The following is a 114,073-nucleotide window of genomic DNA, read 5'->3' as shown; positions in this document are numbered from 1 at the left end:
CGATTGGGCAGCAGGTGCTCGCGGCCGGTAGCGGGCCGCCAATTCGCTCTGTCGTTCAACGTGTCGGTGAGTTGAACGCTCTCAGAGGGTGTTGTGCGAGTCCTGGGCGGCTCTCGTAGTGCTTGAAGGCGGGTTGTCCGGTTTCGGAGCTTGCGGTTCGCGGTGGTTGCGGTGTGCTGGTGGTCGTGGGTGAGCGCGCTCCGTACCCGAGCGACCTGTCGGATAAAGCCTGGAAGCTGATCCGGCCGATCATCACCGCATGGAAGGCCCGACATGCCTCGGTCAGCGGGCACGAGGGACAGTACGAGATGCGGGAGATCGTCGACGCTATCCTCTACCAGGCTCGCACCGGCTGCCAGTGGCGCTATCTCCCTCACGACCTCCCGCCATACACGGCCGTGTACTACTACTTCGCCAAGTGGCGCGACGATGGGACCACTGAGACTGTCCACGACCTTCTGCGCTGGCAGGTCCGCGAGAGCCGCAAGCGGCGCAAGGACCCCTCCGCCGTCGCTTTGGACACACAGACCGTGCGTGCCTCCACGAACGCGCCCAAGGAGACGACCGGGCTGGATGCGGGGAAGAAGAGCCCCGGTCGCAAACGGGGCATCGCCACTGACGTCCTGGGCCTGCTCATCGCCGTCGTCGTTGTCGCGGCCAGTGTCCACGACAACGCGATCGGCGTCACGCTGCTGGACAAGGTCGCCGCTTCCGCGCCCACGGTGACCAAGGCATGGGTGGACGCAGGGTTCAAGAACACCGTCGTTGACCACGGCGCCCACCTGGGCATCGACGTGGAGATCGTCCAACGCAAGCCCGGCGCCAGAGGGTTCGCGCCGGAACCCAAACGGTGGGTGGTCGAGCAGACCCTGGGCACCCTCATGCTCCACCGGCGCCTCGCGCGCGGCTACGAGACCAGGCCGGCCAGCTCGTGGCGATGATCCACTGGTCCATGGTCGACGTCATGCTCCGTCGTCTCACCCGTGCTTCCACCCCGAGCTGGCGCGACCCGCCGGCCTTGTGCTCAGTACCCCCGAGAAGCGGGAGCGTCGATGAGGGAACTCCTGGACAAGATCGAGACCCGGCAGCAGCTTGTTCGCGAGACGGTCAAACGGCTGCGTGACCAGATCGCCCGTCTCGCCGAGCAACTCGCCGCCGCCGAAAACACCTTGAGACGACTGGAGATCACCCGCCAGACCATCTGGGAACTGGCCGCCGAGAACGGCGCTCCGCCGCCCGAGCCCCTGCCTTCCGGATACCGAGAGATCCTGGCCGCCATCGAGGAAGCCGAGGAAGGACTCCGCGCCAAGGACGTCTGCCAGGCGCTCGGCCTGGGCACCGAGCCGCGGCACACCGAAAGCACCCGCGCCAAACTGAAACGCCTGGTGGGCCGCGGCATCCTCGCCGAGCCCGAACCCCGCCTGTTCACCCACGCCAAGCCGACGCCAGCCGCCCCAGAGGCCAACTCAAACTGGCATCCGGCGAAGCCCGCACAATACCCCCTCAGGCCGACCGGACGCGCCGGCCCGGAGCCCGGTCGAGGAGGTTTTCGCCCCAGTTCGCGACGGTCCCTGGCTGCTCGGCCTGGATGAAGTGACCCGAGTCGACCTCTTCGAACCGACCTTCCGGCAGCGTCTGGACCCAACGTCGCTGGTGTTCGGCGAGAGCGGCGTGCTGCTGTTCCCGGCCCTTCACCGGGCGGGATGCCGAGAGCAGGACGGTCGGACATGTCGGCAGGACAGGCGGCTCGGCGCGGAGCTGGGGAATGGCTGCGGCCACGGCCTTGAACTCCTTCCTCGTCTGCGCGATGCCGGCCGGGACGATGTCCTCGGCGAGCATGGTCGCGTAGGTGTCCGCAGGGAAGACGCGGCGGATGTTCCCGCTCACCATGCGGGCCAGCGTGCGCGACCGGACCAGCGCCTGCGTCGCGCCCATTGCACGGCCGACCTTCCTGGCGGTCCGGTCGAACGTGTCGTAGACGGGCGCGCGCTCCGGCGTCGGATCGAGCAGCAACAGCCCCCGCAGCCGCGGCCCCAGACTCTCCACCGCGCGGCGCGCGACCAGCCCGCCCATGCTGTGCGCGACGAGCACGAAGGGGCCGGGGACGACTGCCTCGACCATGGCGACCAGGTCCGCGGCCATGTCGTCAATACCCAGCTGCACCGCCGTCCGGCCACTGCGGCCGAAGCCAGCACGGTCATAGGCCACCAGCCGCGCCCGATCCGCCAGCAGCGGCAGCACCGGGTCCCAGCAGGTACGCCCCAGGCCCCCGCCGGCTTCGAAGACCACCCAGTCCGGCCCCCTGCCGGACTCCTCCACATAGACCGAGCGACCGTTCACCCGCACCGCACGCCCCACTGCCTGGCGCATGTTCCCCTCCCGCACCCTTACGTTTCCAATTTCGATAACGGTATCGCATATGAAAGAGTAGCGTCATGGATGCCACCGACCTGCTTCTCCATCCGGTGCGCTTGCGCGTGGTGCACGCGCTCTCCGGCGGCCGGGTGCTGACGACCGCCCAGCTGTGTAAGCGCATGCCCGAGGTGGGGAAGGTGACCGTGTACCGGCATGTCGCCCTGCTGGCCGAGGGAGGCTTCCTGGAGGTCGCCGAGGAGCAGCGGGTGCGCGGCGCCGTCGAGCGGCACTACCGGCTACGTCAGGACCGCCCCGTCGTCGACGCCGAAGCGGCTGCCGCGATGTCGCTGGACGACCACCGCAGAGGCTTCGCCGCCGCCATGGCCGTGCTGATCGCAGAGTTCAACGCCTACCTCGACCGCGACGGCGCCGCCCCGATCGCCGACGCAGTCTCCTACCGCCAGGGCACCCTCTGGCTCAGCCCGGACGAACTCGCCGAGATGAACCACAAGTTGCTCGCGATCCTGGGCCCCCTGCTCGCCAACCAGCCAGAGCCGGGCCGCGCACCGTACCTCCTCAGCCGTATCTTCTTCCCATCTGAGCAGGCACCCTCTGACGAGGAGCGGCCAGGCTGACAAAGGCTCACACAACAGCCTCTCACAGCACACTGGCGAGGTCAGGTGCGGGAGTTCGCCGAAGCGCTGCAGTCGTGGAGGGCGACCCCGCAGAACCAGCTCATCTCCAAGGTCTGCGACGATGACCCAGTCGTGTGATCGGTCAAGGAGCAGCGGGTGCAGCGACTCCAATACGAACAGACTTCCTTTCCGCCGGCCCCGCCCCCATCTCTGACAGACCCCTCAGTGATCGCCAGGCACGAATGGGCCGCCTTAGGCAGGGTCAACGAGATGGTGAATCACTGGGACAGGCCCGGGTGGACAACATCCACTCGCGCGTATACTGGATGATCACCTTCCCCGGCGCTGCGGCGCTTATCCAGCGGGCTCAGCAGTGCCAACAGGCTCTGCAATCCCTCGTCTTCGACGACATCCCCGAAGACGGCCTCCACCTGACGCTTGGACGTATCGGGCCGTCGACCGAGATATCGCTGGCCCAGCTGGATTCTTTGATCGCTTCCGTCCAGGTCGCTGCCTCCTCCTTTTCCCTGCAGGCAGTGCCTATGACCGCCTCCCGTGGCGCGATCCGCTTCAGCGTCGCGCCATGGACGCCCTTGATCGACCTGCGCATCATGCTCGCGAAGGCGGGGGCTAGCGTCGGCCTGCCACTCCGGAAACCGACAACGGGATTCCGCCCACACATCGCCATCAGTTACTGCAACCGCCTATTGCCTGCGGCCAGCGTCCGGGACGTAGTGAGACCCTTGCGCGCTCTCGAAGCCGTGGAGACAGAGGTAAGACAGGTACACATCGTCGAGCTGCGTCGTGAGCCGTCGGCATACCGATGGGAGGTAGTGCACACGCTCGACCTCCCCACAGCACCGCTGCGACCAAGCGACGGAACGGGCGCAGGTCAAGCACAGGACGGCCTTCACGCGTTCGAACACGGTGATCATCGGAGACTCTCTTGAGGACGTCCGCACGGGCCTTGAGGGCGGCGCCTCGGCCCTCGGGCAAGACCTCCGCGCAGGACCTCAAGGAAGCGGGGGCCGAGGTTGTCCTCGACAGCCTGGAAAACGTAGCGCAGCTGGTGGCTGCGATCGCTGCCGTCACACACTGAACAGGCGCCCCTCGTCTGGAGAGCAACAGTCCTGTCAGCCCCATACGCCGCGGGTCTACACTGCCGATCATGACGCAGAGCCCTGTCGAACTGGTGATCTTCGATTGTGACGGCGTACTGGTGGACAGTGAGCGGATATGCGTCAAAGTGGACGCGATGATCATGGCTGAACTGGGATGCACGTTCACCGAGGAAGAGATCATCGAGAAGTTCGTCGGCTCGTCCACCGAGGTCTACACGGCCGCCGTAGAGGAACAGCTTGGACGGCGTCTGGAGAAGGACTGGCTGCAGCAATACGAGCATCTGTACCAGGCGGCCTTCGACGCGGAATTGACCGCTGTCGATGGCGTCGCAGAAGCCCTGAGCAGCCTCACCACACCTGTCTGCGTCGCATCGAACACTCACCACGCCGGCATCCGGAGAAACCTGGAGATCGCCGCGCTGAGCGACCACTTCGAGGAGCGCATCTTCAGCGCAGACGACGTCCCCCGGGGCAAGCCTGCCCCCGACCTCTTCCTGCACGCTGCTCGCTCCATGGGCGTGGAGCCCGAGCGGTGCGCGGTGATCGAGGACAGCGCGTATGGAGTTCAGGCAGCACGTGCCGCCGGTATGCGAGCCTTCGGCTATCGCGGCGGCCTCACACCAGCCACGCGACTGGAAGGACCAGGCACCACCCTGTTCGACGATATGCGCGACCTGCCCAAGCTGCTGGCCATCGCTCGGCACTGAACTTCAGCAGTGCAGTCGCAAGCAATCGGACCGGCCGCTGCGCCATTCACGACCGGTCCGCGGGTTATTGCCGACGGGCCTGCTTACCTCACGGTAGCCGTAGCCCAGGTTCGGGAGACGGAGCTACTCCTCCCGCTCACGGCTGAGCGTCCATCTCCCAGGTTGCTTCAGGCCCCGGTGACCTCGATCGCCGCCAGGTTCTTCTTGCCCCGGCGAAGCACCAGCCAGCGTCCGTGCAGGAGCTCGTCAGCCGTGGCTACCGTGTCCTCGGAGGTCACCTTCACGTTGTTCACGTAGGCGCCGCCCTCCTTCACGGTGCGGCGGGCGGCCGACTTGCTCGCCGCGAGGCCAACCTCCGCGAACAGATCGGTCACCAGGCCGAGTTCGCTCACCTTGGCGTTCGGGAGCTCGGAGAGCGCAGCGGCCAGCGTCGCCTCGTCAAGGTCGGCGAGCTTACCCTGCCCGAACAGCGCCTTCGACGCGGCGATCACGGCGGCGCACTGGTCGGCGCCGTGCACCAGCGTGGTCAGCTCCTCAGCGAGTGCACGCTGTGCGGTACGGGCTTGCGGCCGCTCCTCGGTCACCTTCTCCAACTCCTCAAGCTCCTCACGGGACTTGAAGGAGAGGATGCGCATGTACCGGGAGATGTCCTGGTCGTCCGTGTTCAGCCAGAACTGGTAGAACGCGTACGGAGTGGTCATCTCCGGGTCAAGCCACAGCGTGCCGGTCTCCGTCTTGCCGAACTTGGTCCCGTCCGCCTTCGTCAACAGTGGCGTCGCGAGCGCGTGCACCTCGGCGTGCGGCTCCATGCGGTGGATCAGATCCAGGCCGGCCGTGAGGTTGCCCCACTGGTCGCTGCCGCCCGTCTGGAGGGTGCAGCCGTACCGCCGGTACAGCTCCAGGAAGTCCATACCCTGGAGCAACTGGTAGCTGAACTCCGTGAAGCTAATGCCTTGGTCGGACGTCAGGCGCTGGGCGACCGAGTCCTTGGTGAGCATCTTGTTCACCCGGAAGTGCTTGCCGATGTCCCGCAGGAACCCGATCACGGTCAGACCCGAGGTCCAGTCCAGGTTGTTGACCATGGTCGCCGCATTGTCGCCCTCAAAGGAGAGGAACGGCTCGATCTGCGCGCGCAGCCGGGTCACCCACTGGGCGATGATCTCTGGGTCGTTCAGGGTGCGCTCGGCGGTCGGCCGAGGGTCACCGATGTGGCCGGTCGCGCCGCCCACGAGTGCCAGCGGCCGGTGCCCGGCCTGCTGGAGCCGGCGGAGGGTGAGCACCTGGACGAGGTGGCCCACATGCAGGCTGGCCGCGGTGGGGTCAAAGCCGCAATAGAACGTGACGGGACCGTTCGCGAGAGCCTTGCGCAATGCGTCCTGGTCAGTGGCATGGGCGATCAGCCCGCGCCACTGAAACTCGTCGACGATGGCCGTCACGGTCCTGTGTCTCCTAGAGTCGCGTGTGTCAGTTTGGCGGCCAGTGTAGTGCTCCAGGCGGCCTTCTGCGTTTGCACTGGTCAGCGGCCATTTCGAGCAGCGCTCAGGTCGTCGCGCGCCCCGGAGCGTCCCGAATCACGCCACCCGCACCATACGTCGAGTAGTCGGCCGATCACAGCTTCGCTTTGGCTGCGATAGTCACGCACCAGTGCTTTGCCGTTAGCCACGAGTCGGGCCCTGAGCGCAGGATCATGATCGATTGCGTCGATGGTCTGACCGAAATTTCGTGCGGCCCGCTTGATGTCATTTGGCGAAACCAGGGGATACAGCACATTGCCTTCGAGCTCATAGCCATCGATCGGTGGCGGGGAGACGAACATCGCGGCATTCCCCAGCTCGGGCAGGCTGCCTATTCGGTGGGCCACGACAGGTACTCCTGACTCCATTGCTTCAAGCGCAACTCGTGGGAGACCTTCCGGGCCGAGGGATGGTACGAGCAGGATCCTGGTGCGGTTATAGATCGTGGTGGGGTCCGGACTGAAGGAGGCCACTTGGACGTTCGGTGAGGGCGACACGTACGGCGGGACGTCCGGCCAGGTCTCCACGACAAGGTAGGCGTCGCCGGGGCGCTGACGAACGAGTGCGTCCCAGACACGCCGTCCCTTGATGGGGTGGTGGTTGATCAATGTCAGGGACCGACCCACCGCGCCTACGGGCGCCGGGCTGACTCGTCGCTCGGGCAGGAGGTTAGGGAGCACCTGCGCCGGCACACCGGTCTGGCTGTGGAAGGCGTCGGCCATCGTCTGGCTGACCGCGTGAACACTGGCCTGCCGCATCAGATCGTAGTAATGCCGAACCTCGTCGGCAGGGTGGTCAAGGCTTGTGGGGTAGAGCTGGTCGGTCACGAGCACTGCTACATGCCGCCCACTCGCAAGGCATTCGTCCAGCACGGCTGGATGCGCTTCGTTGAGCCGGACTGCGCAGGAGTTGAGCAGGATCACGTCCGGGTCCAGGTCCTTCAGAAGATCTCGAAGACCCTGACGGTACGCGCTCGCTTGGCCCGGGGCGCCGATGAGGGTTTCGTGGACAGTGCATCCCTGGACGGTCCGGGTTCTGCGCTCGATTCCAGGATTTGTGTGTTGGGCGATGCAGGCGAGGCTGGCCGGGTGGCCTCGGCTGATGACGCGTTGCAGCAGCTCGCGAACTTGAAGGAACAGGCCATTGGTGAAGCCCTCGCGGGTGAAGTCGTCCAAGCTCACGAAGACGGTTCCGGGCATGGCGTTACTCCTTGTGGGCCGCGGCGGCGGCGAAGAAATCGAGCAAGGTCCAGAGCCGGGAGGCGATCTTGCTGTTAGCCGAGGGCGGGCCGGTGACGCTGAGGGGGCTGGGGGAGAGCATTTTGAGGCTGGCGATCGCTGAGTACAGGTCGAATACGCGCTGTCGAATGGGGCCGACACACAACGGCGCGGCAACTTGTTCGATGCAGTCCGCCTCCGGTCCACGGGCCAGAAGGCCGGCGCGAGCGACGCCGAGGGGGTAAAGGGCGTCACCGAACCCGAGCTCGTCCAGGTCGACGATCGCCGTGACTCTTCCGCCATCCACCAGCACGTTCTGGTGAGTGGCATCGATCAGGTAGGGCAACGGGTCGATGCGATCGAACTCGGCGCGGAACTCGCCGATGGTTTTGCGGATTTCTCCGATGGCCGGCCTCTGCCGCTGCGCGGGCGTTAGCTGATCGATTGCGCCTGTGAAGTACTCCCAGAGCACGTCCGACCAGCGGGGGTGGCAGCGAAGGTCGCTGTAACTGGCGATGCCGCCGTATCCGGGACCGGGTGGAAGGTCGCTCATGCGGTGTCGGATGTCGAGCAGGTCGCCGGCAACTGCACGCTTCTCCGCGGCCGTAAGGTCGGCGTAGACGTTACAGAGGTCATCCCCTGGTGCTTGCTCAACGAGCATGATCGGCCAGGGCAGTTCGGTCCCCGTGAGGTCCATGGACAGCACGCGGGGAACGGGCACTCCCACCCGAGCGAGCTGGCGCCGCCAATACGCGAATCCCGCGAAGCACTCGGCGCGGTCATGTCGAGTAATCCGCGCTATCACGGACCCACCGGACTTCAACCCCACCGTGAACACGAAGTGACTGCGGCCCATCGAGATTCGGCAGGCCGTCACTGCCTCTTGGCGCAGGCACCGACTGGCAGCCTGTAGGACTTCCTGCTCTGTGGGCGGCTTCATGGCAGGAGCAATTCTGTTGCTGCGAGCGGGATAACACTCAGGCTGGCGTAGCCCCGAAAGAACGACCAGGTCGTCTCGAAGTCGTCGGTGCTGACGATCAGGCCGGGCGCGCCGAGGCAACCCGCGAGGTGGCCCAGGCCGCTGTCGCACCCCACGAAGAAACGGCATGACAGCAGGCGGGCGACCATCTCGGGAAGGTCTGCCCGTACGTAGGTCAGGTCTTGGCCGAGGTAGTCCTGGGTGTCAGGACCGCCGAGGACCTGGACTTCGCCGTGTGCTGCAACCTGGTTCAGAAGCCGTCGGGACGACTGCCGCGGCAGCGGGGTGCTGGAACGCGCATCGAGCTGGCAATACACCACATTTTCTTGGCCACTGGGGGTTGGCGCTTCGCGGAGGGGAAGTGGCGAAACTTGGTGGCGAGCTCGTCCCCCAAAGGCGCCGGTGACGGCGTGGTTGAACCGGTCAAGCCATGGGAGGCTCCATGAAGATCGGGCGAAGATCGCGTCGCCACTGATCGCCTCGCTGGGCGAAGGGACATACCTCACTCGCCCGCATGCGAACGTCTCGACAACTTCAGCGAGGATGGGCGAACCGGTGACGGCAACTGACCCTATGGCGTTGTCGCGGCAGTAGTTCTCCAGGCCAGTTACGATGCCCAGCGCATCGCCAAGACGGTTGTGCCGGGCGAACCACATCACGGCTCCGTCGGGGAGCGTCGTTGGCGGCGTGTCCGCCTCTGACGGAACTCTTGCCGCATCGGCGAGCTGTTCGCTCAGGCAGCTCAGGCCGCGTTGGCCGCAGCGCCACGTCCGGGGAACTGCCGGGATGTCCACTGCAGGCTTCTGGTGGGCATCGACAAAGCGCACTTCATCGAATCCGAATTCCTCGATGAGTTCACCGATCGCTGGTGGCCCGCTTACCTCGACTTGGGGTATTCCATGCGTCCGGGCGTAGGAGGCGAGGCCAGCCGTCAGCTCGACGCAGTCACGGGTGGGGATGTCGGCCGCGGCGAAGTGTGTCGGCAGCTCTTCTCTTCCGTTGATCGATGTTCGGTTCACCGGGCCTCCTCGCGTGCGTCTGTATCCGGATGAATGGCGTCGAACTGTCGCTTGCCCTTGAGGAGGCGCACAATCAGCTCCCTGGCGTGAGAACCGGAGAAGTACGGGTTGAGGGAGTACACCCGCAGAGCCACGACCGGCTCGCCAGTCGGGGTGTAGAACGCCGCGGAGGTCTTGCTCAGCGCGATCTGCTCGGCCTCTGGTACGCGTTGCCGCGAAAGCCACGCAAACAGGTCAGACGTGTACTGGTTTATTCGGCGCACTGAGCTGGTGTCGCTGAAGTCCTCGTCGGTAACGGCCGGGTCATCCGGCGGATAACAGCGCAAGAACACATCCGGGCCGTACGAATGTTTGTTGATGGCCGTCATATCGCGAGCTGCCAAGGCATCAACGTGTCGACGAAGGGCTTCGGCTGCCTCAAGCGCGTGACCGAGAAGTTTCCGCATTCCCTGCTTACCCAGGGCCTGCAGGCCAACCCAGGTCGCGACCATGTTGGCCGCTGACCTAGACGTTTCCAGTGTGAAGGTCCCGGGGTTGTAGGCGTCCTTATCGTGGAACAGCGGAGTCATGACTCCGCCGTCGCGACGTAGCCGCGAGAAGTCTCGCCCGTCTCGCATGATGATCATGCTGGACGTGTACGGCGCGAACCCTGTCTTGTGGAAATCGGTTCCGAACGAGTCGGCGTGCCGCACCGTTCTCAAGCGCTCCACAAGCCGTGAGAGTTTGGCCACGACAGGTGGGCTGAATCCGAGGGGATTGCGATGCAGGTCGTAATCGAGGAAGCAGAGATAGGCCCAGCCGACGACAGTGTCTGCATGGACATGGGGCATGTAATCCAGACCATATTCGGAGACCAGCCGATCCCGCATCGCAGCGATCTCGGCGAAGTCATCAACAGCCATATTGGAGGTCGTGCCGCCAGCGCCCATGATGCAGGCAAGTCGGTGCCCGCGTGCCAGCACATCGCGGCAGGCCGCTTCCATCGACTCCAGGTCTGTGGTCTGGTCGGGCAGCGACGCAGCGGATATGTAGTTTTGGGTACCGATCCCAAGCCACGCGCAGGCGGACTTCTGCGAGTAGTGCGCCGGCCAGGAACCGACGACGGCCATCCCAGGCTCGATCCCCCGCTCGGCGTGGTCGGGCTGCGCCTTGGAGATGCCAACGTTGATCGCGTACAGGTTGGTCGCAGTCCCCCCGAACGTGAACAGGCCACCTGCCTGATCCGGGTCATACCCCGCCAGCCGCGCCATCGCCTGGGCACAGGACAGCTCGGCGGTAAGGGTCTCGGCGGCATCCTCTCCAGTGACGCCGTTCGGCATGAACAACGACACCGCGCACAGCGCCGCCAGGTTGACGAACGACGGTGGCGGAACGACGTTCTTGGCGAACATGTGGTGATGTACCTTGACCGATCCAGCCAGCCACCAACGCAGTTGGCTAAGAACCGTCTCCGAGGCGACTGGGTCCTCCAGCAGGTGTCCGCCACCTACCGGTGAACGCCCGTCTTTCTGGTCCCAGCGCGGATACACGGGCCCCGCACCCTGATGGCTCAGCGCCTCATCGAGTGCACCGCGGATGAGCTCGACGAGCACGTCCGCGTTGTCGCCATCGGGGCGCAGAAACAGGCCATTGCGCCAGTCTGCGAACCCATCCCCATACCCAGAGCAATCAGTTGTCATGGCGGACCCCAGTGCCTTGGAGGAGCAACACGACCGCGCTCATCGTCCGGGCTTCCCGTAGAGCTTCATGCGCTCAGGTCGGGGCGTGCGCCGTCGACCAGAGGCAAGGTCCTCACAAGCGACTGCGATAGACCACACGAGATCGTCACGCTGACGACGCAGAATCGCGACACGTTCCGCCGCGCTGGCGTCACCCTCGACGAGTTGCGCGGTATGCATGACCCGCAGCGTCTCCACCGACAGGCGATCCAGCGCCGAGCCGATGGACTCAGTAAGGGGAGGCACGTCTTGGTCCGCACCCCACGTCGCATCAAAGATTCGATCGATCTGCTCGATGAGTTCGTGGCGACGGCTGTTGAGTTCGTCGATCTCCCGTTTGATGGCCGGAATCTCCCCGTCTACAGCTCGCCGCACCCGATCTTCGGCGTCCCACTGCCGGCTGTTGTTCGCATACAGCCGGTTCAGCGGCTCCAGCAACTCCGGCGAGCGAGGAAACGGCATCCCGGCGAGAGCATCCTCGCACCATCCACGTTGCCCATTTTGTATGTCGAAGCAGCATTTACCCTGAATAATTACAGTTCGCGGGTATTGATCACGCTCGCCCGTGTCTAGATCCAGCTGAGCAGGCATATTCGTCATCAGCGGTATCCCCCTTCGGTATCTCGTTGGATCAGCCCCTGCCGACGGCCATGGGAGACAGCCGTGAGCGCGAGCGGAGGGTGGATGCAAGAGTGACCCATCGGCGCGAGTCGATCACATCACCGTTGTGATATGCCCATGACCTGCGCGCCAATCGATCGCTGAAGCGCTGAGCAACGACGCCATGAACGTGACGGCATAGAGAAGGACTTGGCGAATCGGGTCCGTCTCGTCATCTGACGCGCCCGTCGGCCGGTCAGCCCACGCTGCGCGAGACCTCGTCATCATGGCGCCCAACTGCGCGTTCCGGACAACTCACGGGTCCCGTAAGGTCTGCTTTCATGCAGCGGTTGGCGATCTTCGATCTTGATAACACCCTTGTTGACCGCCAAGGCCCCCTGACCGACTGGGTCTCGGCTTTCTCCTCACAGAACGCGCTGAGTGATCTTGACCGAGCGGATCTGCTCCAGTTGGTGCACGCGCGTGCCCACCCCTCGGCCTTCGAGACGATCCGTGCGCAGTACGGCCTTAACCCTTCGGCCGAGGCGCTGTGGCGTGACTACTGCGTATACATGGCTCGCTCGGTCACCTGCCCTGCTGATGTGCTTGAGGGCCTGTCCACGCTCCGACGCACCGGATGGAAGGTCGTCGTCGCCACGAACGGCACCACCGAGATCCAGACCGCGAAAGTGGCTATGTCGGGGATCGTCGATCATGTTGATGCGGTGTGCGCCTCTGAGGCAGTCGGAGTGCGTAAGCCGGAGGTAGTGATGTTCGAGAAGGCGGCCGCCGCATGCGGAGCCGACCTCGCACTCGGCGGCTGGGTGATCGGCGACGGCGTGGACACCGATATCCGCGGCGGCAGAGCGGCCGGACTGCGCACCATCTGGATCAGCGGCAGCAGGACCTGGCCCGGAGGCGACGCGGAGCCGGACCACGCCACCACTGATGTATGCCAAGCGATCGATCTGCTGCTCACCGTGAGCTGAGAGGACGTGCCCGTGGACTCTGAAGCGATCACGGTTGGGCTGCTGCATCCCGGCAGCATGGGCGCCGCCTTCGGCGCCCAGTTGCGACGGCACAACGTGCAGGTGCTGTGGTGCACGGACGGCCGCAGCAGCCGGTCTCGGACACGGGCCGAGAACGCCGGCCTCGAAGGCGTACATAGCCTTCCGCAGCTGGTGGCGCGCGCCGATGTGCTGCTGTCTCTGTGCCCGCCTGCCGCGGCAGTGGATGTCGCACAGCAGGTGGCAGCCTGCGGCTTCGACGGCCGGTTGTACATCGAGGCGAACGCAATCACGCCGCGCCGCGTCAGGGATGTCGCAGAGCTTCTTCCTGGCGCCGTGGTCATCGATGGCGCGGTGGTCGGCTCCCCGCCGGTGGGTGGTAAGCAGCCCACGTTGTACCTGTCCGGAGTCTCTGACGGCTGCTCTCAGGTCGCGTCCCTCTTTGCCGCGAGTGACGTGAAACCGCATGTGCTGGGTGCCGAGGTGGGGACGGCCTCTGCGCTGAAGCTGTCGTATTCGAGTTACCAGAAGGTCTCCCGCATCCTGGCGGCGCTCGCCTACGGAGTCGCTGATGCGAACGGCGTTGCCGACGAGCTCGTCAAGATCGCCGGGAAACGGGGTGGCAGCTACCTGACCGAGACCGGCTACATCCCCAAGACGGCTTCGCGTGCCTGGCGCTGGGGTCCTGAACTGGACGATGCAGCAGCTCTGCTGCGGGAGGCCGGGCTGCCGGACGATCTGATGCGAGCGGCCAGCGGAGTCCTTCACCAATGGGCAGGCGCCCGAGACCGTGAACTCACCGTCGCCGAGGCGCTCTCGCTCCTACATGTCGACCACGGTCGTGAGGGGCATGACGAACCGTAGCCGGGTACTCGCGGTTCGCCCGCGGTCAGATACCGCGGCGAATCAGCAGATCGATCTTGTGCGCCGCCTCTGCAGGCGAGACGGCGTCGGTATCAAGCCGTAGGTCCCAAGCGAAATCCGTGCTGGTCTCGATGTCCTGGGCCGTCGCGTCCCAGGCGGAGAGCCGAGCCTCGGTATCGCTGTCACCACGCCCCTTGGAGCGGTTCGCGGTGCTCTCCCGCGAACACCACAGGAGCACGCTGGTCCACGAGGCGGGGAAGTTCTCCACCACCGCCTCAATACCTGCGATCTGCCCGAGATGCAGGATGGGAATGCTCCCGTCCTGCATGGCCTGGGCAAGGCTGGGACGGTCTACGAGGTAGGTGTTGCCGTACCTGTCGTTGCGGTAGATCACGTCTCCGCGTGCCTCAAGCTCTACCAGCTCATCGGCGGTCCCCATCCGGTAGCCACGAGTACGGCCACTACCAATCTTGAGACGCATGAACGCGCGATAGGCGTCGTTGAAGTCGCACAGTGCCGTGGTGATGGTGTCCTTCCCGGATGCGGGCGGACCGTACAGCAGAATGCCGCCCCGGCTCATGCGAACACCGTCCCGAAGACCTGTCGAACCTGATCGGTGAGGGATATCGCCGTACCGAGACGGTTGTCGACCACCAAGTGCGGTACGACCGGACGCAGTTCCGGATCAATCGTCGCCGCGTACTCATCCCAGTTCTGCAACTTCCAGCTGTCGCGGGCTGCCGAGCGGAAGCTGATGTACTCGTGCATGGTCTCAAGGTCACACTGGATCCAGATCACCGCCACCGTCACTCCCCGCGCCTCACACCGGTTGATCAACCGGCGCATCCACCGCTCGTCGCTCACCTCAGCAACGAACGGCGCGGTGAGCACAGTGCTGATCGAACAGTCGACATTGGCGTAGGCGGTCTCCAGCAAGCACTGGTACTCCAGGGGCCGCACCTTCTCCCGATATGCCGAAGAGTGGCGGTCGTTTGGATCGCTTCCCAGCTCAACGAGCAGCCGCTCCACAAGCGGACGGGTGATGGGGTCTTTATCGAGGACCGGCCAGCCGGTGAGCCGCGAGATGAACCGTGAGAACTCCGACTTCCCACTGCCGGCGAGGCCGCCCACCATCAATAGCGTGGGCTGATTCGGGTCGCCGCCCGTGTGACGACGTCTCCACGCGTCAATGATCCGCTGCTGAACCTCCTGGCCATTGCTGTCGCCATCACCCGGAGCGATCTGCAGCACCGCGCGCTCAACGGCCAGCACGTGATCGCCGAGCGGCTCCACCTTCGAGGGTGTGAGTCGGAGCTGAGTCTGCTCACCCGGCAACGCCTTCCGGAACCCCAACTCAGGCTCGGTAGCCCGGTACAGAAGGCAGTAGGCCCGGCGGTAATGCGGGCCGGGATACACCTCACCCTGCTCGTGCTGCCACAACGTCTGGAAGTTCGCTGCCGGCACGGTGATTCCGGCGGCGCGCGCCACTTCACGTAGCCGCTCACCGGCACCCTCAAGCGTCAGGCCATGTGCTTCGCGCATGGAGCGAAGCTGGCCCGGATGCCACCCCGCGCGGGTCTTCGCCATGACTTCTACCGCCTGCCCGTTATTCACCATGATCGGGACACTAAGTCTGCCCCGCGCGAACGCATGTGTAAGCGGATGTTGAAAAGTCACGTCGCTCGATGATGAGCGGCTTGGCCAAGCACCAGTGATACTCCGCGACACCGAACGCAGATGTGATGGGCCCCACCCCGGCGGAGTACTTGCCGGAGCCAAGGTTGATCACTCGGCGAGGAGACGATCACAGTGTCGAGACCGCGAACTACCGAGGTAGCTGCTGCGTGGGGCGGTCGCCGGTGTACCGCCTGCCGGTGCCGCTTAAGCCGGTATAACAGCGACACCGTCTGTTCCGTCTGTAACCGCAGTGGGACTGCGGCACAGCCAGCGTGTCCCTTCGTCCCGACCCAGGTCTGGACTTACGAGGACGTCAAAGACTCCTTAGTTCAGCGGGACTTCGGCAGGCTCTGCCAGCTCGTACGAGAACGCGGCCATCTCCGTCAGGAGGACATAGCGCTCCTGACGGGGCTGAGCCAGGCTTTCCTGTCGATGCTGGAGTCTGGACAGCGGCGGCTCACGAACATCGATCGCATCATCGTGCTTCTGGACGGCTTGAACGCACCCGCTGATCTCACAGGCCCGATGCTCCGTCCTGTCCCCCTCGCGCCGGCTCCACCGTGCCAAGCGGTGTCCTGACCCGGCCGCGGACACTAGTAGGGCTTGGTCATGTGCGGTCCTTGATGGCGTGTCTTCTTGATCGATCGTGTCGTTGATCGTGTGTGCTGAGTGGGGAGTTGGCTGCGGTCCGGTGTGATCTGGAGGACTTCGCGGCGGAGATGTTCGAGCCGTTCGCGCGGGCGGATCAGCGACGGTGGGGCGGGGTCTATCTGCAGGGCCTGCTGCTGGACGGCAGGCGCAAGTCGGTGGAGCCGATGGCCGCCCGCCTGGGCGAGGACGGGAACCGGCAGGCCCTGGCCCACTTCGTCACCTCCAGCCCGTGGGATGCGGCGCATGTGCGGGCCCGTCTGGCCTGGCGTATGCAGCCGGTCGTCAAACCCACCGCGTTGATCATCGATGACACCGGGTTCCTCAAGGACGGGGACGCGTCCGCGTGCGTGACCAGGCAGTACACCGGCACCGCGGGCAAGGTCACCAACTGCCAGGCCGGGGTCTCGCTGCATCTGGCTTCCAACGGCGCCTCGGCGGCGGTGAACTGGCGTCTGTTCCTGCCCGGGAGCTGGGATCCCGCCTCGTCGAAGGCCGATCCGGCCAAGGTGGCCCGCCGCGACAAGTGCGCTATCCCCGCCCAGGTGGGTCATGTCGAGAAGGGCAGCTGGCCCTCGACATGATCGACGAGACGCGGTCCTGGGGCATCGAGGTGCCCCAGGTCATCGCCGACGGCGGCTACGGGGACACCGCCGCCTTCCGGCTCGGTCTGGAAGAACGCGGTCTCGACTACGTGGTGGGCATCTCGACCACGACCACCGCGCAACCCGAGGACGCGCAGCCGTGCACCCCGGCCTTCCCCGACCGGGGCCGACGGCCGGTTCTTGCCTACCCCGAGCCGGCACAGAGGGTGAAGAGCCTGGTCATCGCGGCCGGCAAATCTTCCGCGCGGCCGGTGCAGTGGAGGCAGGGATCGCGGCCCGGCAGTGGCCGCAGCGGGCACAAGCGCATGTACTCGCGCTTCGTGGCCCTGCGGGTCCGGCCCGCCGGACGTGAGATCCGCAAGGCCACAGCCGCCACCGAGCTTCCGGTCCGCTGGCTGCTGGCCGAATGGCCCGCCAACCAGGACGAGCCCGTGCAGTTTTGGCTCTCCAACCTGCCTGAGACCACCCCGTTGCCCGTCCTCGTGCGCACCGCGAAGCTCCGCTGGCGCATCGAGAACGACTACCGCGAGATGAAGCAGGCCCTGGGCCTGGCCCACTTCGAAGGCCGAACCTGGCCAGGCTGGCACCACCACGTCACCCTCGTCTCGGTCGCGCATGCCTTCTGCACCCTTCAGCGACTGAGCCGATCCCCAAAAGAGACGGCGTCGGCCTGAGCCTCTACCGAGTCGTTCGCGAGCTGCAGATACTCCTCGTGATCTGGACCGGCGCCTGTCCCACCTGTCACCGCGACATGCCAGAACCCGCACCAACATGACCAAGCCCTACTAGGTCGCGGCATGGCACCCACAAAACTCTGCAGGCATACCCACCCCATGGAAATGTTCGCCTCCGCGAGCCCCGCACTCCGCGTCCGGGCGTCTCCGCGAACGCGGAGGTGTTCCCTGTCAGCGACGTTGGTGATGGTGGTCGGGTCCGCTCCGCACAGGCGGAGATCACGCCGACAGACCTATCCACCCCGCTCCCAACGGTGCAGCGCCTGGTGCGGTACGCAACTACATCATCAGCGCGGGTACTCAAACTCCGATGACTGTACGCCTCTGGGATCTTTCAGGGACTTTCAGCTCTGTCAGGGGGACTTTCGAGGGACGTTCGGCCGCGTAAGGCAGCAAGCGCTTGAAAAGTCAGAAAGGCCTCCGACGCAGGTCAGAGGCCCTTTCCAAGGCAAAGCCCCAGGTAGGGGGGACGAGTCGGCCTGTACGCCGGGTACAGCTCGACCCCAGACATCTGCGGCACCCTCAGGTCTTTTCACAAGCCAGCCACGTCGTCGGTTGGCCCGGCCGGACATGGGAAGCCGAGCATTGCTCGCGCCGACCGCGAACTTCTCTTCAGGTGCCCGCCTATGACACCACGTGATCATTACGCTTCTTTCTGTGCAATACCCGTCCGCCACACCACTACCGCCCAACCCTGCGGCCGCATCGACGCTGCAGAGCGCTTCGACGGCACGCTTCGGCGCCCCATCGTCAATGACCCAACTCAAGACCCTCCCCCAAGTGGCCGCGTAGCCAAATCATCAATCTGAGGCCTCATTTGGCGCGGCCGGAATTCCGAGCTACAACAGCACACTCTGGCGGGTAGACCCGTCGATGACGCTCGGACGGATTGGCGCGGGATTTGGCGACGGTAGTAGACAAAGGCGTTGGGGCGCCCGGTAAGCGATGGCTCGTACGGTACCGGGAGCCCGGTGGGCGTAGCGCTCGGCAGCGTGAGAAGTCTTTCGACCGCAAGAAGGACGCGGTGGACTTCGCCACCAAGATGGAGAACGACAAGCGGGAGAACAGCTACGTCGATCCTTCTGCCGGCAAGGTGTCGGTGCGGCGCTATGCGGCCGACTGGCTCGCTCTGAAGCCCATGGCGGCCGGCACGGAGGAGTCCTACGAGCGCATCATGCGTCTACACGTCGTCCCGCAGCTGGGGAAGAAGACCATCTCCCAGGTCACCGCGGCCGACGTGGAGGAGCTGTACGCGCTCTGGCGCCGGCAGGGCGCGATGCCCAACACGATAGATTCCCGCCGCATTGCTCTGTCAGGGATGTTCTCTCACGCGGTTCGCCACAAGAGGATCCGTGAGAATCCGGTCAAGCAGGCCGAGAAGCCTGCCAACCCCCTCATGCAAGTGGATGAGAGGGCGCTTCCCAGCTTCGATGAGATCGCAGCCTTGGCAAAAGAGATCGGTCCACGCCTGGAGCCTGCTGTGTGGCTCATGGCGTGCTGCGGATTGCGTATCGGAGAGTCGCTGGGAGTCTTTCCAGAGGACATCGTCGGCAGCACGTTGCGCTGCCGGCGGCAAGTTGTGCGTATCAAGAATTCCTCAGGTAAGTACGTTGCCCTCTACGCCCCCTTGAAGCATCGAAAAGAGGGCGAATGGCGCGATATACCGGCACCCGCCACCCTGGAGCCGCTTGCCGAACGGCTGCCCATTCGGAATCAGGCCGGAGGCATGATCTACCCCGACCTTTTCCGTAAGTCCTGGGACCGGGCGCTGAAACGCCTCGGGCTTCCCGACTACAACCCGCACGACCTCCGACACAAATGGGCCACCGTGACCCTGAGCAACGGTGTACCCATCCACGAGGTGTCGCGCTGGATGGGGCACAGCTCCATCAAGATCACGGTGGACCGGTACGGCCACCTCACTCTCGACGGCAGCGAGCGCTGCCGTCAGGTCATCGAGGCCACCTTCGGGGTGCACATGCTCAGCGGATTCCCAGCTCCGCGAGTACCCGGTGCTGAGTTGGTGCTGGCTTAGCCGGGAAGTACAGGTAACAAACCCCACCCGACCCACTCTTGACCTGACCCTTAGCATCACGCCGCTTCGTCCGCAGCCAAATGTTCTCGAACTGCCGGCGCTTGTAAACATGCCGGACCGCCGCATTGTCAGGCGAGGCCGGATCGTTGGCGATGATGTCGCCGTCCCCGGTGAAGCCGATGACGGTCATCAGATGGCCGGCGGTGCCGTAGCCCGCGCCGTCCAGTTCGGTCTTGAGGAAGGACTGGGAGGTGATGACGGGGATGCCGGCGTGGATGAGGCGTTCGGCGTCCGTGAGGGAGGTGAGGCGGGTGACGACGCTCTGGAGGTTTCGGTAGGTGGCGGCGTAGGCGGCGTTGAAGGGCCAGTTGCCGCAGCCGTCGTACTGGTAGTCGAAGGTGTAGCGGGCGGCGTGGCAGACCTGGGGGTCGGCGTAGTCGGGGTTGACCCAGGACAGTTGTTGCTGGCTCGGTCGCCGGCCCCAGTATTCGATGATCATCTGGGACGAGGTCGGGCTGCACCAGGCCTCTCCCCCGTTGTCGTACTCCGGGTACTGGCCCTTGTGGATCTCTTGCGAATAGCGCGGGACCACCAGCTCGCGGCCGGTCCGGCCGGGCGCGGACGCCGGCACCTCGAATCGGTCGGGGAGGTCCGAACCCATCGCGCCCAGCCGCCACACCGTGGGGGTGAGCCGGGTGCCGGGCTTGCGGTACAGGGTGACGCGGAGTTCGTACGAGGCCAGCCGCAGGCCGCTCGCGGGGGTGTCGATGGCGAAGGTGTCGGTGGAGATGCTGCTCCTGCCGTCCTTCTGGCCGTCGACGGAGGTGCGCCGGATGTCGGCGTCACTGTCGCCGGAGGTCCAGCGGCCCATGACGTACCAGGGGGTGCGGCCGCCGTCGGTGTAGCCGCCGCGCAGCTCGACCGCGATCCATGTGCCGGGTGGGGTGTGTGCGTTCCAGGAGGCGACGGCCTCGGTGGCCGGGGCCGTGAGGGTGTGCACCGGGGAGGTCCAGGTGGCGTACTCCCAGGCGGCGGTCTTTCCGGTGTGCGGATCCTTGTAGTCGACGGTGCCGGCCGGGTGCACGAGGCGGATGCCGGGGCGGGCCCCGTGCGCGAGGCCGGTGCCCCGGGCGTGGCCCCTGGCCCAGTCGGCTGCGGTGGTCCAGGCGTGATAGTCCACGAGGCTCTTCGATCGGGGCGCGAAGGCGTCCGGGGCGGTGGGCGCGGCGGCCGGGGCCGTCGTCCCCGCGGCGGACGTGCGGGACGCGTCGGCGGCCTGCGCCGAGGGGGTGGCGGCGCCCGCCGCGGCGGCGAGCGCGGCGGCCAGGACGGTGCGCCGGGGCGCGGAGCTGGTCATGGTGGAGGTCCCCCAGTCGGATGCATACGAGTGGGTACGGAGGGTCGGGTCGGGCCCGGGCGGAGCGGCAGTGGCTCAACTATTGCCGTTGCGAGCCTGCTTCGGAAGGCGGTGCGGGGCGCGTCGCGGCAGGAATATTGGTGTGGACCACTGACGCAAGGTGGCGCGGGCCCGACGCGTACGCTGGCGCGATGGATCATGATCTGGCTTCGCTCGCCGCCCGGCTGCACGCCCTGCCGCCTTCCTGCGGGCCGGTGCGGCTGATCGCGGTGGACGGGCACGCGGGGTCGGGCAAGAGCACCTTCGCCGCGGACCTGGCCGAGGCGCTCGGCGGGGCGCCCGTGGTGCACACCGACGACCTCGCCACCCATGAGGAGCTGTTCGGGTGGAGCGACCGCTTCCACGCACAGGTCCTGGACCCGCTCTCCCGGGGTGAGACGGCGCGGTACGGCGTCTACGACTGGGTGCGCGGGGAGTTCGCCGGACAGCGGGACCTGGCACCCGCGCCACTGGTGCTGGTCGAAGGCGTGGGCGCGGGCCGGCGGGCGCTGCGGCCGTATCTGGCGTGTCTGCTGTGGATGGAACTGGCGAGCGAACACTCCTGGGAAAGGGGTCAACTCCGCGACGGGCCGGGGCTCTCCACGTTCTGGAGTGGCTGGATTTCGGCGGAGCGCGCGCACTTCGCAGCGGATCCGTCCCGTCCGTATGCGGATTTCCTGGTGCATCAGGGGGAGATGGGGTACGAGGTACTCGTGGGACCGTCCGCGGCGCCATGACCGCCCCCGCATTTAACGCTCCGTGACGGACAACGGCCGACGCGCCCGGCGATGCCGACAGGGTCCCGCCGAGTGCCTCAACTCGGCTTGACCTGGGGGGCGTACAGGACTTACGTTCTCAATGTGCGGTTCTACGGACCGCCCGCAGATGCGAAGCCCCCGGTTGTTCCCCCGTGATCGGGGGCTTCGTTCTGCCCAAACCCCCTCTTGCCGCCCGCTGGGCGCCGTTCCCCCCTCACCCTGGGTCACCGCATTCTTCTCGCCGTCGTGGCGTACCCAACGGTCAGTTTTCGCCCCGGCCGCCCTCTACGGCCTGCACCGATCCCGCAGGTACCATGCGAGTCCGGGCCGCCGCAGGCCAGGGACCGAGGTGTGCGCGGTGACGGTCAACTCCCGTTCCCCGCACTCCAGTTCGACACCGCGGCCCGCACTCGCCCGGCGGCACGGGGGAACGTTTTGTGGGGGGACGGGATGGATGTCGGCACTCAGGGTTCGCCCGCCCCGGCCGAGCTCGCATGGCTGCGGGCGGTCGACGCCTACACAGTGGGCGCGTATCCGCAGGCGGAGGAGGAGTTCCGGGCCGCGGTACGGCTCGATCCCTCGATGGCCGACGCCTGGCTCGGGCTGCACGCGCTGCGCGCCGACACCTCCATCGCCCTGCTGCGGATGCACCGGCACCGCGACCGCTTCGGCGAGATGCGCGCCCGGCACCGACGCACCCTCAACTCCTGGTACTGGCTGGGCTGGTGGGTGCAGCCGGTGCTGGAGACCGGCCGTGATCTGCTGCTCGCGCACGCCTCCCACTGGCTCGACGGCCGGCATGTCGCGGAGCTCGACCAGGCCCTGGCCGGCTGTCCGCCCGTCGACACCGACCCCCAGGTGCGCTTTCTGCACGCCTGCCGCGCCTACCTCGTCAAGGACTGGGACCAGCTCGTACGCCACACCGAGCCGCTGCTCGGCGACCCGGTGCTGGGCATCGAGGCGGGGCTGTTCGGCGGGATGGCGCGGGTGCGGCTGGAGATGTACGGGCAGGCCGAGCCGTTGTTGTCCGCCGCGCTGATGCGCTGCCGCAGCGAGCAGCCGCAGCGCAAGGAGCTGCGGTACTGGCTCGCCCGCGCCCACGAGGGCACCGGCCGCAGCGCCGCAGCGCTCCCCCTCTACCGTGCGGTGCACCGCGTCGACCCGGCGTTCATGGACACCGCGGCGCGGCTCGCCGCCATCGCCGAGGGCGACGGGCTGGACGAGGGCTCGGATCTCGCGACGGTCCCCGTGTCCGGCCTCGGCCAGGAGGCCGGCGGCGATCCTGATCCGATGGCGCCGCTCGACCCCGTCGACGGCCGTGAACTGCTGGTGACCGGTGAGGCGGACGTACCGGACGGCGAGGTGGGCGGCGCGCCGGCCGGGGGCGGGGCCGCGGCCCGGGCCAAGACGACGGCGCCGGTGCCGCGTGGCGCCGAACGGCTGCCCGCCGGGCCCGCCGACCCGGTGCTGCTGGAGAAGGCGCTGGCGGAGCTGGAGCGGATGGTCGGCATGGAGCCGGTCAAACGGCAGGTGCGGGCGCTGTCGGCGCAGCTGCGGATGGCGCGGCTGCGGGCGAGCCAGGGGCTGCCGGTGCAGCCGCCGAAACGGCACTTCGTCTTCTCCGGCCCGTCCGGCACCGGCAAGACGACCGTGGCCCGGATACTCGGGCGGGTCTTCTACGCGCTGGGGCTGCTCGGCGGCGATCACCTCGTGGAGGCCCAACGGTCCGATCTGGTCGGCGAGTTCCTGGGCCAGACCGCGGTGAAGGCCAATGAGCTGATCGACTCGGCGCTGGGCGGGGTGCTGTTCGTCGACGAGGCGTACAGCCTGTCCAACTCCGGCTACAGCAAGGGCGACGCCTACGGCGACGAGGCACTTCAGGTGCTGCTCAAGCGCGCCGAGGACAACCGCGACCGGCTCGTCGTCATCCTGGCGGGCTATCCCGAGGGCATGGACCGGCTGCTGGCCGCCAATCCGGGGCTGTCCTCCCGCTTCACCAGCCGGGTCGACTTCCCCAGCTACCGGCCGCTGGAGCTGACCGCCATCGGCGAGGTGCTGGCCGCGGAGAACGGCGACCGCTGGGACGAGGAGGCCCGCGACGAGCTGTGCAGCATCAGCGGCCATGTCGTCGACCAGGGCTGGATCGACGAGCTGGGCAACGGCCGCTTTCTGCGCACCCTGTACGAGAAGAGCTGCGCCTACCGCGATCTGCGGCTGTCCCAGTGGCGCGGCTCCCCGAACCGCGACGACCTGGCCACCCTGCGGCTGCCCGATCTGATGCAGGCGTACGGGGAGGTGCTCTCGGGCCGCGGTCCCGAGTCGCCGGGGCGGCGACCGGAATTCTGACCGGGGCGGACGGCCGGAATTCTGACGGTCGCCGGGCCGCAGCGCCGTCCAGGTCGGCCGGCGTCCCTCGGCTCCTGTCACGACGCGGTGTCCCGGCCGGTGTCGGACACCGGCCGGGACACCGCAGAGCTCAGCCCGCCAGCGCCCGGTTCCCGGCCGGCAGCGACGCCTCCTCGCGGGGTTCGGTGACCCGCTCCCCCGCGCCCCGCCGTCCGGCACGCGCGGCCGGGGCCCGGCGGTGGGCCGGGTCGCGGACCTCGCCGACCAGCATTTCCAGCACGTCCTCCAGCGCGACCAGGCCGAGCACCCGGCCGGTCGCATCGGCGACCGCCGCCAGATGGGAGGCGGCCCGGCGCATCGCGGTCAGCGCGTCGTCCAGGGGCAGCTCGGCGCGGAGCGTGGTCATCGGGTGCCAGATGCGCTGAGGCACCGCGCGGTCCCGTTCCTCCAGGTCGAGGACGTCCTTGACGTGCAGATAGCCCATGTACGCGCCGCCGGCCGCACACACCGGGAAGCGGGAGTAGCCGGTCCGTACGGTCAGCTCCTCCACCTGACGGGGGGTCACGGTCGGTTCGACGGTGACCAGGGCCGCCCGGTCGAGGAGGACGTCCGTGACGGGGCGGCTGCCGAGCTCCAGGACGTCGGAGAGCTGCTCCTGCTCCGCCGGGTCGAGCAGGCCCGCCTGGCCCGAGTCCTCCACGAGGTGGGTCAGCTGCTCGCTGGTGAAGACCGCCTCGACCTCGTCCTTCGGCTCCACCCGGAAGAGCCGCAGCACCCCTCGGGCGCAGGCGCCGAGGAACGCGGTGACCGGGCGGCACAGCCGGGCGAAGGCGACGAGCCCCGGGCTGAACCACAGGGCGGTCCGCTCGGGCGCCGCCATCGCGAGGTTCTTGGGGACCATCTCGCCGATGACCAGGTGGAGGAAGACCACCAGGGCGAGGGCGATGACATAGCCGAGCGGGTGGACCAGCGCCGCCGGGAGACGGACCGCCTCGAAGAGCGGCTCCAGGAGATGGGCGACGGTCGGCTCGGCGACCGCGCCGAGCGTCAGGGAGCAGACGGTGATGCCGAACTGGGCGGCGGCCATCATCTGCGGAAGGTTCTCCAGGCCGTGCAGTACCTGCCGGGCACGGGTGGAGCCCTCGGTCGCCAGCGGTTCGATCTGGCTGCGGCGTACGGAGACCAGCGCGAATTCGGCGCCGACGAAGAAGCCGTTAGCGAGCACGAGCAGTATCGCGAAGAACAGCTGGGCCAGCATCATCGGGCCACCTCCGCGCCGACGATGACGGGCTCGCGGGGCGCCTCGGGGGCGGCCGGCAGCGTGACGGTCGCGGTCCGTACGATCCTTATCCGCTCGGCGCGGTGGTGCGACACCAGCCGCACCCGCAGCCGCCAGCCGTCGAGTTCCGCGGTATCGCCCGGGGCCGGGATCCGGCCGAGTATGTGCGCCACCAGTCCTGCCACCGTTTCGTACGGTCCTTCCGGGGCGTCCAGGCCGATCCGCCGCAGGGTGTCCACCCGGCAGCCGCCGTCGGCGTCCCAGGCGGGGCGGCCCTCCTCCGGCGGGGCCTGGCCGAGTTCGGGCAGGTCAACCCGGTCGTGCTCGTCGCGGACCTCGCCGACGAGCTCCTCGATGATGTCCTCCAGGGTGACCACGCCGGCCGTGCCGCCGTACTCGTCGACGACCACCGCGATCGGCTGTTCGCTGCGCAGCCGCTCCAGCAGCGGCTGCACCGGGAGCGTCTCGGGCACCAGCAGCGGCGGCACCGCGATCCGGCCGGCCGGTATGCGCAGCCGGTCGTGCGCCGGGACGGCCAGGGCGTCCTTGAGGTGCACCATGCCGACGACCTCGTCGAGGCGGGTGCGGTAGACGGGGAAGCGGGAGAGTCCGGTGGCGCGGGTGAGGTTCACCACGTCCTCGGCGGTCGCGGACGCCTGGAGGGCACTCACCCGTACCCGGGGCGTCATGACGTTCTCCGCCGTCAGATCGCCCAGCGAGAGGGTGCGGACGAACAGATCCGCGGTGTCCTGCTCGATCGCGCCGGCGCGGGCGGAGTGCCGGGCGAGGGAGACCAGTTCGCCGGGGGTGCGGGCGGAGGCCAGCTCGTCGGTCGGCTCCACGCCCAGGGCGCGCACCAGGCGGTTGGCGACCGTGTTCAGCAGTGTGATCACCGGGCGGAAGAAGCGGGAGAAGGCCCGCTGCGGACCGGCGACGACCCGGGCGACGGGCAGCGGCTTGGAGACCGCCCAGTTCTTGGGCACCAGCTCGCCGATGACCATCTGGACGGCGGACGCCAGCAGCATGCCGAGGACGACGGCGGTGCCGGGAACCGCGGCCTTCGGCAGGCCGGTGGCGAGCAGCGGCCCGGCCAGCAGCCGGGCCAGCGCGGGCTCGGCGAGCATACCGACCACCAAAGAGGTGATCGTGATGCCCAGTTGGGTGCCGGACAGCTGAAAGGAGAGTTCCCGCAGGGCGGCGACCACGGTGGGGGCGCGGCGGTCGCCGTCGGCCGCGGCGCGTTCGGCGTCCGCCTTCTCGACGGTGACGAGTCCGAACTCGGCGGCGACGAAGAAACCGTTGGCGAGGATCAGGACGAGGGCCGCGGCGAGCAGCAGCAGCGGGCCGGTCATGCCGCCTCCTCCGTGGTGTGCGGGGGTTGGGGAGGGGCGGCGCAGGTACTACAGGACGATCCGTCCATTGCCGGAGGGAGTCACTCCTCGGGTCGCATTGGGCCCACGAAGGGGCAGGGCGCAGGGTGCGCCCCGGAGAACAGAGTAAACAGCGGGACCCCGATTAGGGCAGGCTCACCCGGCCGTGTGGCCGACAGCACCGTGCTTCTCGGTGAGGTCGCGCAGCGCACGGGCGTCGCGGACGGCCTGCTCCCTGGCGATGCCCGGCTGGATGCCCATGGCGGGCAGGCTGGTGCCGTCGGCGAGGTCGAGATGGACCCAGGGGTCGCCGGCCCGGAGGTTGACCCGCAGGATCTCGGCCCAGGCCAGGTCGCGCTTGGTGGTGAGGTTGACGACCGTGACGCCCTCCTGCCGCGCCACCACCTTGGGGCGGCTGAGCAGCAGGAGGACGGCCAGCACCAGCAGTCCGGTGAGCACGAAGCTGAGCCGTTCGCCGCCGGTCAGCTTCGGCAGCGCCAGCGCGATCGCCGTGAGGGCGGCCAGCTGGGCGATGCCGACGGTGTACAGGACGGCCCGGGTACGGGTCGGCCGGAAGGTCACCGGGAGGCTGGGCAGGGGCGCGGACACGTCGTGGGTCTTCCTCTGATCAGTGACGGCGGGTCACAGCCGGCAGGCGTGGATGCCGGTGGTCAGGATCGCGCGGGCACCGAGGTCGTAGAGCTCGTCCATGATGCGCTGGGCGTCCTTGGACGGGACCATGGAGCGGACCGCGACCCAGCCCTCGTGGTGCAGCGGGGAGACGGTCGGCGACTCCAGGCCGGGGGTGAGGCCGACGGCCTTCTCGACGTGCTCGACGCGGATGTCGTAATCCATCATCACGTACCGGCGGGCCACCAGGACGCCCTGCATGCGGCGCAGGAACTGGCGCACCTTCGGGTCGTCGTCCGGTGCGCCGGTGCCGCGGATGACCACGGCCTCGGACTCCAGGATCGGGTCGCCGATGATCTCCAGGCCAGCGTTGCGCAGGGTGGTGCCGGTCTCCACGACATCCGCGATGATCTCGGCGACGCCGAGCTGGATGGCGGTCTCCACGGCGCCGTCGAGGTGGACGACGGAGGCGTCCACGCCGTTGTCGGCGAGGTGCTGGCGGACCAGACCGGAGAACGAGGTGGCGATGGTCATGCCGCCGAACTCGGAGACGTCCTTGGCGGTACCCGGGCGGGTGGCGTAGCGGAACGTCGACCCGGCGAAGCCGAGCTGGAGGATCTCCTCGGCCGGCGAGCCGGAGTCCAGCAGCAGGTCACGGCCGGTGATGCCGATGTCGAGCTTGCCGGAGCCGACGTAGACGGCGATGTCCCGCGGCCGCAGGAAGAAGAACTCGACCTCGTTCTCGGCGTCGACCAGGACCAGCTCCCTGCGGTCCTTGCGCTGGCGGTAGCCGGCCTCATGGAGCATCGCCGACGCAGGCTCGGACAGTGAACCCTTGTTGGGGACAGCGATGCGCAGCATGAGAGCGATTTCCTTTGCAGCTAAGGGTGTTGGGTGAAGCGGGGAGCTGGATCAGAGGTGGGCGTAGACGTCGTCGAGGGAGATGCCCCTGGCGACCATCATGACCTGGAGGTGGTAGAGGAGCTGGGAGATCTCCTCGGCGGCGGCCTCGTCGGATTCGTACTCGGCGGCCATCCACACCTCGGCGGCCTCCTCGACGACCTTCTTGCCGATCGTATGGACACCGGCCTGCACCAGCTCGGCGGTACGGGAAGTGGCGGGGTCGCCCGTGGCGGCCTTCTGCTGGAGCTCGGCGAAGAGCTCCTCGAACGTCTTCTTGGACATGATGGTGACTACCCTACGCGGTGATGTCACAGCGGCGCGCAGCGCCTCGGCTGAAGGGTGGCGGTGGGAGACGGGCAGGCCTTCAGTGCCAGGGCTCGGATACCGAGCGGAGGGTGACGGCGGTGGCAACGGCGGCGGTGACCGCCTCGTGGCCCTTGTCCTCGTTCGAGCCCTCAAGGCCCGCGCGGTCCACCGCCTGCTCCTCGTTGTCGCAGGTCAGCACGCCGAAGCCGACGGGAACGCCGGTGTCGACGCTGACCTGGGTCAGGCCCTGGGTGACGCCCTGGCAGACGTAGTCGAAGTGCGGAGTGCCGCCGCGGATCACCACGCCGAGGGCGACCACCGCGTCATAGCCGCGGCCCGCCAGGACCTTGGCGGCGACCGGCAGCTCGAAGGTCCCGGGGACCCGCAGCAGCGTCGGCTCGCTGATACCCAGATCGTTCAGCGCCCGCAGCGCGCCGTCGACGAGCCCGTCCATCACCTGCTCGTGCCATTGCGCGGCGATGACGGCCACCCGCAGGTCGCCACAGTTCTTCACGGTCAGTTCGGGTGCGCCCTTGCCGCTCACGGTTCTCCTCGTACGGGTGATGGTGGTGGTGGATTGGACCGTCGGTCCGGGGTTACTGGTTGTCGCAGGTGGTCGCGCCACCAGGGGGCGCGGTGTCGGCTGCTCCGGTGGAGCCGGCGCTTGCACCGGGCAGCCACGGCAGGTCGTGGCCCATGCGGTCCCGCTTGGTGCGCAGATACCGCAGGTTGTGCTCACCGGCCTTGACCGGCATCGGCTCGCGGCCGTGGACGGTCAGGCCGTGCCGCACCAGGGCGGCGGTCTTGTCGGGGTTGTTGGTCATCAGGCGCAGCGAGCGCACCCCGAGGTCCTGGAGCATCTGCGCGCCCGCGGCGTAGTCGCGGGAGTCGGCGGGCAGCCCCAGTTCGAGGTTGGCGTCGAGGGTGTCGCGGCCGCGCTCCTGGAGTTCGTAGGCGCGCAGCTTGGACAGCAGCCCGATGCCTCGTCCCTCGTGGCCGCGCAGGTAGATCACCACGCCGCGGCCGGCCTCGCTGACCCGCTGGAGCGAGGCCTCCAGCTGGGGGCCGCAGTCGCAGCGCAGCGAGTGGAAGACGTCGCCGGTCAGGCACTCGGAGTGGACCCGGACCAGGACGTCCTCGCCCTCGCCGAGATCGCCCGCGACCAGCGCGATGTGCTCGACGCCGTCGACGGTGGAACGGTAGCCGTGGGCGGTGAACTCACCGTGGGCGGTGGGCAGCCGGGTGGTGGCCTCGCGGCGGACGGTGGGCTCGGACGACTGCCGGTAGGCGATCAGGTCCTCGATGGAGATGATCGACAGACCGTGCTTGCGGGCGAACGGCACCAGCTCGGGCAGCCGCAGCATCGTGCCGTCCTCGCCGGCGATCTCCACGATGGCGGCGGCCGGGCGCAGACCGGCCAGCCGGGCGAGGTCGACGCCGGCCTCGGTGTGGCCGTTGCGGACCAGCACCCCGCCGGGCCGGGCGCGCAGCGGGAAGATGTGGCCGGGGCGGACGAAGTCGCCGGCGACGGACTCGCCGGCGGCCAGCAGCCGCAGGGTGGTGGCGCGGTCGGCGGCGGAGATGCCGGTGGTCACGCCGTGCGCGGCGGTGGCGTCGACGGAGACGGTGAAGGCGGTCCGCATCGACTCGGTGTTGTGCTCGACCATCTGCGGGAGCTCCAGCCGGTCCAGCTCCGGGCCCTCCATGGGGGCGCAGATCAGTCCGCGGCACTCGCTCATCATGAACGCGACGATCTCGGGGGTGGCCTTCTCCGCGGCGACGACGAGGTCGCCCTCGTTCTCGCGGTTCTCGTCGTCCACGACGACCACGGGGCGGCCGGCGGCGATATCGGCGATGGCCTGCTCGACGGGGTCGAGCGCCAGTGCCTCGGCGTCCTCGGTGTCGTACCAGCTCTGTAGTGCGGTCATGCCGCTGCTCCTTCCAGGACGGCGCGGTCGGCGGCGGCGCGCGAGCGCAGCCACCAGTCGCGCATGCCCCACACGACGAGGGCGAGATAGACGACGTAGACGAGGCCGGAGAAGGCGAGGCCGCTGCTGAAGGCGAGCGGGACGCCGACGACGTCGACCAGCAGCCAGGCGAACCAGAACTCGACCAGTCCGCGGGCCTGGGCGACCATCGCGGCGAGCGTGCCGACGAAGATGTACGCGTCCGGCCAGGGGTTCCAGGACAGCTGCGGGATCAGGGTGAACAGGGTGCCGACGGCCGCGGTGCCCAGGGCGGTGCCGGCGACCAGCAGCGCGCGCTCGCGGCGGCCGGCGAAGCGTACGGCGATGGAGCCGTCCTGCGCCTGCTGCCGGCCGCGCTGCCACTGCCGCCAGCCCCACAACGCCACCCCGATGACCAGGAGTTGCTTGCCGACGCCGCCGCTGAGATGGGCGGAGGCGTAGGCGGCGACGAGGATGGCGCCGGAGAGGAACTGGGCGGGCCAGGTCCAGATCGAGCGCCGCCAGCCGAGCGCCAGGGCGGCCAGACCGATGGTGTTGCCGATCATGTCCGACCAGATGACGTGCTGGCCGAAGGCGGTGAACGCCACGCCGTTCAGCGAGTCGAGGACGCTCACCGGTCCATCTCCTTGATCTCGTCGAGGTCCCGGAGGTCCGCGCCGGCCGCGGAGCCGCGGCCCAGCAGGCGCTCGACGTACTTGGCCAGGACGTCGACCTCCAGGTTGACGGGGTCGCCGGCCTTCTTGAGCCCCAAGGTGGTCAGGGCGAGGGTGGTGGGGATGAGGCTGATGGTGAAGTAGTCGTCCGCGGCGTCTACGACGGTCAGGCTCACGCCGTCGACGGTGATGGAGCCCTTCTCGACGACATAGCGGGACAGCGCGGCCGGCAGCGCGACCTTGACGATCTCCCAGTGGTCGCCGGGGATGCGCTCGACGAGGGTGCCGGTGCCGTCGACATGGCCCTGGACGAGGTGACCGCCGAGCCGTCCGCCGAGCGCCATGGGCCGCTCCAGGTTGACCCGCGAGCCGGCGGCCAGCGCGCCGAGGCTGGAGCGGTTCAGGGTCTCGGCCATCACATCGGCGGTGAATTCACCGTCGGCGGTCTCCACGACGGTCAGACAGACGCCGTTGACGGCGATCGAGTCGCCGTGCTTGGCGTCCTCGGTGACGAGGGGGCCGCGCAGTCGGAAGCGGGAGGCGTCACCGAGGTTCTCGATGGCGACGACCTCACCCAGCTCTTCGACAATTCCGGTGAACACGTCAGTTCTCCTCGTTCAGGGCGTGGCGGGCGGGCGTGGCGGTGATGCGCAGATCGGGTCCGAGCCGTTCGGTGTCGGTCACGTCGAGCCGCAACGCCTGGGCGATGGTGGTGATTCCGGCGTCGCCGAGGACGGCCGGTCCGGCGCCGAGCAGCACCGGTGCGAGATAGCCGACGACCTTGTCGACGACCTGCGCGGCGAGGAAGGCCCCGGCGAGCGTGGGCCCGCCTTCGAGCAGTACGGAGCGCACCTCGCGGTCGTACAGGGCCTGGAGCAGTGCGGGGATGTGCAGTCCGCGGCCGTCGGCGGCGCGCGGCAGCCGGACGAGCGGGGCGAGACCGTCGAGGTGGCTCGCGTCGGCGTCCTCGGCGACTGCGATGAGGGTGGGGGCGGTGCCGTCCAGGACGCGGGCGCCGGCCTTGACGGCGGTGGCGCCGGAGTCGACGACGACCCGCAGCGGCTGGCTGAACTCGTCGTCGGCCAGCCCGCCGATCCGCGCGCCGAGCTGCGGGTCGTCGGCGCGGGCGGTGCCGGAGCCGACGATCACGGCGTCCGCGGCGGCCCGCAGCCGGTGCACATCGGCGCGCGACTCGGGCGAGGTGATCCAGCGGCTGGTGCCGTCCGCGGCGGCGACCCGGCCGTCGAGGGTGGCGGCGTACTTCCACAGCACGAAGGGGCGGCGGCGCAGGACCGAGGTCAGCCAGGCCTCGTTGCCGGCGGCGGCCTCGTCGGCGAGCAGTCCGCCCTCGACGTCGACGCCGGCCGCGGCCAGGGTGAGGGCGCCGCCGGTGGCGCTCGGGTCGGGGTCGGCGACGGCGTAGACGACGCGGGCGATCCCGGCGTCGATCAGCGCTTGGGCGCAGGGGCCGGTGCGGCCGGTGTGGTTGCAGGGTTCGAGGGTGACCAGTGCGGTGCCACCCCGGGCCCGCTCGCCCGCGGCGCGCAGTGCGTGGATCTCGGCGTGCGGCCCGCCGGCCCGCTGGTGCCAGCCCTCGCCGACGGTGCGACCCCGGGAGTCCAGGACGACACAGCCCACCACGGGGTTGGGGCTGGTGTGCCCGAGACCGCGCGCGGCGAGCTCAATGGCCCGGCGCATCGCCGCGGTCTCAACGGGGGCTGGGGTGGCCACCGGGTCCTCCTGCCTCTCAGGGCACGGACTCCGGGGCTGTCAGGACGACAGAAGCGGAAACGCGGCAACGGGGACACCGGGCCGGAATAGCAAGACCCGCCCGGAAACAACCGGACGCGCCGCCGACGGCGGTGTACCGAAGCTCGCCCGCCGCGCACTGCCTCCCATCCGGACTTTCACCGTCGGTGCAGGAATTTCACCTGCTCAACCGGCCGCTGGCTGCGGACGGGTCGCGGACTGTAACCGCCGGTTCGGAATTACACCGACCCCGGAGTGCGCTGCTGCTCTTATGTCAGTACGGCTTCAGTTTGCCACGGCCGATCGTCGCCCATGCGGGCGAAGCCCTGTGGGCTGCCTCACAACGCTCGGCGCGCCGCCTGTCACAGAACGCAGCCGTGTTCCGTCATAACGGGACAGCAGACGTCCCCCTCTCTCCTTCAAGGACTGATCCGCAATGGCGACAATTCTGGTGACCGGCGGCACCGGCACACTCGGGCGGGCCCTGGTCGACCGGCTGCTCGACGACGGTCATGACGTCCGGTCACTGAGCAGACGGCCGCACACCGGCACGGGGCGGCCGCGGCTGCGGTCGTACGCGGTCGATCTGCGCGACGGAACGGGGCTGGCCGAGGCGGTGGCGGGTGCGGACGCGATCGTGCACTGCGCGTCGTCACCCACCGGCGGGGACACGGAGGCGGCGGGGCGGCTCGTCCAGGCGGCGAAGGCGGCGGGGATCAGGCATCTGGTGTACATCTCGATCGTCGGGGTGGACCGGATCCCGTTCGGCTACTACCGCACCAAGCTTGCCGTGGAGCGGCTGATCGAGGACTCCGGCATCGGCTGGACGGTGCTGCGGACGACGCAGTTCCACAATCTGGTGCTCGGGGTGATCAAGGCGGGCGCCCGGTCGCCGGTGCTGCCGGTGCCGACGGGCGTGCGGGTGCAGCCGGTCGAGGTGCACGAAGTCGCGGACCGGCTGGCCGAGTTGACGGCCGGACAACCGGCGGGCCGGGTCTCCGACATGGGCGGTCCGGAGGTGCTGGAGGCCCGGGACCTGGTGCGGACCACGCTGCGGGCGGGCGGGCGGCGCCGGCTGCTGGTGCCGCTGTGGCTGCCGGGCGCGGGGGGTGCGGCGCTGCGGCGTGGCGAGAACCTCACACCGCAACACGCCGACGGGCGGCGGACCTACGCCGAGTTCCTCGCGGCACGCACCGGCGGCGCGGCGGATCAGTCCGCGGGGGCGAACAGTTCGTCCTGAGCGGCTTCCCGCGCGGCGAGGACGGCGCCGTGCAGCACCGCCCGCCCGCCGACGGTCCCCGCCCGCACCTCGGTGCGCAGCGGGGAGAGCCGGGCCAGCTGCCCGGCGACCCGGTCGGCGAGCTCGTCGCCGCCACTCCGGCCGGTCTCGCCGCCGAGGACGACACACCCGGGGTCGAGCACGGCGCACACGGCCGCCACGCCGAGCGCGATCCGGGCGGCCAGCGCATCGAGGAAGGCGGCACCGGCCCCGCCGGCGGCCAGGGCGGCCCGTACGAGGGCTTCGGCGGGCGGGGCATCGGTGCCGGCCGGAGGTTCGTCCGCCCGGTCCGGGCCGGCGCTCGCCGGGGCGAACAGGCCGTGCTCCGCGGCGAGTTCGCAGATCGCGGCGGAGCCGGCCAACGAGTGGAAGCCGCCGCTGCAGCCGCTCGCCGAGGGCAGGCTCCCGGTGCCGGGCACCGGCAGGAAGCCGATCTCGCCGGTGCCGCCCGAGGCGCCGCGCCGCAGCGTGCCGTCCAGGACCACCGCGGCGCCCGTGCCATGGCCGAGCCAGAGCAGCACGAAGGTGTCGCGTTCGCGGGCCGCACCGTCGCGCTGCTCCGCGATGGCGGCGAGATTGACCTCGTTCTCCAGCAGCACCGGCCCGGCCGTCCGTCGGCGCAGCTCCCCGACCAACGCGACATGCCAGGGCGGTATCCAGTCGGCGCCGCCGAACCGCCCGGTGGCGGGGTCGACCAGGCCCGGGGCGCCGACGGCGACGGTGTGCGGCCGGTGTGCGCCGGCCGCGGCGAGGGCCTGGTCCACGCCGCCGAGCGCGGTGGCAACGGCCGTACCGGGGGCGTCGTCCGGGCCGATGGGGACGGTGCGTTCGGCGCGTACCCGGCCGAGCAGGTCGGCGACCGCGACGGAGACGCTGTGGGTGCGCATATCGAGTCCGACGAGGTGGGCCCGGTCGGCGACGATCCCGTAGAGGCGGGCGTTGGGGCCGCGCCGCTGCGCACCGCTCTCGCCGACCACGGTGATCAGCCCGGCCTCCTGGAGGCGTTCGACGAGGTCCGCCACGGTCGGCCGGGACAACCCGGTCATCGTCTTCAGCTGACTCGCCGTCAAAGCACCCTCCTTCTGCAGGAGTTGCAGCGCGAGACGGTCGTTGATCCGCCGTGCTGTGGTCGGGGAGGCGGTGCGGCCGGTGACCGCCGTGCGGGAGGCAGGCATGGCGGGATTCTTTCATCCTGGCGAACCAACCCCCTTATTATCAGGCAGGGTTCCTGATAATTTACCGGCCATGACCGCCACCCCCCTCCCCGACCACGGCATCCCGGACGACCGGCTGCGCCGCGCACGCCGGGCCGTCGCCCTGGTGTTCCTCGTCCATGGCACCGTCACCGGCAACTTCGCCACCCGCATCCCCTGGATCCAGGACCACACCGGCCTCTCTCCGGGCCGGCTCGGCCTGGCCCTCGCCTTCCCCGCGATCGGCGCCGCCCTGGCGATGCCGCTGGCCGGCCGGATCAGCCACCGCTTAGGGGCCCGTACGGCGCTGCGCGGTCTGCTCGCGGTGTGGACCCTGTCGCTGGTGCTGCCCGCCCTCTCCCCCGGCCTGTATGCGCTGTGCCCGGCGCTGCTGGTGTACGGCGCGGCCTCCGGGGTGTCGGACGTCGCGATGAACGCACTGGGGGTGGAGACCGAGGACCGGCTCGGCCGGCCGATCATGTCGGGGCTGCACGGCATGTGGAGCGCCGGCGCCCTGCTCGGTTCGGCGGTCGGCACCGTCGCCGCGCACGCCGGGTGGGACGCCCGGCTCCATCTGGCCGGTGCCGCAGTCGTCTTGACCGTGCTCGGCGCGCTTGCCTGTCAGGGCGTCCTGGACCTGCGCAGCGCCCCCGAGGAGCATCCGCCGCCGCGCTTCGCGCTGCCGCCGCGGTCGGCGCTGGTCATCGGGGCGATAGGGTTCTGCGCCGTCTTCGCGGAGGGCGCCGGACTGGAGTGGTCGGCGGTCTTCCTCCGCGACCGGCTGGGCACCGATGCCGGGCTGGCGGCCGCCTCGACCACCGCCTTCGCCTGCACGATGGCCGCCGCCCGGCTGGCGGGCGACAAGGTGGTGGCCCGCTTCGGTCCGGTGCGTACGGTGCGGGCCGGCGGGGTGCTGGCGGCGGCGGGCGGGCTGCTGATCGTCGCGGCCCGGCATCCGGCCATGGCGATGGGCGGGTTCGGCCTGCTGGGTCTGGGGATCGCGGTGGTGGTCCCGCTGGCCTTCGCGGCCGCCGGGCGCAGCGGTCCGGCCCCCAGCCAGGCCATCGCGGGCGTCGCCACCATCACTTACACCTCCGGCCTGATCGCCCCGTCCGCGATCGGCGGCATCGCCCAGGCGTCCTCGCTGACCATGTCGTTCGTGCTGGTCACGACGCTGGCGTGCGGGCTGGTGGCCGGCGCGCGGGTGCTGCGGGTGCCGAGCCGGACGGCGTCCGGCAGCCCGCGCGCGGTGACCGGGGACCTGGAGCGGTCCTGAATCCCGGGCCGCCGCCCGGGCGCTCCGGCCGGTGACGCGGCGGCCGGCCGGTGGCGGACGGCTTCAGGCCGCGTCCCGCTCCGCCTCCGCCTCCCTCTCCGTCTCCGCGGCGGCCGGCCGGAGCAGGTCCGCGGCGACCGCGCGGGCGTGATCGGACCACGGGGTGGGACGCAGTGTCCGTGCGTCGACCCGGACGAGCACCCGGTGCCCCTGGGCATGGGTCTCGGCGCCGTCGGCCGAGCAGAGCCGGAAGCCGTAGGTGAGGCCGGTGCGGCCGAGGCGTTCCACCCACAGATGCGCCGCGTACCGGCCGGGCCGGGTGACCGGACGTTCGTAGGAGAGGCGCATCTCCTTGATGACGTTGCACATGTCCCCCGCGGCGACCCAGTCACCGTCGAAGCGGAAGCCCCGGCCGTGCCAGTACTCCGCCCAGGCGCGCTCCACCAGCAGCGGGTAGCGGGAGTTGTGGAGCATGCCGAGCGCGTCGAGGTCGTCGAAGTGGACGGTGACGGGGACCAGTTCGCCGTACGGGACGGTGGGGACCTGGCGGGGTTCGACGCTCACGGGTGGTGCTCCTGGGGTGGTGAGGTGCTTGCCGGCGCGTTGGAAGCGAGGGGCGCGGTGGAAGCGGAGGGTGTGGTGGGGCAGGTGGTACTCGTGTGAGCCACCGTCGCCATGGTAAGCGGATGCTTAGGACACTTCGTCCGGCGGGGTGTCGGGGAGTGGCGGGTGCGGCCGGCCCGCCGCCCCGGAGAGCCACCGCAGGGAGTGGTAGCCGGTGAGCACGGTCAGCGTCCCCAGTGCGATGCCGTTCAGCTCGAAGTTCTCGGTGAACTTCAGCGAGACGCCGCCAATGGCGATGATGATTCCGGCCGCTGCGGGAATGAGGTTCAGGGGGACCGAGAAATCCACCTTGTTCCGCACCCAGATCTGGGCTCCCAGCAGGCCGATCATGCCGTACAGGATGACGGTGATGCCGCCCAGCACCCCGCCGGGGATCGCCGCCACCACCGAGCCGAACTTCGGGCACAAACCGAAGAGCAGGGCGAAACCGGCCGCCGCCCAATAAGCCGCAGTGGAATAGACCCGGGTGGCCGCCATGACGCCGATGTTCTCGGCGTAGGTCGTGGTGGCAGGGCCACCCACCGCAGTGGACAGGACCGTTGCCGTGCCGTCGGCGACGAGGGCCATGCCCATCTTGTCTTCCAGGGGATCACCGGTCATCGCGGAGACCGCCTTGATGTGTCCGGCATTCTCCGCGATCAGCGCGATCAGGACGGGCAGCGCGACAAGGATCGCGGAGGCGGAGAAATTCGGTGCGTGAAAGGTGGGCAGGCCGATCCAGTCAGCCTTTTCGACGCCGGAAAAGTCGATGCGCCAGTGGTCGGTGAGCTTGCCCGCGCCATTGACCGAATGAATTTTTCCTGCCGTGCGGTCGAGAATCCAGGACAGCGCATAGCCGAAGACCAGGCCCAAGAAGATGGCGATCCGCGACCAGAAGCCGCGGAGCACGACGAGCGCGAGCCCGGTGAACAGCATCGTCGCCAGAGCCGTCCACTGGTCCTGGGGCCAGTACGTGGACGCCGTAACGGGGGCAAGGTTGAAGCCGATCAGCATCACGACCGCGCCGGTCACCGTCGGCGGCAGCACGGCGTGGATCACCCCGGCCCCGACGACATGGATGGCCAGGCCGCAGCCGGCCAAGCAGGCACCCACCACGAGCATCGCCCCCGTCAGCGTGCCGGCGTCACCCCCCTGGCCCGCGATCACCGCAGAGACGCCCACGAAGGAGAGCGAGGAGCCCAAGTAGCTGGGGATGCGTCCGCGCGTCATCAGCAAGAACAGAGCGGTGGCCACACCCGACGCCATCAGGGCAAGACTGGGATCCAGCCCCATGAGCACGGGGGCGACGAAACATGCCCCGATCATCGACACCACGTGCTGGGCGCCGAGCGCGATCGTCCGCCCCCACGTCAGGCGCTCCCCGGGCCTGACCACCTCGCCGGGCCTCAGATGTCGCCCGTCGCCATGAAGTTTCCACCCGAAGCCGGCCATGATCACTCTCCGCTCTGCGACGCCCTGCAGGTCACAGAGCCGAGGTGATTCATAGTCGAACGCCTGCGTCTGGACAAACCGAGGCCCGGTCCGGGGAAGACCTCCGTACGGGAGGCGGGGGCGGCCGCGCCGCGTCAGGCGCACCGTTCCACAAGAGGGCGCGCCGTTCGTTACCCCGTATCGGTCAACGGCCACCACCATCCCGCGCAATCCGTAACTGTGGTGTCACGCTGAGTGGATGACGACGACTCGGCGCCCTGCCCCGCACCCCGATGTCCACCGGCAGCCGAACCCGGCCGAAGGGCCCGCCGCAAGGCCGCCCACCGGCGCGGAAACCGCGGCCGCCGCGGAGCTGGCGGAGGTGCTGGCCCGGATGCGGGCGCTGGCCGCGGCGCTGCCCGCCGAGGACGGGGTGGGCGTCTTCAACGGGGTCTATCTGGCCGTCACCGAGGCGGTGGCGGGGCGCATCGGGGACGGTACGTTCCAGGACCCGGCGGCCGCGGGCGAGCTGGACCGCTGCTTTGCGCGGCGGTACTTCGCCGCGGTGGACGCCGCCACCGCCGGGCTGCGGCCGCCGGCCTGCTGGCGTCCGCTCTTCCAGCTGCGCCGGCACCCGGGCGTGCATCCGCTGCAGTTCGCGCTGGCCGGGATCAACGCCCACATCGGCCACGACCTGGCATTGGCGGTGCTGGACACCTGCCGGGTGCTGGAGTGCGAACCGGCCGCGCTGGAGACCGACTTCGAGCGGGTCGGCGGGGTGCTGACGAGCCTGGAGGAGCGGATCCGGGAGCGGCTGATGCCCGGCCCCGATGTGCTGGACGTCGCCGATCCGCTGACGCATCTGATCGGGTCGTGGAGCCTGGACAAGGCCAGGGACGGCGCCTGGGTGGCGGCCCGCGCCCTGTGGAGCGTCCGCCGGCTGCCGGATGTCACCGAGGAACTCATCGAACGCCTCGACGCCGGGGTGGGCCTGGTCGGACGGATGCTGCTGACCCCGCTGCCCGGCTGATCATCCCGGCACCTCGGGGCACGGGCCGTTCCTGCCCGTCGGCAGGAACGGCCCACGTCCCCTAGGGGCTGTCCGGTGTATCAGGCCCTAGTCCTCCGGCAGCTCCACCGGTGCGATCTCGTCGTACACATCGCCCGGACCGGGGTTCGTCGCGTCCGTCGTGCCGCCGAAGTGGTGCATGACGCCCCACACCGCGTTGAGTGCGGTCTGCACCGCGCCCTCGGCCCAGCCCGCCGTCCAGGAGATGTCGTCGCCCGCGAGGAACAGGCCCCGCTTGTCCTCGGGGAGCCGGTCCTGCATGAAGTGCGTGAACAGGCGCCGCTGGTAGCGGTAGTGGCCGGGCAGGTTCGCCTTGAAGGCGCCCATGAAGTACGGCTCGTTCTCCCAGGACACGGTGACCGGGTTGCCGATGATGTGCTTGCGGATGTCGACCTTCGGATAGATCTCCGACAGCGACTTCAGCATGACCTCCATCCGCTCGTTCGCCTCCAGCGGCAGCCACTTGAGGCTGTCGTCGCACCAGGTGTAGGAGAGGCAGATGACGGCGGGTTCGTCCGGGCCGTTGTCGAGCAGATACGTCCCGCGGGTCATCCGGTCCGTCAGCGTCATCGACATGACGTCCCGACCGGTCTCCTCGTCCTTGTCGAGCCAGAACGGCCGGTCGACGGGGACGAAGAGCTTGCTGGACTCCATGTAGTGGGTGCGCTCCATCGCCGTCCAGTGGTCGATCGGGAACAGCGAGTCGTCGCAAGCGATCTTGCTCAGCAGCATCCAGGACTGCGCGGTGAAGACGGCGGCCTCGTAGGTGCGGATGTCGCCGTCGGCGTCGGTGACCGTGATGCGGTTGCCGGCGGTGCGGTTCAGGCGGGTCACCGCGGGCCGGGGCGCGCCGTCGTGCAGCGACGAGAGCGAGGTGCCCTGAGCCCAGTGCACGATCTTCTGCGGCTCGCGCTCCCACAGGCGCAGCGGCAGCTGCTGGCTGCCGCCGACGATGCCGCGGTGGTGGTCGTCGGCCTCGGTGTAGACGACCCGCAGGATCTCCAGGATGGAGTTGGGGAAGTCGGTGTCCCAGCCGCCGGTGCCGAAGCCGACCTGGCCGAAGATCTCCCGGTGGCGGAAGGACTTGAAGGCCGTCGAGTCGCAGAGGTAGCCGTAGAAGGTCTGGTTGTCGAGCTTCTCGACGAGCCGGGACCAGATCTCGCGGATGCGCGGGACGTCGCGCTCGCGGATCGCCTGGTTCATGTCGGAGAAGTCGGCGCCCTCTTCCAGGCAGGCGTTCCAGGCGTCCATGACCTGGTGATAGACCTCGGGCAGGTCCTCGACGGTACGCGCGTAGTGCGACTCGCCCTTGAGGTCGACGACGGTCGACGGGGTGTCCGCGGCCAGCGGGTTGGGGAACGGCGTGGTCGTCAGGCCCACCAGGTCGATGTAGTGCTGGAGCGCCGTCGAGGACGGCGGGAAGCGCATCGCGCCCATCTCGGCGGTCAGGCCCGCGGCTTCGGACGGGGTGCCCTCGAAGCCGACGGTGCGCAGCCGGCCGCCTATCTGGTCGGCCTCGTAGACGACGGGCCGAAGGCCCATCTTCATCAGCTCATAGGCGGTGACGATGCCCGAGAGGCCGCCGCCGATGACCGCGACCTCCTTCCCGTGCTCGGTCGCGGGGACCTGGCCCAGGCCCGCCGGGTGGGCGAGGAAGTCGTCATAGGCGTACGGGAAGTCCGGGCCGAACATGGTGATCGGGGGCTGGGCATCCGCGTGGTGGGCGGCGGTGGGCACCGTGGACGTCATCGGGGACGGACTCCTTGCAGACAGGGCACAGCAGGCAGGGCTGTACAGGCCGGCGGGACCGGCCTGCGGCGGGGCAGGGGGAACCAGAGGAACGAGGGGCGGGCGGGCGGATCGGGTGCGTCAGGTCAGCGGGCCGTACAGCTCCGGCCGCCGGTCGTGCAGATACGGGTTCTCCACCCGGGATTCCTTCAGGAAGGCGGGGTCGACCTCGGCCCGCACCAGCTGCTCGGTGCGGCCGGCCCGGGTGCGTACGACACCGTCGGGGCCGGCCAGGCAGCTGAGGCCGACGAACTCGAACTCGCCCTCCGCGCCGACCCGGTTGACGTACGCGACGTACATCTGGTTCTCGAAGGCGCGGACCGGGATGACGGACTCGGCGACGAACTGGAAGGGGTGCATCTGCGCGGTGGGCACCAGCAGCAGATCGGTGCCGGCCAGCGCATGGGCCCGGACGTTCTCCGGGAACTCCACGTCGTAGCAGATCATGACGCCGATCCGGAGGCCGCCCAGGTCGGCCTGGACGACGGCCTGCTCGCCCGGGGTGAACCACTCACGCTCGAAGCAGCCGAAGAGATGGGTCTTGCGGTAGTTCGCCAGCCGCTCGCCCTCGGGGCCGATGAGCTGCGCCGAGTTGTAGACGGCGGCGCTGTCCGGCTCGTCGTGGGCGGCGCGCTCGGGGTAGCCGTAGAGCACCGCGATGCCGTGTGCGGCGGCGATCTCCGCGATGGCCCGGGCGCTGTCGCCGTCGGCGGTCTCGGCGAGGCGGTGGGCACCGTCGCCGATGGCATAGCCGGTCAGGAAGAGCTCCGGGCAGGCGAGCAGTCCGGCGCCGGTCGCGGCCGCGGTGCGGGCCGCGTCGTCGAGGATCCGCAGGTTGTGCGCGACATCGCCGGGCCGTCCCGAACTCTGGAGCAGGGCGGTGTGCAGCGACGTCATGGGATCCCTCGGCGAGGTGGTGCGGGTGGACGCATTGACGGTACGGGCCGCCGGGGATGCGGGACAAGGCGCCACCGTTGCGCGCCGATGGACGATTCATTGCGCGTTCATAGGAGTGTGCGGTGATTCGTTGCGCGCCGCCGGGGGCGGGGTAGCCGATCGCCCCCTCGGCGGTCCGCAGCAGGGGAAGCCGCCGGTCAGCGTACGGATGCCGGGGGCGGCCCCGCCTGCCGCAGCCGGCCCCGACCCGGGACGCGGCCGCGCAGACCGATCCTCCGACGAGGACCGGCTGCGGCGTCCAGTCCTGCCCGGGTGGCAGGTCCCGCAGGACGTCGCCCACCGTCTCGCGCACGAGCCCGCGCAGCCAGCGGTGCCCGGCGTCGGTTTCCTGGCGCGGATGCCAGGCCATCTCCATGGTCATCGGCCTCTTCGTCACCGCCCTCGGCCCGTGCCTGCTCTCCCGCGCCGCCGAGCAGGCGCCGCAGGCCTCGGGCACGGGGCACGGCGCCGCGGCGGCCACCGCGTTCACCGATGCCATGGCGCTGGGCTACCGGATCGCGGCGGGAGTGGTGCTGGTGGTGGGCATCGCCGTGGCGTCCGGTCTGCGCAGCCGGGCGGGGGCCGGCCGGAGCGGGGCTTGACCTCCCTCGCGTACGAGGCAGCAGCCCGCACGGCAGGGGGGCTGAGGGGCGGGGCCGGGGCCGATCAGCGCGGCGCCCCCGAGCCGTACCGGCGCAGCAGCGGGGAGAGCACCAGCACGGACTTGGTCCGTTCCACGAACGGTTCGCCGGCGATCCGCTCCAGCACCCGCTCGAAGTGCCGCATGTCGGCGGCGAAGACCTGGACGATGGCGTCCGCCTCACCGGTGACGGTGGAGGCGGACGCCACTTCCGGGTAGCGCGACAGGCCGCGGTGGATCGCCTCGGGCGAGGTGTTCCGGCGGCAGTAGAGCTCGATGACCCCTTCGGTCTCCCAGCCGAGTGCGGCCGGGTCCACCCGCACCGTGAAGCCGGTGATCGCGCCGTCCGCCCGCAGCCGGTCCACCCGGCGCTTGACGGCCGGCGCGGAGAGTCCGACCTCCTGGCCGATGTCGGCGTAGCTGCGGCGGGCGTCCTCGGCGAGGGCGTGGACGATGCGTTCGTCGAGATCGTTCAGTCGCACTGCGGGTGGATCACTTCTCTGCGGTGGCCAATCGGGAGCGGCGCATGCCGTATCCGAAGTAGACCACAAGGCCCGCGGCCAACCAGGCACCGAAGACGACCCAGGTCACGACGTCGAGGCTGCCCATCATGTAGAGGCACAGCAGGAAGCCGATCGCCGGGAAGAGCGGCGAGAGCGGGGTGCGGAAGCTGCGCGGCATGTCGGGCCGGGTGCGGCGCAGCACGATCACCGCGACATTGACCAGCGCGAAGGCGAACAGGGTGCCGATGCTGGTGGCGTCGGCCAGCTGGCCCAGCGGCACCGCCGCGGCGAGCACCCCGCAGAACAGCGACACGATCACGGTGTTGGCGCGCGGCGCCCCGCTCTTGGGGTGCACCTTGGAGAACACCTTCGGCACCAGCCCGTCCCGGGACATCGCGAAGAGGATGCGGGTCTGGCCGTAGAGCACGGTCAGCACGACGCTGGCGATGGCGATGACCGCGCCGAAGGCGAGCAGCACGGCCCAGAAGCTCTGGCCGGTGACGTCCTTCATGATCCCGGCCAGCGCGGCCTCCGAGCCCTTGAACTTCTGCCAGGGCATGGCGCCCACGGCGATGGCCGCGACCAGGCAGTACAGCGCGGTGACGATCACCAGCGAGAGCATGATCGCGCGCGGCATGTCGCGCTGCGGGTTCTTGGCCTCTTCGCCCGCTGTGGAGGCGGCATCGAAGCCGATGTACGAGAAGAACAGGGTCGCGCCGGCGGCGCTGACGCCCGCCATGCCCATCGGCATGAAGTTCGCGTAGTTGCCCGAGCGCACGCCCTGGAGCGCGACGCCGCAGAACAGCAGCAGCGCGACGATCTTGACGACGACCATGATGGTGTTGGCCCGAGCGCTCTCCTTGGCCCCGCCCAGCAGGAACACCATCGCCAGCAGCACGACCACGAGCGCCGGCAGGTTGAAGATGCCGCCGTCGCCGGGCGGCTGGGACAGCGCGTCCGGGATGGTGAAGCCGAAGATGCCGTCGAGGAGCTCGTTCAGATACTGGCCCCAGCCCACCGCGACGGCCGCGACCGAGACGCCGTACTCCAGGATCAGGCACCAGCCGCAGACCCAGGCGATCAGCTCGCCGAGGGTGGCGTAGGCGTAGGAGTAGGAGGATCCGGAGACCGGGATGGAGCCGGCCAGCTCCGCGTAGGACAGCGCGGAGAACAGGGCGGTGATCCCGGCGAGGACGAAGGACAGGATGACCGCGGGCCCGGCGTCCGGCACGGCCTCGCCGAGGACGACGAAGATGCCGGTGCCGAGCGTGGCGCCGATGCTGATCATCGTCAGCTGCCACATGCCCATGGAGCGGCGGAGCTCTCCCCCCTGCCCCTTGCCGCCCTCGGCCACCAGCCGCTCGACGGGCTTGCGCCGCATCAGCCGGGTGCCAAGTCCTCCGGGGGAGGGCGGTCCGGGGTCGCCGGCCCCTGCGGGCGGGGCTGCGCCGTGCTCCAACACTGAAGTGGCTCCTTTATCGCTGCCGATCGATGACGTACGGATGAGACGGCGACCGGCAGCGGTCGGTAGAAGGGCATGCCGAAGCACACCGCGCAGGAGACCGCCGAGCAGGCGGTCCCCGCCACTCCACGTACAGCGCTTGACCTTACGGGCCGCCGCTGACCTGCCGTAATGCAGGTTCCTTGCGTAACCGCGGATGATCGTTGCGCACCGGCGCGGCGGACGATGGTTCGTTGCGCGCCAGGGTGAGATCGTAACGGCCGCCTCCGGATGGGCCACGAACCGGGTCCGATGGTTCCGGATACGCCACCGGCCCCGCACCGGGTCGGTGCGGGGCCGGTCAATCACGTGCGGAGCCCTCTACGGCCCCTCGCCGGTCAGCTCCAGCTGTCGTGGAGCGGCTTGCCCTCGGCGTAGCCGGCGGCGCTCTGCACGCCGATCACGGCCTTCTCGGCGAACTCCGCCAGGGAGGCGGCGCCCGCGTAGGTGCAGGAGCTGCGGAGGCCCGCGATGATCGAGTCGATCTGGTCCTCGACGCCGGGACGCGCCTGGTCGATGAACATCCGGGAGGTGGAGATGCCCTCCTCGAAGAGTCCCTTGCGGGCCCGGTCGTAGGCCGACTCCTCGCTGGTGCGGCTGCGCACCGCACGCGCGGAGGCCATGCCGAAGCTCTCCTTGTACGGCCGGCCGTCGGCGGTGTGCTGGAGGTCGCCGGGCGATTCCAGGGTGCCGGCGAACCAGGAGCCGATCATGACGTTGGACGCGCCGGCGGCCAGCGCCATCGCGACGTCGCGGGGGTGGCGCACTCCGCCGTCGGCCCAGACGTGCTTGCCGTACTTCCGGGCCTCGGCGGCGCACTCCAGCACCGCGGAGAACTGCGGCCGGCCGACACCCGTCATCATGCGGGTGGTGCACATCGCGCCCGGTCCGACGCCGACCTTGATGATGTCCGCGCCGGCGTCGATCAGATCGCGGACGCCCTCGGCGGCGACGATGTTGCCCGCCACGATCGGGACCTGCGGGTCCAGCGCGCGGACCGCCTTGATCGCGCTGATCATCGACTCCTGGTGGCCGTGCGCGGTGTCCACGACGAGCGTGTCCACACCGGCGTCCAGCAGCGACTTGGCCCGCCCGGCGACATCGCCGTTGATGCCGACGGCGGCCGCGATCCGCAGCTTGCCGTTGGCGTCCGTGGCGGGGGTGTAGAGGGTGGCGCGGAGCGCGCCCTTGCGGGTGAGGATGCCGATCAGCATGCCGTCGGCGTCGACCGCGGGCGCGAGCTTGCGGTTGGCGGCGTCGAGGCGGTTGAAGGCCTCCCGCGGGTCGATGTCGGCGTCCAGGACCAGCAGGTCCCTTGACATGACCTCGGCGACCTGGGTGAAGCGGTCCACCCCGGCCAGATCGTGCTCGGTGACCACACCGACCGGGCGGCCGCCCTCGACGACGATGCCCGCGCCGTGCGCCCGCTTGGGCAGCAGCGCCAGGGCGTCGGCGACGGTCGCGACCGGGGACAGCACGATCGGCGTGTCCAGGACCAGATGGCGGCGCTTGACCCAGGTCACGACGTCGGTGACGACATCGAGCGGAATGTCCTGCGGGATCACGACCAGGCCGCCACGGCGGGCCACGGTCTCGGCCATCCGGCGGCCGGCGATCGCCGTCATGTTGGCGACCACGAGCGGAATGGTGGTGCCGGTCCCGTCGTGGGAGGACAGATCCACGCCCTGGCGGGAGCCCACGGCGGAGCGGCCGGGCACCATGAACACATCGTCGTAGGTCAGGTCGTAGGGCACCGAAGAACTCTCTTCGAGCGCGCCGTTCTTCGGATTCAGGAATCGCATATGGCCAGGATACGGGCCCTGACCAGGGCTCATGTGATTGTCTGAGGTAATTGCCAGTCGTGTGTGCGATCCCCCAAAGGGCCCGTGCAGCGGCCGGTGGCCCCGGGCCGGCCGGGTGCTCCGCGCGCATCCGGCCCCCGCGGCCCGGCCGTCCGCCGGAACGCGGCAGGTCAGAGCATGGCCCCGCCGCTAAGCACCCTGCCGGGCCCGGCACCTGACCATGATCACGGCCAGGCCGGTGTCCGTGTCCCGCCAGTACCCCACGGCGTCCGCCAGGATGCCCTCGACGACGCTCCAGTCCTCCGGGGCCGCGGCGGCGTAGCCCTGCCAGCCGGTCACGACCAGCAGCCGGCCGCGGCCGACGGGGCACCAGGACAGATCGGTCAGGCAGTCGGCGAGCGCGTCCCAGTTGCGCCCGAACCAGTCCGGCAGCCGCAGCGAGCGGGCGCACCGGTCCATGAACGCGGCCTTGTCCGCGACCCCGTCCAGGTCCAGTGACGTCCCCGACCAGCCGGCGTCCCGCGCGGCCGCCAGCGCCTCCGCGACCGAGCGCTCCGCGGGCCAGGGCAGCACCCCGGGAGGAGTACTGCCGTCGAGCACCGCCGCGAGCGGCCGGGGCACAGAACCCGTCATCGGAGCACCGCCTTGAAGGTCCGGTAGTGGTCGTCGGTGTAGTACGTCTCATGGCTCTCGCCGGTGACGAGCCGGCGGGCTCCGCGGTCCGGCGAGCCGGGCGTGCGGACCGTGTACTCGTGGTAATGACCGCGCGGCTGAGGGGGCAGCAACCGCTCGCGGTTGCCGAAGACGGTCCCGTCCTGCCGGTACGGGAAGGGCCCGCCGGCGTCGATGATCCGCAGGGTGTCCCGCGCCTGGGAGGGCAGCTGGGCGACGGTGACGAGCGGCATGCCCTGTGCCCATGCCGGTGCCTTGGTGGCGCCCGGCGAACCGGCGGCGGCCGTGGCGGTGGCACCCGGTGATCCCGGCGAACTCCCGTTGCCGGCACCGCTCGTGGCACACCCGGTCAGGACGAGGAGCAGCCCGGCCAGCAGCGCGCCGAGCAGCGCGGCGGCGCGGGGCACGGCGGAGCGGGTCACCATGGCGCCGATGCTGTCACAGGCCCGCGCGAGCCGCTCGCCGGTGACCGCACCGGGGTGGGGCCGGCCGTCCGGCAGCAGCTACCGCAGACGCCCGCGGCGGCACGTTTCGGCGCGGGTCACGCCCCGTCAGGATCCGCGCGGTCCAGTGCGGGTCGCGGGCCGGGGCCGGTCTCCAACAGCAGATGGTCAGCGGCGGCGGTGTCCGTGACCAGGCTCGTCACCAGCCCGGAGCGCAGCACCGCGCCGATCGCGTCGGCCTTGCGCCGGCCGCCGGCGATGGCGACGACCTCCGGGATACGGCGCAGCCGGTCCGCCTCGACCGTGATGCACCGCTCGCCGAGGTCCCGGCCGATCCGCCGCCCCTCGGCGTCGAAGAGGTGCGCCGACATCTCGGCGGCCGCACCCAGCGAGGCGTAGTGCTCCCGCTCCTGCTCCGAGAGCATGTCGTAGACGGTCGAGACGCCCGGCTCCCAGGAACCGATGGAGACGCAGGCGACGGTGACCTTGTCGAAGTATTCGAAGGCGCGGGCGATCCCGGTCTGCCGGCGCAGCGCCTCGGCGGTCGCCGAATCGGGCAGCAGCATCGGTGCGTAGATCGGGTGCGCCTCGCCGCCGGAGACATCGGCCGCGCGGCGCACCGCCTCGACCGAGCCGCGGTCGGCGGTGCCCGCGTCGTAGACACCGGTCAACTGCACGACGGTGCAGGGCGGGAGGCGGTGCAGGGCCGCCGCCATGTGAATCGTCGACCGGCCCCAGGCCAGCCCGAGCACATCGCCCTCGTTGACCAGCTCGCCGAGCAGATCGGCGGCCACTTCGCCGAGGTTCTCCGGGTCGGCGGCGTCATCGGGCGGGTTCTGACCGCCGAAGGCGGGGGGAGCGTCCGCGGGCGACTCGACGACCACCGCGTGCCGCAGGCCGTAGCGGGCCCGCAGGGCGTCGGAGCGCTCGGCGTCCAGCTCGGAGGGCACCCGGATCTCGATCCGTACGAGATCGCGTTCCAGTGCCGTCTCCAGCACCCGCGCGACCTTGAACCGGCTGACGCCGAATTCCTCCGCGATCTGGATCTTCGACTTTCCCTCAAGATAGAAACGGCGGGCCATGGCCGCAGCCTGCACCAGCTCGGCAGGGCCCATTCCGGACTGTGGGCGGCTGGCTACCACGAAATTCTCCCCTTTTGCGCATCTGATCGAGTCTTTGCTCATCCTTTCAGAAACCCGGGGGCAACGGGGACCATGACCGCCCCGACCCACGTGAACGCTCGGTGGCGCCACGGACAAGAGGCGGCACGGCCGCACCACGGAGCCTCCGTGGCCTGCGGCGGCCGGGCCGCCCGCCCCCGTTTCCGGGGATTCAGTGCGCGCAGCCCCAGCCCGCCGCCGCGGTCGCCGTCTCGGCCTTCTCCCGCAGATCCCGGACCGCCTTCGCCGGGTCGTCCGCGCTGTACACCGCCGAGCCCGCCACGAAGACATCGGCGCCCGCCTCCGCGCAGCGCTCGATGGTGGCCGCCGAGACCCCGCCGTCGACCTGCAGCCACATTTCCAGGCCGTGCCGGGAGATCAGCTCACGGGTCCGGCGGATCTTGGGCAGCATGATGTCCAGGAACGCCTGGCCGCCGAAGCCGGGCTCCACGGTCATGATCAGCAACATGTCGAGCTCGGGCAGCAGGTCTTCGTACGGCTCGATGGGCGTGGCCGGCTTCAGCGCCATCGAGGCCCGCGCCCCCTTGGCCCGGATCTCCCGCGCCAGCCGCACCGGCGCGGCCGCCGCCTCCACATGAAAGGTGACCGAACCGGCCCCTGCCTCGATGTACTGCGGCGCCCAGCGGTCCGGGTCCTCGATCATCAGATGCAGATCGAGGGGGGTGTCCGTCGCCTTGCTCAGCGACTCGACGACGGGCACGCCGAGGGTGAGATTCGGGACGAAGTGGTTGTCCATCACGTCGACATGAAGCCAGTCGGCGCCCTCGACCGCCTTCGCCTCCTCGGCGAGCCGGGCGAAGTCCGCGGACAGGATGCTGGGGTTGATCAAGGCCATGCCCCCAGTATGGCCTGCGGCCCGTGAGGGGGTGGAGGGGGGACGGATCCGGGGCGGGCGGCAGGGGCCGGGGCCCGGCCACCGGTTCGGCGGCGGCGGACTCCCCCTCGGGGCCGGGCGCCCGTAGCGGCAGGGTGCCCCGCCCTTCCTTCCCTCCCTCGTTCGGCCGCCCGCGATGGCGGTGGCGCGGGCCCGGCGCGACAGTGTCGCGGGCTGCGGAGGCGGCCTCGGCGGAAGCGCCGGCGGCCCCCGGATGTAGGCCCGGCCGCATGCCGTTCCCGTCCGTCCGATCCGCGCCCTGGATGTGTGTGCATGGACCAGACCGCTGAGCTTTCCGTCCGGGAAGAGGCGGCTTTCGAGGAAGAGCTCGTCGCAGCACTGACCGACCGGACGCTCCACCTGATCATTCTCCCCACGGAGCAGTGCAACTTCCGGTGCACCTACTGCTACGAGGATTTCTCCGTCGGGCGGATGGGCCCGGAGACGGTCCAGGGGGTCAAGCGGCTCCTGGACCGCCGGCTGGACGGGCTTACTGGAGCGCTGGCAGGCGGCCGAGCGACTCGACGACATGCGAGGAGATCTCCTCCACGACCGGGCGGGCCAGGGAATTCGTTCCGACGAATCTGGGAAAACCTGCTGGCGCTCCGCGACAGCGCGCTCCCGCTGTGCATCCTTCTGCGTATTCATCTGACGCCGGCAAATCTCCCGTCCATGGCCGGGTTTCTCAGAGAAGTCCGGGACACCTTTCTCGACGACCCGCGATTCTCGGTCGGCCTCAAGCCGGTCGAGCGTCTCGGCGGCCCCAACGACGAGACCCGAGAGATCCTCTCGGACGCGGCCCGCACGGAGAGCCAGGACGCCCTCGCAGCCCTCCTCCACGGCACGTCACCCGCGTTCCCGGCCACCCCGGGAGTGGAGGCCTGCTACGCCGCCCGCGCGAACTCCCTGGTGATCCGGGCCGGCGGAAGGGTCGGAAAGTGCACCGTGGCGCTCACGGATCCTGCCAACACGATCGGCCGGCTACGGCCCGACGGCACCCTCCGGATCGACAACGGCCGGCTGAGCCCCTGGCTGCGCGGCTGGACGAGCCGCGACCGGTCCGCCGTCACCTGTCCCTACGCCGGTATGCCGCGCCAGTCGCCGCTGTTGCAGATCGGTTCCGGGCGCCCCGAGTGACCCTCCCGACGGTGCCGCCACGCGCTCACGGGAGCTCGCAAGGCGAAAGCCACAGGTAGGCACGGCCGGGGCCGCTGCGCCTGCCCTGGCCAGGTCAGCCGGGCTCGCGCGGCTGCCTACGCGCGGTCGTCGGGCGGCCGGTGGTTCCCGGACGGGGTGCCGGAGCGGCTGGTGCGGCCGGCCCCCTCTTCGGCAGGATGCCTGGTGTGGCGACGTCGAGGAGATGTGAAGCATGTGGTACGCCGCTCCCGACCCCCGCAAGGGCAGCACGAGACGGCAAGGCGCCCGGCGGCCGGCCCGCGCGGTACTGCTCCCGAGCCTGTCGGCAACGCGCGTTCCGGCAGCGCGCGGAGCAGCGCACGCCGCAGCCGGCGGAGCTGCCGGGGCGTGGACTGCCGCCCCCGCTCGATGCGTTCGTGGGGCGTGAGCGAGAGCTGTCGCGGTTACGCACGCTGCTGAGGTCCTCCCGACTGCTCACGCTGACGGGCCCCGGCGGCGTGGGCAAGACCCGGCTGGCACTGGAGCTCGCGGGCACTGTGCGGGGCAGCCGGGCGGGCCGCGCCCAGTGGGTGGAACTCGACTCCCTGCACGACGGCGAGCTGCTGCCCCAGGCGCTTGCCGCCGCCCTCGGGGTGCGGGAGCGTGGCGGCCGCGCGGGGATCGAGGCCCTGGTCCATGCGCTGGGCTCCCGCACCACGCTGATCGTGCTGGACAATTGCGAGCATCTGGCCGACGCCTGCGCGCAGTTGACCGCGACGTTGCTCGCCCGCTGCCCCCGGCTGCGGATTCTCGCCACCAGCCGGGAGACGCTGCGGGTCCCCGGCGAGGTCGTCTTCCGTGTCGGCGAACTGTCGCTGTCGCCCGCAGGCGAGGAGCACGGCACCGCCGAGCTGCTGCAATCGGAAGCGGTCAGGCTGTTCTTGGCGCGCGCCCGGACGAGCGACGCGGCGTTCACGCTCGGGCCCGGCGACGCCCGTACGGTGGCCGAGATCTGCCGACGGCTGGACGGACTGCCGCTGGCCATCGAACTCGCGGCGGGCCGGGCGGGTTCGCTCTCCCTGCCCGGCATTCTGCGGGGGCTGGACGACCAGCTGTCCCTGCTGACCGACGGCAGCCGGACCGGGCCGGGCCGGCACCGCGAGCTGGCAGCCGCGATCGACTGGAGTCATCGCTTGCTGGATCCGCTGGAGGCAGTGGTGTTCCGGCGGTTGTCGGTGCTCGGCGGCGGCTTCGATACGGAGGGGGCCGCGGCCGTCTGCGCCGATGGTGTCGAGGGTGACGACGGCAGGGATCGGGACGGCGTCGCGCCTCGGGGCCCGCACCCCACGGTGCGCCCGGAGCAGGTGGTGCGCGTGGTCTGCGCGCTGGAAGCCAAGTCCCTGATCGTGCGGGTACGCGGGGACGAGCAGCGGGGCGCCGCGCGGTTCCGGCAGCTGAGCGCCATCCGGGCCTATGGGATGGACCGGCTCGCGGAAGCCGGGGAACTGCATGACACATGGGACCGGGCGCTCGACTGGCTCGCCGGGAAGAGCGCGGAAGCCCTCGGGCCCGGGGTGTTCGCCGACCTCACCGGAGAGCCACTCGGCCAGGAGCAGGAGATCCTCGCGGCGGCCGTCACGTACTCCGCCGCCCGTTCCGACCGCAGGCACATCCCGCTGGCGATCGCGCTGGCCCGGTTGCTGTACCGGCAGGAGCAGTTGACGGCCGCGCGCACGCTGCTGTCGGGCGTGCTGGAGCGGGTCCAGGACCGCGAAGACCGCGGCGCGGCACTGGCGCTGGCCGCCCGGTCGGCCTGTCTGCAGGACGATCATGCCGCGGCCCTCGCCTTCGCCCAGGAGGCCGTCGCCGTCGGGCGCGCGGGGCAGCAGCCCGCCAGGCTGGCCAATGCCCTGGACGCACTGGCGGCCGCTCGGCTGTGCCGGGGCGAGTTCTCCGACGCCGTCGCGGTGTTCACCGAGTGCCTCGACGTGGTCCGTACGCTCGGCCGCCCGCTGGACCTCGCGCTCTGCCGGCACCATCTGGCCTGGGCAATGCTCCAAACCGGCACGACTGCACAGGCCGAGCGGCTCATGCAGGAGTGTCTGCCGGAGTTGGCGGCACGGGCTCCGCTGGGCCAGTTGACGGCCGCGCTGCACACCGACGGTGCGATCCGGCTGGCGCGGGGCGACCTGGACGGCGCCGAGCGGCGGTTCGCCGAGGTGCTGCTCAAGACACCGCCCGGCGAGAGCTTCCATGCGCTCTATCCGCTGGAAGGACTGGTCATCGTGGCGGCCGAACGGGAGGATCTTCAGCGCTCGCTGCGGCTGTACGCGGCGGCCGCCGCCATCCGGCAGCGGATCGACACCGAACCCGAAGCGCACTGGTGGGGGCAGGTGGAAGCGGCCGTGGCACGGGTCAAGGAACGACTGCCCCCCGCCGGTGCCGCGGCGGCGATGGCGGCCGGTCGTCGATTGCGCGGAGCCCGGCTGGTCGCATACGCGCTGCGCGGCACCGAGGACGGTCCCGCCGGACGCGACAGTGCGCACGAAGGGAGTCCCGACCGAGCCGGCGCGGCGGGCCACCCGCCCTTGACCGGGCGGGAGTCGGCGGTCGCGAAGCTGGTCGCCGAGGGCCTGACCAACCAGCAGATCGCCGACCATCTGGGCCTCTCGAAGAGCACCGTGGCCGGCCATCTCGACCGGGTCCGGGACAAGTGGGGGGTCAGGTCCCGAACCCAGATCGCCGTCCGGGTCGCGGACCAGGCCGCGGGCCGCCCGGAGTCCGGTCTCTGAGCCGACGGGCTGCCTTGGCGCGCCCGGCGCCCGGCCTCTGGCCTGCTCCGGCCTCCGGCTGGGTTTCGTCACGCGCACAACTCGCCGGTCATCCGACCGATGCGCGGGCCGAGCCGACACCGGAGGCTGTGCGGGAGAGCGCACCCGACGGACGGCCGTCCCGAGGCCAACCCAGTCCACCGGCGGTCCCATGGATGACCGTCGGAGAGATGACCGTCGCAGGGACAGCGGTGCATGGGCGACCGTCCATGGACGTACCGCCCAGAGGCGACCGGCACACGGACCCCCACAAGGGCAGCCCCCGCCAGCCGGTCGGCCTCCTCACAGACGCCGGCCTGACGCCGGCCGTCAAGGTCGGCCCGTCCCCATGGGGTGCCTCATGACCGAGTTCTTCCGGCAAGGAGATGCCATGCGCTACGCCGACGATACGAGCCCGGAGGCCGCGAGCGGCCCGCAACCGCCGTCACGGGCAGGCGGCGACGAGCAGGGAAGTTCGAGGCGGTCCTTCATCAAGTCCACGTCCGCAGGCGTGACCGCCGTGGCCATCGGGGCGAGCGTGGTTGCCTCGGCAGGCCCGGCGGCCGAGGCAGCGGAGAAGGGCCGTCCAGCGACGTCAGGCAGTGCGGCGCGCCCGCTCGCCGTCACCCCGGCCTGCTCGGGCCAGGAGACCCCGGCGTCCATCGAGGGCCCGTTGTTCAAGCCCAACTCCCCCGCCCGGGGCGATCTGATCACGCCGGCCGTCCGCGGGGTCCGGCTCGACCTCTCCGGAGTCGTCTACGACACCGCCTGCAAGCCGCTGCCCGAAACGCTCATCGAATTCTGGCAGTGCGATCAGAACGGCGACTACGACACCGCGGGATTCTCGCTCCGCGGTCACCAGTACACGGACAGCCGGGGCGCCTACCTCCTGAAGACCATCATCCCCCGGGACTACTGGGGACGTTGGGGCCAACGGGCGCCCCACATCCACACCCAGGTGCAGGTGTCCGGCGGCCCGCTGCTCGTCACCCAGCTGTACTTCCCCGACGACACCCAGGCCTACGGCCGGGACTTCGCCGCCCTCAACGCCGCCGACCGGCTGCGCAATCGCGCCTGCACCATCGCGCTCACCGGCCCCGAGGGCGGCCGCTACACCGGCACCTTCGACTTCGTCCTCACGACGAAGGTCTAGAGAGCAGGCGGCGCCCCCCGCCCCCGCAGGCTTGATTCCCCATCAGACAAGGAATTCCGTATGCCCTCCCGTACCTCCCTGTCCCGACGGCGTCTTGGCCGGGTGCCGCTGGTGCCGGCGGCGCTGGCCGCCACCCTGGTCACCGGGGCGCTGGTCGTGACCGGCCTGAACGGTGAACCGGCCGCATCCGCAGCCGCCTCGTCCGGCACCGCCCCCGCGCCCTCGGCGTCCCGCGCGGGCCAGTGGCACACGACACCGGTGCCCGTGGCGAAGGGCGATCTGACCGCGATAGCGGCTCTGAGCGACAAGCAGGCCTGGGCCGTCGGCTATCGGCTGAAGAGTGCCACCGCGCTCGAAGCCGTCGCGCTGCGCTGGGACGGTACGTCCTGGACCCAGGAGTCCACACTGCCGGACAACAGCTTTCCGCAGGCCCTCGCCGTCCGGTCGGCCACCGATATCTGGACGGTGGGCAGCGCCTCGGTGCACTGGGACGGAACCAAGTGGACCACCTACCAACTGGCCAAGGACCCCGGCGGCCGGGTCGTCCCCGACGCGGTGACGACGACCTCCGACGGGAAGGCGTGGACGGTGGGCCGGGCGATGAACCGGTCGGTCAAGGACGGCGTCCCGGCCATCCAGTCGTGGGACGGCAAGAGCTGGCACCGGCAGACCCTGCCCGATGTCGGCAAAGGTGAACTGAGCAGCGTCACGGCCGTCGCCCCGGACGACATCTGGGCGGTCGGCACCGCGTACGCCACCGACGCCTCGTCACCGCAGACGGCGCTGCTGCTGCACTGGGACGGCACCGCCTGGAAGCGCATCACCGCACCCGGCCCGCAGGAATCCCACAACTGGCTCGGCGGGGTCACCGCGTTCGGCGCCGATGACGTCTGGGCGGTGGGCGGCAGTACGTCCGGCGGCGCGGAACGGCCCTACGCCGTGCACTGGAACGGCACGGCCTGGACGGCTGCCAAGACGCCGGACGTGGCGGACGGCCGGCTGCGTGCCGTCGGCCGGACGCGGAACGGCGAGCTCTGGGCCGTCGGCGGCAAGGGCGCCGCGTCCGTCGCGCTGCGGTGGAACGGACCGAAGAAGCAGTGGGACACGGCTTCGTCCCCGGGCCTCGTCGTCCGCGGCTTCACCACGGTGCCCCGAAGCGCCGACCTCTGGGCCGCCGGTATCGCCGAACACGGAGACCTCGTGCCGACGATCACCCGGCTGAAGGGCTGAGCCGATGACCGTTGGGGTGGGGCGTCGGGGGCCGCCCCACCCCAACGGCCGCCCCCGACGCCGAATCCGGTACGGCACCCCGGCCCCGGCCCCGAGCCGTCATTCCCCAGGCGCTGCGGTCTCGTCATTCGTCAGGTGGCGGCCTGCCGTGCGGCTGCCTGGCCAGGAATCCGATTGCCCCTCCGCGGCCGGCTGCGCATCCTGCTGGGATGCGCTTCTCCATCAACATTCCCAACTTCGGCGACTTCGCGGACCCCCGCAACGTCGCGACCGTAGCGGAAGCCGCCGAACAGGCCGGCTGGGACGGGCTCTTCGTCTGGGACCACGTACTGCATCGACAACACCAGGGGCGCCCCTTCGGAGACCCCTGGATGCTGCTGACCGCGGCCGCGCTGGCGACCTCCCGGATCCGACTGGGCACCCTGCTGACGCCGGTCCCCCGTTACCGTCCGCAGCAGCTCGCCCGCCAGGTAGCCACCCTGGACCACCTCAGCGGCGGCCGGGTGATCTTCGCAGCAGGTCTGGGCGGTCCGATCGAAGACGAATACGGCAGCTTCGGCGACACCGAGGAGCCGCGCCTCCTCGGCGAGCGGCTGGACGAGGGGCTGGAGCTGTTGAGGCGCTTCTGGTCCGGCGAGCCGGTGGCTCACCACGGCCGGCACTACGAGGTCAGGGACGTGACGCTGCTGCCCGCCACCGTGCAGCGGCCCTGTCCACCGGTGTGGATCGGCGGGTTCTGGCCGCGTCGTCCGCCCATGCGGCGGGCAGCGCGGTGGGACGGCGCGGTGCCGCTCTTCGAGACCGCCCGGCATGGGCACGTACCGGATGTGGCCGAAGTGCGGGATCTGATCGACTATGTGCGGAAACACCGAAGGCCCGTGTCCGAGCGCCCCTTCGACTTCGTGCTCGGCGGTGCCACGCCCCTGGACGCGGCCAAGGCCAAGGATGTGATCGGTCCGCTGCACGACGCCGGCGCCACCTGGTGGGACGAGCGACAGGTGCAGACCGGCCCGGACCTGGACCGCCTGCCCCCAGTACTGCGCCGCATCGAGGCGGGGCCACCGGTGTTCTGATGAGCCGTTCGGGGGTGCCGGGCGCTCAGCCCGTACGCCGCAGCAGCGCCAGGTACATCGCGTCCGTGCCGTGCAGATGCGGCCAGAGCTGGACGTCCGGGCCGTCGCCGAGGACCGGTACGTCCGGCATCAGGGGGCGGGCGTCGACCCACTCCGCCGCCACCGGTGCGCCGCCCCGCCCCTTGAGGACGTCGTCCACCACGGCCCGGGTCTCGGCCGGGTGCGGGGAGCAGGTCGCATAGCCGACGACGCCGCCGACCCGTACCGCCGCCAGCGCCTGCCGCAGCAGCTCGCGCTGGAGCGGGGCGAAGCCGTCCAGGTCATCGGGGCGGCGGCGCCAGCGCGCCTCCGGCCGCCGGCGCAGCGCGCCCAGACCGGTGCACGGCACGTCCACCAGCACCCGGTCGAAGGCTCCGGCCCGCCAGGCGGGGCGGGTGCCGTCGGCGGCGATGACCGCGTACGGGCCCGGGTTGCCGTCGAGCGCGCGGGCCACCAGCCGGGCGCGGTGCGGCTGCTTCTCCGAGGCCAGCAGGGCGGCGCCGCGCTGCGCCGCCAGCGCCGCCAGCAGCGCCGCCTTGCCGCCGGGGCCCGCACAGCCGTCGAGCCAGGCGCGGTCGCTGCCCTCGACGGGCGCGTTGGCCAGTGCGAGGGCGACGAGCTGGCTGCCCTCGTCCTGCACCCCGGCACGTCCCTCGCGCACCGGGTCCAGCGCGCCCGGCTCGCCGCCCTCCGCGAGCCGCACCGCGTACGGGGACCAGCGTCCGGGCAGCGCACTGTCCTCGCCCGCCGCCGCCAGCAGTTCCTCGGTGGTGGACCGGCCGGGGCGGGCCACCAGCGTCACCTCGGGGCGTTCGTTGTCCGCCTCCAGCAGGTCCTCGATGCCGGCCCGGCCGCCGCCGAGCGCGTCCCACAGCGCCGAGACGACCCAGCGGGGGTGCGCATGCACGATGCCGAGGTGCTCCTCGGGGTCCTCGTCGTACGGCGGGGCGACCCGCTCCAGCCAGCCGTCGAGGTCATGGGCCGCGACCTTGCGCAGCACGGCGTTGACGAACTTCGCCCGCCCGTCGCCCAGCACCACCCGGGCCAGCTCGACGCTCGCGCTCACCGCGGCGTGCGTCGGGATACGGGTACCGAGCAGCTGGTGCGCCCCGAGGGTGAGCACGTCCAGGACCGGCGGATCCACCTCCCGCAGCGGGCGGTCCACACACTGCGCGAGGATCGCGTCATAGGTGCCCTGCCGCCGCAGCGAGCCGTACACCAGCTCCGTCGCCAGCGCCGCGTCCCGGGTGTCGAAGTCCTCGCGCTCGCGCGCCTTGCGCAGCAGCGGCGGCAGCACCAGATTCGCGTAGGCGTCCCGCTCGTCGACGGCCCGCAAGGCCTCGAACGCGAGGATGCGGACCGGGTCCTTCTGCGGGCGGCGGTAGGGCTTGCTGGGGCGGCGACGGGGCTGCTGGCTCACAGAAAAGGTGCTCCGGATACGAGATGAGGGTTCCGTCCCAGCCTACGCGGGCGGACCGGCCACCTGCGCGGGGAGGCCGGGGCGCAGGGAGCGCCGGGCCGGGGCCGGGGCGCACGCGGAGGCCGAGCCCGGGTCGGGGCCGAGTACGGGCGCGGACCGGGGCGCACGGGCAGGCCGAGCCCGGGGCGGACGACAGGCGCGGGCCAGGTGCCCCCGTGGGCCCCGACGCACGAGAAGCGTCGGCCCGCGCGGGGACCAGGCCTCAGTCCCCCAGCCGCTCCCCGCCCTCGATACGCACCCCGCGCGCCCAGTCGGCCGCCTTCATCGGCTTCTTGCCCTGCGGCTGCACCCAGACGAGTTCGAGCGGGTGGCTGCCCGTACCGACGTACACCGCCTTCTTGGTGACGGCGAGTGCGCCGGGCGCCAGCGCCAACTCGTCGTGCCCCGCCGCGGAGGCGGCCGACATCAGCTTGAGCCGCTCGCCGCGGAAGACCGTCCAGGCACCGGGCGCGGGCGCACAGCCGCGGATGACCCGGTCGACCCGCAGCGCGGGCGCCGTCCAGTCCACCTTGGCGTCCTCGACCTCGATCTTCGGGGCGAGCGTGACACCCTCGGCCGGCTGCGGCACCGCCTGCAGCGTGCCGTCCTCGATGCCGTCCATCGTCGCCACCAGCAGCCCGGAGCCGGCGAACGCCAGCCGGGTGAGCAGATCGCCGCTGGTGTCCGTCGGCCGGACCTGCTCGGTCAGCACCCCGTAGACCGGGCCGGAGTCCAAACCCTCCTCGATCTGGAAGGTCGAGGCGCCGGTCACCTCGTCGCCGGCGAGCACCGCATGCTGCACGGGCGCCGCGCCCCGCCATGCGGGCAGCAGCGAGAAGTGCAGATTGACCCACCCCCGGGCGGGAATGTCGAGCGCGGCCTTCGGCAGCAGCGCACCGTAGGCGACCACCGGGCAGCAGTCCGGCGCGATCTCCCGCAGCCGCGCCAGGAAGTCCTCCTCGCGTGGCCGGACGGGCTTGAGCACCTCGATGCCGGCCTCCTCCGCCCGCTCCGCGACGGGGCTGGCGACCAGCTTCCGGCCGCGTCCGGCGGGCGCGTCGGGCCGGGTCACTACGGCCACGACCTCGTGCCGGTCCGAGGCGATCAGGGCATCGAGGGCGGGTACGGCGACCTCGGGGGTGCCGGCGAAGACAAGCCTCATGGGTGGCGAACTACCTCTCACACGCAGCGGAACGACGCACCAGTCTATGGGTCCGGCCCCCGGGCCACGGGCGACGGTTCCAGGGGGCGTACACGAATTCCCGCGCCTTGTACGGAAGCTCGTACGCCCCCATACCGTGACCAGAGCCGCTGCTGTCGCGTTGGTCAAAAAGCATTGACCTGAAGACCGGGCCGCCCTGGCGGCCCGCTCTCTTTACATCCTTCCTTTTCCACGCCGGTTCGAGAGGCTTGCTCATGGCCGACCACGCAACCCACGACGCCCAGGCGCGCGCCAGCCTGCATCTCCTGGTGCGGGACATCGAACGGGTGCGCCGGCAGGTGGACGCACTGCGCACGCTGACCGCTCAGCTCGGCAACGTCTACCGGCCGCGGCGCACCGGCCCCTCCGCGGGCTTTGTCGTCTACGGACGCGCGCCCGCTCCGACGGTGCGCCTTGCCCAGGAGTTGCGGGACAGCGTCGAAACACTCGTCACGGCCGCGGTCGACTTCGACCGTTCGCTGGGCTTCTCGTGGGACGCGGTGGGTTCGGCGCTCGGCGTCACCAAACAGGCGGTGCACCGCCGTTACGGTGGCCGCAGAGCCGCCGCCCAGCCCGCCGCGGACAGCAACGGCGCGGAGCCTGCGGTACGTTCCCCCGAGTCCTCCGCGCCCCGCCCGGTGACCATGGCGGCGGGCCTGCCCGGCTCGGCGGCCGTACCTGCCGCCCGTTCCCTGCCCGCCCAGCCGTCCGCCACCTCCCGCGACGAGCCCGCCCGCCCGGGTGCCTTCCCCGGCCCCCGCAACGGCTGAACCACTCCCCCCTCGGGCGCCCCCACGCCCACGCGCCGCCCGCCAGCGCCCCGGGACCGCCCGCCGACACCGGTCCCGGGGCGGCGCCATGTCTGGACCGGGATGTGTCGGGTCGGGCCGTGCCGGACATGGCATGGCTGCCGTACGACGGGGCGGGACGGCCCCGCTGCATGGCGGCTCGACGCCCCGGCAGCGCACACCCCCTCCCCCGCACCGAGCCGTGTCACCCGAGATCCGGCGGATCGATCCGGACCCGTACGGCCTCCCCCTCCCGCTTGACCATCCGGGCCGCGCGGGCGGCCTTGAGCGCCGCGGCGAGCGCCGCGCCCTGGCCGGGGCGGACGCGTACCAGCGCGCGCTCCCACTGCTCGCCGGCCGGCGGGTCGCCCGGCCGGCGCGGGCGACCGGGGTCCGGTACCGGAAGGGGTACGGGGCCCAACACCTCGGCTCCGGCGGGGAGTTCGGCGGATCGCAGCAGATCGGTGACATCCTCGGGCCGGCCGGTCACGGAGGCCATCCGCGACACCGGGGGGAAGCCCAGCTCGGCCCGCTCGGCCAGCTCGCGGACCGCATGGCCGACCGGATCCCAGCGGACCAGCGCCTGCACCGGCCGCAGCGTCGGTTCCGCGATCACCGCGACCGTGCCCCCTGCCACCTGACCGCGGACCAGCCCGGCGGCGCCCAGCCAGCGGCGCAGCGCCTCCTCCCCGGCCCGCAGATCCGGCCGGCCGAGCAGCGCCCAGCCGTCCAGCAGCAGTGCGGCTGCATACCCCTCGCCCTCGGCCACCGGCTCCGCGCCCGGTGTGCTCACCACGAGCGCGGGGGCGTCCGGCACCGTCGCCAGCACATGGTCCCGCCCCGAGGTGCGCACCGGTACCGCAGGGAAGACCCGGCCCAGCTCCTCCGCCGTGCGCCGCGCCCCCACGATCCGGGCCCGCAGCCGCGCGCCACCGCACTCGCCGCAATGCCAGTCGGGCTCCGGCCGTCCGCACCACGCACAGACCAGATCGCCCGCGTGCTGCGACTCCAGCGGGCCCGCGCAGGACCGGCAGCGCGCGGGCGTACGGCACCGTTCGCACGACAGCCGGGGCGCATATCCGCGGCGCGGCACCTGGACGAGCACCGGCCCGCGCTGCAGTCCCTCCCGCACCAGCTGCCAGGCCATCGTCGGCAGCCGGGCGGCCCGCGCGGCGGCGTCCCGCGCCTCGTCACCGTCGCTGACCGTCCGCACCAGGGGCGCCGCGGCCCGCACCTGCTCGCGCTCGGCGGCCAGCGGTCGCGCCCAGCCGGTCTCGACCAGCTGCGCCGCCTCGACGGTGCAGCTCAGCCCGCCCAGCAGGAAGCCGGCGCGCTCATTGACCGACCGCTGGATGAGGACCTCGCGGGCATGCGGCTGGGGCGCATGGGGATCGCTGTGGCTGGCGTCCCCGTCGTCCCAGAGGGCGACCAGACCCAGATCGGCGACCGGAGCGAACATCGCCGCGCGCGTCCCGACCACGGCCCGCACCGCGCCACGGCTCACCGCCAGCCAGCGGCGATAGCGCTCCTCCGGTCCGGCATCGGCGGTGAGCAGCACATGCCGGCCCGTCCCGATCAGCTCGCCGAGCGCCGCATCCACCCGCGCCGCGGCCCGCCCGTCCGGCACCACCACCAGCGCGCCACGCTCGCCCGCGAGCGCCGCGGCGACCGCTCGCGCCAGCTCCTGCGGCCAGGTCGCCCCGGGCAGCGCGGTCCACACGGCCCGCGGGGCGTCCCCGCGTGTCAGCGCCGTCAAAAACCCGGGGCCCGCGCCGTACCGCTCCCAACTTCCCGGCTCCGGTGGCGCGTTGGGCGGCTGCGGGTCGGGCGAGGGCTTGGCCTCGGCCCGCGCCCGCCGCGGCGGGACCGCCAGCTGCACCACATCGGCGAGCGAGCCGGCATAGCGGTCCGCGACCGCCCGGCACAGCCCCAACAGCTCCGGCGTCAGCACCCGCTCCGACGACAGCACCTGGGCGATCGGCGCCAGCACCCCGCGGTAGTCGCTCTCCGCGACCCGTTCCACGATGAATCCGCTGACCAGCTTGCCGCCCTCGCGCCGACCGCCCTTCTCCCCCGCGCCGAACCGCACCCGCACCCGCACCCCGGGCTGCGCCTCGTCGTCCATCGCCGCGGGCACCGCATAGTCGAAATACCGGTCGAGGTGCACCAGACCCTTGTCGACCAGCACCCGCGCCACCGGCAGCTGTGCCGCGAGCTCGGCGCCCCGCCAGGTCCTCGGCTTCGCGCGCCCGGCCTTGTTCTCCCGCACGGCCTCGCGGATGAGGGCCAACTGCTCGCCCGCATCCGACGCCCCCGCCTCCGGTCGCCCGTTCTCCCTGCTCACAGCATCAGTCTTAGCAGACGGCACGGACAACGACCGGCGGCTGTGGACAAGCCGACGGCCCCGGACCGCCTGGCGGTCCGGGGCCGTGGTCGCCTCATAGGAGGCAGGGGACTTACAGTCCGGCGGCCTGCTTCAGCGCCTCCACACGGTCCGTGCGCTCCCAGGTGAAGTCGTCCAGCTCACGGCCGAAGTGGCCGTACGCGGCGGTCTGGGCGTAGACCGGGCGGAGCAGATCGAGGTCGCGGATGATGGCGGCCGGGCGGAGGTCGAAGACCTCGCCGATGGCCTGCTCGATCTTGTCGGTGTCGACGGTGGCGGTGCCGAAGGTCTCGACGAAGAGACCGACCGGCTCGGCCTTGCCGATGGCGTAGGCGACCTGAACCTCGCAGCGGGCCGCGAGGCCGGCGGCGACGACGTTCTTGGCGACCCAGCGCATTGCATAGGCGGCCGAGCGGTCGACCTTGGACGGGTCCTTGCCGGAGAAGGCACCGCCGCCGTGGCGGGCCATGCCGCCGTAGGTGTCGATGATGATCTTGCGGCCGGTGAGGCCGGCGTCACCCATCGGGCCGCCGATCTCGAAGCGGCCGGTCGGGTTGACCAGCAGCCGGTAGCCGTCGGTGTCCAGCTTGATGCCGTCCTCGACGAGCTGGTTGAGGACGTGCTCGACGACGAACTCGCGGATGTCGGGCGCCAGCAGCGAGTCGAGGTCGATGTCGCTGGCGTGCTGCGAGGAGACCACGACGGTGTCGAGGCGGACGGCCTTGTGGCCGTCGTACTCGATGGTGACCTGGGTCTTGCCGTCGGGGCGGAGGTAGGGGATGGTGCCGTTCTTGCGGACCTCGGAGAGGCGCTTGGAGAGCCGGTGCGCGAGGTTGATCGGGAGCGGCATCAGCTCCGGGGTCTCGTCGCAGGCGTAGCCGAACATCAGGCCCTGGTCGCCCGCGCCCTGCTTGTCCAGCTCGTCGTCGTCGCCCTCGACGCGGTTCTCGTACGCGGTGTCGACACCCTGGGCAATGTCCGGGGACTGCGCACCGATGGACACCGAGACGCCACAGGAAGCGCCGTCGAAGCCCTTCTTGGAGGAGTCGTAACCGATGTCCAGGATCTTGTTGCGGACGAGGTTGGGGATGTCGGCGTACGCCTTCGTGGTCACCTCGCCGGCCACGTGCACCAGGCCGGTGGTGATCAACGTCTCCACGGCGACCCGGGAGGTCGGGTCCTCCTTGAGGAGAGCGTCGAGGATGGTGTCGCTGATCTGGTCAGCGATCTTGTCGGGGTGGCCCTCGGTGACGGACTCCGAGGTGAAGAGGCGGCGGGACACATCGCTCCCTGGGGTTGCAGCGGCTGCTGGCTGATCATTGGCGGAAGGGCCGAGAGCTGCGCTCGGCCCGATCCACTCGCCAGTTTATCGGTCGTATGCGGCGTTCGGACACGCAGTCTCGATTTATGGACCCCTCGTGACCTGGGACACCGCGACTCACGGTAGGACGATCACCTTGAGAATGGGGCGGGTCAAGGGGACACGCCCGATTTTGTACGGCCGAAGGTGTGATTCCGGAGGCCGGATACGCGTCTCAGCGTTCGGTATCGGCCAGGCGCGGAGCCACCAGATCCCAGACCGTATCGGCCAGGTCTTCCTTGGGTCCGTACGGAACCGGGGTCTCGGTGCCGTCGGCCGCCAGGATCACCGCTTCGTTCCCGGCCGAGCCGAAGGCCTTGTGCTCCCCGACCTCGTTGACGACCAGCAGGTCACAGCCCTTGCGGGCGAGTTTGGCGCGACCGTTGGCGAGCACGTCGTCGGTCTCGGCGGCAAAGCCGACCACGACCTGGCCCGGGCGGGCCCGCTCCCCGGAGAGCTCCGCCAGAATGTCTGGATTCCTCACTAGAGTTACCGGCTCCGGCTCCCGGCCGTCGATCTTCTTGATCTTGCCGGTGGTGTAGACGGCGGGCCGGAAATCGGCCACGGCGGCGGCCATGACCACCGCATCGGCCTCCGCGGCGGCCTTCAGCACGGCCTCGTGCAGCTGCCGGGCCGTGCCGATGCGGATCACGTCGACGCCGGCCGGATCGGGCAGCTCGGTGTTGCCGGCGACGAGGGTGACCCGGGCGCCGCGGGCCACCGCGGTGCGGGCGAGCGCGTAGCCCTGCTTGCCCGAGGAACGGTTGCCCAGATAGCGGACGGGGTCCAGCGGCTCCCGGGTGCCGCCCGCGCTGACCACCACATGGCGGCCGGCGAGATCCTGCTCCGCCGCCCGCGGGCCGCGGGCCAGCACCCGGCGGCAGAAGTCGAAGATCTCGGCCGGGTCGGGCAGGCGGCCCTTGCCGGTGTCGACACCGGTCAGCCGGCCGACCGCGGGCTCGATGACGAGCGCGCCGCGGCGGCGCAGGGTGGCGACGTTCTCCTGGGTGGCGGGGTTCTCCCACATCTCGGTGTGCATCGCCGGGGCGAAGATCACCGGACATCGCGCGGTGAGCAGCGTGTTCGTCAGCAGATCGTCGGCGAGGCCGTGCGCGGCCTTGGCCAGCATGTCGGCGGTGGCCGGGGCGACCACGACGAGATCGGCGGCCTGGCCGATGCGGACGTGCGGGACCTCGTGGACGGACTCCCAGACCTCGGTGCCGGCCGGGTTGCCGGACAGCGCCGACCAGGTGGCCTCGCCGACGAAGTGCAGCGCCGAGGCGGTCGGCACGACCCGTACGTCGTGTCCGGACTCGGTCAGCCGCCGCAGCAGCTCGCACGCCTTGTACGCGGCGATCCCGCCACTGACCCCCAGGACGACCCTGGGCCGCTCCCGCTCCCGCTTGTCCATCGCTTCGCCGCTCCCCGGGCTCGGTCCGTGTGCCTGTATGCCCCTATGACACACCAAGGGCCCGGCGGACGCGCCGCCGGGCCTCGATGAACGTGCTGCTGTGCTGCCTACTGCGCGGGGCCCTCGATGGCCTCGGAGGTCAGCAGACCCGCGTTGATCTCGCGCAGCGCGATCGACAGGGGCTTCTCGTGGACGTGGGTGTCCACGAGGGGGCCGACGTACTCCAGCAGGCCCTCGCCGAGCTGCGAGTAGTACGCGTTGATCTGGCGCGCGCGCTTGGCGGCGTAGATCACGAGGCTGTACTTCGAATCGGTGGCCTCGAGAAGCTCATCAATGGGCGGGTTGATGATGCCCTCGGGTGCAGTGATGGAAGAGGACACTCTCTGCCTTCCGAAAGGGGATGAAGCCTGGGTCTTGCGCCTGGTCGTACGGAATGGCGCAAAGTCGTGGACGATCCGGGGCCGGTGAAGCTCGGCGGGGTCAGCCGCTGGTGTTCCGCTCCTCGGATCGATGCAGCATCAAGGCTAGCAGCTCGCGGCTGACGTCCTCGACGGAGGTGTTGACAAGCGTCACATCGAACTCTTTCTCCGCTGCCAGCTCGACCCTGGCGGCGGCCAGCCGGCGTTCGATGACCTCCGGTGCCTCCGTGCCCCGGCCGGTGAGCCGGCGGACCAGCTCGTCCCAGCTCGGCGGGGCCAGGAAGACCAGCTCGGCCTCCGCCATGGACTCGCGGACCTGGCGGGCGCCCTGCAGATCGATCTCCAGCAGGACCGGCTCGCCGGCCTCCAGCCGGTCCAGCACCGCCTTGCGGGGGGTGCCGTAGCGGTTGCCGGCGAATTCGGCCCATTCGAGCAGCTCGCCGTTGGCGATCAGCTTGTCGAATTCCACGTCGTCGACGAAGAAGTACTGCACGCCGTGCCGCTCCCCGGGGCGCGGCTTGCGGGTCGTGGCCGAAACCGAGAGCCAGACCTCGGGGTGGACCTTGCGCATATGCGCGACGACCGTGCTCTTACCGACCCCGGAGGGGCCGGAGAGCACGGTCAGCCGCGGTTGTCTGGCCGGGGGCTCGGGGGTCGTCCCCCGGGAGACTGCAGAACTCATGCAGCGATTATTCCAGCTTCCCGGTAGTGCCGGAAAATTCAGGAAGCGGTACTGCCGAACTCGCGCTCCAGCGACGCGATCTGGTTGGAGCCAAGACCCCGGACTCGGCGGCTCTCGGAGATGCCGAGCCGTTCCATGATCTGCTTGGCGCGGACCTTGCCGACGCCCGGCAGGGACTCCAAGAGGGCGGAGACCTTCATCTTGCCGATGACGTCGTTCTCCTGGCCCTGCTTGATGACCTCATGGAGGGAAGCACCGGAGTGCTTGAGCCGATTCTTGACCTCGGCGCGCTCCCGGCGAGCCGCGGCGGCCTTCTCGAGCGCGGCTGCGCGCTGTTCAGGGGTAAGGGGCGGAAGAGCCACGCCTACGTCACCTCGGATGTCGAACTGTCGGATACGGACCGGTGTGGAACCTAGTCGCCCCGCACCTGCGGAGCAACGAGCAACGCGCTTACGTGCACTGCTCTCGTCGGAGACTAGCGGGCGAGGGCTCCGGAGTCAGCGAGAACAGACGAAAAGTCCTGGTCAGACTCTGCTGACCAGGACAATTCGGGACCAAAGTCCCCGTCGGAAGGCGTTCAGGCGAGCGCGGTGCGCACTTCGCCGGTGAATCGGTCCACCGCCGCGCGCAGTGCCGAGGTGTCCGGACCGTGTCGCAGCACCCCCCGGCTGACGCTCGGCAGGACGTTGTGCACGGCGTCCCCGAAGACGGTCGGGAGGTCAGCGGGGGTGGCGCCCTGGGCGCCGATGCCGGGGGCGAGCAGCGGGCCGTTGATCGCCAGGTCGAACGAAGAGAGATCGCCGAGCGTGGCGCCGACGACCGCGCCGAAGGAGCCCAGCGGCTCGGCGCCGGCGTTCTCGGCGGCGAGGTGGCCGAGCATGGTCGCCGCGACGGTGCTGCCGTCGGCGCGGACCGCGCGCTGGACCTCCTGGCCCTCCGGGTTGGAGGTGAGGGCGAGGGTGAACAGCCCGCAGCCGTTCTCCCGGGCCAGGTCGACGGCCGGGCGCAGCGAGCCGTAGCCCAGGAACGGGCTGACCGTGACGGCGTCCGAGAACAGCGGGGAGGCCGGGTCGAGGTAGGTGGCGGCGTACGCGGCCATGGTGGAGCCGATGTCGCCGCGCTTGGCGTCCATCAGGACCAGGGCGCCGCGCTCGCGGGCCTCGACGACGGCGGTCTCCAGGACGGCCAGGCCGCGCGAGCCGAAGCGCTCGAAGAACGCGGATTGTGGCTTGAAGACGGCCACCGACTCGCCGAGGGCCTCCACGACGGTGCGGGTGAATCGCGCCAGGCCGGCCACGTCGTCGTTCAGGCCCCAGTCGGCCAGCAGCGCGGCATGCGGGTCGATACCGACACAGAGCGGACCGCGCTCGTCCATGGCGCGGCGCAGGCGGGCCCCGAAGGGGTTCGCAGACGAATCCTGCGGCCCGGATCCCCTCGGTGAGGGGTGGTGGTCGGGCGACGGGCGGGCAAAGGGCTCGGTCATGCGGTCACCTTCTTGTGCTCGGCGCCGACGGCCTCGGCGAGGGTGGCGTAGGGGCTGTTGCGCAGGCGGGCGGCGAGTCCCTTGTGGACGGCGCGGCACCAGAACGGGCCCTGGTAGATGAAGGCGCTGTAGCCCTGGACCAGGGTGGCGCCGGCGAGGATGCGCTGCCAGGCGTCCTCGGCGTTCTCGATGCCGCCGACGCCGATCAGGGTGATCGTGTCGCCGACCCGGGCGTAGAGGCGGCGCAGCACCTCCAGGGAGCGCTCCTTGACGGGCGCGCCGGACAGCCCGCCGGTCTCGGCGATCAGCGCCGGGTCGGAGGTCAGCCCCAGCCCCTCGCGGGCGATGGTGGTGTTGGTGGCGATGATCCCGTCCAGGCCGAGCTCGACGGCGAGGTCGGCGACCGCGTCCACGTCCGCGTCGGCGAGGTCCGGTGCGATCTTGACCAGCAGCGGGACCCGGCGGTCGGTGACCATGCGGTCCGCTGCCTCGCGGACCGCGGTCAGCAGCGGGCGCAGGTGGTCGACGGCCTGGAGGTTGCGCAGCCCCGGCGTGTTCGGGGAGGAGACGTTGACGACCAGGTAGTCGGCGTGTCGGGCGAGCCGCTCGGTGGAGGTGACGTAGTCGGCGGTCGCCTCGTCCTCCGGTACGACCTTGGTCTTGCCGATGTTGACGCCGACGGTGGCCGGGAAGACCGGGTTGCGGGCCGCCAGGCGGGCCGCGACGGACGCCGAGCCGTCGTTGTTGAAGCCCATCCGGTTGATCAGCGCACGGTCCGGTACGAGGCGGAACAGGCGCTTCTTGGGGTTGCCCGGCTGCGGCTGGGCGGTGACCGTACCGATCTCGACGTGGTCGAAGCCGAGCATGGTCATACCGTCGATGGCGACGGCGTTCTTGTCGAAGCCGGCGGCCAGCCCGAAGGGGCCGTGCATCGGGCGGCCGAGGGCCTCGGTGCGCAGTTCCTTGTAGCGGGGGGCGAGGGCGGCCGCGAGGAAGGTGCGCAGCACGGGGATGCGCACGGCCAGCTGGATCCAGCGGAAGGCCAGGTGGTGGGCCTTCTCGGCGTCCATGCGCCGGAAGAACAGGGCGAAGAACAGGCGGTACATCGTCGGGCGGGACCTTCCGCGGTGAGGGAGTCGGGGGGCTCGTGGAGCGGGTGCGGGGCTCACGAAGAGGGGGACACCGCCTCGGTGTCCCCCTCCCGGTCCCTACTCCGCGCGGGCCGCGGTGAGATGTTCGGCGTGTTCCTGGAGGGAACGCACCCCCACGTCTCCGCGGGACATGGCCTCGATGCCCTGGACGGCGGCGGCCAGCGCCTGGACCGTGGTCAGGCAGGGCACGGCGCGGGCGACCGCGGCGGTGCGGATGTCGTAGCCGTCCAGCCGGCCGCCGGTGCCGTACGGGGTGTTGACGATCAGGTCGACCTGGCCGGCGTGGATCAGCTGGACGATGGTCTTCTCGCCGTCCGGGCCCTCGCCCTCGGACTGCTTGCGCACCACGGTGGCGTTGATGCCGTTGCGGCGCAGCACTTCGGCGGTGCCGGAGGTGGCGAGCAGCTCGAAGCCGTGCGCGACCAGCTCACGGGCCGGGAAGATCATCGAGCGCTTGTCGCGGTTGGCGACGGAGACGAACGCCCGGCCCTTGGTGGGCAGTGCGCCGTACGCGCCGGTCTGCGACTTGGCGTAGGCCGTGCCGAAGACCGAGTCGATGCCCATGACCTCACCGGTGGAGCGCATCTCCGGGCCGAGGACGGTGTCCACACCGCGGCCGTGGATGTCGCGGAACCGCGACCAGGGCATGACGGCTTCCTTGACGGAGATCGGCGCGTCCAGCGGCAGGGTGCCGCCGTCGCCGGTCTTGGGCAGCATGCCCTCGGCGCGCAGCTCGGCGATGGTGGCGCCCAGCGAGATCCGGGCGGCGGCCTTGGCCAGCGGCACCGCGGTGGCCTTCGAGGTGAAGGGCACCGTACGGGAGGCGCGCGGGTTGGCCTCCAGGACGTAGAGGATGTCGCCGGCCATCGCGAACTGGATGTTGATCAGGCCGCGGACGCCGACGCCCTTGGCGATGGCCTCCGTTGACGCCCGCAGCCGCTTGATGTCGAAGCCGCCCAGGGTGATGGGGGGCAGCGCACAGGCGGAGTCGCCGGAGTGGATACCGGCCTCCTCGATGTGCTCCATGACGCCGCCGAGGTAGAGCTCGTGGCCGTCGTAGAGCGCATCGACATCGATCTCGATGGCGTCGTCGAGGAACCGGTCGATGAGCACCGGGTGGCGGTCGATCAGGCCGGCGTGGCGGGTGAGGTACTCCCCCAGCGAGGGCTCGTCGTAGACGATCTCCATACCGCGGCCGCCGAGCACGTACGACGGGCGGACCATGACCGGGTAGCCGATCTCGGTGGCGATCCGCTTGGCCTGGTCGAAGGAGAAGGCGGTGCCGTACTTGGGGGCCGGCAGCCCGGCCTCGGTCAGCACCCGGCCGAACGCGCCGCGCTCCTCGGCGAGGTCGATCGCCTCGGGCGAGGTGCCGACGATCGGCACGCCGTTGTCCTTGAGCGCCTGCGCCAGGCCCAGCGGGGTCTGGCCGCCGAGCTGGACGATGACGCCGGCGACCGGGCCGGCCTGGGTCTCGGCGTGCACGATCTCCAGGACGTCCTCAAGCGTCAGCGGCTCGAAGTACAGGCGGTCGGAGGTGTCGTAGTCCGTCGAGACGGTCTCGGGGTTGCAGTTGACCATCACGGTCTCGTAGCCGGCGTCGCTGAGCGCGAACGAGGCGTGGACGCAGGAGTAGTCGAACTCGATGCCCTGGCCGATGCGGTTGGGGCCGGAGCCGAGGATGATCACGGCCGGCTTCTCGCGGGGCGCGACCTCGGTCTCCTCGTCGTAGGAGGAGTAGAAGTACGGCGTCTTCGCGGCGAATTCGGCGGCGCAGGTGTCGACCGTCTTGTAGACCGGGCGGACCCCGAGGGCGTGCCGGACCTCGCGTACGACGTCCTCGCGCAGTCCGCGGATCGCCGCGATCTGGGCGTCGGAGAAGCCGTAGCGCTTTGCGTCCGCAAGGATTTCCGGGTGGAGCTTCTCGGCGGCCGCGATCTCGTCGGCGATCTCCTTGATGAGGAAGAGCTGGTCGACGAACCAGGGGTCGATCTTCGTGGCGTCGAAGACCTCCTGGGGGCCGGCGCCGGCGCGGATGGCCTCCATGACGGTGTTGATCCGGCCGTCGGTGGGGACCTGGGCGCGCTCCAGCAGCGCCGCCTTGTCACCGGGTTCGGTGACGAAGTCGAACTGGCTGCCCTTCTTCTCCAGCGAGCGCAGGGCCTTGTTGAGCGCCTCGGGGAAGTTGCGGCCGATCGCCATGGCCTCGCCGACCGACTTCATGGTCGTGGTCAGCGTGGCGTCGGCGACCGGGAACTTCTCGAAGGCGAAGCGCGGGACCTTGACGACGACGTAGTCGAGAGTCGGCTCGAAGGAGGCCGGGGTCTTCTCGGTGATGTCGTTGGGGATCTCGTCGAGGGTGTAGCCGACGGCGAGCCGGGCGGCGATCTTCGCGATCGGGAAGCCGGTGGCCTTGGAGGCCAGCGCCGAGGAGCGCGAGACGCGCGGGTTCATCTCGATCACGATCACCCGGCCGTCGTCGGGGTTGACCGCGAACTGGATGTTGCAGCCGCCGGTGTCGACCCCGACCTCGCGGATCACGGCGATGCCGATGTCCCGCAGGGTCTGGTACTCGCGGTCGGTGAGCGTCATCGCCGGGGCGACCGTGATCGAGTCGCCGGTGTGCACGCCCATCGGGTCGAAGTTCTCGATGGAGCAGACGACCACGACGTTGTCGTTCTTGTCGCGCATCAGCTCCAGCTCGTACTCCTTCCAGCCGAGGATGGACTCCTCCAGGAGCACCTCGGTGGTCGGGGAGAGCGTCAGGCCCTGGCCGGCGATCCGGCGCAGTTCCTCCTCGTTGTGCGCGAAGCCGGAGCCGGCGCCGCCCATGGTGAAGGAGGGGCGGACCACGACCGGGTAGCCGCCGAGCTCGTCGACGCCCTTCATGACGTCGTCCATGGAGTGGCAGATGTAGGAGCGCGCGGACTCGCCGTGGCCGATCTTCTTGCGGACCTCCTCCACGACCTCCTTGAACAGGTCGCGGTCCTCGCCCTTGTTGATCGCCTCGACGTTGGCGCCGATCAGCTCGACGCCGTACTTGTCGAGGGTGCCGGCCTCGTGCAGCGAGATCGCGGTGTTCAGCGCGGTCTGGCCGCCCAGGGTGGGCAGCAGGGCGTCCGGGCGCTCCTTGGCGATGATCTTCTCGACGAAGTCCGGGGTGATCGGCTCGACGTAGGTGGCGTCGGCGATCTCCGGGTCGGTCATGATCGTCGCCGGGTTGGAGTTCACCAGGATGACGCGCAGGCCCTCGGACTTGAGGACCCGGCACGCCTGGGTGCCGGAGTAGTCGAACTCGGCGGCCTGGCCGATGACGATCGGGCCGGAGCCGATGACCAGGACGGACTGGATATCGGTGCGCTTAGGCACGCTGGCCCTCCATCAGGGATACGAAGCGGTCGAAGAGGTACGCGGCGTCGTGCGGACCCGCGGCGGCTTCGGGGTGGTACTGGACGCTGAAGGCCGGCTGGTCGAGCAGCTGGAGGCCCTCCACCACGTCGTCGTTGAGGCAGACGTGGGAGACCTCGGCGCGGCCGAAGGGGGTGTCGGAGACCTTGTCGAGCGGGGCGTCGACGGCGAATCCGTGGTTGTGCGCGGTGACCTCGACCTTGCCGGTCGTGCGGTCCTGCACCGGCTGGTTGATGCCGCGGTGCCCGTACTTGAGCTTGTAGGTGCCGAAGCCCAGCGCACGGCCCAGGATCTGGTTGCCGAAGCAGATGCCGAAGAGCGGCGTCTTCCGCTCCAGGACGGCCTGCATGACGGAGACCGGGTGGTCGGCGGTGGCCGGGTCGCCCGGGCCGTTGGAGAAGAACACGCCGTCCGGGTTCACCGCGTAGATGTCCTCGGCGGTGGCGGTGGCGGGCAGGACGTGCACCTCGATGCCGCGCTCGGCCATGCGGTGCGGGGTCATGCCCTTGATGCCCAGGTCGATCGCGGCGACGGTGAACTTCTTCGTACCGATCGCCGGGACGACGTAGGACTCCTTGGTGGCGACCTGGGTGGACAGGTCGGCGCCCTGCATCTCGGGGGCCTGGCGCACCTTGGCGAGCATCGTGCCCGCGTCGGGCAGCGCCTCGCCGGAGAAGATGCCGACCCGCATCGCACCGCGCTCGCGCAGATGGCGGGTCAGGGCGCGGGTGTCGATGCCGCTGATGCCGACGACGCCCTGGGCGACCAGCTCGTCGTCCAGGGAGCGCACCGAGCGCCAGTTGGAGGGGATGCGGGCGGGGTCGCGGACGACGTAGCCGGAGACCCAGATCCGCTGCGACTCGGGGTCCTCGTCGTTCACCCCGGTGTTGCCGATGTGCGGGGCGGTCATGACGACGACCTGGCGGTGGTACGAGGGGTCGGTCAGCGTCTCCTGGTAGCCGGTCATGCCGGTGGAGAACACCGCTTCGCCGAAGGTCTCCCCCACGGCCCCGTAGGCGCGGCCGCGGAAGCTGCGGCCGTCCTCCAGGACGAGTACGGCGGGGAGCCCCCTTGTGCCGTGGGCGGTACCCCTGGTGGAGGTCGTCATCGTGCGCCTTCCGTTTCGGTGTGTTCGGTGGTGTGCGGGGTGGTACTCAGCGCGGTGAGGGCCTCGACCCAGGCGGCGTGCTCGGCGGCCCGGTCGGAGCGGAAGCCCGAGTCGAGCTGCTTGCCGCCGTGTTCCCAGGTGACGATGAGCAGCCCGCCCTCGGTGAGGACCTTGCCGGCGATGCCCTTGTCCAGGCGGGCGCCGCGCAGTGCGGCGGCCGGCACGAAGAAGCTCGCGGCGCCGGGCCGTACGACGCCCAGGCCCTGGTCGGTGAGGGTCAGCTCGACGCGGCTGCGGGTGCCCAGGCCGTGCGCGACGATCCGGTCGAGCCACTGCCCGGCGGTGGTGGAGCCGTGGTAGCGGCCGCTGAGGGTGAGCCGCGGTGCGCCGGGGTCGTCGGGGGTGGCCGGCAGCTCGGGCAGATCGCCCTGGAGCGTGCCGCGCCACTTCCAGCCCTGGCGCATCAGCCAGTAGACGAAGGCGACGAAGACCAGCAGACCGACGACCCAGCCGATCCGTGCCGCCCAGTCGGTGACCGGTGCGGAGTGCTGTGCTGCGGCCAGGTGGAACAGTGAAGGAGTCACGCCAGCTTCCCGTCGACGACCGTTGCCCGGCCCCGCAGGAAGGTGTGGGTGACGCGTCCCGGCAGCTCACGGCCCTCGTAGGGGGTGTTGCGGCTGCGGGAGGCGAAGCCCGCGGGGTCCACCTCTCCACGGTAAGCGGAATCGAGGAGGGTGAGGTTGGCAGGCTCACCGGCCGAGATGGGCCGGCCGTGGCCGGCGGCCCGGCCGATCTGCGCGGGCTTGACCGACATCCGGTCCGCGACGCCCGCCCAGTCCAGCAGGCCGGTCTCCACCATCGTCTGCTGGACGACCGACAGCGCGGTCTCCAGGCCCACCATGCCCATGGCGGCCGCGGCCCACTCGCAGTCCTTGTCCTCGTGCGGGTGCGGGGCGTGGTCGGTGGCGACGATGTCGATGGTGCCGTCGGCGAGGGCCTCGCGCAGCGCCATGACGTCGCGCTCGGTGCGCAGCGGCGGGTTGACCTTGTAGACGGGGTTGTAGGTGCGCACCATCTCGTCGGTGAGGAGCAGGTGGTGCGGGGTGACCTCGGCCGTCACGTCGATCCCGCGGGACTTGGCCCAGCGCACGATCTCGACGGAGCCCGCGGTCGACAGGTGGCAGATGTGCACCCGGGAGCCCACGTGCTCGGCGAGCAGCACATCCCGGGCGATGATCGACTCCTCGGCGACGGCCGGCCAGCCGCCGAGCCCCAGCTCCGCCGAGACGATGCCCTCGTTCATCTGGGCACCCTCGGTGAGCCGCGGCTCCTGGGCGTGCTGGGCGACGACGCCGCCGAACGCCTTCACGTACTCCAGGGCGCGCCGCATGATCACGGCGTCGTGGACGCACTTGCCGTCGTCGGAGAAGACGGTGACCCCGGCGGCGGACTCGTGCATGGCGCCCAGCTCGGCGAGCTTCTTGCCCTCCAGGCCGACCGTCACGGCGCCGATCGGCTGCACATCGCAGTAGCCGTGCTCCCGGCCGAGCCGGTAGACCTGCTCGACGACGCCGGCGGTGTCGGCGACCGGGAAGGTGTTGGCCATGGCGAACACGGCGGTGTAGCCGCCGCTGGCCGCGGCCTGGGTGCCGGTCAGGACGGTCTCGGAGTCCTCCCGCCCGGGCTCGCGCAGGTGGGTGTGCAGATCGACGAGCCCTGGCAGCAGCACCTGCCCGCCGGCCTCGATGACCTGGGCGCCTTCGGCCGAAAGGCCGCTGCCGACGGCCTCGATGAGCTCCCCGTCGATCAGGACGTCCTGCACCTCGCCGCCGAGCACCTGCGCACCGCGGATCAGAATCTTGCTCATGGTCTTACTTCTCCTCGGTACGGGGGTGGGTCACGGCGGGCTCGTTGCCGCCCAGCAGCAGGTACAGGACGGCCATGCGGACGGAGACCCCGTTGGTCACCTGCTCGACGACCGTGCAGCGGTCGGAGTCGGCGACCTCGGCGGTGATCTCCATGCCCCGGACCATCGGGCCGGGGTGCATCACCAGGGCGTGCTCCGGCATCCGGGCCATCCGGTGGCCGTCCAGGCCGTAGCGGCGCGAGTACTCGCGCTCGGTCGGGAAGAAGGCGGCGTTCATGCGCTCGCGCTGCACCCGCAGCATCATCACGGCGTCGGACTTCGGCAGCACGCTGTCGAGGTCGTACGACACCTCGCAGGGCCAGGTCTCGACGCCGACCGGCACCAGGGTGGGCGGCGCGACCAGCGTGACCTCGGCGCCGAGGGTGTGCAGCAGGTCGACGTTCGAGCGGGCGACCCGGCTGTGCAGCACATCGCCGACCAGGGTGATGCGCTTCCCGCCGAGGTCCTGGCCCAGCCCGGCGTCGGGGCCGATGAGCCGGCGCCGCATGGTGAAGGCGTCGAGCAGGGCCTGGGTGGGGTGCTGGTGGGTGCCGTCGCCGGCGTTGATGACCGGGGCGTCGATCCAGCCGGAGGTGGCGAGCCGGTAGGGGGCGCCGGAGGCGCTGTGCCGGATGACGACGGCGTCGACGCCCATCGCCTCCAGCGTCTGGGCGGTGTCCTTGAGGGACTCGCCCTTGGAGACGCTGGACCCCTTGGCCGCGAAGTTGATCACGTCCGCGGAGAGCCGCTTCTCGGCGGCCTCGAACGAGATCCGGGTCCTGGTCGAGTCCTCGAAGAAGAGGTTGCAGATCGTGCGTCCGCGCAGGGTGGGGAGTTTCTTGATCGGCCGGTCGGCGACCCGGGCCATCTCCTCGGCGGTGTCGAGGATCAGGACGGCGTCGTCGCGGGTGAGGTCGGCGGCCGAGATGAGGTGACGCTTCATCCGGTGTTCTCCGTGAGTGAAGGAGGTGTACGGGGATGTCCGTCGAGCGGGCATGCCTGCGGGCCCGGGGTCACCGGGTCCCTGCGAGGTGCGCTAACGCTCGCCGGCCGGTGCGGTGTGCTTCACGCCGAGCAGCACGGCGTCCCGGCCGTCCTCCTCGGTGAGCTGGACCTTGACCGTCTCCCGCAGCGACGTGGGGAGGTTCTTGCCTACGTAGTCGGCGCGGATCGGCAGTTCGCGGTGGCCGCGGTCGACGAGGACCGCCAGCTGCACGGCGCGCGGCCGCCCGATGTCGCCCAGGGCGTCCAGCGCGGCGCGGATCGTGCGCCCGGAGAAGAGGACGTCGTCGACGAGCAGGATGAGCCGGCCCTCGATGCCGTCGGCGGGGATGTCCGTGCGGGCGAGCGTGCGGGCGGGGCCCAGGCGCAGGTCGTCGCGGTACATCGTGATGTCGAGCGAGCCGACCGGGACCGCGCGGCCGGTGATCTCCTCGAGCTTGGCGGCCAGCCGCCGGGCGAGGAAGACGCCGCGGGTGGGGATTCCCAGCAGCACCACATCGTCCGCGCCCTTGGCGCGCTCGACGATTTCGTGGGCGATGCGGGTGAGCATGCGCGCGATGTCCGGGCCTTCGAGCACCGGTCGCGCGGGGAGCTGGACCCCTGCGTCGGAAGTGTGTGCGTCCATACGAAACGGACCTCCTTCTCCGCCTCACGGGACGGACCTTAAAGGACGTCGGAATTACGCAGTCAGGTTAGCAGGACCCCCGTCAGCGCCCGTCCGCACCCCTGACGGGTGAGGGTCTGCCCCGTTCCGCTTGACGAAGTCAGATTACGCTGCGTAACCTCACAGTGAGTTACCAGCCCGCGGCTGAGCCGCATTTCGACACAGCGTCCGGGGAGCCATATGTCCAGCGAATACGCCAAACAGCTCGGGGCCAAGCTCCGCGCCATCCGCACCCAGCAGGGCCTCTCTCTCCACGGCGTCGAGGAGAAGTCCCAGGGCCGCTGGAAGGCCGTGGTCGTGGGTTCGTACGAGCGCGGCGACCGTGCCGTGACCGTGCAGCGCCTCGCCGAACTGGCGGACTTCTACGGCGTTCCGGTCCAGGAGCTGCTGCCGGGTACGACACCGGGCGGCGCGGCCGAGCCGCCGCCGAAGCTGGTGCTCGACCTGGAGCGCCTGGCCCATGTCCCGCAGGAGAAGGCCGGCCCGCTGCAGCGCTACGCCGCCACCATCCAGAGCCAGCGCGGTGACTACAACGGCAAGGTCCTCTCGATCCGCCAGGACGACCTGCGCACCCTTGCGGTCATCTACGACCAGTCGCCCTCGGTGCTGACCGAGCAGCTGATCAGCTGGGGCGTGCTCGACGCCGATGCCCGCCGCGCCGTGCAGCACGACGAGCTCTGACCCCCTCCCACCTGCAGAAACGTGCCGCCGCTCCGGGCTTCCGGGGCGGCGGTTCTGCATTCCGGCAGGCGAACGGCGGCGGACTGCCGCCGCACGGTGCCACCGGGGAGCGCCCCTGGCGGCCTTCTGCGGGCATGCGACGGGCCCGGAGCAGATCCCTTCGCTCCGGGCCCGTTCACACGCTCTGCCGAGCGCCTACTGCTCCTCGCGGCGCAGGCTCGGCTTCAGCTCCTTGAGCCGGCCGAGGAGGCCGTTGACGAATGCCGGGGAATCGTCCGTGGAGAATTCCTTGGCGAGCTGCACGGCTTCGTCGATCGCCACCGCGTCCGGGGTGTCGTCCACCCAGATCAGCTCGAAGGCGCCCAGGCGCAGGATGCTGCGGTCGGCCGCCGGCATCCGGTCCAGGTCCCAGTCGACCGCGTAGGTGGAGATCAGCTCGTCGATGCGGGTGACCTGGTCCGCGTACCCCTCGACCAACTGCAGGGTGTACTCGTTCAACGGCGGCTGCCGGGGGTCGGTCCGGGCGTGCCGCATCCAGTCCGCGAGCACGGACTGCACATCGGCACCGCGCTGGTCGGCCTCGAAGAGTATCTGGAAGGCGCGCTTACGGGCCTTGGTGCGGGCAGCCACGGTTAGCTGTTCACCCGGCCGAGGTAGTCGCCCGTGCGGGTGTCGACCTTGATCTTCTCGCCGGTGGTGATGAAGAGCGGCACCTGGATGGAGTGGCCGGTCTCCAGCTCGGCGGGCTTGGAACCGCCGGTGGAGCGGTCGCCCTGCACGCCGGGCTCGGTGTGCTTGATGGTCAGCTCGACCGCGGCGGGCAGCTCGACGTAGAGCACCTCGCCCTCGTGCTGCGCCACGACCGCCTCGAAACCCTCGATCAGGTAGTTGGCGGCGTCACCGACGGACTTGCGGTCGACGTGCAGCTGGTCGTAGGTGTCCATGTCCATGAAGACGAAGTAGTCGCCGTCCATGTACGAGAACTGCATTCCGCGCTTGTCGACGGTGGCCGTCTCCACCTTCACACCGGCATTGAAGGTCTTGTCCACCACCTTGCCGGACAGCACGTTCTTGAGCTTGGTGCGGACGAAGGCCGGGCCCTTGCCGGGCTTGACGTGCTGGAACTCGACGACGGACCAGAGCTGGCCGCCTTCGAGCTTGAGCACCATGCCGTTCTTGAGGTCGTTCGTGGATGCCACGGTTGCGGAATCTCCTGGACTGCAGGTGGTGGGACCCGGGAGCGGCGCAGCCCCGAACCCTGCGGTTCAGAGTGCGAGCAGCTCCTTGGTCGTGATCGTGAGTAGCTCGGGCCCGCCGTCCGCCTCGGGGCGGACGACGAGTGTGTCGTCGATCCGGACACCCCCTCGGCCCGGGATGTGAACCCCCGGTTCGACGGTGACCGGCACGCAAGCGTCCAGTTTACCCATGGCGGCAGGGGACAACTGAGGGTCCTCGTCGATTTCGAGTCCCACGCCGTGCCCGGTCCACGGTCCGAGGCACTCGCCGTAGCCCGCCGCATCCAGCACATAGCGGGTCACCCGGTCCACCTCACGGCACTCCACACCCGGCGCCAGCGCCTCGCGCCCGGCGCGCTGGGCTGCGAAAACGAGATCGTACAGCTCGATCTGCCAGTCCTCGGGGGTGGTGCCGATGACGAAGGTACGGCCGATCTCGCAGCGGTAGCCGCGGTAGTTGGCGCCCAGGCAGACACTGAGGAAATCGCCCTCCTCGACCCGTCGGTCGGTGGGCAGGTGTCCGGGGCGGCCGGCGTTCGGGCCGGTCGCGACGGAGGTGGGGAAGGCCGGGCCGTCCGCTCCGTGGTCGACCAGCCGGCGCTCCAGTTCCAGCGCGAGGTGCCGCTCGGTGCGGCCGACCAGGATGGATTCGAGCAGCTCACCGAGGGCCTGGTCGGCGATCTCGGCGGCGATCCGCAGACAGGCGATCTCGTCGTCGTCCTTCACCAGCCGCTGCGCCTCGACCGCGCAGGCCAGGTCGGTCAGGTGCAGCCGGGGCGCGACCTGGGAGAGCGCCCGGTGGCGGGTGACGGTCAGATGGTGCTCCTCGACGGCCAGGCTGTCCGCACCGGCCTTCGCGGCCAGGTCGGCGCCGGCCACCACCGGGTCGCCGCCCCGGGTCGGCAGGACCGACACCCGTACGTCATCGGCCGGGCGGCCCTCGGCGGGATCGCCGCTCAGCGGCCTGCCGCACAGCAGCACGTCGATGGCGGGGCCCAGCAGCAGCGCGGCGCCGGACGGTGCGCAACCGGTGAGGTAGCGGACGTTCGCGGGGCGCGAGATCAGTGCGGCGGCACTTCCGGCCCCGGCTACGCGGTCGCGCAGCTGCATGCGTCGGGCCGCGTACAACTCGGACATATCACGAGCGTACGGCGGCTTTCCCGAGGCGGCCGGTCGAGCGGGGCCGCCCGGGGTACGGCCGCTACCAGGTGGGCGGGCTGGCGATGCTGCGGGCCACGACATCGTCCAGGACCCGTACCGTCGTGGCGACATCGTGCTGGGAGTTGTCGATGATCGGCAGTCCCGAGCCGTACCAGCCGGCCATCCGCCCGTGGATCCTGGCCACCTCTTCGTCGGACAGCCGGCGGTTGCCGCTGCGCCGGGCGTTGCGCTCCAGGACGATCTCCAGACCGGGCAGCAGCACGATCGGCAGCAGGCCGGGGCCCACATGCCGCTTCCAGCCGCCGAGGCCGACGACCGGCCGGTCGGGGAAGACGGCGTCGTCGAGGATGCAGGAGATGCCGTTGGCGAGGAAGTTGCGGGCCGCGAAGCCGCAGGTGCGGCGGGCGAGGCGGTACTGCGCCTCGGAGTGGTCGTTCCAGCCGGCCTGCGGGTCGGCGAAGCCGGCCCGGACCCATTCGCGGACGTCGTCGAGGCTGATGTGCGCGGTCGGCACCCGCCGGGTGTCGGCCCAGTGGCGCGCGACGCTGGTCTTGCCGGCGCCGGCCGGGCCGATGAGCAGCACCGCGACGGCCGTGTGCGCGGCGTCCGGGGCGGCGGTGTCGGCGGGCGGGCTGGGCAGCGGCACCGGGGCGGCCGGGGGCAGCCGGATCTGACCGGTGATGTCGCCGCCGTTCGTGGGGGGCGGGGACTGCTGGGGCGCGGGGGCGTGCCAGCCCTGCTGCGGGGCGGGCTGCTGCACGGGCGGAGGCGGGGCCGCGGGGGCCGGCGACGAGGTGGGCGGGGTGGGCTGCCCCGGGTGGGGCGTCCAGTTCATGGCGGCCCCGGGTCCTGATGCCTGCCCGCGGGGCGGCGGCAGCGGAGCCCCCACTGCGTACTGCATCCGGTGGCTCTCCGTCTCGTGCGGTCGATGTGGTGCGGTGCTCCCCCGGCTGCCGCCGGGAGCGCCCCCGGGCGCCGGGCGCGGCCGCCCGTGCGTCGTGGGGCAACCCACCGGCGCGGAGGGGCCGTTGTCCCCCACGGCCCGGTGGGGGTGGTGCTGCTGCGAACGGTACCCTCCCGGGCCCGGTCAGGAGAGGTCCTGCCCCGGCGCTCAGCACTTGAACGGCCGGGGCGGGACCGAAGTGCCCCTGATGGTGCGTCAGTCGGCCGACGGCGTACGGAGCGCGCTGGCCCGTTGCGTACGGGGTCTACGGGGGCAACGCCGTCCATCCCGCTGCGTCCCGTACGCGGACTGCGGGACGCAGCGGGGTGCGGATGCCGGGACCGGGCGGCGGCACCGCGGCTCCGGACCACGGGAGACGAGCCGGCCCCTGACGCGGCGTGGACGCGCCGGGGCGGACGGTTCAGGCCGCGATCTCGGCGTGCGCGGCGAGCAGCATGGCCGGGTCCGGGCCCTCCAGGACGGTCGGCTTGGCCAGGCCGTCCAGGACGATGAAGCGCAGCCGGTCGCCACGGGACTTCTTGTCGACCTTCATCGTCTCCAGCAGCTTGGGCCACTGGTCGCCGCGGTAGGTCAGCGGCAGCCCGACGGAGGCGAGGACGGTGCGGTGCCGGTCGGCGGTGGCGTCGTCCAAGCGGCCGGCGATCCGGCCGAGTTCGGCGGCGAAGACCATGCCGACGGAGACTGCGGCGCCGTGCCGCCAGTTGTAGCGCTCGTTCTTCTCGATGGCGTGCGCCAGGGTGTGGCCGTAGTTGAGGATCTCGCGCAGACCGGACTCCTTGAGGTCCGCGGAGACCACCTCGGCCTTGACCCGGATCGCCCGCTCGATGAGCTCGGCGGTGTGCGCCCCGTCCGGGCGCTTGGCGGCCTCCGGGTCCGACTCGATCAGATCGAGGATCGCCGGGTCGGCGATGAAGCCGGCCTTGATGACCTCGGCCAGACCGGAGACGTAGTCGTTCAGCGGCAGCGAGTCGAGCGCGGCCAGATCGCAGAGCACGCCGGCCGGCGGGTGGAAGGCGCCGACGAGGTTCTTGCCCTCGGCGGTGTTGATCCCGGTCTTGCCGCCGACCGCCGCGTCCACCATGCCGAGCACGGTGGTCGGCACGGCGATCCAGCGCACCCCGCGCAGCCAGGTCGCGGCGACGAAGCCGGCCAGGTCGGTGGTGGCACCGCCGCCGACGCCGACGAGCACATCGCTGCGGGTGAAGCCGGACTGGCCGAGCGCCTTCCAGCAGTACGCCGCGACCTCGGCGGTCTTGGACTCCTCGGCGTTCGGCAGCTGGATGGCGATCGCCTCGTAGCCCTGGGAGGCGAGGTCCTCGCGCAGCGCCTCACCGGTGGCGGCCAGCGCCTCCGGGTGCAGCACGGCGACCCGCTTGGCCCCCTCGCCGATCAGGCCGGGGAGTTCGCCGAGGAGCTGCCGCCCGACGAGCACCTCGTACGGGTCGGTGCCGGCCGTGCCGCCGACCTGGATACGAGTGGCCTGCTCCGTCATGCCTGTTCCTCCCTGTGGGCGGCCCGCGGGGTGTCTCCCGCGGCCGGCCGTAGCTCCAAAGCGTCCAGGATCGCCTCGGCGACCTGCTCGGGGGTGCGCTCCCCCGTGTCGATCACGGCGCGCGCGACCTGGGTGTACAGCGGGCGGCGCCGCTCCATCAGCTCGCGCCACTGCTTGCGCGGGTTGACGGCCAGCAGCGGGCGGGGCGCGTCGAGGCCCACCCGCTTGACGGCGTCGGCGAGCTGGACGTCCAGGAAGATCACCGGCAGCCCGGCGAGCAGCGCGCGGGTGCCGTCGTCCAGGATCGCGCCGCCGCCGAGCGAGAGCACGCCCGGGTGGCTGTCCAGGGCGCTGCGGACGGCCGCCCGCTCCAGCTCACGGAAGTGCGGCTCGCCCTGGTCGATGAAGATCTCGGCGATCGGCCGGCCGGCCGTGGCGACGATGTCGGCGTCGGTGTCGCGGTAGCCGACGCCCAGCCGCTCGGCCAGCAGGGCGCCCACCGTGGACTTGCCGGCCCCGGGCGGGCCGATCAGGACGACGACCGGCGAGGTCACTTGATCGCCAGGTTGTCGAGGAAGCTGCGCACATTGCGGCGGGTCTCCGGCACGCTGTCGCCGCCGAACTTCTCCAGCACCGCGTCCGCCAGCACGAGCGCCACCATCGCCTCGGCGACGATGCCGGCGGCCGGCACGGCGCAGACGTCGGAGCGCTGGTGGTGCGCCTTGGTCGCCTCGCCGGTGGTCACATCGACGGTCGCCAGCGCGCGCGGCACCGTCGCGATCGGCTTCATCGCGGCGCGGACGCGCAGGAGTTCACCGGTGGTCAGCCCGCCCTCGGTGCCACCGGAGCGGCCGGTGGTGCGCTTGATGCCGTCCTCGGTGGCCACGATCTCGTCGTGCGCCTTCGAGCCGGGCACCCGCGCAAGGTCGAAGCCGTCGCCGACCTCGACGCCCTTGATCGCCTGGATGCCCATGAGGGCCGCGGCCAGCCGGGCGTCCAGCCGCCGGTCCCAGTGGACGTGCGAGCCGAGCCCCACGGGCACGCCGTAGGCCAGCACCTCGACCACCCCGCCGAGGGTGTCGCCGTCCTTGTGGGCCTGGTCGATCTCGGCGACCATCGCCTTGCTCGCGTCCGCGTCCAGGCAGCGCACCGGGTCGGCGTCCAGCTTCTCGACGTCGGAGGGCTTCGGGTGGACGCCGTACGGGGCCTTGGCCGCGGCCAGCTCCACGACATGCGAGACGATCTCGATACCGGCCGCCTCCTTGAGGAAGGACCGGGCGACCGCGCCCAGGGCGACCCGGGCGGCGGTCTCGCGGGCGGAGGCCCGCTCCAGGACCGGACGGGCCTCGTCGAAGCCGTACTTCTGCATCCCGGCGAGGTCGGCGTGGCCGGGGCGGGGGCGGGTCAGCGGCGCGTTACGGGCCAGCGCGTCCAGCACCTCCTGGTCCACCGGGTCGGCCGCCATGACCTGCTCCCACTTGGGCCACTCGGTGTTGCCGACCATCACGGCCACCGGCGAGCCCAGCGACAGGCCGTGCCGCACGCCGCCCAGGAAGGTGACCTCGTCCTGCTCGAACTTCATGCGGGCACCGCGGCCGTAGCCGAGCCGGCGCCTCGCCAGTGCGTCCGCCACCAGCTCCGTGGTGATCGGGACCCCGGCCGGAAGGCCTTCCAGCGTCGCCACGAGTGCGGGGCCGTGCGACTCCCCCGCCGTCAGCCAGCGCAACCTGCTCAACGGTGCTCCTCATGTACTGCTCATCCGCGTACGGTCTCCCCCTGATCCTCCCACGTCGCACCGACAGGGCGGCGCCCAGTCCACGGTGCGGACCGGACGTGCGGGAGCGGGCCGGGCGGATCAGCGGGCGAGGAGTGCCGCCTCACCGGCCCGGCGCATCGCGGCGAGCGGCGCCGGGGACCGCCCGGTCATCTGCTCCACCTGCAGCACGGCCTGGTGGACGAGCAGGTCGAGGCCGCCGACCACGGCGCCGCCGCGGTCGGCCCAGGCGGCGGCCAGCGCCGTCGGCCAGGGCTCGTAGAGGACGTCGAAGAGGGTGCCGGGCCGGGCGGGGACGGCGGCGGCGAGCGCGTCGGTGGTGCCCGCCGGGGTGGTGGCGATGGTCAGCGGCGCCTCGAAGGCCGCGGCGGCGTCCTCCCAGGGGGCGGTGCGGACCGCGACCCCGAGCCGCTCGCCCCAGCCGCGCATCTCCGCGGCGCGGGCGTCGCTGCGGACATAGGCGGTGACCTCGCCGGTGCAGATACGGGCGAGGGCGGCGAGCGCCGAGGAGGCGGTGGCGCCGGCGCCCAGCACCGAGGCCCGCTCGACCTGCTGCACCCCGCGCTCGCGCAGCGCGGCGAGCATGCCGGGGATGTCCGTGTTGTCGCCGAGGCGGCGCCCGTCGCCGGTGAGGACGACGGTGTTCACCGCCTCGACCGAGGCCGCGGTCGGGGTGATCTCGTCGAGCAGCGGGATCACCGCGCGCTTGAGCGGCATGGTCAGCGACAACCCCGCCCAGGTGGCGTCCAGGCGCTCCATGAAGGCGGGCAGGGCCGCTTCGTCGACCTCGTGCCGGCCGTACGTCCAGTCGCCGAGGCCCAACTCCCGGTAGGCGGCGCGGTGCAGCACCGGGGACAGGGAGTGGGCGATCGGGGAACCGAGCACCGCGGCTCGACGGGTGGCGCTCATTGCTTGGCTTTCCCGTGTTCCTTTTCGTAGATGCGCCGGTTGCGCTCGTGCTCTTCGTTCGTCTCGGCGAAGAGCGTCTTTTCCGGGTTGATCGAGACGAAGTAGTACCAGTTGCCCTTGGCCGGGTCGATGGCGGATTTGAGCGCCACCTCACCCGGGTTACCGATCGGGCCCGGCGGCAGTCCCTTGAACTTGTAGGTGTTGTACGGGTCGTTGAAATTCCGCAGATTGTCGACGGACCCGGTGTCCAGGGTGCTCTGGGATTTCGCGTAGTTCACCGTCGAGTCGAAGTCCAGCAGACCGTAGGTCTCGGTGTTGTTCGGCTTGAGGCGGTTGTAGACGACGCGCGCGACCTTGACGAAGTCATGCTTGTACTTGCCCTCGGCCTGCGTGAGGCTGGCGACGGTCAGCAGCTGCATCGGCGAGGAGAGGTGGAGCTTTCGGGCATTCCCCTCCAAGTCGTAGCGCTGGTAGACCTGGTTGGCCCGCGCCACCATCTGCTTGAGCACCGCGGCCGGCTTCGCCTTGCCGCCCACGCTGTACGTCGACGGGTAGAGGAAGCCCTCCAGCGGGTCCTTTATCTTCGGGGAATCATCGGCCCAGGACGGCAGTCCGAGGTTCTTGGCGTCGCTCCTGGCCACACCCTTGGTCGTGCCGGCCTTGAGATGGAGCTTCTGGTCGATGAGTTTGTAGACGTCGGCGGAGCGCAGGCCTTCCCGGATGGTGAGGCCGTTACGGCTCTTGGGATCCAGCATCAGCTCGATGGCCGCGGCGCCCGACATCTTCTTGCGGAGGGTGTATGTCCCCGATTGCAGGCTCTGCGCCTTCTTGTTCTCCCCGGCCGCGTCCGTGAACGCCCCGGCACTCTTGATGACACCCTTTTCCGCGAGGATCTGCCCCATTTCGGAAAGCGGTGAACCGTCCGGAATGTCGACCTGGATCTCGCCGGATCCCTCGCCCGCGTAATCGGGGGACAAGCCGAAATGGCTCACGAAGAAGTCATAGCCGAAGTACCCGACGGTCCCCGCGGCTCCGGCGAAGACCAGGGCGACGACCAGACAGGCCCGGCCGCTGCGCCGCTTGTTCTTCTTGTTCTTCTTGCCGCGGCGGTCGCGCCCGCCCCGGCCGTCCTCGCGCGGGTCCTGGTCGTCGCGGTCGTCGTCTTCGTCATGGTCCGCGAAGAACGCATGCTCCGGCTCCGGCTCGCGCGACTCCGGTGCGGCCCGCCAGTCGTCACCCGGGCCCTCGTCGTAGTACGGCTCCGGCTGCTGCGGGCTCTGCTGCTGAGGGTGCGGCGGCTGCTCATACCGCGGCTGTTGCTGCGTCTGCTGCATTTGCTGGGCCTGCTGGGCCTGCTGGGCCTGCTGGGCCTGCTGGGCCTGCTGCTGCAGATGATCCGGCTGCGGCGGCTGATAGCCGTCCGGCGTGCCGTAGTAATCGGGGCTCGCGCCGCTGTACGGATCGACCGGTGGCTGCTGCTGCCCGTAGGGGTCGTACGGGTCGTACGGCACCTGTCCGCCCTGCGGGCCGTCCCAGCCCCCGTTGTACTGCTGCTGGGCGTACGGATCCGGCTGCTGCGGGGGATGCGGGGCGGACTGCCTGCCGTTCCACTGAGGCTGCTGGGCCTGGCCTCCGTAAGGACCCTGATCTCCGTAGAGCGGGTCCTCGGGGTGCCACGGTTCGGAGCCGTAGCCCCGGCCATACTCGGTCATCGATCCCCTAGAGCCGAGAGGCGGTGCGCTCCGGCCTGGCAGCGCGCTTGCTGGTACCCGATCCGCCTCTACTTGCACGCGCGGCTGTTCGAACGCCGCACATCGCGCGGAACGTTACCGTACCGCGATCAGATGACCACTTCGACGCTCTCTCCCGGAGGGGCCCCCGAGACGCGCTCGGTCTCCAGTGCGCTCTGCAGGATGACCACGGCCGCGGCCTGGTCGACCACCGAGCGGCCCTTCTTGCTCCGCACCCCCGAGGCCCGCAGGCCCTGGGTCGCGGTCACCGTCGACATCCGCTCGTCGACCAGCCGGACCCCTACGGGTGCGATGTTCCTGGCCAGCTCCTGGGCGAAGGCCCGGACCTTGGCCGCGGCCGGCCCCTCTCCCCCGTGGAGGGAGCGGGGCAGACCGACCACGACTTCGAGGGGTTCGTACTCCTCGACGATCGCCTTGAGCCGGCGGTGCGCTGACGGGACGTCACGCCCCGGGACGGTCTCGACGGGGGTGGCGAGGACCCCGTCGGGGTCGCACGAGGCGACCCCGATGCGGGCGTCCCCGACATCCACCGCGATGCGCCGGCCGCGTCGCATCTCACTCACGCGCGTCAGGCCGCCTCGGCGACGAGGCGCTCGACGGCCTCAAGGGCCTCGGGCACCGCGGCGGCGTTCTGGCCACCGCCCTGGGCGACGTCCGGCTTGCCGCCGCCACCGCCACCGAGCGTCTTGGCGGCGGCCCGGACCAGGTCACCGGCCTTGATGCCGCGCTCGCGGGCGGCCTCGTTGGTGGCGATGACCGTCAGCGGACGGCCGTTGGCCACCGTGAAAAGCGCCACAACGGCGGCCCGGCCGCCCTGGATCCGGCCGCGGACGTCGAGCACCAGCTTGCGCAGATCGTCGGCGGAGGTGCCGTCGGGGACCTGACCGGCGGCCAGCGCCACCCCGCGCACGTCCTTGGCGCCCTCGGCCAGCCCGGCGGCGGCCTGGAGCACCTTCTCGGCGCGGAACTTCTCGATCTCCTTCTCGGCGTCCTTCAGCTTGGCCAGGACACCGGAGATCTTCTCCGGCAGCTCCTCCGGACGTCCCTTGACCAGCTCGGTGAGCTGCGAGACGACGGTGTGCTCGCGGGCGAGGAACCGGTAGGCGTCCACACCGACCAGCGCCTCGACGCGGCGTACGCCGGAGCCGATGGAGGACTCACCGAGCAGCTTCACCAGACCCAGCTGGGCGGTGTTGTGGACGTGGGTGCCGCCGCACAGCTCCTTGGAGAAGTCGCCGATGGTGACGACCCGGACCCGGTCGCCGTACTTCTCGCCGAACTCGGCGATGGCGCCCTGCTTCTTGGCGTCCTCCATGCTCATGACCTCGGCGTGCACATCGAGCTCACGGGCCAGCACGTCGTTGATCTTCTGCTCGACGTCGGTCAGGACCGTGCCGGGCACGGCGGCCGGCGAGCCGAAGTCGAAGCGGAAGCGGCCCGGGGAGTTCTCCGAACCGGCCTGGGCGGCCGTCGGGCCGAGGGCGTCGCGCAGCGCCTGGTGGGTGAGGTGGGTGGCGCTGTGGGCGCGGGCGATGGCCCGCCGGCGGGTGACGTCGATGGTGGCGTACGCGGCGGAGCCGACCACCACCTCGCCGACCTGGACGACGCCCTTGTGGACCGTGACGCCGGGCACCGGCTGCTGGACGTCGCGGACCTCGACGACGGCGCCGGACTCCAGCTTGATCCGGCCGGTGTCGGCGAGCTGGCCGCCGCCCTCGGCGTAGAAGGGGGTGCGGTCCAGGACGACCTCGACCTCGTCGCCCTCGTGGGCGGCGGGCGCCGGGACGCCGTTGACCAGCAGGCCCACGATGGCGGACTCGCCCTCGGTGGCGCTGTAGCCGGTGAACTCCGTGGCGCCGGACGTGTCGGCGACCTCACGGTAGGCGGACAGGTTGGCGTGGCCGCTCTTCTTGGCCTGGGCGTCGGCCTTCGCGCGCTCCCGCTGCTCGGTCATCAGGCGGCGGAAGCCCGACTCGTCCACCGAAAGGCCCTGTTCGGCGGCCATTTCGAGGGTGAGGTCGATCGGGAAACCCCAGGTGTCGTGGAGCAGGAAGGCCTTCTCGCCGGGCAGGACCGTGCCGCCGGCGGACTTGGTGTCGGTGACGGCGGTGTCGAGGATGTTGGTGCCGGCCTTCAGCGTCTTGACGAAGGCGGCCTCCTCGGCGAGGGCGACCGTCTCGATGCGGCGGCGGTCCTCCAGCAGCTCCGGGTACTGCTGGCCCATGGTCTTGATGACCACGTCCATCAGCTCACCGATGACCAGCCCACTGGCACCCAGCAGGCGCATGTTGCGGATGGCGCGGCGCATGATGCGGCGCAGGACGTAGCCGCGGCCCTCGTTGCCGGGCGTGACGCCGTCGCCGATGAGCATCGTGGAGGTGCGGATGTGGTCGGCGACCACGCGCAGTGAGACATCGGAGTCGTGCGCGGCGCCGTAGCGGACGCCGGTCAGCTCGGTGGCCTTGTCGATGACGACGCGCAGGGTGTCGGTCTCGTACATGTTCTGTACGTCCTGCAGGATCATCGCCAGGCGCTCGAGGCCGAGGCCGGTGTCGATGTTCTTGCTGGGCAGGTCGCCGAGGATCTCGAAGTCCTCCTTGCCCGTGCCCTGGCCCCGCTCGTACTGCATGAAGACGAGGTTCCAGATCTCCACGTACCGCTCGTCGTTGACGGCCGGGCCGCCCTCGACGCCGAAGTCCGGGCCGCGGTCGTAGTTGATCTCGGAGCACGGGCCGCAGGGGCCCGGGACTCCCATGGACCAGTAGTTCTCCTTCTTGCCCAGGCGCTGGATGCGCTCCTTGGGCACGCCGATGACCTCGTGCCAGATGCGCTCGGCCTCGTCGTCCTCGAGGTAGACGGTGATCCAGAGCTTCTCCGGGTCGAGGCCGTAGCCACCGTCGGTCTGCGAGCTGGTCAGCAGCTCCCAGGCGTACGTGATGGCGCCTTCCTTGAAGTAGTCGCCGAAGGAGAAGTTGCCGCACATCTGGAAGAACGTGCCGTGCCGGGTGGTCTTGCCGACCTCTTCGATGTCCGGCGTACGGACGCACTTCTGGACGCTGGTGGCACGCGGGGCGGGCGGCTTGACCTCGCCGAGGAAGTACGGCTTGAAGGGGACCATGCCCGCGTTGACGAGCAGCAGCGTCGGGTCGTCCGCGATGAGCGACGCCGACGGCACGACGGTGTGCCCGCGCTCCTCGAAGAAGCGCAGCCAGCGCCTGCGGATTTCAGCCGACTCCATCAGTGGTCCTCTTTTCCAGTCGGTCCGGTCAGACCGTGCGGTCCGGTTGTTCTCGTGGTTCGGTACTGCGGTTCGAGCACTGCACGCCGCGGTGCGGGCAGCTCGCGCACGTCGGCCGGCTCACCGATGCCGAGGGCTTCGTGCAGCTGCTCTTCACGGTCCGCCATTCCGGTCCGTACGTCCAATGCAAATTGGCGCAGCCGGTGTCCGGTCTCGACGGCCTTGTCCGCGGCCTGCGCGGCGAGGCTGTCGGGCTGCAGCTTGCGCAGCTTGCGGTGGACCTTGTTGGTGGCCCACACGCCGGCGGCGGCGCCGGTGGTGAACCAGAATGCGCGGCGGAACATCGCGGTGATCAGTCCTTGGAGCGGCGGTTGCGGCGCCCGCCGCGGCGGGCGCCGGGCAGGGTACGGCCGACGACGACGGTGCGCTTCGACTCCGGTTCGCCCTTCTTGCCGATCGCCCGGCGCACGCCGTAGCCGAACGCGGCCACCTTGACCAGCGGACCCCCGAAGGCGGAGGAGACGGTCGAGGAGAGCGCGGAGGCGTTGGCGGTGACCTCCTGGACGTCGGCCGCGATGGCGTCGACGCGGGCCAGCTGGCTGTGCGCGGAGCGGACGGTCGCGGAGGCGTCGGCCAGGAGCGGGACGGCCTGCTCGGACACCTCGGCCACCATCTTCGTGGTCGCCTTCAGCGTCTGCGCGAGCCTCACCAGCACGAGGGCGAGGAACGACACAAGGATCGCCCAGAAGACGGCCACGAGGATCCCGGCCACCTCTCCACCGGACACGTTGGCACCACTCTCCGACTGGTCTGGTCTGGTTTCGTCCTGCTCGAACGGCAACCTTGACCTTATCGCGCCGCGACTGCCCGCCCGCACCGCGTTCCCGGTGGCGCGCAGCGGATGCCGGGGGAATCCGGCGGTGTGATTGTACGGTCCGCATCCCGCCGAGTACGCTCCGTGTGCCATGCGACGCCTCACGCGCCCCGGCCCCGCCGCCCGCCCCTCCCCCGAGCGTCTCCGGGCACCGCGAAGGCCCGGCAACCTCCCCGCGGAACTCAACCGCTTCATCGGCCGCGGCGACGAACTGGCGGCGCTGGCGCGGGAGCTGGCCTCCGCCCGGCTCGTGACCCTCACCGGCCTCGGCGGCGTCGGGAAATCACGTCTTGCCGGACAGAGCGCAGCGATCTTGCAGGATCGCTTCTCCGATGGCGTGTGGCTGGTCGAACTGGCCTCGTTGCGCGAGGCGCACCTGCTGGACCACGCCGTCGCCGAGGTCCTGGCACCGGCCGGCTACGGCGGCCGCCCGGTGCGGGCCGCGCTGTGCGAGCACCTGGCCGACCGTGAGCTGCTGCTCGTCCTCGACGGGTACGAGCACCTGGTCGACGCCTGTGCCGAGCTGACCGCGGAGCTGCTGCGGCGCGCCCCCGGGCTGCGGGTGCTGGCCGCCGGCCGCCGCCCGCTCGGGCTCGGCGGCGAACGGATCGTGCCGCTCGCGCCGATGAACACCGCCGAGGCGAGTGCCCTGTTCGCCGACCGCGCCGCGTCCGTCGTCGCCGGCTTCACCGTCGGGCCGTCCGACGAGGCGGTGGTCGGCGAGCTCTGCGACCGGCTCGACGGCATCCCGCTCGCACTGGAACTGGCCGCCGGACGGCTGCGCGCGCTGTCCGCGGCCCAGGTGCTGCACCGGCTCGACGACCGCTTCCGGCTGCTGACCGGCAACGCCCGTGGTGCTCTGCCCCGCCATCAGACCCTGCGGACCGCGATCGGCTGGAGCCATGAGCTGTGCACGCCCGCGGAGCGGCTGCTGTGGGCGCGGCTGTCGGTCTTCGCCGGGCAGTTCGACCTGGAGGCGGCCGAATACGTCTGCTCGGGCCCGGAGCTGCCGGCCGTTGAACTCCTCGACGTCCTCGCGGAGTTGGTCGCCCAGTCGGTGCTGGTCCGCGAGGAGACCGCGGCCGGGGTGCGCTACCGGATGCTGGACACCGTACGGGACTACGGCGCGGGCTGGCTGGCGGCGACCGGCGACGGCGACCGGCTGCGGCGCCGGCACCGCGACTGGTATCTGGGGCTGGCCACCTGGTGCGAGCTGGACTGGTTCAGCCCCCGGCAGGCCGAGATCGCGGCCCGGATCGAGGCCGAGCTGCCCAATCTGCGGGTGGCACTGGAGCAGAGCCTGCAGAGCCCCGCCGATTCGCATCTGGGCCAGTATCTGGCCGGCACCCTGTGGTTCTACTGGGTGGCCTGCGGACGGCTCGCGGAGGGCCGGCACTGGCTGGACCGGGCCCTGGAGCTGGAGAGCGACCACGACGACGCACGGATGAAGGCGCTGTGGGTGGCCGGCTATGTCGCGGTGCTCCAGGGCGACACCGTCGCGGCCCTCGGGTCGCTGCAGCGGTGCCGGGACGAGGCCGAGCGGACCGGCAACGCCACCGCCGCCGCGTATGCGCTGCAGCGCACCGGCTGCCTGGCGCTGATCTGTGACGACATGCCGCGCGCCGAGGAGCTGCTGCGCCGGGCGCTGCGCCGCTACCGGGAGATCGGCGAGCTCAACAGCACGGTGCTGATGGGGCAGGTGGAGCTGGCGATGGCGCTGACCTTCCAGGGCGAGCTGGCGGACGCGGTGCGGCTGTGCGAGGGCGTCCTGGAGGTGTGCGAGGACCACGGTGAGCGCTGGACGCTGGCGTACGCCCAGTTCGTGCTGGCCTGTGCGGCCTGGTCGAGCGGGGACGGCGGGCGGGCGCGGGCGCTGCTGGAGAAGTGCCTGGCCATCGAGCACTCCTTCGGCGATCTGCTGGGCGCGGTGCTGGCGATCGAGCTGCTGGCCCAGGTGACGCTGGGCGAGGGCGATGCGGCGGAGGCGGCGGTGCTGCAGGGCGCCGCGGCACGGCTGTGGCCGTCGGTCGGGCTGCCGCTGTTCGGCTCGCGCCACTTCCACCAGCCGCATGTGCGGTGCGCGGAGCAGGCGCGCGAGCAGCTGGGGTCCGCGCGCTACGAGCACTGCCTGCGGGTGGGCGGGCGGCTCGATCTGGACGCGGCGGTGGCCCGGGCCCTGCGGTCCGCGGGCCCGGCCTTCGCGGGCCGGCGCACGGCGTCCGGCACGAACGAACCCGCCGCCTCCCCCTCCGCGAGCGGCGGGGAGACGGCGGGCTGAGCGTGGTGCTGCGCCTGCTGTGGTGCTTAGCGGGCGTAGTACTCGACGACGAGCTGCTCGTCGCAGATCACCGGGATCTCCTTGCGGTTCGGGTCCCGGTCGAGACGGAACGCCAGAGCCGGCAGGTTGACCTCGAGGTAGCGCGGGGTCTCACCGTCGGTGTCGTAGCCACCCTCACGCGCGACCTGGAAGGGGTGCTTCTCGCGGCTGCGCTCGCGGACCATCACGACATCGCCGGGACGGACGCGGAAGGACGGCTTGTCGACCTTGCGGTCGTTCACCGAGATGTGGCCGTGGACGACCATCTGGCGAGCCTGGTAGATCGTGCGGGCGATGCCCGACCGCAGGACGAGCGCGTCCAGACGGCGCTCAAGCTCGATGATCAGCGCTTCGCCGGTCTTGCCATCGACCTTCCGAGCGCGGTCGTAGGCACGCGCCATCTGGCGCTCGCTGATGTCGTACTGCGCACGCAGACGCTGCTTTTCGAGCAGACGGACCTTGTAGTCACTGGTCTGCTTGCGGCCACGGCCGTGCTCGCCGGGCGGGTAGGGACGGGCCTCGAAGTACTTGACGGCCTTCGGCGTCAGCGCGATGCCGAGCGCGCGGGACTTCTTGACCTTGGGACGCGACTGGTTCACGTGGAACGGACCTCCGTGTAAGTTAGGTGAGGCTTACCTTAGCGCGAGGAGAACGCATGTTTCGACCTGGGATCCCCCTGCCCGGTGCCGCTCAGAGCACAGAGGCGGGTCAGCCGCGTCCCAAGGAAGACGCCCAGCAGCCCACTGCCGCCGAGCGCGTACGAACCCTCGTCGAGTCCCATGGTATGGCGTCGCTGAACGTCCCCGGCGTCGAGGACCCCGACGAGAACGGCCTCGCCGGTCCGGTCTGCCGGGCCGTGACACCCGGTGGAGACGTGCTGTTGCTGGTTCCTGGCGACTGTGCGGCGGCCCGGGCTGCCGCACACGCCCAGGACGACGATCTGGCAGCCGTGATGGAGATCACGGATGTCGCACCGGTTTCGGTGCCCCATCGCATCCGGGGCCGGGCCTGGATCGTCGGCTGGCTCACGCCCGTACGCAACGCGCAGCGCGCCGAGGCCGCGATGCTGCTGGCGGAGCGGCAGCCGGTGGGCGAGCTGCTCGGCATCGGCGAAGCACTGCAGCCGGACCCGGCACCGGGCATGTACGGGCGGGCCGCCTGGATGATGCTGCGCCTGGAGGTCGGTGAGTGCGCGGTGGACGATCTGTGGGGCGCCGCGCCCGTCGAGCCCGACGCCTTCGCCGAGGCGGCCCCCGACCCGCTGGTCGCCCATGAGGCGGAGCTGCTGCAGCATCTGCACACGGCGCACGGCGAGCAGGTGCGCGGGCTGTGTGCCCTGCTGGACGACGCCGAAGCGGTCTGCGGGCTGCGCGATCGGGCGGTGCCGGTGAGCCTGGACCGCTTCGGGCTGCGGGTCCGCTTCACCGACGCCGGGCAGCGCTCCTACGACGCGCGGTTCGACTTCCCGGAGCCGGTGCGGGACGTGGCCGGGCTGCGGCGGGCGATGCACCGGCTCTTCGAGGCGGCGGGGGTGCAGTAGCGCCGGGAGCGCGGTGGAGCCGGGAGCGCGGTGGAGCCGGGAGCGCGGTGGAGCCGGGAGCGCGGTGGAGCCGGGAGCGCGGTGGAGCCGGGAGCGCGGTGGAGCCGGGAGCGCAGTAGTCGCGAGGGCGCGGCCACGCCTAGTCGGTGGCGCCCTCGCCGCCCGCGCCGCGCAGCCGGCCGCGGACCCGCTCGGCGACATCGGCATAGCGGGCCTCGGCACCGTGCCGGGTCGGGGAGTAGTAGCGCTTGCCGTGCACCTCGTCCGGCGCGTACTGCTGGGCCGCGATGCCGCCCGGCAGGTCGTGCGGATACTGATAGCCCTGACCGTGGCCGAGCTTCTGGGCGCCCTTGTAGTGGCTGTCGCGCAGATGGAGCGGCACCGCACCCGCCTGACCGGCCCGGACGTCCGCCAGCGCGGCATCGATCGCGAGATATGCGGCATTCGACTTCGGCGCCAGGGCGAGCGCGATGGTGGCCTGGCTGAGGGTGATCCGCGCCTCCGGGAAGCCGATCAGCGCCACGGCCTGGGCGGCGGCGACCGCCGTCTGCAGCGCCGTCGGATCGGCCAGGCCGATGTCCTCGCTCGCCGAGATCATCAGCCGGCGGGCGATGAAGCGCGGGTCCTCGCCCGCCTCGATCATGCGCGCGAGATAGTGCAGCGCGGCATCGACGTCCGAGCCCCGGATGGACTTGATCAGCGCGCTGGCGACGTCGTAGTGCTGGTCGCCGTCCCGGTCGTACTTCACCGCCGCCCGGTCGACGGACTCCTCCAGCGTCCGGAGGGTGATCTCCTTCTCGCCCTTGGCCAGCGCGGATCCGGCGCCGGCCTCTAGGGCCGTCAGCGCCCGCCGGGCGTCCCCGCCCGCGATGCGCAGCAGATGTGCCTCGGTGTCCTCGGGGAGGGTCACCGCGCCGGCCAGCCCGCGCGCATCGGTCAGCGCGCGCCGCAGCAGCCCGCGCAGATCGTCGTCCGTGAGGGGTTCGAGCGTCAGCAGCAGGGACCGGGAGAGCAGCGGCGAGATCACCGAGAAATACGGGTTCTCGGTCGTCGCGGCGATCAGGGTCACCCAGCGGTTCTCCACGGCGGGCAGCAGGGAGTCCTGCTGGGCCTTGCTGAAGCGGTGGATCTCGTCGAGGAAGAGGACGGTCTCCTTGCCGTAGCCGCCCGAGGCGCGCCGGGCGCCGTCGATGACCGTACGGACCTCCTTGACGCCCGCCGTGATCGCCGACAGCTCCACGAAGCGCTTGTTCGTCGCCTGGCTGACGACATACGCGAGGGTCGTCTTGCCGATGCCGGGCGGCCCCCACAGGAACACCGAGGACGGCCCCGCGGGGCCGCCGTTCCCCTCCCCGACCAGCCGCCGCAACGGCGAGCCCGGCTTGAGCAGATGCTGCTGGCCCACGACCTCGTCGAGGGTGCGCGGACGCATCCGCACGGCGAGCGGGGACCCCGCAGGGTCCTTCTCCTGGCGGTCTTCGGCGGCGGCGGTGAACAGGTCGGGCTCCACGATCACGAGCCTAAGCCACCCCACTGACAACGCCCCGGCCGCCGTCGATGACGGCCGCCGGGGCGTGGAACGGGCTTCGCGCACCTACTAGATCAGCGTGCTCCAGTACGACCACCACTTGGTGAGGATCAGCAGCGCGATCACGCCGTACCAAAGGACCGGTACGACCCAGTGGAACTCCAGCACCGTACGGCGCAGGCCCTCGGGCGACGGGATGATGCCGTGCTTGAGGTTGTGCACGGTCGTGTACCAGAACATCAGGATCGTGACGCACCAGGTCAGCGTGCACCACAGGCACAGCGCGTTGATGCTGTACAGCGACTGGGTCATCAGCCACATACAGAAGACCGCGGCGAGCCCGGTGCCGATGTTCAGCCCGATCCAGTACCAGCGGCGGAAACGGGCGCCCGCCAGCAGGGCCATGCCGATCGCGATCACCACGCCGAAGCCGACCAGCCCGGCCATCGGGTTGGGGAAGCCGAAGACCTCCGCCTGCTTGCTCTGCATCACGCTGCCGCAGGAGATGATCGGGTTGAGGCTGCAGGCCGGCTTGTAGTTCGGGTCCTTCAGCAGCTCGAACTTGTCCAAGGTGATGACCCAGGCCGCCAGCAGACCCAGCGCACCGGTGATCACCAGGAGCAGGGCGAGCCCGCGGCCGGAGCCGGTGGCGGGCGCGCCGCTCGCGTGGTCGTCGTCGGTGGACACGTCGTCAAGCGCTGTCGTCGTCATATCGCCGTTCCGTCGATCCCTCGGGAGATGGGCCTCAGCAGGCGGGCCGGCATGCGCGGCCGCGCCGTTCATTCTGCCCCAACTTCACCATGACGCACTGTGCGCTGCACATAAAGACGAACTCTCCGTACACAGCGTTCTCTCAGCCTTCGCTCCGCCCAGCCCGCCCTGCCGCCCGCCCGCAAGCACGCCGCCGCCGCTACGGCCGCACCGGAATCGTCCGCCGGGATGAACGCACGGCCAGGCGTTGACCCGGCGCTCCCGGCAGTACGAAGGGCCCGGACGGCAGCTCGCCGCCGGGCCCCTCAACGTCCGTCCGCGGGCGGCTCAGCCCAGCGTGCGCCGGATCTTCTCGGCCACCGCGCCCAGCGCGACCGCGGTCTGCTCGCCGCTCTGAAGGTCCTTGAGCTGGACGACGCCCTCGGCCAGATCCCGCTCGCCCGCCACCAGCGCCAGCCGTGCGCCGGAGCGGTTGGCGGACTTCATGGCGTTCTTCAGGCCCTTGCCGCCGTACGCGAAGTCGGTGGCGACACCGGACCGGCGCAGCTCGGTGACCACGCCGAACAGCACCCGGCGGGCCTCCTCGCCGAGCGGTACCGCGTAGACGGCGGTGGCGGCGGGGATGTCGAGCGCGATGCCCTCCGCCTCCAGCGCCAGCACCGTACGGTCGACGCCCAGCGCCCAGCCGACGGACGGCAGCGCGGGGCCGCCGATCATCTCCGAGAGGCCGTCGTAGCGGCCGCCACCGCCCACCGCGGACTGCGAGCCCAGGCCGTCGTGGACGAACTCGAAGGTGGTGCGGGTGTAGTAGTCCAGGCCGCGGACCAGCTTCTCGTCGTCCTCGAAGGCCACGCCCGCCGCGGTCAGCAGCTCGCGCACCTGCTCGTGGTACGCCTTGCAGGCCTCGCAGAGGTAGTCGCGGAGCTTGGGCGCCCCGTCGAGCTGCTTCTGCACCGCCTCGCGCTTGTCGTCCAGGACGCGCAGCGGGTTGATGTCGACCCGGCGCCGGGTGTCCTCGTCGAGTTCGAGCCCGCGCAGGAAGTCCTGCAGCGCGGCCCGGTAGACGGGGCGGCACTCCTTGTCGCCCAGGGAGTTGAGCAGGATGCGGAAGTTGCGCAGCCCCAGCGCGCGGTACGCCTGGTCCGCCAGGATGATCAACTCGGCGTCCAGCGCCGGGTCTTCGGTGCCGATGGCCTCCGCGCCGACCTGGGAGAAGTGGCGGTAACGGCCCTTCTGCGGACGCTCGTAGCGGTAGTACGAGCCCGAGTACCAGAGCTTCACGGGGAGGTTGCCGGCCTTGTGGAGGTTGGCCTCCAGTGCGGCGCGCAGCACGGACGCGGTGCCCTCGGGGCGCAGCGCGAGCTGGTCGCCGCCCTTGGTCTCGAAGGCGTACATCTCCTTGGTCACGATGTCGGTGGACTCACCGACGCCGCGCGCGAACAGCTCGACGTTCTCGAAGCCGGGGGTCTCGATGTAGCCGTACCCGGAGTTCTTCAGCGGCGCGGAGATCGCCTCGCGCACCGCGAGATAGGTGGCGGACTGCGGCGGAATCAGGTCGTAGGTGCCCTTAGGGGCCTTGAAGGTGCTCACGGAAGCTCTCGTCACATTCCTCGTCGTGGAGCGGCGCTGAAGCCGTCTCCGAGGCCGGCGGCCACCTCCCGCAGGAAGGGGTTGGTGGCGCGCTCGCGGCCGATGGTGGTCTGGGGGCCGTGGCCGGACAGGACGACGGTCGAGTCCTCCAGCGGCAGGCACACGCGCGCCAGCGACTGCAGGATCTCGGCGTGGTCGCCGCCCGGCAGGTCGGTGCGTCCGATGGAGCCGGCGAACAGCAGGTCGCCCGAGAAGAAGACCGGCGGAATGTCGGCCTGCTCGGGCATCCTGAACGTCACCGACCCCTTGGTATGGCCCGGTGCGTGCGCGACGGAGAACTCCATCCCGGCGAGCTGCAGAGCGGCGCCGTCGGTCAGCTCCTTGACGTCGTCCGGCTCCCCCACCGTCAGCTCGCCCATGAGCTGCTGCCCGATGGAGATGCCGAGGGCCTTCTCCGGGTCGCTCATCATGAAGCGGTCCTCGGGGTGGATCCAGGCCGGGACGTCGTGCGCGCCGCACACGGGGACGACTGAGGCGACATGGTCGATATGGCCATGGGTGAGGACGACCGCGACGGGCTTGAGCCGATGCTTTGTGACCGCGTCCTCGACTCCTTGGGCCGCCTGGTGGCCCGGGTCGATGATGACGCACTCCTCACCGGCGGCGGGGGCGACCAAGTAGCAGTTGGTGCCCCAGGCCCCGGCGGGGAACCCGGCAATCAGCACGTTCGTCCTTAAAGGTCGGTGTGGAGGTCGGGCCGCAGGGACCGCTCTCCGGACATCTCGGCAGCTCCAGAGCCTACCGGCGGGACTCCCGGCAGGGCGAACCCGTATACGGTACGGCCACGGCGCATCTCAGTGATCGATGAGCGGACAAGGAGACGACCGGTGGTCAGCAAAGATCAGCGGCGGCGGCAGCTCGCCCGGGAGAAGTTCGAGCGCCAGCAACAACGGCGGTCCGCCGCCCAGCGGAAGACCAAACGCCGCAATGTGATCATCGCGTCCGCCGTGGCCGTCGCCCTGGCCTCCGGCGGCGCCGTCTACGCCTCCGCGGGACTGGCCGGCGGCGGGACCTCCGACCGGGCCGCTGCGGACGGGGCACCGTCGAAGGCCCCGGACCCCTGTGCCAGGCCCGCGAGTGGCGCACCGTCGGCGAAGACCTGGAAGAAGGAGCCGGCGATGTCGCTCGACACCTCGGCCTCCTACTCCGCGAAGCTGGCGACGACCTGCGGCACGATCGAGCTGAAGCTGGACGCCGGCAAGGCTCCGCACACGGTCAACTCCTTCGCCTTCCTGGCCGGTCAGGGGTATTTCGATCACAGCAAGTGCCACCGGCTGGTCGACGAAGGGCTCCACGTCCTGCAGTGCGGTGACCCGAAGGGCACCGGTCAGGGCACCCCCGGCTACACCATTCCGGACGAGAACCTCAAGAACCCGCGGCTCAAGGGCGGTGTCTATCCGGCGGGGACGGTCGCGATGGCCAACCGCTACGACGGCCGGAGCAAGGAGACCCGCAACACCGGTGGCAGCCAGTTCTTCCTCGTCTACCAGGACAGCAAGCTGCCCCCGAACTACACCCCCTTCGGGACGATCACCGGCGGCATGGACGTGCTGCGCAAGATCGCCGATGCGGGTTCGCATCTCGACCAGGCGATCCGCGCCACCGTGCCGAACGCCACCGTCGTGATCAACCGGGCGACCGTGAAGAAGTCCTGACCTGCCGGGCGGCCCGGGGGCGGCACACCGCCGCCCCCGTCCGCACCGCGGAATTCGGTCGCGCTGGATGCGGACAGCCGAGCGCCGTTCGCCTAGATTGGCGTTGTGTAGGGTGCCTGCTCCGACGGCTGCCACCCTCACCCGCAAGTCAGCCCGTCGGACCGGCCAGGGCGTGGCTCTGCCGGACAGAAACTGTGGACGATGCCGGGGGGCCGCACGCCCCCGTCGGCATCATGTGGAGGAGGCGCTGTGAGCAGCGACCCATGGGGCCGCGTCGATGAGACGGGGACCGTGTACGTGCGTACCGCCGATGGCGAGCAGGTCGTCGGATCGTGGCAGGCGGGAACTCCCGAGGAGGCCCTCGCCTACTTCGAGCGCAAGTATGAGGGCCTGGTCGTCGAGATCGGCCTCCTCGAGCGCCGGGTCAAGACCACCGACCTGTCGGCGAAGGACGCGACGACCGCGATCGACCATCTGCGCACCCAGGTCGACGAACACCACGCGGTGGGCGATCTGGACGCGCTGCGCAAGCGGCTGGACAAGCTCGTCGAGACCGTCGAGGCGCGCCGCGAGGAGCGCAAGGCACAAAAGGCCAAGCAGAGCGACGAGGCCCGGCACGCCAAGGAGAAGCTGGTCGCCGAGGCCGAGGAGCTGGCGGCCAGTGAGCAGTGGCGGGCCGCCGGTGAGCGGCTGCGCGCGCTGGTGGACACCTGGAAGGGCCTGCCGCGGCTCGACCGCAAGGCGGACGACGAGCTGTGGCACCGCTTCTCGCACGCCCGCTCGGCGTTCTCCAAGCGGCGCAAGGCCCACTTCGCGTCGCTGGACGCCCAGCGCGAGGAGTCCCGCAAGGCGAAGGAGAAGCTGGTCGCCGAGGCCGAGTCGCTGTCGAACTCGACGGACTGGGGGGCCACCGCGGCCCGCTACCGCGAGCTGATGGCGGACTGGAAGGCCGCGGGCCGGGCCCAGCGCGAGCACGAGGACGACCTGTGGAACCGCTTCCGCGGCGCCCAGGACGTCTTCTTCCAGGCGCGCGGTGAGGTCTTCGCGGAGCGCGACGCCGAGCAGCGGGAGAACCTGACCCGCAAGGAGGAGCTGGCCGTCGAGGCCGAGAAGCTGCTCCCGGTCTCGGACCTGAAGGCCGCCCGTGCGGCGTTCCGCGCGATCAACGAGCGGTGGGAGGCCATCGGCCACGTCCCCCGGGACGCCCGCCCGAAGATCGAGGGCCGGATGCACGCCGTCGAGCGCGCCCTCCAGGACGCCGAGGAGAACGAGTGGCGCCGTACGAACCCTGAGGCGCGGGCCCGCGCCGCGGGGCTCACCGGCCAGCTCCAGGACGCGGTCGACAAGCTGCAGAAGCAGATCGACACCGCCCGGGCGGCCGGCAACGACGCCAAGGCCGACAAGCTCGGCCGCGAGCTGGAGGGCCGCAAGGCACTGCTGGACCAGGCGCTGAAGGGCCTGGAAGAGTTCGGCGGCTGATTTTGCGGCTGAACCGCCGCCGCTTTCGCGGGGGTGGTTGATCGCCGTCGGGGTTCCTCAATCAGTGGTCGAGGTCCCTGACGCAGAAGGGCCCGGTACGGGATCCGTACCGGGCCCTTCTGCTGCCAGCTACGGCCTTCTGGCCGAGGTCACCCGGTACACGTCGTACACGCCCTCCACGCTCCGGACCGCCTTCAGGACATGGCCCAGATGCTTGGGGTCGCCCATCTCGAAGGTGAAGCGGGAGGTGGCGACGCGGTCCCGGGAGGTCTGGACGGCCGCCGAGAGGATGTTGACGTGCTGGTCGGACAGGATCCGCGTGACGTCCGACAGGAGGCGGGAGCGGTCCAGCGCCTCGACCTGGATGGCGACCAGGAAGACCGAGGACTGGGTGGGCGCCCACTCGACCTCCAGGATCCGCTCCGGCTGCCGGGACAGCGAGTCCACGTTGACGCAGTCGGCGCGGTGCACCGAGACGCCGTTGCCGCGGGTGACGAAGCCGATGATGGGGTCGCCCGGCACCGGAGTGCAGCAGCGGGCCAGCTTGACCCATACATCGTCGACGCCCTTGACGACCACACCGGGGTCGGCGCTGGAACGGCGCTTGGAGCGCGGCCGGATCGGGGTCGACTCGGCGATGTCCTCGGTGGCCTCGTCCTGGCCGCCGAGCGCCTGCACCAGCTTCTGGACGACGCCCTGGGCGGCGACATGGCCCTCGCCGATGGCGGCGTAGAGCGAGGAGATGTCCGGGTAGCGCATCTCGTGCGCGAGGGTGACCAGGGAGTCGCCGGTCAGGATCCGCTGGATCGGCAGGTTCTGCTTGCGCATGGCCCGCGCGATGGCGTCCTTGCCCTGCTCGATCGCCTCGTCGCGGCGCTCCTTGGAGAACCAGCCGCGGATCTTGTTGCGGGCGCGCGGGGACTTGACGAAGCCGAGCCAGTCGCGGGACGGCGCGGCGCCCGGTGCCTTGGAGGTGAAGACCTCGACCAAGTCACCGTTGTCCAGGGTCGATTCGAGCGGTACGAGGCGCCCGTTGACCCGGGCCCCTATCGTGCGGTGGCCGACCTCGGTGTGCACCGCGTACGCGAAGTCGACGGGGGTGGCACCGGCCGGCAGCGCTATGACATCGCCCTTCGGCGTGAACACGAAGACCTCGTTGCGCGACAGGTCGAAGCGCAGCGACTCCAGGAACTCCCCCGGGTCCTCGGTCTCCTTCTGCCAGTCCAGCAACTGCCGCAGCCAGGCCATGTCGTTGACGGTGTCCTGGCCCTTGCCGGCGTGCTTCGGGACATCCGTACGGATCTTGGAGGCGCCCGCCACCGCCTCCTGCTTGTACTTCCAGTGCGCGGCGATGCCGTACTCGGCGCGGCGGTGCATGTCGAACGTGCGGATCTGGAGCTCAACGGGCTTGCCGCTGGGGCCGATCACGGTCGTGTGCAGCGACTGGTACATGTTGAACTTGGGCATCGCGATGTAGTCCTTGAACCGGCCGGGGACCGGATTCCATCGCGCATGGATGGTGCCGAGGGCCGCGTAGCAGTCGCGGACCGTGTCGACGAGGACGCGGATGCCCACCAGGTCGTAGATCTCGGCGAAGTCGCGTCCGCGGACGATCATCTTCTGGTAGACGCTGTAGTAGTGCTTCGGGCGGCCGGTGACCGTGGCCTTGATCCGGGCGGACCGCAGATCGGCCTGGACCTCGTCGGTCACTATCGCCAGATACTCGTCGCGCTTGGGCGCCCGCTCGGCGACCAGCCGCACGATCTCGTCGTACATCTTGGGGTAGAGGATCGCGAAGGACAGATCCTCCAGCTCCCACTTGATGGTGTTCATGCCCAGGCGGTGGGCGAGCGGTGCGTAGATCTCCAGCGTCTCGCGGGCCTTCTTCTCCTGCTTCTCCCGCTTGAGGTAGCGCATGGTGCGCATGTTGTGCAGCCGGTCGGCGAGCTTGATGACCAGGACGCGCGGGTCCTTGGCCATCGCCACGACCATCTTGCGGACGGTCTCGGCCTGCGCGGCCTCGCCGAACTTGACGCGGTCGAGCTTGGTGACGCCGTCGACCAGCAGCGCCACCTGGTCACCGAAGTCGCCCCGCAGGGTGTCCAGGCCGTACTCGGTGTCCTCGACGGTGTCGTGCAGCAGGCCGGCCATCAGCGTCGCCGGGTCCATGCCCAGCTCGGCGAGGATCGTCGTCACCGCGAGCGGATGCGTGATGTACGGGTCGCCGCTCTTGCGCTTCTGGCCGCGGTGCCAGCGCTCGGCGACCTGGTAGGCACGCTCGATCTGGCGCAGCGTGCCCGTCTCGATCTTGGGGTCGTTGCCGCGGACGGCCCGCAGCAGCGGCTCCAGGACCGGGTTGTACGGGCTGGAACGCTGCACGCCCAGCCGGGCGAGGCGGGCCCGTACCCGGTTCGGGGAACCGGAGCGGCCGGCGGAGGCGGGCGGCAGCGGCCGGGACGCGGCGGGCTGGTCGGCCTTGGCCGGCGGCTTGTCCGCGCGGGACGGCGTCGGGGCCGGCTTGGACGAGGAGGCGGCGGAGCCCGGCTCGGGGGCCTTGCCGCGCCGCTCGGCGGGCGGCTCGGACGCGGCGGACCGGCCGGCCGGCTGCCGGGACCCGTCGGGGGCGCCCTTCCGCCCGGACTCGGACGCGCGGGGGGAAGCCGCGTCCGCGGGCTTCGGCTCACCCGGGCGCGCGGCGTCGGTTCCCGCCGGACGCGTTCCGGGGGAGAGCGGCTGGGCCTCGTCTGGCAAGAGCACTCCTCAGGCGGTTCCGGACCCCAGTGCCTCGAACGGGCCGGGGTGCCATGGTATCGACCCTGGGCGCACAACTCCCCCGCGGCCATGGGTCCGTACATGACACAGCAGCAGGGGCACCCGAATTCTTCCGGGTGCCCCTGCACAGTGGTGCGGAGTAAGGCCTGCTCAGACCGTGATCAGGGCCTCCAGCGGAGCGCCCTTCAGGCCCGGCTCCAGCCGCTGCCGCCCGGCCAGGAAGCCGAGCTCCAGCAGCACCGCCAGGCCCGCGACCTCGGCGCCCGCTCGCCGGATGAGCTGCAACGATGCATCGGCGGTCCCGCCCGTGGCGAGCACGTCGTCGATCACCAGCACCCGGTCGCCCGGGGTCAGCGCATCCTCGTGCAGCTCGATCTCGGCCGTGCCGTACTCCAGCTCGTAGGCCTGCCCGAGCGTCGCACCGGGCAGCTTGCCCGCCTTGCGTACGGGGACGAAGCCGACGGCGGCGCGGACCGCGACCGGGGCGGCGAGGATGAAGCCGCGCGCCTCCAGGCCCACGACCTTGTCCACGCGGTAGCGCGCGCACAGATCGACGAAGGCGTCGGTCAGCGCGCCGAAGGCGACCGGGTCGGCCAGCAGCGGGCTGATGTCCTTGAACACCACGCCCGGCTGCGGATGGTCCGGGACGTCCGTTATCCGGCTGAGCAGCAGCTCGCGCAGGGCGGCGGGGGCGCTCATGCCGAAACCTCGCTGCGCTCAGCCTCGCATTCGCGCGGCGCGCACCTCCTGATGTTTCTCCCCCAGCCTCCGGCCGGGGGGACCCCCATGCTTCGCTCGCTCATCGGCGCTTGCCCGACGGGCGGCCGCGTCCGCGGTTGCGGGAGGCGGGCTGCTGGCGCGGGCCGACGACCGCGGCGCCGTCGGCGTCCTCGGCATCGACCTCGTCCTGCGGGCCCTCCTGGTTCGCCTCCTTGGCGGCGGCCGAGGCGCGCTTCGCCTGCACCCGCTTGGTCAGCGCCTTCATCTGCGGCTCGCGGCTCTTCAGCTCGGCGACCAGCGGGGTCGCGATGAAGATCGAGGAGTACGCACCGGCGGCGAGACCGACGAACAGGGCCAGCGAGATGTCGTTGAGCATGCCCGCACCCAGCACACCGCCGCCGACGAACAGCAGACCGGCGACCGGCAGCAGCGCCACGACGGTGGTGTTGATGGACCGCACCAGGGTGCTGTTGATGGAGCGGTTGGCGATCTCGCTGTAGGTGAAGCGGGTCTGCTTGGTGATGTCCTTCGAGGCCTCCTTGAGGCTGTCGAAGACGACGACCGTGTCGTACAGGGAGTAACCGAGGATCGTCAGCAGACCGATGACCGTGCCCGGGGTGACCTCGAAGCCGACCAGGGCGTAGACACCGACGGTGATCGTGAGGTCGTGAATGAGCGCGACCAGGGCGGCGAGCGCCATCCGCCACTCGAAGGCGATGGCCAGATAGAGCACCACGAGGACCATGAAGATCCCCAGGCCCAGCCAGGCCTTGTAGGCGATCTGCTCACCCCAGCTCGGACCGACCAGCTGGGTGTTGACGTCCTTGACCGGGATGTTCAGGTCCTTGGCGAGCTCTTCCTGGACCGGCACCGCCTGCTTGGTGTCCAGACCGCTGATCTGGATCCGCAGCGCGCTGCTGCCGAGCTTCTGCACCACGGCCTGGTGGCCGCCCGACGCCGACTCGGCCTTGTGCTGCGCCTCCGAGGCGGAGACCGAGGTCCCCGGGGTGGTGAAGACCGCGCCGCCGGAGAATTCGATGCCCATGTTCAGACCGCGCACCGCCAGGCCGACGATGGCCGTGATGGTGATGAGGATCGAAAGGCCGTACCAGATCTTCCGCTTGCCGATGAAGTCATAGCCGACCTCGCCGCGGTAGAGCCGGGCGCCGATGTTGCCGAGCTTGGACATCTCACGCCTCCTTCGTCTGGGTCGGGGCGCTGCCGCGGCGGCGGCGCAGCGGTGGCCTGGCGCCCAGGCGCTTGGGATCGAGGCCGGACCAGGGGTGGCCGTCGGCGAAGAACTTCCGCCGGGCCAGCAGCGTCATCAGCGGCTTGGTGAAGAAGAAGACCACGACGACATCGAGCACGGTGGTCAGGCCGAGCGTGAACGCGAAGCCCTTCACCTTGCCGACGGTGACGATGAACAGCACCGCGGCGGCCAGGAACGACACGAAGTCGGAGACCAGGATCGTGCGGCGGGCGCGCGGCCAGCCGCGCTCGACGGCCGGGCGCAACGTGCGGCCCTCACGGATCTCGTCCCGGATGCGTTCGAAGTAGACGATGAACGAGTCGGCGGTGATACCGATGGCGACGATCGCGCCGCAGACCGCCGGTAGGTTCAGCGCGAACCCGATGGCCGGTCCGAGCAGCGTCATGATCGCGTACGTCAGGATCGCCGAGACGCACAGGCTCGCCAGCGCGACCAGCGACAGGCCCCGGTAGTAGGCGACGAGGTAGAGGACGACCAGGGCGAGGCCGATGGCGCCGGCGATCAGACCGGCGTGCAGCTGCTCACCGCCGAGCGCCGCGGTGACCGTGGTCTCGTCGTCGATCTTGAAGGAGAGCGGCAGGGCGCCGTAGGACAGCATGTTGCCGAGGTCCTCGGCGGACTTCTGGTCGAAGCCGCCGGAGATGGTGGCGTTGCCACCGTTGAGCCGCTCGCTGACGCGCGGGTCGGAGACCACCGCGCCGTCCAGGACGATCGCGAACTGGTTCTGCGGCTGCGCCTTGGTGGCGAGCTTGCCGGTGACGTCCGCGAACTTCTTGCCGCCTTCGGAGGTGAAGTCCATCTGGACGATCCAGCCCTGGCCCTGCTGGCTGTCGAAGACGGCCTTGGCGTCCTTGACGTCCGTGCCCTCGACGCCGACCGGGCCGAGCACGTACTTCTGCGTGCCGTCGTCCTTGCAGGCCACGATCGGGTCGGACGGCTTCGCGCCGGCGGCCTTCTGGCCGGCGGCGGCGCGGCTCTGCTTGGTGGAGCAGTCCAGCGCGTTCAGCTGCTTCTGGAGGGCCGGCGGGATGGCCGCGCCGCCGGGGGGCGGCGGGGGCGTCGCGGGCAGGGAGGGCTTGGCCGGCCCGGAGGGGGTGGGCTTGGGGGACGGGGCCTTCTTCAGCGCGTCCGTCACCGCACGGCCCTGGGTGGTGGGCTTCGCGCTCGGCGACTGCGAGGAGGAGGCGTTCTGCTGGGTGCCCGGCTGCGCCTTGCCGCCCGCGGCCTTGTCGCCCTTGCCCTTGCCGCCCGCGCCGCTCTGGGAGGGGCTGGGCTTGGGCTCAGGGGTCTTGGTGCCGGCGGCGTTGGTCAGCACCGGCCGGAACCCGAGCTGGGCGGTGGTGCCGACCTGCTGGCGGGCCTGCTTCGCGTCCGTCCCCTTGGGGATGTTCACGATGATGTGGTTATCGCCCTGTGTCTGGACCTCGGCCTCGGACACACCGAGACCGTTGACACGTCGCTCCATGATGTCGGAGGCGGTCTTCATGTTGGTCTCGTTGATCGCGTTGGGCTTGCCCGGCTGGTTCTGGGCCGCCAGCGTGAAGCTGGTGCCGCCTGCCAGGTCGATGCCCAGTCGGGGCGTCAGGGTGCCGGAGTAGAACATGCCTCCGATCAGCCCCACGATCGCGATGAGGACCAGGATCAGGGCGCGGCCCGGATGCCCCTGGCTCGCGGGCGCCCTGCGGCCCTTCTTGGGTGCTGCCACCTTCTCGTATCTCCCTGTCCAACCCCTCGGCCCGGGATGCCGGCCGAGCGGCCACGAAGTCTTGTGGGGACCTGCCCCCGCCGGAGCCTAGACCGTCCCGGAACCGCGGTGCACGACACAACGCGTGCTCCGCGGTTCCGTGGGAGGGACTACTTCGCGTCGTCGCCGGACTTCTTGTCCTCCTTGGCGGCGTCCGCGTCGGCCTCGACTGCGTCCTTGGCGTCCTTGGCGTCCGTGTCGGCCGGGGCCTCGTCGGCGGCGGTCTTGTCGCCGGCCGGGGTCTCGACCTTGCCCAGGTCGATCTTGTCACCCTTTGCGGTGGCCTCGGCGGCGGCGTCGCCGGTCAGCGAGGAGGCGTCGTCCGGGACGACCGGCTCGCCGGCGTGCAGCGGGTCGGCACCGTCCAGGATGCGGTTGTACTCCTCGTCCGCGATCACCGCGCCGATGGCGTTCTTGGCGTAGATGGCGTGCACGCCGGGGGCAACCTCGAGCAGAACGGTCTCGTCGTGGACTTCCTTGACGGTGGCGTACATACCGCCGATCGTCCGGACGCCGGTGCCGGCCTGCATCTCGTTGCGCATCTGCGCGGCCGCCTGCTGCTTCTTCTTGGCGGACCGCGTCATCAGGAACATGGCCCCGATGAGGACAATGAAGGGGAGGAGAGTCACGATACTCACGGGACGGAAATCCTTCGCACGACCGCTGATGCGCGGTCTCTTATACGGGGGTGGGTATGCCGACCGTACGGACGGCATCGGCGGAGTCTAAGCGAGTCCCCACCAGTGGAACAACGCCCAGCATCGCACCGCAGTTCCTGACCGTGCGAGTCCCCGCGCCGTCAGGGCCCGAACAAGCCCTGCTGTCCGCTTCCGCCCGATTGCTGCTGCGGCGGGACCAGCCCCAGATGGGTCCAGGCCGCGGGCGTCGCGATCCGGCCCCGGGGGGTCCTGGCCAGCAGCCCTTCCCGTACGAGGAACGGCTCGGCGACCTCCTCGACGGTCTCGCGCTCCTCCCCCACCGCGACCGCGAGGGTGGACAGACCCACCGGGCCGCCGCCGAACAGCTTGAGCAGGGCCGTGAGCACGGCGCGGTCGAGGCGGTCCAGGCCGCGGGCGTCGACCTCGTAGACCTTCAGGGCCTGGGAGGCGATCTCGCGGGTGATCAGGCCGTCGGCCTTGACCTGGGCGTAGTCGCGGACCCGGCGCAGCAGACGGTTGGCGATACGGGGCGTGCCGCGGGAGCGGCCGGCGATCTCGGCGGCGCCCTCGGGTTCTATGTCGACGTCCAGCAGCCCGGCCGAGCGGTGGATGACCCGCTGGAGCTCGGCGGGGGCGTAGAACTCCATATGGGCGGTGAAGCCGAAGCGGTCGCGCAGCGGGGGCGGCAGCAGACCCGCCCTGGTCGTGGCGCCGACCAGGGTGAACGGCGGAAGCTCCAGCGGGATGGCGGTGGCGCCGGGGCCCTTGCCGACGATCACGTCGACCCGGAAGTCCTCCATCGCCATGTAGAGCATTTCCTCGGCGGGGCGGGACATCCGGTGGATCTCGTCCAGGAAGAGGACCTCGCCCTCCTGGAGGGAGGAGAGGATGGCGGCGAGGTCTCCGGCGTGCTGGATGGCGGGGCCGGAGGTGATCCGGATCGGGGCGCCCATCTCGGCCGCGATGATCATCGAGAGGGTGGTCTTGCCGAGGCCCGGCGCCCCCGACAGCAGGACGTGGTCCGCGGTGGCGCCCCGGGCCCGGGCGGCGCGCAGCACCAGGTCGAGCTGTTCGCGCACCCGCTCCTGGCCGACGAACTCCTCCAGGTCCTTGGGCCGCAGCGCGGCCTCGACGGCGGTGTCCTCGCCGTCCGCATCGGCGCCGACCAGGCGGTCGGGCCCGCCCGGGGCGGCGTCGTCGGTGGCGGGCGGTGCGGTGTCGTCCCAATTCACTGCGGATTGCCTCGCGGGGTCGGGGCGGCCGGGCCGCCTGGGTGGTCGTACGGTCGGGGGCGCGGGGCCCGGGCGGCGGTCATCGCGCCCGGTTCAGGGACTGCAGGGCGGCCCTGAGCAGCTGCGGCACCTGGGGCGTGGCCCCGTCGGCGACGGCCGCCTCGGCCTGCGGGGCGACCGCGGCGACCGCTTCGTCCGCCTCGCGGGTGGCGTAGCCGAGACCGATCAGGGCGGCGTGCAGCTGATCGCGCCAGCCGGCCGTGACGGCGCTGCCGACGCCCGCGCGGCCGCCGCCCACCGGCTCGCCGAGCCGGTCCTTGAGCTCCAGCAGCAGCTTCTGGGCGCCCTTCTTGCCGATGCCGGGCACGGCGGTGAGCGCCTTTTCGTCACCGGTGGCGACGGCCCGCCGCAGCGCGTCCGGGGAGTGCACCGCGAGCATCGCCTGGGCGAGCCGGGGGCCGACGCCGCTGGCGGTCTGCAGCAGCTCGAAGGTCTGGCGCTCGTCGTCGTCGGCGAAGCCGTACAGCGTGAGCGAGTCCTCGCGGACGACGAGGGAGGTGGCGAGCTTGGCCTGCTGTCCGATGCGCAGCGTGGAGAGGGTGTCCGGGGTGCACTGGACGGCCATGCCGATGCCGCCGACCTCGACGACGGCGGTGTCCGGGGCAAGGGCCGCGACCGGGCCGGAAACGAAGGCGATCATCGAGTGCCCTTCTGGGGTGCCGCCCGGCGGAGGCCGGCGGCGGGGACGGATGCGGGAGCGGCGCGGCGGGCGGCGGCCTGCGCCTGCTGGAGGCGGTTGACCGCGGGCGCGCGCCAGATGTGACAGATGGCGAGGGCCAGGGCGTCGGCGGCGTCGGCCGGTTTCGGGGGCGCGTCGAGCCGCAGCAGGCGCGTGACCATCGCGCCGACCTGGGCCTTGTCGGCACGGCCCGAGCCGGTGACGGCGGCCTTGACCTCGCTGGGGGTGTGCAGCGCGACCGGCAGCCCCCGGCGGGCGGCGCACAGCATGGCGACCGCGCTGGCCTGGGCGGTGCCCATGACCGTACGGACGTTGTGCTGGCTGAACACCCGCTCCACGGCGACGCAGTCCGGACGGTGCTCGTCGAGCCAGGCGTCTATCCCGCGCTCGATCTCGACGAGACGGTGGGCGATCTCGGCGTCCGCCGGGGTGCGCACGACGCCGACGCCGATCATGGTCAGCGGGCGCCCCGCGACGCCGTCGACCACCCCGACCCCGCAGCGCGTCAGCCCCGGGTCCACCCCCAGCACCTTCATCGCTCCCGCCCCTCGTCCGCTCGGTCGGCTGTTCCCACTTCGGGAGCGCATGCCCCCTGATCAGCACACTAGTGGCTGCCACTGACAAACCGACGGGCCGACGGGGTGTGTCCCCGTCGGCCCGTCAACCGGCCCTGCGTGTCCGCCCGTCAGGCGTCCACCTTGGCCATCACCTCGTCCGAGACGTCGAAGTTGGCGAAGACGTTCTGCACGTCGTCGCTGTCCTCCAGCGCGTCGATCAGCTTGAAGATCTTGCGTGCGCCCTCTTCCTCCAGCTCGACCTGCATGGTCGGGACGAAGTTGGCGTCCGCCGAGTCGTAATCGATGCCGGACTCCTGGAGGGCGGTGCGGACCGCGACCAGGTCGGTGGCCTCGCTGAGCACCTCGAAGGTCTCGCCGAGGTCGTTGACCTCTTCGGCCCCCGCGTCCAGGACCGCGCCCAGGACGTCGTCCTCGCTCAGCTCACCCTTGGGGACGATCACCACGCCCTTGCGGTTGAACAGGTACGACACCGAACCCGGGTCGGCCATCGAACCGCCGTTGCGGGTCATGGCGACGCGGACGTCCGAGGCGGCGCGGTTGCGGTTGTCGGTGAGGCACTCGATGAGCACCGCGACACCGTTGGGGCCGTAACCCTCGTACATGATCGTCTCGTAGTCGGCGCCGCCGGCTTCGAGACCCGCACCGCGCTTGACCGCGGAGTCGATGTTCTTGTTGGGCACCGAGCTCTTCTTGGCCTTCTGAATGGCGTCGAAGAGGGTCGGGTTGCCGTCCGGGTCGGCGCCGCCGGTCCGGGCGGCGACCTCGATGTTCTTGATCAGCTTCGCGAAGAGCTTGCCGCGCTTGGCATCGATCACGGCCTTCTTGTGCTTCGTCGTAGCCCATTTAGAGTGGCCGGACATCCGCCTGTCTCCTTCGCGTAACCCATTTCTGAACGAACGCTGAGATCCTACCGGGGCCAGATCACACGGTGTGACGCACCATGTCGACGAACAGGGCGTGCACCCGGTGATCGCCGGTGAGCTCCGGATGGAAGCTCGTGGCAAGGACGTTACCCTGCCGCACGGCCACGGTGTGCCCGTCGTACGTGGCCAGCACCTCGACCTCGCCGCCGACCGATTCGACCCACGGCGCCCGGATGAAGACGCCCTCGACGGGCCCGCCGGGGATCCCGGCGACGTCGATGGCCGCCTCGAACGACTCGTTCTGCCGCCCGAAGGCGTTACGGCGCACGATCATGTCGATCCCGCCGAACGTCTCCTGGTCGTCGCGGGCGTCCAGCAGCTTGTCCGCGACCATGATCATGCCGGCGCAGGTGCCGTAGACCGGCTTGCCCGCGCGCACGAACGCGCGCAGCGGCTCCAGCATGCCGAAGACGACCGCCAGCTTGGACATCGTGGTGGACTCGCCGCCCGGTATCACCAGGCCGTCGATCGCGGCCAGTTCCTCGGCACGGCGCACCGGCCGGGCCTGGGCACCGGCGTCCGCGAGCGCCTTGAGATGCTCGCGGACGTCGCCCTGGAGGGCCAGCACACCGATGGTGGGGATACTCATCTGCCGTCCTACCAGCCGCGGTTGGCGTAGCGCTCGGCCTCGGGGAGGGTGTCGCAGTT

At 70.7% G+C, this 114,073-nt stretch carries 103 protein-coding genes, 2 pseudogenes and 1 riboswitch (2 of these 106 running past the window's edge); of the genes and pseudogenes, 28 read left to right on the top strand and 77 right to left on the bottom strand.

The window, feature by feature from the left end; genetic code table 11:
• The 3 genes and pseudogenes from CPH93_RS29410 to CPH93_RS29400 all read left to right on the top strand — a co-directional run.
• A protein-coding gene (locus tag CPH93_RS29410; RefSeq protein ID WP_159395065.1) for a helix-turn-helix domain-containing protein crosses the window boundary here: on the top strand, window positions 1-119 show its 3' portion. The gene continues 1,072 nt to the left of window position 1, outside the view; only the last 119 of its 1,191 coding nucleotides appear in the window; the start codon falls outside the window, past its left edge; its stop codon occupies window positions 117-119.
• Between the two features lie 66 nt (window positions 120-185).
• Window positions 186-1,012: pseudogene (locus tag CPH93_RS29405) on the top strand (IS5 family transposase); the annotation flags it as partial.
• 40 nt (window positions 1,013-1,052) lie between these two features.
• A complete protein-coding gene (locus CPH93_RS29400; RefSeq protein WP_231976984.1) occupies window positions 1,053-1,592 on the top strand; it encodes a tektin family protein in 540 nt (179 codons plus the stop codon).
• Here the strand turns inward: CPH93_RS29400 and CPH93_RS29395 are convergent.
• Window positions 1,504-2,370 carry an alpha/beta fold hydrolase gene (locus CPH93_RS29395; RefSeq protein ID WP_096214542.1) on the bottom strand — a complete coding sequence of 289 codons (867 nt, stop codon included), beginning with the start codon at window positions 2,368-2,370 and terminating at the stop codon, window positions 1,504-1,506. The genes CPH93_RS29400 and CPH93_RS29395 overlap by 89 nt on opposite strands.
• A gap of 65 nt (window positions 2,371-2,435) precedes the next feature.
• Between CPH93_RS29395 and CPH93_RS29390 the strand changes: the two genes are divergently transcribed.
• The 3 genes from CPH93_RS29390 (at window position 2,436) to CPH93_RS29375 (ending at window position 4,818) form a co-directional block, all read left to right on the top strand.
• Complete coding sequence (locus CPH93_RS29390; RefSeq protein WP_096214541.1) at window positions 2,436-2,990, top strand: helix-turn-helix domain-containing protein; 555 nt, start codon at window positions 2,436-2,438, stop codon at window positions 2,988-2,990.
• Window positions 2,991-3,286: 296 nt separating this feature from the next.
• The gene (locus CPH93_RS29385; protein ID WP_159395064.1) at window positions 3,287-3,940 is read left to right on the top strand and encodes a 2'-5' RNA ligase family protein; all 654 of its coding nucleotides are present in this window, start codon (window positions 3,287-3,289) and stop codon (window positions 3,938-3,940) included.
• A 218-nt stretch (window positions 3,941-4,158) separates the two neighbouring features.
• On the top strand, window positions 4,159-4,818 hold the full coding sequence (locus CPH93_RS29375; protein WP_173909905.1) for an HAD family hydrolase: 660 nt from the start codon (window positions 4,159-4,161) through the stop codon (window positions 4,816-4,818).
• Window positions 4,819-4,985: 167 nt separating this feature from the next.
• On the opposite strand, the gene tyrS is transcribed toward CPH93_RS29375, so the two are convergent.
• From tyrS to CPH93_RS29350, 6 genes are all read right to left on the bottom strand, one after another.
• Entirely contained in the window at window positions 4,986-6,254 is a 1,269-nt protein-coding gene (gene tyrS / locus CPH93_RS29370; RefSeq protein ID WP_096214538.1) for a tyrosine--tRNA ligase, read from the bottom strand.
• An 80-nt stretch (window positions 6,255-6,334) separates the two neighbouring features.
• A complete protein-coding gene (locus CPH93_RS29365; RefSeq protein WP_159395063.1) occupies window positions 6,335-7,531 on the bottom strand; it encodes a glycosyltransferase family 4 protein in 1,197 nt (398 codons plus the stop codon).
• Between the two features lie 4 nt (window positions 7,532-7,535).
• Window positions 7,536-8,405, bottom strand: a complete 870-nt coding sequence (locus tag CPH93_RS29360; RefSeq protein ID WP_231977492.1) for a phosphotransferase family protein — start codon at window positions 8,403-8,405, stop codon at window positions 7,536-7,538.
• An 80-nt stretch (window positions 8,406-8,485) separates the two neighbouring features.
• Window positions 8,486-9,547: a glycosyltransferase family 9 protein gene (locus CPH93_RS35520; RefSeq protein ID WP_159395061.1), complete on the bottom strand. Its 1,062-nt coding sequence runs from the start codon at window positions 9,545-9,547 to the stop codon at window positions 8,486-8,488.
• On the bottom strand, window positions 9,544-11,139 hold the full coding sequence (locus tag CPH93_RS29355) for a pyridoxal phosphate-dependent decarboxylase family protein (protein WP_159395060.1): 1,596 nt from the start codon (window positions 11,137-11,139) through the stop codon (window positions 9,544-9,546). The genes CPH93_RS35520 and CPH93_RS29355 overlap by 4 nt, the downstream gene beginning before the upstream one ends.
• Before the next feature lie 126 nt (window positions 11,140-11,265).
• On the bottom strand, window positions 11,266-11,865 hold the full coding sequence (locus CPH93_RS29350; protein WP_096214535.1) for a DUF4254 domain-containing protein: 600 nt from the start codon (window positions 11,863-11,865) through the stop codon (window positions 11,266-11,268).
• A gap of 341 nt (window positions 11,866-12,206) precedes the next feature.
• On the opposite strand from CPH93_RS29350, the gene CPH93_RS29345 reads away from it, so the two are divergent.
• Window positions 12,207-12,854 (top strand): HAD family hydrolase, encoded by a 648-nt coding sequence (locus CPH93_RS29345; protein ID WP_096214534.1) that lies wholly within the window; start codon window positions 12,207-12,209, stop codon window positions 12,852-12,854.
• A gap of 12 nt (window positions 12,855-12,866) precedes the next feature.
• Complete coding sequence (locus CPH93_RS29340) at window positions 12,867-13,736, top strand: NAD(P)-dependent oxidoreductase (RefSeq protein WP_107470898.1); 870 nt, start codon at window positions 12,867-12,869, stop codon at window positions 13,734-13,736.
• Window positions 13,737-13,761: 25 nt separating this feature from the next.
• Here the strand turns inward: CPH93_RS29340 and CPH93_RS29335 are convergent, their stop codons facing one another.
• A complete protein-coding gene (locus tag CPH93_RS29335; RefSeq protein ID WP_096214533.1) occupies window positions 13,762-14,316 on the bottom strand; it encodes a guanylate kinase in 555 nt (184 codons plus the stop codon).
• Window positions 14,313-15,353 (bottom strand): AAA family ATPase, encoded by a 1,041-nt coding sequence (locus CPH93_RS29330; protein ID WP_096214532.1) that lies wholly within the window; start codon window positions 15,351-15,353, stop codon window positions 14,313-14,315. Before CPH93_RS29330 ends, CPH93_RS29335 begins: the two co-directional genes overlap by 4 nt.
• 192 nt (window positions 15,354-15,545) lie before the next feature.
• Between CPH93_RS29330 and CPH93_RS37010 the strand changes: the two genes are divergently transcribed.
• The 3 genes and pseudogenes from CPH93_RS37010 (at window position 15,546) to CPH93_RS29315 (ending at window position 19,435) form a co-directional block, all read left to right on the top strand.
• Complete coding sequence (locus CPH93_RS37010) at window positions 15,546-15,992, top strand: helix-turn-helix domain-containing protein (RefSeq protein ID WP_231976983.1); 447 nt, start codon at window positions 15,546-15,548, stop codon at window positions 15,990-15,992.
• Between the two features lie 83 nt (window positions 15,993-16,075).
• Window positions 16,076-17,340, top strand: a pseudogene (locus tag CPH93_RS29320) (IS701 family transposase).
• Window positions 17,341-18,424: 1,084 nt separating this feature from the next.
• A complete protein-coding gene (locus tag CPH93_RS29315; protein WP_096214531.1) occupies window positions 18,425-19,435 on the top strand; it encodes a tyrosine-type recombinase/integrase in 1,011 nt (336 codons plus the stop codon).
• On the opposite strand, the gene CPH93_RS29310 is transcribed toward CPH93_RS29315, so the two are convergent.
• Window positions 19,383-20,792, bottom strand: a complete 1,410-nt coding sequence (locus CPH93_RS29310; RefSeq protein WP_096214530.1) for a peptidase C39 family protein — start codon at window positions 20,790-20,792, stop codon at window positions 19,383-19,385. The two genes, CPH93_RS29315 and CPH93_RS29310, sit on opposite strands and share 53 nt — an antisense overlap.
• A gap of 191 nt (window positions 20,793-20,983) precedes the next feature.
• Here CPH93_RS29310 and CPH93_RS29305 point away from each other — a divergent pair, with 191 nt between their 5' ends.
• Together CPH93_RS29305 and CPH93_RS29300 are read left to right on the top strand one after the other, a co-directional pair.
• Entirely contained in the window at window positions 20,984-21,568 is a 585-nt protein-coding gene (locus CPH93_RS29305) for a uridine kinase family protein (RefSeq protein WP_096214529.1), read from the top strand.
• Between the two features lie 471 nt (window positions 21,569-22,039).
• Window positions 22,040-23,935 carry an AAA family ATPase gene (locus CPH93_RS29300; protein WP_096214528.1) on the top strand — a complete coding sequence of 632 codons (1,896 nt, stop codon included), beginning with the start codon at window positions 22,040-22,042 and terminating at the stop codon, window positions 23,933-23,935.
• 130 nt (window positions 23,936-24,065) lie between these two features.
• Here CPH93_RS29300 and CPH93_RS29295 read toward each other — a convergent pair whose 3' ends face one another.
• The 10 genes from CPH93_RS29295 to ribD all read right to left on the bottom strand — a co-directional run bounded on the left by CPH93_RS29295 (window position 24,066) and on the right by ribD (window position 32,774).
• Window positions 24,066-25,196: a hemolysin family protein gene (locus CPH93_RS29295; RefSeq protein WP_096214527.1), complete on the bottom strand. Its 1,131-nt coding sequence runs from the start codon at window positions 25,194-25,196 to the stop codon at window positions 24,066-24,068.
• Complete coding sequence (locus CPH93_RS29290) at window positions 25,193-26,566, bottom strand: hemolysin family protein (protein ID WP_093482180.1); 1,374 nt, start codon at window positions 26,564-26,566, stop codon at window positions 25,193-25,195. The genes CPH93_RS29295 and CPH93_RS29290 overlap by 4 nt, the downstream gene beginning before the upstream one ends.
• Before the next feature lie 174 nt (window positions 26,567-26,740).
• A complete protein-coding gene (locus tag CPH93_RS29285) occupies window positions 26,741-27,193 on the bottom strand; it encodes a PH domain-containing protein (RefSeq protein ID WP_093482181.1) in 453 nt (150 codons plus the stop codon).
• A 33-nt stretch (window positions 27,194-27,226) separates the two neighbouring features.
• Window positions 27,227-28,075, bottom strand: coding sequence for an ATP phosphoribosyltransferase (gene hisG / locus CPH93_RS29280; RefSeq protein ID WP_093482182.1), 849 nt, complete (start codon window positions 28,073-28,075; stop codon window positions 27,227-27,229).
• A 51-nt stretch (window positions 28,076-28,126) separates the two neighbouring features.
• Window positions 28,127-28,399 carry a phosphoribosyl-ATP diphosphatase gene (locus CPH93_RS29275; RefSeq protein WP_006607416.1) on the bottom strand — a complete coding sequence of 91 codons (273 nt, stop codon included), beginning with the start codon at window positions 28,397-28,399 and terminating at the stop codon, window positions 28,127-28,129.
• Between the two features lie 82 nt (window positions 28,400-28,481).
• A complete protein-coding gene (ribH, locus tag CPH93_RS29270) occupies window positions 28,482-28,967 on the bottom strand; it encodes a 6,7-dimethyl-8-ribityllumazine synthase (protein ID WP_093482183.1) in 486 nt (161 codons plus the stop codon).
• 52 nt (window positions 28,968-29,019) lie between these two features.
• The gene (locus CPH93_RS29265) at window positions 29,020-30,351 is read right to left on the bottom strand and encodes a bifunctional 3,4-dihydroxy-2-butanone-4-phosphate synthase/GTP cyclohydrolase II (RefSeq protein ID WP_096214526.1); all 1,332 of its coding nucleotides are present in this window, start codon (window positions 30,349-30,351) and stop codon (window positions 29,020-29,022) included.
• The gene (locus CPH93_RS29260; protein ID WP_006607419.1) at window positions 30,348-31,004 is read right to left on the bottom strand and encodes a nicotinamide mononucleotide transporter family protein; all 657 of its coding nucleotides are present in this window, start codon (window positions 31,002-31,004) and stop codon (window positions 30,348-30,350) included. The genes CPH93_RS29265 and CPH93_RS29260 overlap by 4 nt, the downstream gene beginning before the upstream one ends.
• Window positions 31,001-31,645: a riboflavin synthase gene (locus CPH93_RS29255; protein ID WP_096214525.1), complete on the bottom strand. Its 645-nt coding sequence runs from the start codon at window positions 31,643-31,645 to the stop codon at window positions 31,001-31,003. Before CPH93_RS29255 ends, CPH93_RS29260 begins: the two co-directional genes overlap by 4 nt.
• A gap of 1 nt (window position 31,646) precedes the next feature.
• Window positions 31,647-32,774, bottom strand: coding sequence for a bifunctional diaminohydroxyphosphoribosylaminopyrimidine deaminase/5-amino-6-(5-phosphoribosylamino)uracil reductase RibD (ribD, locus tag CPH93_RS29250; RefSeq protein ID WP_173909904.1), 1,128 nt, complete (start codon window positions 32,772-32,774; stop codon window positions 31,647-31,649).
• A 150-nt stretch (window positions 32,775-32,924) separates the two neighbouring features.
• Window positions 32,925-33,055: riboswitch (FMN riboswitch) on the bottom strand.
• Window positions 33,056-33,228: 173 nt separating this feature from the next.
• Here ribD and CPH93_RS29245 point away from each other — a divergent pair.
• Entirely contained in the window at window positions 33,229-34,032 is an 804-nt protein-coding gene (locus tag CPH93_RS29245; protein WP_096214524.1) for an SDR family oxidoreductase, read from the top strand.
• Here CPH93_RS29245 and CPH93_RS29240 read toward each other — a convergent pair.
• Window positions 34,002-35,246: an ROK family transcriptional regulator gene (locus tag CPH93_RS29240; RefSeq protein ID WP_096214523.1), complete on the bottom strand. Its 1,245-nt coding sequence runs from the start codon at window positions 35,244-35,246 to the stop codon at window positions 34,002-34,004. The genes CPH93_RS29245 and CPH93_RS29240 overlap by 31 nt on opposite strands.
• 70 nt (window positions 35,247-35,316) lie before the next feature.
• On the opposite strand from CPH93_RS29240, the gene CPH93_RS29235 reads away from it, so the two are divergent.
• Window positions 35,317-36,540, top strand: coding sequence for an MFS transporter (locus tag CPH93_RS29235; protein ID WP_096214522.1), 1,224 nt, complete (start codon window positions 35,317-35,319; stop codon window positions 36,538-36,540).
• A 63-nt stretch (window positions 36,541-36,603) separates the two neighbouring features.
• On the opposite strand, the gene CPH93_RS29230 is transcribed toward CPH93_RS29235, so the two are convergent.
• Together CPH93_RS29230 and CPH93_RS29225 are read right to left on the bottom strand one after the other, a co-directional pair.
• Complete coding sequence (locus tag CPH93_RS29230) at window positions 36,604-37,104, bottom strand: acyl-CoA thioesterase (RefSeq protein WP_093482190.1); 501 nt, start codon at window positions 37,102-37,104, stop codon at window positions 36,604-36,606.
• 126 nt (window positions 37,105-37,230) lie between these two features.
• Window positions 37,231-38,595, bottom strand: coding sequence for a uracil-xanthine permease family protein (locus CPH93_RS29225; protein WP_096214521.1), 1,365 nt, complete (start codon window positions 38,593-38,595; stop codon window positions 37,231-37,233).
• A gap of 238 nt (window positions 38,596-38,833) precedes the next feature.
• On the opposite strand from CPH93_RS29225, the gene CPH93_RS29220 reads away from it, so the two are divergent.
• Window positions 38,834-39,604 (top strand): DUF5995 family protein, encoded by a 771-nt coding sequence (locus tag CPH93_RS29220; protein WP_443031408.1) that lies wholly within the window; start codon window positions 38,834-38,836, stop codon window positions 39,602-39,604.
• Between the two features lie 87 nt (window positions 39,605-39,691).
• On the opposite strand, the gene CPH93_RS29215 is transcribed toward CPH93_RS29220, so the two are convergent.
• A complete protein-coding gene (locus CPH93_RS29215) occupies window positions 39,692-41,392 on the bottom strand; it encodes a flavin monoamine oxidase family protein (protein WP_096214520.1) in 1,701 nt (566 codons plus the stop codon).
• A 120-nt stretch (window positions 41,393-41,512) separates the two neighbouring features.
• Complete coding sequence (locus CPH93_RS29210; protein ID WP_096214519.1) at window positions 41,513-42,328, bottom strand: carbon-nitrogen hydrolase family protein; 816 nt, start codon at window positions 42,326-42,328, stop codon at window positions 41,513-41,515.
• A 413-nt stretch (window positions 42,329-42,741) separates the two neighbouring features.
• Between CPH93_RS29210 and CPH93_RS29200 the strand changes: the two genes are divergently transcribed.
• Window positions 42,742-42,969: a hypothetical protein gene (locus CPH93_RS29200; protein WP_096214518.1), complete on the top strand. Its 228-nt coding sequence runs from the start codon at window positions 42,742-42,744 to the stop codon at window positions 42,967-42,969.
• A gap of 64 nt (window positions 42,970-43,033) precedes the next feature.
• Here CPH93_RS29200 and CPH93_RS29195 read toward each other — a convergent pair whose 3' ends face one another.
• The 7 genes from CPH93_RS29195 to rpe all read right to left on the bottom strand — a co-directional run bounded on the left by CPH93_RS29195 (window position 43,034) and on the right by rpe (window position 49,944).
• Window positions 43,034-43,489 (bottom strand): Lrp/AsnC family transcriptional regulator, encoded by a 456-nt coding sequence (locus CPH93_RS29195; RefSeq protein ID WP_006607431.1) that lies wholly within the window; start codon window positions 43,487-43,489, stop codon window positions 43,034-43,036.
• Window positions 43,490-43,499: 10 nt separating this feature from the next.
• On the bottom strand, window positions 43,500-44,972 hold the full coding sequence (locus CPH93_RS29190) for an amino acid permease (protein ID WP_096214517.1): 1,473 nt from the start codon (window positions 44,970-44,972) through the stop codon (window positions 43,500-43,502).
• Between the two features lie 377 nt (window positions 44,973-45,349).
• On the bottom strand, window positions 45,350-46,813 hold the full coding sequence (locus tag CPH93_RS29185) for a GuaB1 family IMP dehydrogenase-related protein (protein ID WP_040901658.1): 1,464 nt from the start codon (window positions 46,811-46,813) through the stop codon (window positions 45,350-45,352).
• A 189-nt stretch (window positions 46,814-47,002) separates the two neighbouring features.
• The gene (locus CPH93_RS29180; protein ID WP_096214516.1) at window positions 47,003-47,446 is read right to left on the bottom strand and encodes a barstar family protein; all 444 of its coding nucleotides are present in this window, start codon (window positions 47,444-47,446) and stop codon (window positions 47,003-47,005) included.
• Complete coding sequence (locus CPH93_RS29175; RefSeq protein WP_096214515.1) at window positions 47,443-47,910, bottom strand: ribonuclease domain-containing protein; 468 nt, start codon at window positions 47,908-47,910, stop codon at window positions 47,443-47,445. The genes CPH93_RS29180 and CPH93_RS29175 overlap by 4 nt, the downstream gene beginning before the upstream one ends.
• Before the next feature lie 116 nt (window positions 47,911-48,026).
• Window positions 48,027-49,043, bottom strand: a complete 1,017-nt coding sequence (locus tag CPH93_RS29170) for a sugar-binding transcriptional regulator (protein ID WP_040901660.1) — start codon at window positions 49,041-49,043, stop codon at window positions 48,027-48,029.
• Window positions 49,044-49,260: 217 nt separating this feature from the next.
• A complete protein-coding gene (gene rpe, locus CPH93_RS29165) occupies window positions 49,261-49,944 on the bottom strand; it encodes a ribulose-phosphate 3-epimerase (RefSeq protein WP_093482199.1) in 684 nt (227 codons plus the stop codon).
• Between the two features lie 711 nt (window positions 49,945-50,655).
• Between rpe and CPH93_RS36475 the strand changes: the two genes are divergently transcribed.
• The 5 genes from CPH93_RS36475 (at window position 50,656) to CPH93_RS29140 (ending at window position 57,365) form a co-directional block, all read left to right on the top strand.
• Window positions 50,656-51,120, top strand: a complete 465-nt coding sequence (locus tag CPH93_RS36475; RefSeq protein WP_197708715.1) for a hypothetical protein — start codon at window positions 50,656-50,658, stop codon at window positions 51,118-51,120.
• 416 nt (window positions 51,121-51,536) lie between these two features.
• On the top strand, window positions 51,537-53,891 hold the full coding sequence (locus CPH93_RS29155; protein WP_231976982.1) for an ATP-binding protein: 2,355 nt from the start codon (window positions 51,537-51,539) through the stop codon (window positions 53,889-53,891).
• A 409-nt stretch (window positions 53,892-54,300) separates the two neighbouring features.
• Entirely contained in the window at window positions 54,301-55,062 is a 762-nt protein-coding gene (locus CPH93_RS29150) for a dioxygenase family protein (RefSeq protein ID WP_096214513.1), read from the top strand.
• A gap of 60 nt (window positions 55,063-55,122) precedes the next feature.
• The gene (locus CPH93_RS29145) at window positions 55,123-56,292 is read left to right on the top strand and encodes a hypothetical protein (protein WP_096214512.1); all 1,170 of its coding nucleotides are present in this window, start codon (window positions 55,123-55,125) and stop codon (window positions 56,290-56,292) included.
• 209 nt (window positions 56,293-56,501) lie between these two features.
• Window positions 56,502-57,365: an LLM class flavin-dependent oxidoreductase gene (locus CPH93_RS29140; RefSeq protein ID WP_096214511.1), complete on the top strand. Its 864-nt coding sequence runs from the start codon at window positions 56,502-56,504 to the stop codon at window positions 57,363-57,365.
• A 25-nt stretch (window positions 57,366-57,390) separates the two neighbouring features.
• On the opposite strand, the gene CPH93_RS29135 is transcribed toward CPH93_RS29140, so the two are convergent.
• The gene (locus tag CPH93_RS29135; RefSeq protein ID WP_096214510.1) at window positions 57,391-58,824 is read right to left on the bottom strand and encodes an RsmB/NOP family class I SAM-dependent RNA methyltransferase; all 1,434 of its coding nucleotides are present in this window, start codon (window positions 58,822-58,824) and stop codon (window positions 57,391-57,393) included.
• A gap of 262 nt (window positions 58,825-59,086) precedes the next feature.
• Window positions 59,087-60,025 (bottom strand): methionyl-tRNA formyltransferase, encoded by a 939-nt coding sequence (gene fmt, locus CPH93_RS29130; RefSeq protein ID WP_096214509.1) that lies wholly within the window; start codon window positions 60,023-60,025, stop codon window positions 59,087-59,089.
• 254 nt (window positions 60,026-60,279) lie between these two features.
• Here fmt and CPH93_RS29125 point away from each other — a divergent pair, with 254 nt between their 5' ends.
• Window positions 60,280-60,834 (top strand): hypothetical protein, encoded by a 555-nt coding sequence (locus CPH93_RS29125; RefSeq protein WP_006607444.1) that lies wholly within the window; start codon window positions 60,280-60,282, stop codon window positions 60,832-60,834.
• A gap of 223 nt (window positions 60,835-61,057) precedes the next feature.
• On the opposite strand, the gene CPH93_RS29120 is transcribed toward CPH93_RS29125, so the two are convergent.
• The 14 genes from CPH93_RS29120 to pyrR all read right to left on the bottom strand — a co-directional run bounded on the left by CPH93_RS29120 (window position 61,058) and on the right by pyrR (window position 77,790).
• Complete coding sequence (locus CPH93_RS29120; protein ID WP_096214508.1) at window positions 61,058-63,196, bottom strand: primosomal protein N'; 2,139 nt, start codon at window positions 63,194-63,196, stop codon at window positions 61,058-61,060.
• A 112-nt stretch (window positions 63,197-63,308) separates the two neighbouring features.
• A complete protein-coding gene (metK, locus tag CPH93_RS29115) occupies window positions 63,309-64,517 on the bottom strand; it encodes a methionine adenosyltransferase (protein ID WP_093482209.1) in 1,209 nt (402 codons plus the stop codon).
• A 253-nt stretch (window positions 64,518-64,770) separates the two neighbouring features.
• Entirely contained in the window at window positions 64,771-66,006 is a 1,236-nt protein-coding gene (gene coaBC / locus CPH93_RS29110; RefSeq protein ID WP_093482210.1) for a bifunctional phosphopantothenoylcysteine decarboxylase/phosphopantothenate--cysteine ligase CoaBC, read from the bottom strand.
• Window positions 66,007-66,113: 107 nt separating this feature from the next.
• Window positions 66,114-66,386: a DNA-directed RNA polymerase subunit omega gene (rpoZ, locus tag CPH93_RS29105; protein WP_005319902.1), complete on the bottom strand. Its 273-nt coding sequence runs from the start codon at window positions 66,384-66,386 to the stop codon at window positions 66,114-66,116.
• A gap of 100 nt (window positions 66,387-66,486) precedes the next feature.
• On the bottom strand, window positions 66,487-67,107 hold the full coding sequence (gene gmk / locus CPH93_RS29100) for a guanylate kinase (protein ID WP_093482211.1): 621 nt from the start codon (window positions 67,105-67,107) through the stop codon (window positions 66,487-66,489).
• A gap of 38 nt (window positions 67,108-67,145) precedes the next feature.
• Window positions 67,146-67,469 carry an integration host factor gene (locus CPH93_RS29095; protein WP_006607450.1) on the bottom strand — a complete coding sequence of 108 codons (324 nt, stop codon included), beginning with the start codon at window positions 67,467-67,469 and terminating at the stop codon, window positions 67,146-67,148.
• Between the two features lie 215 nt (window positions 67,470-67,684).
• On the bottom strand, window positions 67,685-68,590 hold the full coding sequence (gene pyrF, locus CPH93_RS29090; protein ID WP_096214507.1) for an orotidine-5'-phosphate decarboxylase: 906 nt from the start codon (window positions 68,588-68,590) through the stop codon (window positions 67,685-67,687).
• Complete coding sequence (locus CPH93_RS29085; protein WP_096214506.1) at window positions 68,587-69,696, bottom strand: quinone-dependent dihydroorotate dehydrogenase; 1,110 nt, start codon at window positions 69,694-69,696, stop codon at window positions 68,587-68,589. Before CPH93_RS29085 ends, pyrF begins: the two co-directional genes overlap by 4 nt.
• Before the next feature lie 102 nt (window positions 69,697-69,798).
• A complete protein-coding gene (gene carB, locus CPH93_RS29080; RefSeq protein WP_093648783.1) occupies window positions 69,799-73,110 on the bottom strand; it encodes a carbamoyl-phosphate synthase large subunit in 3,312 nt (1,103 codons plus the stop codon).
• A complete protein-coding gene (carA, locus tag CPH93_RS29075; protein WP_093482215.1) occupies window positions 73,103-74,257 on the bottom strand; it encodes a glutamine-hydrolyzing carbamoyl-phosphate synthase small subunit in 1,155 nt (384 codons plus the stop codon). The genes carB and carA overlap by 8 nt, the downstream gene beginning before the upstream one ends.
• Window positions 74,254-74,841 carry a PH-like domain-containing protein gene (locus CPH93_RS29070; RefSeq protein WP_096214505.1) on the bottom strand — a complete coding sequence of 196 codons (588 nt, stop codon included), beginning with the start codon at window positions 74,839-74,841 and terminating at the stop codon, window positions 74,254-74,256. Before CPH93_RS29070 ends, carA begins: the two co-directional genes overlap by 4 nt.
• Window positions 74,838-76,124 carry a dihydroorotase gene (locus CPH93_RS29065; RefSeq protein WP_093648786.1) on the bottom strand — a complete coding sequence of 429 codons (1,287 nt, stop codon included), beginning with the start codon at window positions 76,122-76,124 and terminating at the stop codon, window positions 74,838-74,840. Before CPH93_RS29065 ends, CPH93_RS29070 begins: the two co-directional genes overlap by 4 nt.
• A 4-nt stretch (window positions 76,125-76,128) precedes the next feature.
• Entirely contained in the window at window positions 76,129-77,106 is a 978-nt protein-coding gene (locus tag CPH93_RS29060) for an aspartate carbamoyltransferase catalytic subunit (protein ID WP_093482218.1), read from the bottom strand.
• A 93-nt stretch (window positions 77,107-77,199) separates the two neighbouring features.
• Window positions 77,200-77,790: a bifunctional pyr operon transcriptional regulator/uracil phosphoribosyltransferase PyrR gene (gene pyrR, locus CPH93_RS29055; RefSeq protein WP_006607458.1), complete on the bottom strand. Its 591-nt coding sequence runs from the start codon at window positions 77,788-77,790 to the stop codon at window positions 77,200-77,202.
• 219 nt (window positions 77,791-78,009) lie between these two features.
• Here pyrR and bldD point away from each other — a divergent pair, with 219 nt between their 5' ends.
• On the top strand, window positions 78,010-78,510 hold the full coding sequence (gene bldD / locus CPH93_RS29050) for a transcriptional regulator BldD (protein WP_093482219.1): 501 nt from the start codon (window positions 78,010-78,012) through the stop codon (window positions 78,508-78,510).
• Between the two features lie 195 nt (window positions 78,511-78,705).
• Here bldD and nusB read toward each other — a convergent pair whose 3' ends face one another.
• The 13 genes from nusB to CPH93_RS28985 all read right to left on the bottom strand — a co-directional run bounded on the left by nusB (window position 78,706) and on the right by CPH93_RS28985 (window position 91,821).
• Complete coding sequence (nusB, locus tag CPH93_RS29045) at window positions 78,706-79,140, bottom strand: transcription antitermination factor NusB (RefSeq protein ID WP_093482220.1); 435 nt, start codon at window positions 79,138-79,140, stop codon at window positions 78,706-78,708.
• 2 nt (window positions 79,141-79,142) lie between these two features.
• Entirely contained in the window at window positions 79,143-79,709 is a 567-nt protein-coding gene (efp, locus tag CPH93_RS29040) for an elongation factor P (RefSeq protein WP_006607461.1), read from the bottom strand.
• Window positions 79,710-79,775: 66 nt separating this feature from the next.
• A complete protein-coding gene (locus CPH93_RS29035) occupies window positions 79,776-80,882 on the bottom strand; it encodes an aminopeptidase P family protein (protein WP_093648787.1) in 1,107 nt (368 codons plus the stop codon).
• Between the two features lie 64 nt (window positions 80,883-80,946).
• Window positions 80,947-81,807: a Pro-rich N-terminal domain-containing protein gene (locus tag CPH93_RS29030; RefSeq protein WP_093482221.1), complete on the bottom strand. Its 861-nt coding sequence runs from the start codon at window positions 81,805-81,807 to the stop codon at window positions 80,947-80,949.
• A gap of 463 nt (window positions 81,808-82,270) precedes the next feature.
• A complete protein-coding gene (gene aroB / locus CPH93_RS29025) occupies window positions 82,271-83,362 on the bottom strand; it encodes a 3-dehydroquinate synthase (protein WP_093482222.1) in 1,092 nt (363 codons plus the stop codon).
• Window positions 83,359-83,916 (bottom strand): shikimate kinase, encoded by a 558-nt coding sequence (locus CPH93_RS29020; protein WP_093648789.1) that lies wholly within the window; start codon window positions 83,914-83,916, stop codon window positions 83,359-83,361. The genes aroB and CPH93_RS29020 overlap by 4 nt, the downstream gene beginning before the upstream one ends.
• Complete coding sequence (aroC, locus tag CPH93_RS29015) at window positions 83,913-85,097, bottom strand: chorismate synthase (protein ID WP_093482224.1); 1,185 nt, start codon at window positions 85,095-85,097, stop codon at window positions 83,913-83,915. Before aroC ends, CPH93_RS29020 begins: the two co-directional genes overlap by 4 nt.
• 120 nt (window positions 85,098-85,217) lie before the next feature.
• Window positions 85,218-86,045, bottom strand: a complete 828-nt coding sequence (locus CPH93_RS29010) for a shikimate dehydrogenase (RefSeq protein ID WP_096214504.1) — start codon at window positions 86,043-86,045, stop codon at window positions 85,218-85,220.
• Window positions 86,042-87,757, bottom strand: a complete 1,716-nt coding sequence (gene mltG / locus CPH93_RS29005; protein ID WP_096214503.1) for an endolytic transglycosylase MltG — start codon at window positions 87,755-87,757, stop codon at window positions 86,042-86,044. Before mltG ends, CPH93_RS29010 begins: the two co-directional genes overlap by 4 nt.
• A gap of 128 nt (window positions 87,758-87,885) precedes the next feature.
• On the bottom strand, window positions 87,886-88,350 hold the full coding sequence (ruvX, locus tag CPH93_RS29000) for a Holliday junction resolvase RuvX (RefSeq protein WP_006607469.1): 465 nt from the start codon (window positions 88,348-88,350) through the stop codon (window positions 87,886-87,888).
• A 14-nt stretch (window positions 88,351-88,364) separates the two neighbouring features.
• Window positions 88,365-91,034, bottom strand: a complete 2,670-nt coding sequence (gene alaS, locus CPH93_RS28995) for an alanine--tRNA ligase (RefSeq protein ID WP_096214502.1) — start codon at window positions 91,032-91,034, stop codon at window positions 88,365-88,367.
• Window positions 91,034-91,378 carry a DUF6167 family protein gene (locus CPH93_RS28990; protein WP_096214501.1) on the bottom strand — a complete coding sequence of 115 codons (345 nt, stop codon included), beginning with the start codon at window positions 91,376-91,378 and terminating at the stop codon, window positions 91,034-91,036. Before CPH93_RS28990 ends, alaS begins: the two co-directional genes overlap by 1 nt.
• Window positions 91,379-91,386: 8 nt before the next feature.
• Entirely contained in the window at window positions 91,387-91,821 is a 435-nt protein-coding gene (locus tag CPH93_RS28985) for a DUF948 domain-containing protein (RefSeq protein WP_006607472.1), read from the bottom strand.
• Between the two features lie 178 nt (window positions 91,822-91,999).
• Between CPH93_RS28985 and CPH93_RS28980 the strand changes: the two genes are divergently transcribed.
• Window positions 92,000-94,186, top strand: a complete 2,187-nt coding sequence (locus tag CPH93_RS28980) for an ATP-binding protein (RefSeq protein ID WP_096215629.1) — start codon at window positions 92,000-92,002, stop codon at window positions 94,184-94,186.
• 26 nt (window positions 94,187-94,212) lie between these two features.
• On the opposite strand, the gene rpsD is transcribed toward CPH93_RS28980, so the two are convergent.
• Window positions 94,213-94,824, bottom strand: coding sequence for a 30S ribosomal protein S4 (gene rpsD / locus CPH93_RS28975; RefSeq protein WP_006607474.1), 612 nt, complete (start codon window positions 94,822-94,824; stop codon window positions 94,213-94,215).
• 185 nt (window positions 94,825-95,009) lie between these two features.
• Between rpsD and CPH93_RS28970 the strand changes: the two genes are divergently transcribed.
• A complete protein-coding gene (locus tag CPH93_RS28970; protein ID WP_096214500.1) occupies window positions 95,010-95,765 on the top strand; it encodes a DUF2470 domain-containing protein in 756 nt (251 codons plus the stop codon).
• A 139-nt stretch (window positions 95,766-95,904) separates the two neighbouring features.
• On the opposite strand, the gene CPH93_RS28965 is transcribed toward CPH93_RS28970, so the two are convergent.
• The 4 genes from CPH93_RS28965 to CPH93_RS28950 all read right to left on the bottom strand — a co-directional run bounded on the left by CPH93_RS28965 (window position 95,905) and on the right by CPH93_RS28950 (window position 100,319).
• The gene (locus CPH93_RS28965; protein ID WP_096215628.1) at window positions 95,905-97,275 is read right to left on the bottom strand and encodes a replication-associated recombination protein A; all 1,371 of its coding nucleotides are present in this window, start codon (window positions 97,273-97,275) and stop codon (window positions 95,905-95,907) included.
• 87 nt (window positions 97,276-97,362) lie between these two features.
• A complete protein-coding gene (locus CPH93_RS28960; protein WP_093648796.1) occupies window positions 97,363-98,004 on the bottom strand; it encodes a vitamin K epoxide reductase family protein in 642 nt (213 codons plus the stop codon).
• 327 nt (window positions 98,005-98,331) lie between these two features.
• Complete coding sequence (hisS, locus tag CPH93_RS28955; protein ID WP_096214499.1) at window positions 98,332-99,594, bottom strand: histidine--tRNA ligase; 1,263 nt, start codon at window positions 99,592-99,594, stop codon at window positions 98,332-98,334.
• Window positions 99,595-99,605: 11 nt separating this feature from the next.
• Window positions 99,606-100,319: an MBL fold metallo-hydrolase gene (locus CPH93_RS28950; RefSeq protein WP_093482232.1), complete on the bottom strand. Its 714-nt coding sequence runs from the start codon at window positions 100,317-100,319 to the stop codon at window positions 99,606-99,608.
• Window positions 100,320-100,481: 162 nt separating this feature from the next.
• On the opposite strand from CPH93_RS28950, the gene CPH93_RS28945 reads away from it, so the two are divergent.
• Window positions 100,482-101,309, top strand: a complete 828-nt coding sequence (locus CPH93_RS28945; protein WP_096214498.1) for a peptidylprolyl isomerase — start codon at window positions 100,482-100,484, stop codon at window positions 101,307-101,309.
• Between the two features lie 249 nt (window positions 101,310-101,558).
• On the top strand, window positions 101,559-102,788 hold the full coding sequence (locus CPH93_RS28940; protein WP_006607481.1) for a DUF349 domain-containing protein: 1,230 nt from the start codon (window positions 101,559-101,561) through the stop codon (window positions 102,786-102,788).
• A gap of 129 nt (window positions 102,789-102,917) precedes the next feature.
• On the opposite strand, the gene CPH93_RS28935 is transcribed toward CPH93_RS28940, so the two are convergent.
• The 11 genes from CPH93_RS28935 to pdxS all read right to left on the bottom strand — a co-directional run.
• Window positions 102,918-105,539: a RelA/SpoT family protein gene (locus CPH93_RS28935; protein WP_096214497.1), complete on the bottom strand. Its 2,622-nt coding sequence runs from the start codon at window positions 105,537-105,539 to the stop codon at window positions 102,918-102,920.
• A 171-nt stretch (window positions 105,540-105,710) separates the two neighbouring features.
• Entirely contained in the window at window positions 105,711-106,259 is a 549-nt protein-coding gene (locus CPH93_RS28930) for an adenine phosphoribosyltransferase (protein WP_093482235.1), read from the bottom strand.
• 100 nt (window positions 106,260-106,359) lie between these two features.
• Window positions 106,360-107,469 (bottom strand): protein translocase subunit SecF, encoded by a 1,110-nt coding sequence (secF, locus tag CPH93_RS28925; protein WP_096214496.1) that lies wholly within the window; start codon window positions 107,467-107,469, stop codon window positions 106,360-106,362.
• A gap of 1 nt (window position 107,470) precedes the next feature.
• Entirely contained in the window at window positions 107,471-109,255 is a 1,785-nt protein-coding gene (secD, locus tag CPH93_RS28920; protein ID WP_096214495.1) for a protein translocase subunit SecD, read from the bottom strand.
• 149 nt (window positions 109,256-109,404) lie between these two features.
• Window positions 109,405-109,932, bottom strand: coding sequence for a preprotein translocase subunit YajC (gene yajC / locus CPH93_RS28915; protein ID WP_093648803.1), 528 nt, complete (start codon window positions 109,930-109,932; stop codon window positions 109,405-109,407).
• A 161-nt stretch (window positions 109,933-110,093) separates the two neighbouring features.
• Window positions 110,094-111,185 (bottom strand): Holliday junction branch migration DNA helicase RuvB, encoded by a 1,092-nt coding sequence (ruvB, locus tag CPH93_RS28910; RefSeq protein ID WP_093482239.1) that lies wholly within the window; start codon window positions 111,183-111,185, stop codon window positions 110,094-110,096.
• A gap of 79 nt (window positions 111,186-111,264) precedes the next feature.
• Window positions 111,265-111,885, bottom strand: coding sequence for a Holliday junction branch migration protein RuvA (ruvA, locus tag CPH93_RS28905; protein ID WP_093482240.1), 621 nt, complete (start codon window positions 111,883-111,885; stop codon window positions 111,265-111,267).
• Window positions 111,882-112,460: a crossover junction endodeoxyribonuclease RuvC gene (gene ruvC / locus CPH93_RS28900; protein ID WP_093482241.1), complete on the bottom strand. Its 579-nt coding sequence runs from the start codon at window positions 112,458-112,460 to the stop codon at window positions 111,882-111,884. Before ruvC ends, ruvA begins: the two co-directional genes overlap by 4 nt.
• Window positions 112,461-112,609: 149 nt before the next feature.
• The gene (locus CPH93_RS28895; protein WP_006607490.1) at window positions 112,610-113,362 is read right to left on the bottom strand and encodes a YebC/PmpR family DNA-binding transcriptional regulator; all 753 of its coding nucleotides are present in this window, start codon (window positions 113,360-113,362) and stop codon (window positions 112,610-112,612) included.
• Between the two features lie 61 nt (window positions 113,363-113,423).
• Window positions 113,424-114,014, bottom strand: coding sequence for a pyridoxal 5'-phosphate synthase glutaminase subunit PdxT (gene pdxT / locus CPH93_RS28890; RefSeq protein ID WP_093482242.1), 591 nt, complete (start codon window positions 114,012-114,014; stop codon window positions 113,424-113,426).
• Between the two features lie 8 nt (window positions 114,015-114,022).
• A protein-coding gene (gene pdxS, locus CPH93_RS28885) for a pyridoxal 5'-phosphate synthase lyase subunit PdxS (RefSeq protein WP_006607492.1) crosses the window boundary here: on the bottom strand, window positions 114,023-114,073 show its end. It continues 861 nt past the right edge of the window; 51 of the gene's 912 nt are visible here — the last part of the coding sequence; its start codon lies off the right edge, out of view; it ends in the stop codon at window positions 114,023-114,025.

The organism is Streptomyces sp. 2323.1 (assembly GCF_900221035.1).
Taxonomy (GTDB): domain Bacteria; phylum Actinomycetota; class Actinomycetes; order Streptomycetales; family Streptomycetaceae; genus Streptomyces; species Streptomyces sioyaensis.
Note: the sequence above shows the minus strand (reverse complement) of the source record. Positions and strands in the feature narration are given on the sequence as shown.

What these genes read in the sequence shown, in the direction of transcription:
- CPH93_RS29400 (WP_231976984.1), top strand. Translation starts at nt 1,053, where the DNA reads ATGAGGGAACTCCTGGACAAGATCGAGACCCGGCAGCAGCTTGTTCGC.
- CPH93_RS29395 (WP_096214542.1), bottom strand. Translation starts at nt 2,370, where the DNA reads ATGCGCCAGGCAGTGGGGCGTGCGGTGCGGGTGAACGGTCGCTCGGTC.
- CPH93_RS29390 (WP_096214541.1), top strand. Translation starts at nt 2,436, where the DNA reads ATGGATGCCACCGACCTGCTTCTCCATCCGGTGCGCTTGCGCGTGGTG.
- CPH93_RS29375 (WP_173909905.1), top strand. Translation starts at nt 4,159, where the DNA reads ATGACGCAGAGCCCTGTCGAACTGGTGATCTTCGATTGTGACGGCGTA.
- CPH93_RS29365 (WP_159395063.1), bottom strand. Translation starts at nt 7,531, where the DNA reads ATGCCCGGAACCGTCTTCGTGAGCTTGGACGACTTCACCCGCGAGGGC.
- CPH93_RS29360 (WP_231977492.1), bottom strand. Translation starts at nt 8,405, where the DNA reads ATGGGCCGCAGTCACTTCGTGTTCACGGTGGGGTTGAAGTCCGGTGGG.
- CPH93_RS29350 (WP_096214535.1), bottom strand. Translation starts at nt 11,865, where the DNA reads ATGACGAATATGCCTGCTCAGCTGGATCTAGACACGGGCGAGCGTGAT.
- CPH93_RS29345 (WP_096214534.1), top strand. Translation starts at nt 12,207, where the DNA reads ATGCAGCGGTTGGCGATCTTCGATCTTGATAACACCCTTGTTGACCGC.
- CPH93_RS29335 (WP_096214533.1), bottom strand. Translation starts at nt 14,316, where the DNA reads ATGAGCCGGGGCGGCATTCTGCTGTACGGTCCGCCCGCATCCGGGAAG.
- CPH93_RS29330 (WP_096214532.1), bottom strand. Translation starts at nt 15,353, where the DNA reads ATGGTGAATAACGGGCAGGCGGTAGAAGTCATGGCGAAGACCCGCGCG.
- CPH93_RS29310 (WP_096214530.1), bottom strand. Translation starts at nt 20,792, where the DNA reads ATGACCAGCTCCGCGCCCCGGCGCACCGTCCTGGCCGCCGCGCTCGCC.
- CPH93_RS29305 (WP_096214529.1), top strand. Translation starts at nt 20,984, where the DNA reads ATGGATCATGATCTGGCTTCGCTCGCCGCCCGGCTGCACGCCCTGCCG.
- CPH93_RS29300 (WP_096214528.1), top strand. Translation starts at nt 22,040, where the DNA reads ATGGATGTCGGCACTCAGGGTTCGCCCGCCCCGGCCGAGCTCGCATGG.
- CPH93_RS29295 (WP_096214527.1), bottom strand. Translation starts at nt 25,196, where the DNA reads ATGATGCTGGCCCAGCTGTTCTTCGCGATACTGCTCGTGCTCGCTAAC.
- CPH93_RS29290 (WP_093482180.1), bottom strand. Translation starts at nt 26,566, where the DNA reads ATGACCGGCCCGCTGCTGCTGCTCGCCGCGGCCCTCGTCCTGATCCTC.
- hisG (WP_093482182.1), bottom strand. Translation starts at nt 28,075, where the DNA reads ATGCTGCGCATCGCTGTCCCCAACAAGGGTTCACTGTCCGAGCCTGCG.
- CPH93_RS29275 (WP_006607416.1), bottom strand. Translation starts at nt 28,399, where the DNA reads ATGTCCAAGAAGACGTTCGAGGAGCTCTTCGCCGAGCTCCAGCAGAAG.
- CPH93_RS29265 (WP_096214526.1), bottom strand. Translation starts at nt 30,351, where the DNA reads ATGACCGCACTACAGAGCTGGTACGACACCGAGGACGCCGAGGCACTG.
- CPH93_RS29245 (WP_096214524.1), top strand. Translation starts at nt 33,229, where the DNA reads ATGGCGACAATTCTGGTGACCGGCGGCACCGGCACACTCGGGCGGGCC.
- CPH93_RS29240 (WP_096214523.1), bottom strand. Translation starts at nt 35,246, where the DNA reads ATGCCTGCCTCCCGCACGGCGGTCACCGGCCGCACCGCCTCCCCGACC.
- CPH93_RS29235 (WP_096214522.1), top strand. Translation starts at nt 35,317, where the DNA reads ATGACCGCCACCCCCCTCCCCGACCACGGCATCCCGGACGACCGGCTG.
- CPH93_RS29225 (WP_096214521.1), bottom strand. Translation starts at nt 38,595, where the DNA reads ATGGCCGGCTTCGGGTGGAAACTTCATGGCGACGGGCGACATCTGAGG.
- CPH93_RS29220 (WP_443031408.1), top strand. Translation starts at nt 38,834, where the DNA reads ATGACGACGACTCGGCGCCCTGCCCCGCACCCCGATGTCCACCGGCAG.
- CPH93_RS29215 (WP_096214520.1), bottom strand. Translation starts at nt 41,392, where the DNA reads ATGACGTCCACGGTGCCCACCGCCGCCCACCACGCGGATGCCCAGCCC.
- CPH93_RS29210 (WP_096214519.1), bottom strand. Translation starts at nt 42,328, where the DNA reads ATGACGTCGCTGCACACCGCCCTGCTCCAGAGTTCGGGACGGCCCGGC.
- CPH93_RS29200 (WP_096214518.1), top strand. Translation starts at nt 42,742, where the DNA reads ATGGTCATCGGCCTCTTCGTCACCGCCCTCGGCCCGTGCCTGCTCTCC.
- CPH93_RS29185 (WP_040901658.1), bottom strand. Translation starts at nt 46,813, where the DNA reads ATGCGATTCCTGAATCCGAAGAACGGCGCGCTCGAAGAGAGTTCTTCG.
- CPH93_RS29180 (WP_096214516.1), bottom strand. Translation starts at nt 47,446, where the DNA reads ATGACGGGTTCTGTGCCCCGGCCGCTCGCGGCGGTGCTCGACGGCAGT.
- CPH93_RS29175 (WP_096214515.1), bottom strand. Translation starts at nt 47,910, where the DNA reads ATGGTGACCCGCTCCGCCGTGCCCCGCGCCGCCGCGCTGCTCGGCGCG.
- CPH93_RS29170 (WP_040901660.1), bottom strand. Translation starts at nt 49,043, where the DNA reads ATGGGCCCTGCCGAGCTGGTGCAGGCTGCGGCCATGGCCCGCCGTTTC.
- rpe (WP_093482199.1), bottom strand. Translation starts at nt 49,944, where the DNA reads ATGGCCTTGATCAACCCCAGCATCCTGTCCGCGGACTTCGCCCGGCTC.
- CPH93_RS36475 (WP_197708715.1), top strand. Translation starts at nt 50,656, where the DNA reads ATGGCCGGGTTTCTCAGAGAAGTCCGGGACACCTTTCTCGACGACCCG.
- CPH93_RS29150 (WP_096214513.1), top strand. Translation starts at nt 54,301, where the DNA reads ATGCGCTACGCCGACGATACGAGCCCGGAGGCCGCGAGCGGCCCGCAA.
- CPH93_RS29145 (WP_096214512.1), top strand. Translation starts at nt 55,123, where the DNA reads ATGCCCTCCCGTACCTCCCTGTCCCGACGGCGTCTTGGCCGGGTGCCG.
- CPH93_RS29140 (WP_096214511.1), top strand. Translation starts at nt 56,502, where the DNA reads ATGCGCTTCTCCATCAACATTCCCAACTTCGGCGACTTCGCGGACCCC.
- fmt (WP_096214509.1), bottom strand. Translation starts at nt 60,025, where the DNA reads ATGAGGCTTGTCTTCGCCGGCACCCCCGAGGTCGCCGTACCCGCCCTC.
- CPH93_RS29125 (WP_006607444.1), top strand. Translation starts at nt 60,280, where the DNA reads ATGGCCGACCACGCAACCCACGACGCCCAGGCGCGCGCCAGCCTGCAT.
- coaBC (WP_093482210.1), bottom strand. Translation starts at nt 66,006, where the DNA reads ATGGACAAGCGGGAGCGGGAGCGGCCCAGGGTCGTCCTGGGGGTCAGT.
- gmk (WP_093482211.1), bottom strand. Translation starts at nt 67,107, where the DNA reads ATGAGTTCTGCAGTCTCCCGGGGGACGACCCCCGAGCCCCCGGCCAGA.
- pyrF (WP_096214507.1), bottom strand. Translation starts at nt 68,590, where the DNA reads ATGACCGAGCCCTTTGCCCGCCCGTCGCCCGACCACCACCCCTCACCG.
- CPH93_RS29085 (WP_096214506.1), bottom strand. Translation starts at nt 69,696, where the DNA reads ATGTACCGCCTGTTCTTCGCCCTGTTCTTCCGGCGCATGGACGCCGAG.
- carA (WP_093482215.1), bottom strand. Translation starts at nt 74,257, where the DNA reads ATGACGACCTCCACCAGGGGTACCGCCCACGGCACAAGGGGGCTCCCC.
- CPH93_RS29065 (WP_093648786.1), bottom strand. Translation starts at nt 76,124, where the DNA reads ATGAGCAAGATTCTGATCCGCGGTGCGCAGGTGCTCGGCGGCGAGGTG.
- CPH93_RS29060 (WP_093482218.1), bottom strand. Translation starts at nt 77,106, where the DNA reads ATGAAGCGTCACCTCATCTCGGCCGCCGACCTCACCCGCGACGACGCC.
- pyrR (WP_006607458.1), bottom strand. Translation starts at nt 77,790, where the DNA reads ATGGACGCACACACTTCCGACGCAGGGGTCCAGCTCCCCGCGCGACCG.
- bldD (WP_093482219.1), top strand. Translation starts at nt 78,010, where the DNA reads ATGTCCAGCGAATACGCCAAACAGCTCGGGGCCAAGCTCCGCGCCATC.
- CPH93_RS29035 (WP_093648787.1), bottom strand. Translation starts at nt 80,882, where the DNA reads ATGTCCGAGTTGTACGCGGCCCGACGCATGCAGCTGCGCGACCGCGTA.
- CPH93_RS29030 (WP_093482221.1), bottom strand. Translation starts at nt 81,807, where the DNA reads ATGCAGTACGCAGTGGGGGCTCCGCTGCCGCCGCCCCGCGGGCAGGCA.
- aroB (WP_093482222.1), bottom strand. Translation starts at nt 83,362, where the DNA reads ATGACGGAGCAGGCCACTCGTATCCAGGTCGGCGGCACGGCCGGCACC.
- CPH93_RS29010 (WP_096214504.1), bottom strand. Translation starts at nt 86,045, where the DNA reads ATGAGCGCCACCCGTCGAGCCGCGGTGCTCGGTTCCCCGATCGCCCAC.
- mltG (WP_096214503.1), bottom strand. Translation starts at nt 87,757, where the DNA reads ATGACCGAGTATGGCCGGGGCTACGGCTCCGAACCGTGGCACCCCGAG.
- ruvX (WP_006607469.1), bottom strand. Translation starts at nt 88,350, where the DNA reads ATGCGACGCGGCCGGCGCATCGCGGTGGATGTCGGGGACGCCCGCATC.
- alaS (WP_096214502.1), bottom strand. Translation starts at nt 91,034, where the DNA reads ATGGAGTCGGCTGAAATCCGCAGGCGCTGGCTGCGCTTCTTCGAGGAG.
- CPH93_RS28990 (WP_096214501.1), bottom strand. Translation starts at nt 91,378, where the DNA reads ATGTTCCGCCGCGCATTCTGGTTCACCACCGGCGCCGCCGCCGGCGTG.
- CPH93_RS28980 (WP_096215629.1), top strand. Translation starts at nt 92,000, where the DNA reads ATGCGACGCCTCACGCGCCCCGGCCCCGCCGCCCGCCCCTCCCCCGAG.
- CPH93_RS28970 (WP_096214500.1), top strand. Translation starts at nt 95,010, where the DNA reads ATGGCGTCGCTGAACGTCCCCGGCGTCGAGGACCCCGACGAGAACGGC.
- CPH93_RS28960 (WP_093648796.1), bottom strand. Translation starts at nt 98,004, where the DNA reads ATGACGACGACAGCGCTTGACGACGTGTCCACCGACGACGACCACGCG.
- CPH93_RS28930 (WP_093482235.1), bottom strand. Translation starts at nt 106,259, where the DNA reads ATGAGCGCCCCCGCCGCCCTGCGCGAGCTGCTGCTCAGCCGGATAACG.
- secF (WP_096214496.1), bottom strand. Translation starts at nt 107,469, where the DNA reads ATGTCCAAGCTCGGCAACATCGGCGCCCGGCTCTACCGCGGCGAGGTC.
- ruvA (WP_093482240.1), bottom strand. Translation starts at nt 111,885, where the DNA reads ATGATCGCCTTCGTTTCCGGCCCGGTCGCGGCCCTTGCCCCGGACACC.
- ruvC (WP_093482241.1), bottom strand. Translation starts at nt 112,460, where the DNA reads ATGAAGGTGCTGGGGGTGGACCCGGGGCTGACGCGCTGCGGGGTCGGG.
- CPH93_RS28895 (WP_006607490.1), bottom strand. Translation starts at nt 113,362, where the DNA reads ATGTCCGGCCACTCTAAATGGGCTACGACGAAGCACAAGAAGGCCGTG.
- pdxT (WP_093482242.1), bottom strand. Translation starts at nt 114,014, where the DNA reads ATGAGTATCCCCACCATCGGTGTGCTGGCCCTCCAGGGCGACGTCCGC.